Origin of the sequence: Mycobacterium szulgai (genome assembly GCF_002116635.1) — a bacterium.
GTDB lineage: Bacteria > Actinomycetota > Actinomycetes > Mycobacteriales > Mycobacteriaceae > Mycobacterium > Mycobacterium szulgai.
This window is the reverse complement of the sequence record NZ_LQPW01000132.1, coordinates 1-115,343: the sequence shown is the minus strand read 5'-3', so window position 1 is coordinate 115,343 and position 115,343 is coordinate 1. Positions and strand designations below refer to the sequence as shown.

Annotated in this window: 104 protein-coding genes, 2 tRNA genes and 1 pseudogene (1 of these 107 running past the window's edge); 50 read left to right on the top strand and 57 right to left on the bottom strand. The window is 65.3% G+C overall.

Annotation, left to right across the window (positions count from 1 at the left end; all coding sequences use genetic code 11):
* The 8 genes from AWC27_RS18665 to AWC27_RS18630 all read left to right on the top strand — a co-directional run.
* A protein-coding gene (locus tag AWC27_RS18665) for a response regulator transcription factor (RefSeq protein ID WP_083112535.1) crosses the window boundary here: on the top strand, nt 1–622 show its 3' portion. 152 nt of this gene lie to the left of the window's left edge; only the last 622 of its 774 coding nucleotides appear in the window; its start codon lies beyond the left edge, outside the window; the stop codon is at nt 620–622.
* A gap of 8 nt (nt 623–630) precedes the next feature.
* The gene (locus tag AWC27_RS18660; RefSeq protein WP_085671861.1) at nt 631–2,160 is read left to right on the top strand and encodes a sensor histidine kinase; all 1,530 of its coding nucleotides are present in this window, start codon (nt 631–633) and stop codon (nt 2,158–2,160) included.
* A 211-nt stretch (nt 2,161–2,371) separates the two neighbouring features.
* Nucleotides 2,372–2,461: a potassium-transporting ATPase subunit F gene (locus AWC27_RS32250; RefSeq protein ID WP_139837079.1), complete on the top strand. Its 90-nt coding sequence runs from the start codon at nt 2,372–2,374 to the stop codon at nt 2,459–2,461.
* On the top strand, nt 2,461–4,131 hold the full coding sequence (gene kdpA, locus AWC27_RS18650; protein ID WP_085671842.1) for a potassium-transporting ATPase subunit KdpA: 1,671 nt from the start codon (nt 2,461–2,463) through the stop codon (nt 4,129–4,131). The genes AWC27_RS32250 and kdpA overlap by 1 nt, the downstream gene beginning before the upstream one ends.
* Before the next feature lie 2 nt (nt 4,132–4,133).
* Entirely contained in the window at nt 4,134–6,239 is a 2,106-nt protein-coding gene (kdpB, locus tag AWC27_RS18645) for a potassium-transporting ATPase subunit KdpB (RefSeq protein WP_245847255.1), read from the top strand.
* A 1-nt stretch (nt 6,240) separates the two neighbouring features.
* Complete coding sequence (locus tag AWC27_RS18640) at nt 6,241–7,158, top strand: potassium-transporting ATPase subunit C (protein WP_085671841.1); 918 nt, start codon at nt 6,241–6,243, stop codon at nt 7,156–7,158.
* 5 nt (nt 7,159–7,163) lie between these two features.
* Nucleotides 7,164–9,710, top strand: coding sequence for a sensor histidine kinase (locus tag AWC27_RS18635; protein ID WP_085671840.1), 2,547 nt, complete (start codon nt 7,164–7,166; stop codon nt 9,708–9,710).
* Entirely contained in the window at nt 9,707–10,387 is a 681-nt protein-coding gene (locus AWC27_RS18630; RefSeq protein ID WP_085671839.1) for a response regulator, read from the top strand. The genes AWC27_RS18635 and AWC27_RS18630 overlap by 4 nt, the downstream gene beginning before the upstream one ends.
* A gap of 46 nt (nt 10,388–10,433) precedes the next feature.
* Here the strand turns inward: AWC27_RS18630 and AWC27_RS32245 are convergent.
* From AWC27_RS32245 to mfd, 8 genes and pseudogenes are all read right to left on the bottom strand, one after another.
* Nucleotides 10,434–10,734: pseudogene (locus AWC27_RS32245) on the bottom strand (hypothetical protein); the annotation flags it as partial.
* A 212-nt stretch (nt 10,735–10,946) separates the two neighbouring features.
* Entirely contained in the window at nt 10,947–11,894 is a 948-nt protein-coding gene (locus AWC27_RS18620) for a Ppx/GppA phosphatase family protein (RefSeq protein ID WP_139837077.1), read from the bottom strand.
* Nucleotides 11,885–12,367 carry a DUF501 domain-containing protein gene (locus tag AWC27_RS18615; protein WP_085671838.1) on the bottom strand — a complete coding sequence of 161 codons (483 nt, stop codon included), beginning with the start codon at nt 12,365–12,367 and terminating at the stop codon, nt 11,885–11,887. Before AWC27_RS18615 ends, AWC27_RS18620 begins: the two co-directional genes overlap by 10 nt.
* On the bottom strand, nt 12,360–12,986 hold the full coding sequence (locus AWC27_RS18610) for an FtsB family cell division protein (RefSeq protein WP_085671837.1): 627 nt from the start codon (nt 12,984–12,986) through the stop codon (nt 12,360–12,362). The genes AWC27_RS18615 and AWC27_RS18610 overlap by 8 nt, the downstream gene beginning before the upstream one ends.
* A 12-nt stretch (nt 12,987–12,998) precedes the next feature.
* Nucleotides 12,999–14,288, bottom strand: coding sequence for a phosphopyruvate hydratase (gene eno, locus AWC27_RS18605; protein ID WP_083112443.1), 1,290 nt, complete (start codon nt 14,286–14,288; stop codon nt 12,999–13,001).
* Nucleotides 14,289–14,349: 61 nt separating this feature from the next.
* Nucleotides 14,350–15,084 (bottom strand): lytic transglycosylase domain-containing protein, encoded by a 735-nt coding sequence (locus AWC27_RS18600; RefSeq protein WP_085671836.1) that lies wholly within the window; start codon nt 15,082–15,084, stop codon nt 14,350–14,352.
* Between the two features lie 233 nt (nt 15,085–15,317).
* Complete coding sequence (locus AWC27_RS18595) at nt 15,318–16,367, bottom strand: nucleoside triphosphate pyrophosphohydrolase (protein ID WP_085671835.1); 1,050 nt, start codon at nt 16,365–16,367, stop codon at nt 15,318–15,320.
* A complete protein-coding gene (gene mfd / locus AWC27_RS18590; RefSeq protein ID WP_085671834.1) occupies nt 16,367–20,032 on the bottom strand; it encodes a transcription-repair coupling factor in 3,666 nt (1,221 codons plus the stop codon). Before mfd ends, AWC27_RS18595 begins: the two co-directional genes overlap by 1 nt.
* A gap of 106 nt (nt 20,033–20,138) precedes the next feature.
* Here mfd and lysA point away from each other — a divergent pair, with 106 nt between their 5' ends.
* Entirely contained in the window at nt 20,139–21,479 is a 1,341-nt protein-coding gene (lysA, locus tag AWC27_RS18585) for a diaminopimelate decarboxylase (RefSeq protein WP_085671833.1), read from the top strand.
* Between the two features lie 4 nt (nt 21,480–21,483).
* Here lysA and AWC27_RS18580 read toward each other — a convergent pair whose 3' ends face one another.
* Nucleotides 21,484–21,717: a hypothetical protein gene (locus AWC27_RS18580; RefSeq protein ID WP_085671832.1), complete on the bottom strand. Its 234-nt coding sequence runs from the start codon at nt 21,715–21,717 to the stop codon at nt 21,484–21,486.
* 70 nt (nt 21,718–21,787) lie between these two features.
* Entirely contained in the window at nt 21,788–22,381 is a 594-nt protein-coding gene (locus tag AWC27_RS18575) for a TetR/AcrR family transcriptional regulator (RefSeq protein ID WP_069418729.1), read from the bottom strand.
* A gap of 189 nt (nt 22,382–22,570) precedes the next feature.
* On the opposite strand from AWC27_RS18575, the gene AWC27_RS18570 reads away from it, so the two are divergent.
* The 8 genes from AWC27_RS18570 (at nt 22,571) to pth (ending at nt 28,662) form a co-directional block, all read left to right on the top strand.
* A tRNA-Gln gene (locus tag AWC27_RS18570) sits at nt 22,571–22,642 on the top strand.
* 41 nt (nt 22,643–22,683) lie between these two features.
* Nucleotides 22,684–24,156 carry a bifunctional UDP-N-acetylglucosamine diphosphorylase/glucosamine-1-phosphate N-acetyltransferase GlmU gene (glmU, locus tag AWC27_RS18565; RefSeq protein ID WP_085671831.1) on the top strand — a complete coding sequence of 491 codons (1,473 nt, stop codon included), beginning with the start codon at nt 22,684–22,686 and terminating at the stop codon, nt 24,154–24,156.
* Nucleotides 24,157–24,238: 82 nt separating this feature from the next.
* Entirely contained in the window at nt 24,239–25,219 is a 981-nt protein-coding gene (locus tag AWC27_RS18560; protein ID WP_085671830.1) for a ribose-phosphate diphosphokinase, read from the top strand.
* A complete protein-coding gene (gene arsC / locus AWC27_RS18555) occupies nt 25,220–25,576 on the top strand; it encodes an arsenate reductase (glutaredoxin) (RefSeq protein ID WP_085671829.1) in 357 nt (118 codons plus the stop codon).
* Complete coding sequence (locus tag AWC27_RS18550) at nt 25,573–26,217, top strand: LpqN/LpqT family lipoprotein (protein ID WP_085671828.1); 645 nt, start codon at nt 25,573–25,575, stop codon at nt 26,215–26,217. Before arsC ends, AWC27_RS18550 begins: the two co-directional genes overlap by 4 nt.
* Before the next feature lie 8 nt (nt 26,218–26,225).
* A complete protein-coding gene (locus AWC27_RS18545; protein ID WP_085671857.1) occupies nt 26,226–27,095 on the top strand; it encodes an oxidoreductase in 870 nt (289 codons plus the stop codon).
* A 319-nt stretch (nt 27,096–27,414) separates the two neighbouring features.
* Nucleotides 27,415–28,080: a 50S ribosomal protein L25/general stress protein Ctc gene (locus AWC27_RS18540; protein WP_085671856.1), complete on the top strand. Its 666-nt coding sequence runs from the start codon at nt 27,415–27,417 to the stop codon at nt 28,078–28,080.
* A 6-nt stretch (nt 28,081–28,086) separates the two neighbouring features.
* Entirely contained in the window at nt 28,087–28,662 is a 576-nt protein-coding gene (pth, locus tag AWC27_RS18535; RefSeq protein WP_085671827.1) for an aminoacyl-tRNA hydrolase, read from the top strand.
* Between the two features lie 5 nt (nt 28,663–28,667).
* Here the strand turns inward: pth and AWC27_RS18530 are convergent, their stop codons facing one another.
* The 5 genes from AWC27_RS18530 to AWC27_RS18505 all read right to left on the bottom strand — a co-directional run bounded on the left by AWC27_RS18530 (nt 28,668) and on the right by AWC27_RS18505 (nt 34,556).
* On the bottom strand, nt 28,668–30,302 hold the full coding sequence (locus tag AWC27_RS18530) for a fatty acyl-AMP ligase (protein ID WP_085671826.1): 1,635 nt from the start codon (nt 30,300–30,302) through the stop codon (nt 28,668–28,670).
* A gap of 216 nt (nt 30,303–30,518) precedes the next feature.
* Nucleotides 30,519–31,475 carry a 4-(cytidine 5'-diphospho)-2-C-methyl-D-erythritol kinase gene (locus AWC27_RS18520; RefSeq protein WP_211281669.1) on the bottom strand — a complete coding sequence of 319 codons (957 nt, stop codon included), beginning with the start codon at nt 31,473–31,475 and terminating at the stop codon, nt 30,519–30,521.
* Between the two features lie 48 nt (nt 31,476–31,523).
* Complete coding sequence (gene rsmA, locus AWC27_RS18515; RefSeq protein WP_085671825.1) at nt 31,524–32,438, bottom strand: 16S rRNA (adenine(1518)-N(6)/adenine(1519)-N(6))-dimethyltransferase RsmA; 915 nt, start codon at nt 32,436–32,438, stop codon at nt 31,524–31,526.
* Nucleotides 32,411–33,538, bottom strand: a complete 1,128-nt coding sequence (locus tag AWC27_RS18510) for a resuscitation-promoting factor (RefSeq protein WP_211281225.1) — start codon at nt 33,536–33,538, stop codon at nt 32,411–32,413. Before AWC27_RS18510 ends, rsmA begins: the two co-directional genes overlap by 28 nt.
* Nucleotides 33,539–33,704: 166 nt before the next feature.
* A complete protein-coding gene (locus tag AWC27_RS18505; protein ID WP_083112543.1) occupies nt 33,705–34,556 on the bottom strand; it encodes a TatD family hydrolase in 852 nt (283 codons plus the stop codon).
* Between the two features lie 41 nt (nt 34,557–34,597).
* Here AWC27_RS18505 and metG point away from each other — a divergent pair, with 41 nt between their 5' ends.
* Together metG and AWC27_RS18495 are read left to right on the top strand one after the other, a co-directional pair.
* Nucleotides 34,598–36,145: a methionine--tRNA ligase gene (gene metG / locus AWC27_RS18500; RefSeq protein ID WP_083112544.1), complete on the top strand. Its 1,548-nt coding sequence runs from the start codon at nt 34,598–34,600 to the stop codon at nt 36,143–36,145.
* 196 nt (nt 36,146–36,341) lie between these two features.
* Complete coding sequence (locus tag AWC27_RS18495; RefSeq protein WP_083112455.1) at nt 36,342–36,707, top strand: PAS domain S-box protein; 366 nt, start codon at nt 36,342–36,344, stop codon at nt 36,705–36,707.
* Nucleotides 36,708–36,780: 73 nt separating this feature from the next.
* On the opposite strand, the gene AWC27_RS18490 is transcribed toward AWC27_RS18495, so the two are convergent.
* The 4 genes from AWC27_RS18490 to AWC27_RS18475 all read right to left on the bottom strand — a co-directional run bounded on the left by AWC27_RS18490 (nt 36,781) and on the right by AWC27_RS18475 (nt 42,173).
* Nucleotides 36,781–37,476, bottom strand: coding sequence for a TetR/AcrR family transcriptional regulator (locus AWC27_RS18490; protein ID WP_083112456.1), 696 nt, complete (start codon nt 37,474–37,476; stop codon nt 36,781–36,783).
* Nucleotides 37,477–37,566: 90 nt separating this feature from the next.
* Complete coding sequence (locus AWC27_RS18485) at nt 37,567–38,241, bottom strand: TetR/AcrR family transcriptional regulator (protein WP_083112457.1); 675 nt, start codon at nt 38,239–38,241, stop codon at nt 37,567–37,569.
* A gap of 347 nt (nt 38,242–38,588) precedes the next feature.
* Nucleotides 38,589–40,292, bottom strand: a complete 1,704-nt coding sequence (locus AWC27_RS18480) for a hypothetical protein (RefSeq protein ID WP_085671824.1) — start codon at nt 40,290–40,292, stop codon at nt 38,589–38,591.
* A gap of 12 nt (nt 40,293–40,304) precedes the next feature.
* Entirely contained in the window at nt 40,305–42,173 is a 1,869-nt protein-coding gene (locus AWC27_RS18475; protein ID WP_085671823.1) for a putative bifunctional diguanylate cyclase/phosphodiesterase, read from the bottom strand.
* A 281-nt stretch (nt 42,174–42,454) separates the two neighbouring features.
* On the opposite strand from AWC27_RS18475, the gene AWC27_RS18470 reads away from it, so the two are divergent.
* From AWC27_RS18470 to AWC27_RS18455, 4 genes are all read left to right on the top strand, one after another.
* Nucleotides 42,455–43,630 (top strand): NAD(P)/FAD-dependent oxidoreductase, encoded by a 1,176-nt coding sequence (locus AWC27_RS18470; protein WP_085671822.1) that lies wholly within the window; start codon nt 42,455–42,457, stop codon nt 43,628–43,630.
* Nucleotides 43,627–44,526: an RNA polymerase sigma-70 factor gene (locus AWC27_RS18465; protein WP_085671821.1), complete on the top strand. Its 900-nt coding sequence runs from the start codon at nt 43,627–43,629 to the stop codon at nt 44,524–44,526. Before AWC27_RS18470 ends, AWC27_RS18465 begins: the two co-directional genes overlap by 4 nt.
* Before the next feature lie 47 nt (nt 44,527–44,573).
* Nucleotides 44,574–45,863, top strand: a complete 1,290-nt coding sequence (locus AWC27_RS18460; RefSeq protein ID WP_211281668.1) for an aminodeoxychorismate synthase component I — start codon at nt 44,574–44,576, stop codon at nt 45,861–45,863.
* Between the two features lie 133 nt (nt 45,864–45,996).
* A complete protein-coding gene (locus tag AWC27_RS18455; RefSeq protein ID WP_085671819.1) occupies nt 45,997–47,310 on the top strand; it encodes a hypothetical protein in 1,314 nt (437 codons plus the stop codon).
* A gap of 1 nt (nt 47,311) precedes the next feature.
* On the opposite strand, the gene rsmI is transcribed toward AWC27_RS18455, so the two are convergent.
* Complete coding sequence (gene rsmI, locus AWC27_RS18450) at nt 47,312–48,169, bottom strand: 16S rRNA (cytidine(1402)-2'-O)-methyltransferase (protein WP_085671818.1); 858 nt, start codon at nt 48,167–48,169, stop codon at nt 47,312–47,314.
* Between the two features lie 69 nt (nt 48,170–48,238).
* Between rsmI and AWC27_RS18445 the strand changes: the two genes are divergently transcribed.
* Nucleotides 48,239–49,750, top strand: a complete 1,512-nt coding sequence (locus tag AWC27_RS18445) for a dolichyl-phosphate-mannose--protein mannosyltransferase (RefSeq protein WP_139837084.1) — start codon at nt 48,239–48,241, stop codon at nt 49,748–49,750.
* Between the two features lie 90 nt (nt 49,751–49,840).
* Here AWC27_RS18445 and arcA read toward each other — a convergent pair whose 3' ends face one another.
* A complete protein-coding gene (gene arcA / locus AWC27_RS18440) occupies nt 49,841–51,049 on the bottom strand; it encodes an arginine deiminase (protein ID WP_085671816.1) in 1,209 nt (402 codons plus the stop codon).
* A 69-nt stretch (nt 51,050–51,118) separates the two neighbouring features.
* Between arcA and AWC27_RS18435 the strand changes: the two genes are divergently transcribed.
* Nucleotides 51,119–51,715: an alpha-ketoglutarate-dependent dioxygenase AlkB family protein gene (locus AWC27_RS18435; RefSeq protein ID WP_211281667.1), complete on the top strand. Its 597-nt coding sequence runs from the start codon at nt 51,119–51,121 to the stop codon at nt 51,713–51,715.
* Here the strand turns inward: AWC27_RS18435 and AWC27_RS18430 are convergent.
* The 3 genes from AWC27_RS18430 to AWC27_RS18420 are packed head-to-tail and all read right to left on the bottom strand — an operon-like array spanning nt 51,712 to nt 54,030.
* Entirely contained in the window at nt 51,712–52,371 is a 660-nt protein-coding gene (locus tag AWC27_RS18430) for a DUF5642 family protein (RefSeq protein WP_085671815.1), read from the bottom strand. The two genes, AWC27_RS18435 and AWC27_RS18430, sit on opposite strands and share 4 nt — an antisense overlap.
* A gap of 28 nt (nt 52,372–52,399) precedes the next feature.
* Entirely contained in the window at nt 52,400–53,074 is a 675-nt protein-coding gene (locus AWC27_RS18425; protein ID WP_085671814.1) for a DUF5642 family protein, read from the bottom strand.
* Nucleotides 53,075–53,079: 5 nt separating this feature from the next.
* Nucleotides 53,080–54,030 carry a GNAT family N-acetyltransferase gene (locus AWC27_RS18420; protein WP_139837083.1) on the bottom strand — a complete coding sequence of 317 codons (951 nt, stop codon included), beginning with the start codon at nt 54,028–54,030 and terminating at the stop codon, nt 53,080–53,082.
* A gap of 125 nt (nt 54,031–54,155) precedes the next feature.
* Between AWC27_RS18420 and AWC27_RS18415 the strand changes: the two genes are divergently transcribed.
* Nucleotides 54,156–54,902, top strand: coding sequence for a class I SAM-dependent methyltransferase (locus AWC27_RS18415; RefSeq protein WP_085671853.1), 747 nt, complete (start codon nt 54,156–54,158; stop codon nt 54,900–54,902).
* Nucleotides 54,903–54,910: 8 nt separating this feature from the next.
* Here AWC27_RS18415 and AWC27_RS18410 read toward each other — a convergent pair whose 3' ends face one another.
* Nucleotides 54,911–55,162, bottom strand: a complete 252-nt coding sequence (locus AWC27_RS18410; RefSeq protein ID WP_085671812.1) for a hypothetical protein — start codon at nt 55,160–55,162, stop codon at nt 54,911–54,913.
* Between the two features lie 145 nt (nt 55,163–55,307).
* On the opposite strand from AWC27_RS18410, the gene AWC27_RS18405 reads away from it, so the two are divergent.
* The 7 genes from AWC27_RS18405 to AWC27_RS18375 all read left to right on the top strand — a co-directional run bounded on the left by AWC27_RS18405 (nt 55,308) and on the right by AWC27_RS18375 (nt 62,375).
* On the top strand, nt 55,308–55,841 hold the full coding sequence (locus AWC27_RS18405) for a hypothetical protein (RefSeq protein ID WP_085671811.1): 534 nt from the start codon (nt 55,308–55,310) through the stop codon (nt 55,839–55,841).
* A gap of 126 nt (nt 55,842–55,967) precedes the next feature.
* On the top strand, nt 55,968–56,651 hold the full coding sequence (locus AWC27_RS18400; RefSeq protein ID WP_085671810.1) for a C39 family peptidase: 684 nt from the start codon (nt 55,968–55,970) through the stop codon (nt 56,649–56,651).
* A 61-nt stretch (nt 56,652–56,712) separates the two neighbouring features.
* The gene (locus AWC27_RS18395) at nt 56,713–57,129 is read left to right on the top strand and encodes a hypothetical protein (RefSeq protein ID WP_085671809.1); all 417 of its coding nucleotides are present in this window, start codon (nt 56,713–56,715) and stop codon (nt 57,127–57,129) included.
* Between the two features lie 101 nt (nt 57,130–57,230).
* The gene (locus tag AWC27_RS18390) at nt 57,231–57,647 is read left to right on the top strand and encodes an MmpS family transport accessory protein (RefSeq protein ID WP_139837082.1); all 417 of its coding nucleotides are present in this window, start codon (nt 57,231–57,233) and stop codon (nt 57,645–57,647) included.
* Entirely contained in the window at nt 57,644–60,454 is a 2,811-nt protein-coding gene (locus tag AWC27_RS18385) for an MMPL/RND family transporter (RefSeq protein WP_139837076.1), read from the top strand. The genes AWC27_RS18390 and AWC27_RS18385 overlap by 4 nt, the downstream gene beginning before the upstream one ends.
* 83 nt (nt 60,455–60,537) lie before the next feature.
* The gene (locus tag AWC27_RS18380) at nt 60,538–60,771 is read left to right on the top strand and encodes a hypothetical protein (protein ID WP_085671806.1); all 234 of its coding nucleotides are present in this window, start codon (nt 60,538–60,540) and stop codon (nt 60,769–60,771) included.
* Between the two features lie 65 nt (nt 60,772–60,836).
* Nucleotides 60,837–62,375: a molybdopterin-dependent oxidoreductase gene (locus tag AWC27_RS18375; RefSeq protein ID WP_425437488.1), complete on the top strand. Its 1,539-nt coding sequence runs from the start codon at nt 60,837–60,839 to the stop codon at nt 62,373–62,375.
* Nucleotides 62,376–62,384: 9 nt separating this feature from the next.
* Here AWC27_RS18375 and AWC27_RS18370 read toward each other — a convergent pair whose 3' ends face one another.
* The 9 genes from AWC27_RS18370 to AWC27_RS18330 form a co-directional block, all read right to left on the bottom strand.
* On the bottom strand, nt 62,385–62,585 hold the full coding sequence (locus AWC27_RS18370; RefSeq protein ID WP_085671805.1) for a hypothetical protein: 201 nt from the start codon (nt 62,583–62,585) through the stop codon (nt 62,385–62,387).
* Between the two features lie 9 nt (nt 62,586–62,594).
* Entirely contained in the window at nt 62,595–63,881 is a 1,287-nt protein-coding gene (locus AWC27_RS18365; RefSeq protein ID WP_085671804.1) for a cytochrome P450, read from the bottom strand.
* A 20-nt stretch (nt 63,882–63,901) separates the two neighbouring features.
* Nucleotides 63,902–65,284 carry an NAD(P)/FAD-dependent oxidoreductase gene (locus AWC27_RS18360; RefSeq protein WP_245847253.1) on the bottom strand — a complete coding sequence of 461 codons (1,383 nt, stop codon included), beginning with the start codon at nt 65,282–65,284 and terminating at the stop codon, nt 63,902–63,904.
* Between the two features lie 10 nt (nt 65,285–65,294).
* On the bottom strand, nt 65,295–65,495 hold the full coding sequence (locus AWC27_RS18355; RefSeq protein ID WP_085671802.1) for a ferredoxin: 201 nt from the start codon (nt 65,493–65,495) through the stop codon (nt 65,295–65,297).
* A 126-nt stretch (nt 65,496–65,621) separates the two neighbouring features.
* Nucleotides 65,622–65,694 (bottom strand) — tRNA-Ala (locus AWC27_RS18350).
* Between the two features lie 49 nt (nt 65,695–65,743).
* The gene (sepX, locus tag AWC27_RS18345) at nt 65,744–66,775 is read right to left on the bottom strand and encodes a divisome protein SepX/GlpR (RefSeq protein ID WP_085671801.1); all 1,032 of its coding nucleotides are present in this window, start codon (nt 66,773–66,775) and stop codon (nt 65,744–65,746) included.
* A 204-nt stretch (nt 66,776–66,979) separates the two neighbouring features.
* A complete protein-coding gene (locus tag AWC27_RS18340) occupies nt 66,980–67,633 on the bottom strand; it encodes a GNAT family N-acetyltransferase (RefSeq protein ID WP_085671800.1) in 654 nt (217 codons plus the stop codon).
* Between the two features lie 11 nt (nt 67,634–67,644).
* Complete coding sequence (glp, locus tag AWC27_RS18335; RefSeq protein WP_085671799.1) at nt 67,645–68,922, bottom strand: molybdotransferase-like divisome protein Glp; 1,278 nt, start codon at nt 68,920–68,922, stop codon at nt 67,645–67,647.
* Nucleotides 68,923–68,969: 47 nt separating this feature from the next.
* Entirely contained in the window at nt 68,970–69,881 is a 912-nt protein-coding gene (locus tag AWC27_RS18330) for a UTP--glucose-1-phosphate uridylyltransferase (protein WP_085671798.1), read from the bottom strand.
* Between the two features lie 75 nt (nt 69,882–69,956).
* Here AWC27_RS18330 and AWC27_RS18325 point away from each other — a divergent pair, with 75 nt between their 5' ends.
* The 4 genes from AWC27_RS18325 to AWC27_RS18310 all read left to right on the top strand — a co-directional run bounded on the left by AWC27_RS18325 (nt 69,957) and on the right by AWC27_RS18310 (nt 72,586).
* Nucleotides 69,957–70,562 carry a 5-formyltetrahydrofolate cyclo-ligase gene (locus tag AWC27_RS18325; RefSeq protein WP_085671797.1) on the top strand — a complete coding sequence of 202 codons (606 nt, stop codon included), beginning with the start codon at nt 69,957–69,959 and terminating at the stop codon, nt 70,560–70,562.
* Nucleotides 70,563–70,611: 49 nt separating this feature from the next.
* A complete protein-coding gene (locus tag AWC27_RS18320) occupies nt 70,612–70,932 on the top strand; it encodes an FmdB family zinc ribbon protein (protein ID WP_085671796.1) in 321 nt (106 codons plus the stop codon).
* A gap of 65 nt (nt 70,933–70,997) precedes the next feature.
* A complete protein-coding gene (locus AWC27_RS18315) occupies nt 70,998–71,651 on the top strand; it encodes an SAF domain-containing protein (protein WP_085671795.1) in 654 nt (217 codons plus the stop codon).
* Nucleotides 71,652–71,737: 86 nt separating this feature from the next.
* A complete protein-coding gene (locus tag AWC27_RS18310; RefSeq protein WP_372516940.1) occupies nt 71,738–72,586 on the top strand; it encodes a polyprenyl synthetase family protein in 849 nt (282 codons plus the stop codon).
* Here the strand turns inward: AWC27_RS18310 and AWC27_RS18305 are convergent.
* The 8 genes from AWC27_RS18305 to AWC27_RS18270 are packed head-to-tail and all read right to left on the bottom strand — an operon-like array spanning nt 72,579 to nt 81,578.
* Nucleotides 72,579–73,472, bottom strand: coding sequence for a UbiA prenyltransferase family protein (locus AWC27_RS18305; protein ID WP_085671793.1), 894 nt, complete (start codon nt 73,470–73,472; stop codon nt 72,579–72,581). The two genes, AWC27_RS18310 and AWC27_RS18305, sit on opposite strands and share 8 nt — an antisense overlap.
* Nucleotides 73,473–73,496: 24 nt before the next feature.
* Nucleotides 73,497–74,207: a bifunctional 2-polyprenyl-6-hydroxyphenol methylase/3-demethylubiquinol 3-O-methyltransferase UbiG gene (gene ubiG, locus AWC27_RS18300; protein ID WP_085671792.1), complete on the bottom strand. Its 711-nt coding sequence runs from the start codon at nt 74,205–74,207 to the stop codon at nt 73,497–73,499.
* Nucleotides 74,204–75,334 (bottom strand): sedoheptulose 7-phosphate cyclase, encoded by a 1,131-nt coding sequence (locus tag AWC27_RS18295; protein ID WP_085671791.1) that lies wholly within the window; start codon nt 75,332–75,334, stop codon nt 74,204–74,206. The genes ubiG and AWC27_RS18295 overlap by 4 nt, the downstream gene beginning before the upstream one ends.
* The gene (locus tag AWC27_RS18290) at nt 75,331–75,810 is read right to left on the bottom strand and encodes an S-ribosylhomocysteine lyase (RefSeq protein ID WP_085671790.1); all 480 of its coding nucleotides are present in this window, start codon (nt 75,808–75,810) and stop codon (nt 75,331–75,333) included. Before AWC27_RS18290 ends, AWC27_RS18295 begins: the two co-directional genes overlap by 4 nt.
* A 38-nt stretch (nt 75,811–75,848) precedes the next feature.
* Entirely contained in the window at nt 75,849–77,090 is a 1,242-nt protein-coding gene (locus AWC27_RS18285; protein WP_085671789.1) for a sugar phosphate isomerase/epimerase family protein, read from the bottom strand.
* 16 nt (nt 77,091–77,106) lie between these two features.
* On the bottom strand, nt 77,107–78,261 hold the full coding sequence (locus tag AWC27_RS18280) for a lipocalin-like domain-containing protein (RefSeq protein ID WP_085671788.1): 1,155 nt from the start codon (nt 78,259–78,261) through the stop codon (nt 77,107–77,109).
* A 6-nt stretch (nt 78,262–78,267) separates the two neighbouring features.
* Complete coding sequence (locus tag AWC27_RS18275; protein WP_085671787.1) at nt 78,268–80,838, bottom strand: FtsX-like permease family protein; 2,571 nt, start codon at nt 80,836–80,838, stop codon at nt 78,268–78,270.
* 5 nt (nt 80,839–80,843) lie between these two features.
* Entirely contained in the window at nt 80,844–81,578 is a 735-nt protein-coding gene (locus tag AWC27_RS18270; RefSeq protein WP_085671786.1) for an ABC transporter ATP-binding protein, read from the bottom strand.
* Between the two features lie 257 nt (nt 81,579–81,835).
* Here AWC27_RS18270 and mscL point away from each other — a divergent pair, with 257 nt between their 5' ends.
* Nucleotides 81,836–82,288 (top strand): large-conductance mechanosensitive channel protein MscL, encoded by a 453-nt coding sequence (gene mscL, locus AWC27_RS18265; RefSeq protein ID WP_085671785.1) that lies wholly within the window; start codon nt 81,836–81,838, stop codon nt 82,286–82,288.
* A gap of 15 nt (nt 82,289–82,303) precedes the next feature.
* Here the strand turns inward: mscL and AWC27_RS18260 are convergent, their stop codons facing one another.
* From AWC27_RS18260 to rpmF, 5 genes are all read right to left on the bottom strand, one after another.
* Nucleotides 82,304–82,849, bottom strand: coding sequence for a MogA/MoaB family molybdenum cofactor biosynthesis protein (locus AWC27_RS18260; protein WP_085671784.1), 546 nt, complete (start codon nt 82,847–82,849; stop codon nt 82,304–82,306).
* Nucleotides 82,849–84,297: a S1C family serine protease gene (locus AWC27_RS18255; protein ID WP_085671783.1), complete on the bottom strand. Its 1,449-nt coding sequence runs from the start codon at nt 84,295–84,297 to the stop codon at nt 82,849–82,851. The genes AWC27_RS18260 and AWC27_RS18255 overlap by 1 nt, the downstream gene beginning before the upstream one ends.
* A gap of 95 nt (nt 84,298–84,392) precedes the next feature.
* A complete protein-coding gene (locus AWC27_RS18245; protein WP_085671782.1) occupies nt 84,393–85,925 on the bottom strand; it encodes a HAMP domain-containing sensor histidine kinase in 1,533 nt (510 codons plus the stop codon).
* The gene (gene mprA, locus AWC27_RS18240) at nt 85,925–86,614 is read right to left on the bottom strand and encodes a two-component system response regulator MprA (protein ID WP_083112499.1); all 690 of its coding nucleotides are present in this window, start codon (nt 86,612–86,614) and stop codon (nt 85,925–85,927) included. Before mprA ends, AWC27_RS18245 begins: the two co-directional genes overlap by 1 nt.
* A 216-nt stretch (nt 86,615–86,830) precedes the next feature.
* Nucleotides 86,831–87,004, bottom strand: coding sequence for a 50S ribosomal protein L32 (gene rpmF / locus AWC27_RS18235; protein ID WP_083112500.1), 174 nt, complete (start codon nt 87,002–87,004; stop codon nt 86,831–86,833).
* A 272-nt stretch (nt 87,005–87,276) separates the two neighbouring features.
* On the opposite strand from rpmF, the gene AWC27_RS18230 reads away from it, so the two are divergent.
* The 6 genes from AWC27_RS18230 to AWC27_RS18205 are packed head-to-tail and all read left to right on the top strand — an operon-like array spanning nt 87,277 to nt 95,757.
* Entirely contained in the window at nt 87,277–88,968 is a 1,692-nt protein-coding gene (locus AWC27_RS18230; protein WP_139837081.1) for an acyclic terpene utilization AtuA family protein, read from the top strand.
* The gene (locus AWC27_RS18225; protein ID WP_085671780.1) at nt 88,965–90,113 is read left to right on the top strand and encodes an acyl-CoA dehydrogenase family protein; all 1,149 of its coding nucleotides are present in this window, start codon (nt 88,965–88,967) and stop codon (nt 90,111–90,113) included. Before AWC27_RS18230 ends, AWC27_RS18225 begins: the two co-directional genes overlap by 4 nt.
* 2 nt (nt 90,114–90,115) lie before the next feature.
* Nucleotides 90,116–91,705: an acyl-CoA carboxylase subunit beta gene (locus tag AWC27_RS18220; protein WP_139837080.1), complete on the top strand. Its 1,590-nt coding sequence runs from the start codon at nt 90,116–90,118 to the stop codon at nt 91,703–91,705.
* 4 nt (nt 91,706–91,709) lie between these two features.
* Nucleotides 91,710–93,803: an acetyl/propionyl/methylcrotonyl-CoA carboxylase subunit alpha gene (locus tag AWC27_RS18215; RefSeq protein ID WP_085671778.1), complete on the top strand. Its 2,094-nt coding sequence runs from the start codon at nt 91,710–91,712 to the stop codon at nt 93,801–93,803.
* On the top strand, nt 93,803–94,969 hold the full coding sequence (locus AWC27_RS18210; RefSeq protein WP_085671777.1) for an acyl-CoA dehydrogenase family protein: 1,167 nt from the start codon (nt 93,803–93,805) through the stop codon (nt 94,967–94,969). The genes AWC27_RS18215 and AWC27_RS18210 overlap by 1 nt, the downstream gene beginning before the upstream one ends.
* The gene (locus AWC27_RS18205; RefSeq protein ID WP_085671776.1) at nt 94,969–95,757 is read left to right on the top strand and encodes an enoyl-CoA hydratase family protein; all 789 of its coding nucleotides are present in this window, start codon (nt 94,969–94,971) and stop codon (nt 95,755–95,757) included. The genes AWC27_RS18210 and AWC27_RS18205 overlap by 1 nt, the downstream gene beginning before the upstream one ends.
* Here AWC27_RS18205 and AWC27_RS18200 read toward each other — a convergent pair.
* Genes AWC27_RS18200 through AWC27_RS18190 form a run of 3 tightly spaced genes read right to left on the bottom strand, consistent with a single transcriptional unit; the run spans nt 95,754 to nt 99,628 of the window.
* Nucleotides 95,754–97,055, bottom strand: a complete 1,302-nt coding sequence (locus tag AWC27_RS18200) for an MFS transporter (protein ID WP_085671775.1) — start codon at nt 97,053–97,055, stop codon at nt 95,754–95,756. The two genes, AWC27_RS18205 and AWC27_RS18200, sit on opposite strands and share 4 nt — an antisense overlap.
* Nucleotides 97,056–97,097: 42 nt before the next feature.
* On the bottom strand, nt 97,098–98,354 hold the full coding sequence (locus AWC27_RS18195; protein ID WP_085671774.1) for an NAD(P)/FAD-dependent oxidoreductase: 1,257 nt from the start codon (nt 98,352–98,354) through the stop codon (nt 97,098–97,100).
* On the bottom strand, nt 98,354–99,628 hold the full coding sequence (locus tag AWC27_RS18190; RefSeq protein WP_211281665.1) for a coproporphyrinogen-III oxidase family protein: 1,275 nt from the start codon (nt 99,626–99,628) through the stop codon (nt 98,354–98,356). Before AWC27_RS18190 ends, AWC27_RS18195 begins: the two co-directional genes overlap by 1 nt.
* A 395-nt stretch (nt 99,629–100,023) precedes the next feature.
* On the opposite strand from AWC27_RS18190, the gene AWC27_RS18185 reads away from it, so the two are divergent.
* Genes AWC27_RS18185 through AWC27_RS18165 form a run of 4 tightly spaced genes read left to right on the top strand, consistent with a single transcriptional unit; the run spans nt 100,024 to nt 103,243 of the window.
* On the top strand, nt 100,024–100,626 hold the full coding sequence (locus AWC27_RS18185; protein ID WP_085671772.1) for a DUF1707 SHOCT-like domain-containing protein: 603 nt from the start codon (nt 100,024–100,026) through the stop codon (nt 100,624–100,626).
* A 60-nt stretch (nt 100,627–100,686) separates the two neighbouring features.
* Entirely contained in the window at nt 100,687–100,977 is a 291-nt protein-coding gene (locus AWC27_RS18180; protein ID WP_085671771.1) for a hypothetical protein, read from the top strand.
* Nucleotides 100,974–102,590 (top strand): alpha/beta hydrolase, encoded by a 1,617-nt coding sequence (locus AWC27_RS18170; protein WP_139837074.1) that lies wholly within the window; start codon nt 100,974–100,976, stop codon nt 102,588–102,590. Before AWC27_RS18180 ends, AWC27_RS18170 begins: the two co-directional genes overlap by 4 nt.
* Nucleotides 102,587–103,243 (top strand): LppA family lipoprotein, encoded by a 657-nt coding sequence (locus tag AWC27_RS18165; RefSeq protein ID WP_085671769.1) that lies wholly within the window; start codon nt 102,587–102,589, stop codon nt 103,241–103,243. Before AWC27_RS18170 ends, AWC27_RS18165 begins: the two co-directional genes overlap by 4 nt.
* 217 nt (nt 103,244–103,460) lie before the next feature.
* Here the strand turns inward: AWC27_RS18165 and AWC27_RS18160 are convergent, their stop codons facing one another.
* From AWC27_RS18160 to AWC27_RS18135, 6 genes are all read right to left on the bottom strand, one after another.
* Complete coding sequence (locus AWC27_RS18160; protein ID WP_085671768.1) at nt 103,461–105,443, bottom strand: vWA domain-containing protein; 1,983 nt, start codon at nt 105,441–105,443, stop codon at nt 103,461–103,463.
* The gene (locus AWC27_RS18155) at nt 105,436–106,821 is read right to left on the bottom strand and encodes a sigma 54-interacting transcriptional regulator (RefSeq protein ID WP_085671767.1); all 1,386 of its coding nucleotides are present in this window, start codon (nt 106,819–106,821) and stop codon (nt 105,436–105,438) included. Before AWC27_RS18155 ends, AWC27_RS18160 begins: the two co-directional genes overlap by 8 nt.
* Nucleotides 106,822–106,936: 115 nt before the next feature.
* Entirely contained in the window at nt 106,937–108,502 is a 1,566-nt protein-coding gene (gene purH, locus AWC27_RS18150) for a bifunctional phosphoribosylaminoimidazolecarboxamide formyltransferase/IMP cyclohydrolase (RefSeq protein WP_085671766.1), read from the bottom strand.
* Nucleotides 108,499–109,128, bottom strand: coding sequence for a phosphoribosylglycinamide formyltransferase (gene purN, locus AWC27_RS18145; protein WP_085671765.1), 630 nt, complete (start codon nt 109,126–109,128; stop codon nt 108,499–108,501). The genes purH and purN overlap by 4 nt, the downstream gene beginning before the upstream one ends.
* Before the next feature lie 242 nt (nt 109,129–109,370).
* On the bottom strand, nt 109,371–110,765 hold the full coding sequence (locus AWC27_RS18140; RefSeq protein ID WP_085671764.1) for a cell division protein PerM: 1,395 nt from the start codon (nt 110,763–110,765) through the stop codon (nt 109,371–109,373).
* Between the two features lie 33 nt (nt 110,766–110,798).
* Nucleotides 110,799–111,671 (bottom strand): DUF5336 domain-containing protein, encoded by an 873-nt coding sequence (locus AWC27_RS18135; RefSeq protein WP_085671763.1) that lies wholly within the window; start codon nt 111,669–111,671, stop codon nt 110,799–110,801.
* A 149-nt stretch (nt 111,672–111,820) separates the two neighbouring features.
* On the opposite strand from AWC27_RS18135, the gene AWC27_RS18125 reads away from it, so the two are divergent.
* A complete protein-coding gene (locus AWC27_RS18125; RefSeq protein ID WP_085671761.1) occupies nt 111,821–112,669 on the top strand; it encodes an LLM class F420-dependent oxidoreductase in 849 nt (282 codons plus the stop codon).
* Here the strand turns inward: AWC27_RS18125 and AWC27_RS18120 are convergent.
* Nucleotides 112,666–114,192 carry an acetyl-CoA acetyltransferase gene (locus AWC27_RS18120; RefSeq protein ID WP_085671760.1) on the bottom strand — a complete coding sequence of 509 codons (1,527 nt, stop codon included), beginning with the start codon at nt 114,190–114,192 and terminating at the stop codon, nt 112,666–112,668. The genes AWC27_RS18125 and AWC27_RS18120 overlap by 4 nt on opposite strands.
* 137 nt (nt 114,193–114,329) lie before the next feature.
* Between AWC27_RS18120 and AWC27_RS18115 the strand changes: the two genes are divergently transcribed.
* On the top strand, nt 114,330–115,343 hold a 1,014-nt coding region (locus AWC27_RS18115), incomplete at its 3' end, for a PE family protein (protein ID WP_139837073.1).

Genomic DNA, 115,343 nt, shown 5'->3' with positions numbered 1-115,343 from the left:
GCACTACGAGGGCTGGGATGTCGAGATCGCCCACAACGGTCGTGAGGCGATAGCCAAGTTCGACCGCGTCAGCCCCGACGTCCTGGTGCTCGACATCATGCTTCCCGATGTGGATGGGCTGCAGATTCTGCAGCGGGTCCGCGAATCGGACGCGTACACGCCCACCCTGTTCCTCACCGCCCGCGATTCGGTGATGGACCGGGTAACCGGCCTGACCGCGGGCGCCGACGACTACATGACCAAGCCGTTCAGCCTCGAGGAGCTGGTCGCGCGGCTGCGTGGGTTACTGCGCCGGTCCAGCCACCTGGCCCCGCCCGCCGATGAATCGCTGAAGGTCGGCGACCTCAAACTCGACGCGGCCAGCCGGGAGGTCACCCGCGGCGGCGATCAGATGTCACTGTCCTCCACTGAATTCGAACTGCTGCGCTTCCTGATGCGCAATCCGCGCCGCGCGCTGAGCCGCACCGAAATTCTCGACCGCGTCTGGAACTATGACTTCGCCGGGCGAACGAGCATTGTGGACCTGTATATCTCTTACTTAAGAAAAAAGATCGACGCCGACCGAGAGCCGATGATTCACACGGTCCGCGGGATTGGATACATGCTCCGACCACCGGAATGACGACCGGAATGACGCGCGACCGCAACACCTCGTCGCGGAAGCTTCCCCGCTGGCTCCCCCGCTCGCTACGCCGGCAGTTGCTGCTGGGCGTGCTGGCCGTGGTGACCGTCGTGCTGGTGGCCGTGGGCGCCGTCTCGGTACTGAGCCTGCGCGGCTATGTCACCGCGATGAACGACGCGGAAGTCGCCGAATCCCTGCACGCCTTCAGTCACTCGTATGCCAGATACCGCAACGGCGAACACACCTCGATACACACAGGCAATCCCCCGGTGGCCCAGGCGCTGCTGGAGTTCACCGGACAGACTCCGGGCAACCTCATCGCGGTGCTGCGCGACGGCGTCGTGATCGGCTCGGCCGTCTTCTCCGAAGACGAACCACGGCCCGCACCGCCCGACGTCGTGCGTGCCATCGAGGCCCAGTCCTGGACCGACAGGCCATCGCGCGTGGAAAACCTCGGCAGCTTGGGTTCCTACCAGGTGGACAGCCGGGCGGCCGGGTCCGAACGCCTGGTCGTCGGGGTTTCGCTGAGCGTCGCCGACCAGATCATCACCCGAAAACAGGTCACCACCACCGCGCTCGTCGCCACCGCGTTGATCATCACCGCGGGCCTGACGGTGTGGGTGGTGGGAGTCGCGCTGCGCCCGCTGCGCCGCGTCGCCGCGACCGCCGCCGAAGTCGCCGCGATGCCGCTTGCCGGCGACGACCACCACATCAGCGTGCGGGTCCAGCCGGCCGATACCGACCCGGCCACCGAAGTCGGGATCGTTGGGCACACGCTGAATCGCTTGCTGGACAACGTAGATAGCGCGTTGGCCTATCGCGTCGAGTCCGACCTGCGAATGCGCCAATTCCTCACCGACGCCAGCCACGAACTGCGCACGCCGCTCGCTGCCATCCAGGGCTATGCCGAGCTGACTCGTCAAGACAGTTCGAGCCTGCCGCCCACCACCGAATACGCGCTGGCCCGCATCGAGTCGGAAGCCCGGCGAATGGCGCTGCTGGTCGAAGAGTTGTTGCTGCTGTCCCGGCTGGGCGAGGGCCAGGATCTGCAAACCCAAAACCTCGACCTGGCCGACCTCGTTCTCAACGCGGTCAACGATGCGGCCGTGGCGGCGACCACCCACCAATGGGTCAAGAACCTGCCCGACGGGCCGGTATGGGTCAACGGCGACCACGCGCGGCTGCACCAGCTGGTCAGCAATCTGCTCACCAACGCCTGGGTGCATACCCCGCCCGGGGTCACGGTTACGACGGCAATCACCTGCCACCGGCAGGACCCCAACGGGCCGTACGCCGAATTGACGGTTACCGACGACGGACCCGACATCGACCCGGAATTGCTGCCCCGGCTGTTCGAGCGGTTCGTCCGCGCCGACAAGTCGCGATCCGATGGGACCGGCCACGGACTGGGCCTGGCCATCGTCAATTCCATCGTCAAGGCACACGGCGGTTCGGTAACCGCCGAGTCCGCCGGCGGCATCACCGTCTTTCGGGTTCGGCTGCCGATGATCGACGAGCCCATCACCGATAACAGCTAGCAAAAGTCACCGCTGCGGCCGTAAAAAATTCGTTAAGGGATGTCCCGGCGGCCCGCGACGACGCCTAGCCTCTTCTTCGGCCCTCCCCCGGCGGGCTGGATCGATGTCGCGTGTGAACGGAGTTAGGGATGTCCGTGGTGGTGTACCTGGCGCTGACGGCGGCGATATTCGCCGCGTTCGGCGCACTGCTGAACTTGGGGCTGAAGTAACAGTGAGTGCCGCTAACACCGTCGGACTGACGCTGGCCATCTTCATCGCACTGTTGCTCGCCGCAGCCCTGCTGTATCCGGAAAAGTTCTGATGAGCACCACCACCGCGGGGGTGCTGTTCCTGCTGTTGCTCGTTGCCGCACTCGCGGTGGCACACGTGCCACTGGGCGACTACATGTTCGGCGTCTACACCTCCGAAAAGCATTCCCGCACCGAGCGTTTCATCTATCGGCTGATCGGCGCCAACCCGGCGGCCGAACAGACCTGGGTGACATATGCGCGCAGCGTGCTGGCGTTCTCGGCGGTCAGCGTCATATTTCTGTTCGTGCTGCAGCTGGTGCAAGGCAAACTGCCGCTACACCTTGCCAATCCGGCCACCCACATGACGCCGGCGCTGGCCTGGAACACCGCCGTCAGCTTCGTCACCAACACCAACTGGCAGGCCTACGCCGGCGAAACGACTCAGGGCCACCTGGTGCAAATGGCCGGTTTGGCGGTGCAGAACTTCGTGTCCGCCGCCGTCGGCATGGCCGTAGCCGTCGCGCTGGTGCGTGGATTCGCCCGGCACCGCACCGGCGAACTCGGCAACTTCTGGGTCGACCTGACCCGCGGCACGCTGCGCATCCTGTTGCCGATCTCGATCCTCGGTGCCATCGTCCTGGTTGCCGGGGGCGCCGTGCAGAACTTCCACCTCAACGACCAAGTCGTCACCACACTGGCTGGCACGCAGCAGACCATTCCCGGTGGCCCGGTCGCCAGCCAGGAGGCGATCAAGGAGCTCGGCACCAACGGCGGCGGCTTCTACAACGCCAACTCCTCGCACCCCTTCGAAAACCCGACCGCGTGGACCAACTGGATCGAGATCTTCCTGCTGCTGGTGATCAGCTTCTCGTTGCCCCGCACCTTCGGCCGCATGGTGGGCAGTAAGAAGCAGGGATATGCGATAGCCGCGGTGGTCAGCGTCATCGCCGCATTCAGCGTCACCGTGATGATGCTGTTCCAGCAGCAGCACCACGGCACCGTGCCGACCGCGGTGGGCGCCTCGGCCGAAGGGGTCGAGCAGCGCTTCGGCGTCGCCGATTCCGCGGTGTTCGCCGACGCGACCACCCTGACCTCCACCGGCGCCATCGACTCAACACACGACTCTTACACCAGCCTGGGCGGCATGATGACGATGTTCAACATGCAGCTCGGCGAGGTCGCGCCCGGTGGCACCGGCTCGGGGCTCTACGGCATCCTGATCCTGGCCATCATCACGGTATTCGTCGCCGGGCTCATGGTGGGGCGGACTCCGGAATACCTCGGTAAGAAGATCAATCCGCGCGAGATCAAGCTTGCCGCAAGCTATTTCCTGATAACGCCGCTGATCGTGCTGATCGGCACCGGCGTCGCGATCGCCCTGCCGGGCCAGCGTGCCGGCATGGCGAACACCGGTCCGCACGGGTTGTCAGAAGTGCTCTACGCGTTCACCTCGGCGGCCAACAACAATGGTTCGGCGTTCGCGGGACTGTCGGCAAACACGGTGTGGTACAACACCGCGTTGGGGTTGGCGATGCTGTTCGGCCGGTTCCTGCCGATGATTCTCGTCCTGGCACTGGCCGGTTCGCTGGCCCGCCAGGGCGCCACTCCGGAGTCCAGCGGCACCCTGCCCACCCATCGGCCCCAGTTCGTCGGACTGGTGGTCGGTGTGACGATCATTCTGGTTGCCCTCACCTTCCTGCCCGCGCTGGCGCTCGGGCCGCTCGCCGAAGGGATCCACTGACGGTGTCGGCCTTACTTGAACCCGCGTTGCTGCTGAAGTCGCTGCCCGATGCGGTGCGCAAGCTCGATCCGCGCACGCTGTGGCGCAACCCGGTCATGTTCATCGTCGAAATCGGGGCAGTGTGGGCAACCGTGCTGGCATTCGGCGTAGACACGTGGTTCAGCTGGCTGATCGTGTTCTGGCTATGGCTGACAGTGCTTTTCGCCAATCTTGCCGAAGCGGTGGCCGAGGGTCGTGGCAAAGCACAGGCCGATACGCTGCGAAAGTCGAAGGCCGACACCATCGCCCACCGGTTGCGCGATTGGTCTCCGGGCTTCTTGGAGGCTGGACCGGGCGCGCCCGAAGAGGTACCGGCGCCACTGCTACAGCAGGGCGACATCGTCGTGGTGACCGCCGGCGAGGTGATTCCCGGCGACGGGGATGTCGTGGAAGGCATTGCCTCCGTTGATGAATCGGCCATAACCGGCGAATCGGCGCCGGTGATCCGGGAGTCCGGTGGCGACCGCTCAGCCGTAACCGGCGGCACCACGGTGCTTTCCGACCGCATCGTGGTCAAGATAACCCAGAAACCGGGCGAGAGTTTCGTGGACCGGATGATCGCACTGGTCGAAGGCGCGAATCGGCAGAAGACGCCCAACGAGATCGCGCTGAACATTCTGCTTGCCGCACTGACCATCATCTTCGTATTCGCGGTGGCCACGTTGCAGCCGCTGGCGATCTACTCCAAGGCCAATAACCCTGGTGTGCCCGACACCGCAGCGCTCGGTGCCGACGGCATCAGCGGCATCGTCCTGGTGGCGCTACTGGTGTGCTTGATTCCCACCACAATTGGCGCACTGCTGTCGGCGATCGGGATCGCCGGCATGGACCGGCTGGTCCAGCGCAACGTGCTGGCCATGTCCGGGCGCGCGGTCGAGGCGGCCGGCGACGTCAACACCCTGCTGCTGGACAAGACCGGAACGATCACCCTGGGCAATCGGGAGGCGTCCGAATTCATTCCGGTCACCGGAGTGACCAGCGGGGAGCTGGCCGACGCCGCGCAGCTGTCCAGCCTGGCCGACGAAACCCCCGAAGGTCGCTCGATCGTCGTCTACGCCAAAGAAGCCTACGGCCTGCGCGCACGCACGCCCGGAGAACTCACCCACGCATCCTGGGTGGAATTCAGTGCGGTGACCCGAATGTCGGGCGTCGACATCGACGGGCGGCAGCTACGCAAGGGTGCGGCCAGCTCGGTCGCGGACTGGATCCGCAGCCGCGGCGGCGCCATACCCGCCGAGCTCGGCCAGATCGTCGACGGCATCTCTGCGGCGGGGGGCACCCCGCTGGTGGTGGGCCGGGTGACCATCGGTGACAGCGGCTCGATCGCTGAGGTGCTCGGTGTCATCCATCTCAAGGATGTGGTGAAGCAGGGTATGCGCGACCGGTTCGAGGCGATGCGCCTGATGGGCATCCGGACTGTCATGATCACCGGCGATAATCCGCTGACCGCCAAGGCGATTGCCGAAGAGGCCGGAGTGGACGACTTTCTCGCCGAAGCGACCCCCGAAGACAAGATGATGCTGATCAAGCGCGAGCAGCAGGGTGGGCGGCTGGTCGCGATGACCGGCGACGGCACCAACGACGCGCCGGCGTTGGCCCAGGCCGACGTCGGGGTGGCGATGAACACCGGCACGGCGGCGGCCAAAGAGGCCGGCAATATGGTGGACCTCGATTCCGACCCCACCAAGCTCATCGAGATCGTGGAGATCGGCAAGCAGCTGTTGATTACCCGCGGCGCGTTGACCACGTTCTCGATCGCCAACGACATCGCCAAGTACTTCGCCATCATCCCGGCCATGTTCGTCACGCTTTTCCCGGGCCTGGACCTGCTCAACGTGATGCGGCTGCACAGTCCGCAGTCGGCCATCCTGTCGGCGGTCATCTTCAACGCGGTCATCATCGTCGCGCTGATTCCGCTTGCGTTGCGGGGTGTTCGCTACACGCCGAGTCGGGCATCGAAACTGTTGAGCCGCAACCTTTATCGCTATGGACTGGGCGGCATCGTCGCCCCGTTCGTCGGGATCAAGCTCATTGACCTGCTGGTACAACTACTCCCGGGGATGGCGTGAGATGAACATCGCGAACACTCTTCGCCAGTACTGGGCCGCACTGCGCGCGCTGCTCGTCTTCACCGTGATCCTCGGTTTCGGCTATCCGCTGCTGATCTGGCTGGTGAGTCTGATTCCCGGGCTGCACCACCACGCTGAAGGCTCGATCATCACCGCCGGCGGCAAGGCGGTGGGCAGCACGCTGATCGGCCAGTCGTTCACCGACGCGGCCGGTAACCCGCTGCCCCAGTACTTTCAGCCCAGGCCGTCGGCGGCGGGGTATGACCCGCTGTCGAGTGGCGGCAGCAATCTCGGGCCCGAGAGCGTGGTCGACACTCCCGCCGATCCGGCCAAGCTGGCCGCCGGCGCAAAGCCGGCCGACGCGGGGTTCAAGGCGAGCCTGCTGACCATGGTGTGTTCACGCAGTCTGGCGGTTGCTCAGCTGGAAAACGTGAATGGATCGCGGCCGTTCTGCACCGGCGGCGGGGCCGGCGCGGTGCTCTCGGTGATCGGACCACGCGATGCCCGCGGCAGCGTGATTCACCCGATCAGGGTGGTCAGCGTCAACGAGCCGTGCGCAAGCACCAAGCAGCCATTCCTGGACCTCTATCAGGGTGTGCGGGTGGAATGCGCGGTGTTCGGAGAGGATTACACCAACGGGTTGATCGTGCCCGTACGCGGCGCCGCCCCGGCCGATCCCTCGGTACCGCCTGACGCGGTGACCGCTAGCGGCAGTGGGCTGGATGCGGATATCTCGCCGGCCTACGCCGAGATCCAGGTTGCGCGCGTCGCGAAGGCCCGCCACGTCACCCCCGATCAGGTGCGTGCGGTGGTGCAGCAGTACCGCAGCGATCGCGTCCTAGGCATCTTCGGAGAGCCACGCGTTAACGTGGTGCAACTCAATCTTGCCCTGGACCATCGATATCCGGTCAACGGCTAGCGGCGCTGGTGGATGATATTGAGGTGAGCATCGCCGGGCACCGTCCCAAACGCGGGGAGCTGCGCATCTATCTGGGCGCGGCGCCCGGGGTCGGCAAGACCTACGCGATGCTCGGCGAGGCACACCGGCGCCTGGAACGCGGAACCGACGTGGTGGCCGCCGTCGTCGAGACCCATGGACGAACCAAAACCGCTGAGCTGCTTGACGGCATCGAGATCATCGCGCCCCGCTACATCGAGTACCGCGGCGGCAGTTTTCCGGAACTCGACGTGGCCGCGGTGCTGGCGCGGCGGCCCCAGGTGGTTCTGGTCGACGAGCTTGCTCATACCAATACCCCGGGTAGTACGAACCACAAGCGCTGGCAGGACGTCGAGGAGCTGCTCGACGCGGGGATCACGGTGATCTCCACGGTCAACATCCAGCACCTGGAGAGCCTCAACGACGTCGTCGCCCGGATCACCGGCATCGAACAGCAGGAGACCATACCGGACTCGGTCGTGCGGCAAGCCGCTCAGGTCGAACTCATCGATATCACACCGGAAGCGTTGCGCCGCAGGCTGTCCCACGGCAACGTTTACACCTCCGAGCGAATCGATGCGGCACTGTCCAACTACTTCCGGCGCGGAAACCTCACTGCCTTAAGGGAATTGGCGCTACTATGGCTCGCTGACCAGGTGGACACCGCGCTGGCCAAATATCGCGCGGAAAACAAGATCACCGACATGTGGGAAGCCCGCGAACGCGTCGTCGTGGCCGTTACCGGTGGTCCGGAGTCGGAGACCTTGGTACGCCGAGCATCCCGGATCGCGTCGAAGTCCAGCGCCGAGCTCATGGTGGTACACGTCCTGCGTGGCGATGGACTGGCCGGTCTGTCGGAGGCCAGGATGAACAAGATCCGCGAGTTGGCCAACAGCCTCGATGCTTCCTTGCACACCGTAGTCGGTGACGATGTACCCAGCGCCCTACTCGATTTCGCCCGCGAGATCAACGCCACCCAACTGGTGATCGGCACGTCGCGCCGTTCCCGGTGGGCGCGCCTCATCGAAGAGCCCATCGGCTCGACGATCGTGCAGGAGTCCGGCAAGATCGACGTGCACATCGTCACACACGAAGAGCGTGGCGTTCGGACACCGCCGATTCCGCCCAAGGGGCGACGCGTGCTGTCCTGGCTGGCGGCGGTGATCGTGCCATCGGCCATTTGCGGCCTCACAGTGACCGTACTGGACCCGTATCTGGACACCGGCGGTGAGAGCGCGCTGTTCTTCGTGGGTGTGCTGTTGGTGGGCCTGTTGGGAGGCGTTGCGCCCGCTGCTCTTTCGGCAGTGCTGTCCGGAGCGCTGCTGAACTACTATCTGATAACTCCGCGACACAGCTTCACCATTGCCGAGCCGAGTAGCGCGGTCACGGAGTTGGTGCTGTTGCTGATCGCGGTGGCGGTCGCCGTTCTTGTCGACGGCGCCGCCAAACGGGCCCGCGAGGCTCGCTTGGCGTCCCAGGAAGCCGAACTGCTGACCCTGTTCGCCGGATCGGTGCTGCGCGGCGCGGATCTCGACACGCTGCTCGAGCGAGTGCGCGAGACATACTCGCAGCGCGCCGTCAGCCTGCTGCGCGAACACAACGACCGCGACAAGGGTCACGTTATCGCCTCAGTGGGCAAAGATCCTTGTGTCACAGTCGATTCCGCCGACACCGCGATAGAGGTGGGCGACGACGAGTTCTGGATGCTGATGGCCGGCAAGAATCTGTCCGCCCGGGATCGCCGCGTCCTCACCGCGGTTGCCAAACAGGCGGCGGGGTTGGTCCGACAGCGCGAGCTGGCCGAAGAAGCCGGCCGAACCCAGGCAATCGTGCAGGCCGACGAGCTGCGCCGCTCGCTGCTTTCCGCGGTCAGTCACGACCTGCGCACTCCGCTGGCAGCGGCCAAGGTCGCGGTGTCCAGTTTGCGCGCCGGAGATGTGGCCTTCTCCCCCGAGGACACGGCCGAATTACTGGCCACCATCGAGGAATCCATCGACCAGCTCACCGCACTGGTGGGTAACCTGCTCGACTCGTCGCGGCTGGCCGCCGGCGTCGTGCGCCCGGAGTTGCACCGGGTGTATTTAGAGGAAACGATGCAGCGCGCGTTGGTGAGTATCGGCAAGGGCGCCACTGGTTTCTACCGATCCGCAATCGACCGGGTGAAGGTCGACGTCGGTGACGCGGTGGTCCTGGCCGATGCCGGACTGCTGGAACGGGTCTTCGCCAACCTGATCGATAACGCATTGCGGTACGCGCCCAATTGCGTGGTCCGCGTCAACGCGGGCCAGGTGGGCAATCGCGTGCTGATCAACGTCATCGACGAGGGGCCCGGTATACCACCCGGCGCCGAAGACCAGCTCTTCGAAGCCTTTCAGCGGATGGGCGATCACGACAACACCACCGGAGTGGGCCTGGGCATGTCGGTGGCACGCGGCTTCATCGAGGCCATGGGCGGCACCATCGCCGCTGGCGACACCCCGGGAGGCGGATTGACCGTCGTCGTGGATCTGGCTGCGCCACAGGATGAGTCATGACGCGGGTACTGGTGATCGACGACGAGCCGCACATCCTGCGCGCGCTGCGGATCAATCTGTCCGTGCGGGGCTACGAGGTCATTACCGCCTCCACCGGAGCGGGTGCCCTGCGTGCCGCCGCCGAGCATCCACCCGACGTGGTGATCCTCGACCTCGGCCTGCCGGACATGTCGGGCATCGACGTACTTGCCGGGCTGCGCGGCTGGCTCTCCGCGCCGGTGATCGTCCTGTCGGCGCGTACCGATTCGTCGGACAAGGTACAGGCGCTGGACGCCGGTGCCGACGACTATGTGACGAAACCGTTTGGTATGGACGAGTTTTTGGCCCGGCTGCGTGCCGCTGTGCGCCGCAATACCGCGGCCTCCGAGTTGGACCAGCCTGTTATCGAAACCTCCGCCTTCACTGTGGATTTGGCCGCTAAGAAGGTGCTCAAGAACGGCGCCGAGGTGCATCTGACCCCGACGGAATGGGGCATGCTCGAAGTGCTGGTACGCAACCGGGGCAAGCTCGTCGGCCGCGAGGAGTTGCTGAAAGAAGTGTGGGGTCCGGCTTACGCGACCGAAACTCATTACCTGCGTGTATATCTGGCGCAGCTGCGACGCAAGCTCGAGGATGACCCGTCGCATCCCAATCATCTGCTGACCGAGTCGGGCATGGGATATCGCTTCGAGGCCTGAGTCGCATCTGCCACAGGGGTATCGGCTCCAGGGTAATAGTGCGTTTGCCCGCCTCTGAGCGACAGCTTCGCCGCGGCGCGCAGCGCCAGCACCCGTTGGTGAATACGATGTTCGGTCGCGCGTGGCACGTAGCCGGGCACGTACCGGCCGCGCCCGCGCCGGTACACCCTGCCCCGGGCCAACTCCCAGCGTAAGGCATCCGAAACCGCCTTGGACGGTCTGCCGCGAACCCGAAAGCCATGCCAATCAAGGACCTTCACCAATTCGGCAACGGTGGCCGGCCCATGCAGCAGCAGGTGCATAGTCAACACGTAGCGGAGTTCGATTCCGCGCAGTTGTAAGGTCATTGCGCAACCTTCGCACGCGGGTATGACATCGACTGGGTCTGCGCAATCGACTGTGCACCTAGGGTTTCGACTGTGCGCCCACGGCGAAGATCTCGCGAACGGCAGCCCTGACCGCTCACTCGATCAGCAGGGCCGCACCCACCGAATTTGTCGCTCAGAGGCGGGCAAACGCACTATTACCCTGGAGCCGATACGCCTGTGGCAGTTGTGATTTAACGAGCGATAGACAACACGATACCGTCCAGGATGTCGTGCTCGCTTACGATCAGCTCATCGATCCCGGCCCGCGCCGACAGCTCGCGCGCCAGCTCCTCCACCACGATGGCACCGCCGCCGATCACGTCAACGCGGCCCTCATGCATCGGCGGCAATGCGGCACGCTGCTGTCGAGTCATACCGATCAGCTGCTCACAGACCTCCAGCAACCGATCTCCGGGCACACGCGAAAGATGAATAGCCACCGGGTCATAACGCGGCATACTGTGCGCCAGCGCCGATAACGTGGTCATCGTTCCGGCCAGGCCCACCCAGGTCCGGGCCTTCGCAACTGGCACCACACGCAGTGCGGCGTCAAGCTTTTCGCGGACCACCAGGCGGGCTGCCATTACCTCATCCGGCGTCGGCGGGTCGGAATGCAGACACCGCTCGGTCAGCCGCACGCATCCGATGTCGGCCGAATAGCTTGCCAGCACGCCAGATTCGCCGAATACGATCTCGGTGGATCCACCACCCAGGTCGACGACGACGAAAGGACCTGCCGCGCTTTCCAATTCATCGACGGCACCCTTGAAGGAAAGCTCAGCTTCCTCCGCGCCGCTGATCACCTCGGCAACCGAGCCCGCAATCGCGGCGCCCAGCACCTCGGCCGTCATCGCAAAGAAGGCATCGCGATTCGTGACGTCCCGGGCGGCCGACGTGGCGACCATCCGCACCCGTTCGACGTTGTGTATCCGCAGCAGTTCGGCATAGTCGGCCAACGCGGCCCGCGTCCGGGCGATCGCCTCCGGCGCGAACTGGCCGGTCGCGTCGACTCCCTGCCCCAGCCGCACGATCCGGGTCTCGCGGTGCACATCGCGCAAGTGCCCACCTGCCACGTCGGCGATCAGCAAGCGAATCGAGTTGGTACCGCAGTCGATGGCGGCAAACCGGCTTATTGCCACGTCAGCACCGCCGCAGTCCCGGGCTCGCCTGCCAGCAATGCCACCACCTCGTCGCCGAGCGGGTTCACCCCCGGGCCCTTGGCCAGCGAATGCGCGATCAGCACATGCAGGCATTTCACCCGGTCCGGCATCCCACCGGCGGAGAACGTGGTGCCCAAGGGTTCGATGGCGTCACGCTCGGCCAGATACGACTCGTGTGCGCGCCGATAGGCCGCCGCCAGCTCGGGGTCGCGCCGCAGCCGCTCGGTCATCTCACGCATCAGCCCGGTGGTCTCCAGCCGGCTCGCGGCCGCCGTCAACACCGGATGCGTCAAGTAGTACAACGTCGGAAACGGTGTTCCGTCAGCAAGTTTCGGCGCCGTCTTCACCACTCCGGGTTCACCGTTGGGGCATCGGTAGACGATTTCCAGCACGCCACGAGGCTCGCGGCCGAGCTGACGTGCCACCATGTCCAGATCGGCGCGGTCAACCACCGGGCGTGGCCGGGGTAGACGGGGTGGGTGCGGCCGGCGCCAGGTGCGGATTGTCGGCGATCGTATGCCACAGCGAGGTGTACCAGGGTTCGTCGCGGGCCGGACTGGCCGCTTCGGTACCCGGCTGCGGCGACGCCGCCGCCGTCGGCGGCAGCTGCACCTGGAACGGGATATCTCCCGGCTTGACGAAACCGAGACGCTCGCGGGCCTGTGCGGCGATGTATGCCGGGTCGGCCAGCTGGCCTTTGCGCTGCTCGAGTTCGGCAATCTGACGGTGCAACGCCGCTTCCGTCGCCGACAATTGCTCCATTTCGGTGCGTTGCGCAAAGTAAGTGCGTACCGGTCCGGCGATGGTCAGCGTCAATACGCAAATCACCGCCGCCAGTACCGCCGCCCGCCGGGCGGTAAAACCCAGCCGCTGCTCGGAGCGCTGTTCGACCGATTCGGTGAACGACCGCTTGATCGGCTCGACGACATGTTCCTGCACCGTGCGGGTGGTATTACGGCCCGCATGCGGTGCCGGCGAGGGCTTGCTGGCCCGCCGGCCGCGGCCCGTGTCGCCCGCCTTCCCCGGGCGCGAGGCCGGGGCGCGGCGCTTCGGATCGGGCTTGTTGGGCAAGCTATTACCTACCTACTTCGGGTCCGGCGCGTAACGCGGAAAGGCCAGATCCCCGGCATAGCGGGCCGCATCACCCAACGCCTCTTCGATTCGCAACAACTGGTTGTACTTGGCGACGCGTTCGCTTCGGGCCGGCGCCCCGGTCTTGATCTGTCCGCTGCCGACGGCCACCGCCAGGTCGGCGATGATGGTGTCCTCCGTCTCGCCGCTGCGGTGGCTCATCATCGTGCGGTACCCGCTGTGGTGCGCCAGCGCGACCGCGTCCAGGGTCTCGGTAAGCGTTCCGATCTGATTTACCTTGACCAGCAACGCGTTCGCCACACCGCGCTCGATCCCTTCCTCGAGGCGCTCGGGATTGGTCACGAAGATGTCGTCGCCGACGATCTGCACGCGGTCGCCGATAGCGGTCGTCAGACCGGCCCAACCGTCCCAATCGTCCTCGGACAGTGGGTCTTCGAGCGACACCAGCGGGTAGGAACCGAGCAGCCCGGCGTAGAACTCGGCCATCTGCTCAGCGCTGCGAATCGATCCCTCGAACTTGTAGCCGGTCCCGTCGGTGTAGAACTCAGTGGCCGCCGCGTCCAAGGCCAACGCTACTTCCGAGCCGGGTTTGAAACCGGCCGATTCGATTGCCCGACTGATCAGATCCAGCGCCGCGACCGTGCCTGCTACGTCCGGGGCGAAGCCGCCCTCGTCGCCCAGCCCGGTGGACAACCCTTCCTTCTTCAGCACCGACTTCAGCGCGTGGTACACCTCGGCACCCCAGCGCAGCGCCTCGGCGAAGCTGGGCGCGCCGATCGGCGCCACCATGAACTCCTGAATGTCGACCGCGGTGTCGGCGTGGGCGCCGCCGTTGAGGATGTTCATCATCGGCACCGGCAGGATGTGCGCGTTGGGCCCGCCGACGTAGCGGAACAGCGGCAACTCAGCCGAATCCGCGGCCGCCTTGGCCACCGCCAACGACACGCCCAGAATCGCGTTGCCACCCAGTCGCGACTTGTCCGGAGTGCCGTCGAGGTCTACCAGCGCCTGGTCGACCAATCGCTGGTCGTCGGCGTTGAGACCGATGACGGCCGGGCCGATCTCGTCCAGGACAGCCTGCACGGCCTTTTTCACACCCTTGCCGCCGTACCGGTCGCCGCCGTCGCGCAACTCGACGGCTTCATGTTCGCCGGTCGACGCGCCGGAGGGCACTGCGGCCCGGGCGAAGGTCCCGTCGATCAGCGCTACCTCGACCTCGACAGTCGGGTTGCCGCGGGAATCGAGGATCTCGCGCGCCCCGACCTGCTCGATAATCGGCACTGGGTTCTCCTTTGCGTCCTAGCTGATGGCTTCCCAGCTGGGGGGTCAGCGATCCATCTTTCTACAGCGGATGACCCGCCGCGTAAGCGGTCGCCCAGTCGCGCACGGCCCGCGCATAGACACCGGAATTGTTGTAGGCCCGCAGCGCGGTGATCCATCCTCTGGGCGTCGCGAGATCCTTTCCACGCCAACACAGATAGCCGGCCGCCGACAACGCGGCATCGTCGATGTTGTCCGGGCTGGCGATGCCGTTGGTACTGGCGGCGACCCCATACAACCGCCACGTCTCGGAGATGAACTGCATCGGGCCCATCGCACGCTCCACCCCGGCGTCACCGTCCATACCGCCCTGGTCGCTGTCGACGATCCGCAAGGTGCCGCCGGTGCCGTCGAGGCGAACACCGCGGATGGGGGGCCGAACGTCCCCGTTGGGCGCGATGGTCGCGCCCCGATAGGTGCCGTGGTGGCTTTCCACCTGCCCGATCCCGGCCAGCGTGGTCCACGCGATATGACACTTCGGGTTCTCCACCTCCGCAACGCGCGCGGCGTAGGCGTAGGCCTCTAGCGCCAGAACCGGGATCTCCAAAGCCGCGGAGCGCTTCTCCGCCCATTCGCGCAGCTGATCGGCGGGCCGGCCGCTGGCCACATGCGTGTCCACCGGCGGAACCGGATCACCGGGCGGCGGCGGCACGCCCTCGGGGATGAAAAGACTGAGCTGCCAGGTGCAACTGGACGCCAACAGCATCGCGGTCGCCCCTATCACGGCGACCGCGCGCAACCAGCGTCTCGGCGACACAGTTCTCCTTCAGTCATGATCATCGTCCCATGGGTTTGCCCGATGCCCCCTTGCGCACGGCGCTCAGCACATGGTCAGGTGGCCGATCGCGGCTGAATGTTTGTTAGCTACCAGTTAATTTGGCTATTTCAGTTCCCAATGTTGCTGCAGCAAAACACCTATGCAGCAAATATTTCAGATATCGCTTGCTGTGGAAAATCTCTGAGTCGCCGCAAACATGGTGAAGCGGCGGTCTAGCGCCGCCCTTTGCGCTTTTTGGATCCGCCACGAGCCCCTTTGGCGGGCTCAGCGGCCTCGGCATCGTCCGACGGTTCTTCTGATCGTTCATCGGGCAACACGGCAACCGGTTCCGCCCCGGGCGGCCAGTGGGCAAGCCATTCCTGCGCCGTAATGACCCCGAGCGGACTCATATCCAGCTCCTCTGCCACACTATCGCCGCGCCGGCTGGCGGCGATGCCTCTCTCCACTCGCCGGACCGTGTCGACGAAATCCAAAACGGCTGCACGCAAGGTGTTTTCCGCATCGATATCGGCAGACACCGAGATCGAGGTGATCTCGTCTGGAATCAGTTCGGCGGGCAGTCCAGCCTGCTCCACCCGGTGAATGACCTTCTGCGCCAGCGCTAGTGCCGGTTGCCCGGTATGAACGTCGTCGAGCACCGAGCTGCGCGATTTCTCTGACGCTTTGCGCTCTTCCCACTGCGCCAGCTGGTCCTGCAGCGAAATCGATTCACCGGCAAGCACTCCCGGGGCCCGGTTGCCCAGTTTGCGCATGAGTGTGTCGGCGACGTCGTCGATGGTGAATGGCAGTAAGGCCGCATCTTCGGCTATGCGGGCGTGGAAGAGCACTTGTAACAGCAGGTCGCCGAGCTCTTCCCGCAGCTCCTCGACATTGCCGCTGTGCACCGCGTCGAGCAGCTCGTAGGTCTCCTCCAGCAGGTAGCGGCGCAACGACTCGTGGGTCTGTTCGCTTTCCCACGGTCCGTCGGTGCGAAGTTTGTCCATCATCGCGACGGCGTCGATCAATCGCTCGCCGCGCTGGCGGTCCGGTGCCGAAATCAGCCGGGCGCCCGCGGCCAGTCGGGCCACCACGGCCGGGTGATTGGGGTCCGACGACAGCAACACCGGAGCGTCGTCGCCCATGTGCACAGGATGCGCGTCGGGCAGCGACCAGGGCACCGCGACCGGCATCTCTTCGGTGTATTGCACCGGACCGCTGAGCAACGCGATGGCATCGACGGGCACCAACGACGGGCGGCGCGGGTCGACCAGAACGATAATCACTACCGCTCCTCTCCGTCCGCCGCTGCCGGGCCTGATGCTGACGGACCCGTTATACCAATATCTTGCTGGGGTTTTCCTCCCAGCGCGGTGATCAAGTCGGCCACCATCTGCAGCAATTCGACGTCGCGGAGCCGGGGCGCGCCGATACCCCCGGCGCGTGGGATAGGCACCTGAACGGTATTCGTAGTGGCCCGGTAGCTGCCTCCCGGATAGATCCGCTTGAGCCGCACCTGGGCCGAGTCCGGCAGCGTCATCGGCGATAACCGCACCGTCGCCGCCGACGAGGTGCTCACCTCGGTGATTCCGGACTCACGGCACAGCAACCGCAACCGAGCGACCGCCACCAGCCGGCGGGCGGGTTCGGGCAGTGGCCCGTATCGGTCGGTCAGTTCGTCGACGACGGCGTCGACGGCGCTATCCGAGGGGGCGGCGGCCAGGCGACGGTACCCCTCCAGGCGGAGCCGATCGCTGGCAATGTAGTCCGGCGGTAGATGCGCGTCGACGGGCAGATCGATCCGCACGTCCTTGGGTTCCTCCGGAGTGGTCACCGTCTTGCCGTCGGCTGCGGCGCGGTAAGCCTCGACGGCTTCCCCGACCAGCCGGACATACAGGTCGAACCCGACTCCGGCGACGTGCCCGGACTGCTCCACGCCGAGCACGTTGCCGGCGCCGCGGATCTCGAGGTCCTTCAGCGCGACGGCCATACCCGCGCCCAGCTCGTTGTTCTGCGCGATGGTCGCCAACCGGTCATAGGCCGTCTCGGTCAGCGGCGTATGCGGCGGATAGAGGAAGTAGGCATAACCCCGCTCGCGGCTGCGGCCCACCCGACCCCGCAGCTGGTGCAGCTGCGATAGCCCGAAGGTGTCGGCGCGCTCGACGATCAGCGTATTTGCGTTGGAGATGTCCAGCCCGGTCTCCACGATCGTGGTGCACACCAGGATGTCGTATTCGCGGTTCCAGAATCCTTGCACGGTGCGTTCCAGCAGATCCTCGGGCATCTGCCCGTGTGCAACGACGACGCGCGCCTCGGGCACCAGCTCGCGAATCCGGGCGGCGGCCCGGTCGATGGAGCTGACCCGGTTGTGCACGTAGAAGGCCTGCCCCTCACGCAGCAGCTCGCGGCGCAAAGCCGCCGCGACCTGCTTGTCGTCCTGCGGACCCACGTAGGTCAGCACCGGATAGCGCTCTTCGGGCGGGGTCAGGATCGTCGACATCTCCCGGATCCCGGCCAGGCTCATCTCCAAAGTGCGCGGAATCGGGGTGGCGCTCATGGTCAGCACGTCGACGTGGGTCCGCAGCGACTTGATGTGTTCCTTGTGCTCGACGCCGAAGCGCTGCTCCTCGTCGACGACTACCAGCCCCAGGTCCTTCCAGCGCACGCCGGTCTGCAGCAGCCGGTGGGTGCCGATCACGATGTCCACCGATCCGTCGGCCATGCCGTCGATGACGGCGCGGGACTCGGACGGGTCGGTGAACCGCGACAACCCCTTGACCGTCACCGGGAACCCGGCCATCCGGTCGGTGAACGTCTGCAGATGCTGATCGGCCAGCAGCGTGGTGGGCACCAGCACCGCGACCTGTTTGCCGTCCTGAACCGCCTTGAACGCCGCTCGCACCGCGATCTCGGTCTTGCCGTAGCCAACGTCGCCACAGATCACCCGGTCCATCGGCACCGACTTCTCCATGTCGGCCTTCACCTCGGTGATCGCGGTCAGCTGATCGACGGTCTCGGTGAAACCGAACGCGTCCTCCATCTCGGCCTGCCACGGGGTATCCGGGCTGAAGGCATGTCCGGGGCTGGCCTGCCGCTTGGCGTACAGCGACACCAGTTCGCCGGCAATCTCCCGCACCGCGCGGCGCGCCTTGGTCTTGGTGTTGGCCCAGTCGCTGCCGCCGAGCTTGCTCAGCGCGGGCGCCTGCCCGCCGACGTAGCGGGACAGCTGGTCCAGCGAATCCATCGGGACATAGAGCCGGTCGGCCTGTTGGCCGCGTTTACTCGACGCGTACTCGAGCACTAGATACTCGCGGCGGGCGCCGCCGACGGTGCGTTCGACCATTTCGACGAATCGCCCGATGCCGTGCTGATCGTGCACCACCAGATCGCCGGCGGTAAGCGCCAGCGGGTCGACGGTGTTGCGCCGCTTGGCCGCCAGCCGCTTGCCTTCGACGGCCGTAGCCCGGGCGCCGGTCAGATCGCTTTCGGTAATGACGACCAGGTTGGCGCCGGGAATCACCACGCCTTCATGCAACGGGCCCTTGAGCACGCCGACCAGGCCGGCCTTGGGCGCCGCGCCGCAATCCAGCATCGCCGCCGGGGTGTCGGATTCGGCCAGCCGCTCCACCACCCGGTGTGCGGTCCCGGTGCCCGGGGCGACCATCACGGCGTACCCGCCGGTCGCGACGTGCGCCCGCAGCATGGCGAAGATGCCGTCGATGTCACGCTGATGTCCGCGCGCCGAAGGCGCCGCGCGGACATCCAGCTCCACCGCCGCCTCACTCGACAACTGACTCAAGGTCCACCACGGATGACCGGACCGGGCCGCGGCGTCCTCTACTTCATCGAGTTCGGCGAAGCCGGAGCCGCCGAGTTGTTCTACGTCGACGGGCGCATCCGTGCCCAGCGCCGCAACCGACCAGGACGCCTCCAAGAATTCCCGCCCGGTCTTGATCAGGTCGGCGGCTCTGGTCCGCACCTTCTCCGGGTCGCAGACCAGCACCGGCGTACCGGCCGCGAGCTGATCGGTCAACAGCGCGTGACGTCCGTCTTTCGCGGGATGCAGCACCGAAAGCAACGCTTCCATGCCGTCGACCGCAATCCCCTCGGCCAGCTTGGCCAGCATGTCGGTGACGCTGCCGGTGACCGTCTCGGCGCCGGTGGAATGTTGCGCGGCCAACTCCGCGGCACGTTGCCGCACATCGGCACTGAGCAGCAACTCGCGGCAGGCGACAGCGATCAGCGTCTGAACGTCGATCTCGGGTATGGAGCGCTGGTCGGCGACGGAGAACATTCGCATCTCGGTGATCTCGTCACCCCAGAACTCGACGCGTACCGGATGCTCGGCGGTCGGCGGGAAGATATCCAGGATCCCGCCGCGCACGGCGAACTCCCCGCGCCGGCCGACCATGTCCACCCGGGTGTAGGCAAGCTCGACCAGCCGCGCGATCACATCCTCGAAAACGACTTCCTGACCGACGCTAAGCGTGACCGGTTCCATCAGGCCCAGCTGAGGCGTCATGGGCTGCAGCAGCGAACGCACCGCCGTCACCACCACCCGCAATGGTGGCCCCAGCCGCGCATCATCGGGGTGGGCCAGCCGGCGCAGCACCGTCAGCCGGGTGCCAACGGTGTCGACACCGGGCGAGAGCCGCTCGTGGGGCAGCGTCTCCCAGGACGGAAACAGCGCCACCGCGGTGCCGAAGACACCCTTCAGCTCTGCGGTCAGATCGTCGGCTTCCCGTCCGGTGGCGGTGACCACCAGCAACGGTCGCTGCTGGGCCAGCGCGCTCACCACGAACAGGCGTGCGCCGGCGGGCCCGACCAGCGTTAACTCGTCGGGTCGATCGGCGGCGCGCTCGATGAGTTGAGTGAATGTCGGCGCGGTCAACGCCAATTCGACGAGCCCCGCGATCGGGGTATCTGGGCTGGCAGCCCCCGGTGCGGTCATGATGAAGCCATTCTAGGGTGCTCAACTTCGTCAATATTGGGCTCAAAGGCGTCAAGGGATCGTAAGGAAAGCGCCATTGCAGGGCCCCCGGGCGCAGCTTGGGAGCATGACATTGCTGGACATGCTCCCTTCCATCGGCCACGCCGCCCCCCGGCGGTTTGACCCCGCGATCTGGCCAATCACCACCCGTTCCGACGACGAGGGCCGGCTCTGCGTCGGCGATGTCACGCTCACCGATATCGCCGACGAGTTCGGCACCCCAACCTACGTGCTGGACGAGTGTGACTTCCGGCACCGTGCCCGCCGCTACCGCCGGGCACTGCGCGATGGCGAGGTTATCTACGCCGGAAAGTCGCTGCTGACCACCGCCGTGGCGCGGTGGGCGCGCGACGAGGGGCTGGGCGTCGACGTGTGCTCACCCGCAGAACTGGCCATCGCCCTTGCCGGTGGCGTCGACCCGGCCCGCATCATCCTGCACGGGAACGCGAAATCACCCGACGAACTGCGCGATGCGGTGGCCGTCGGGGTCGGGCGCATCGTGCTGGATTCGTCAATGGAGATCGCCTACCTGGCCGGCCTGGCCCGCCGCCGGCAGCGGGTGCTGGTCCGGGTGACCCCGGACATCGACATCCACGGCCATCGCGCGGTGACTACCGGGATCAGCGATCAGAAGTTCGGGTTCACTCTGGCCGCCGGCCATGCCGCCGACGCGGTGAAGCGGGTGCTGGCACACCCGATCCTCGACCTGATCGGGCTGCATTGCCATATCGGCTCGCAGGTCAGCGACCCGGCTCTATACGCCGAGGCGATTCACCGGATGATCGCCGCCATGGCCGACATCCGCCGCCGGCATGGCGTCATTCTCACCGAACTCAACATCGGCGGCGGACATGCCGTCCCGTACGTGCGCGGTGACGCCGAACTGAACCCAGACGAGCTGGCCCGCGTCCTCGAAGATGCGCTGGACGAGGCGTGTGCGGCCGAGCAATTCCCGCGGCCGGCCGTCGTCGTCGAGCCCGGCCGGGCCATCAGCGCGCGCGCCGGCGTCACGCTGTACCGCGTGCATTCGGTGAAGGCGCGGCCAGGTGGGCGCACCTTCGTCGCAGTCGACGGCGGCATGAGCGACAACCCTCGCGTCGCGCTCTATGGTGCGCAGTACACCGTCGCGCTGGCCAACCGGCACTCCCTCGGGGTGAAAAAGGTGGTCACGGTGGCGGGCCGGCACTGCGAGGCCGGCGACGAGATCGCCCGGGACATCGAGCTACCGGCCGACATCCATCCCGGCGATCTGCTGGCCGTGGCCTGCACCGGCGCCTATCACCACAACATGGCGTCGAACTACAACATGGTCGGCCGGCCGCCGCTGGTGGCGGTCAAGGATGGCCGGGTCCGCGAACTGGTTCGCCGTGAGACGGTCGCCGATCTGCTGGCGCGCGACTGCGGCTAACCCCCTACCAGGGCATCGTGCGCCACGAGTAGAAGGCGCCGGTACCGATGTCGTGGACACCGTAGGAATCCCAGTAGTAGTCGTGGCAGACACTGCCGTCCCATGGGACCGGCCGGCCGGCAGGGTTGGGGTCGCCCGGACACCAGGTTGTGCACGCTTGTAAACGAGGGCAGTTGCCCTGATCAGCTGTCGCCGAAGGTGCGGCCACCAACGCCAGCGCGGCAATTCCTGCCGCCATGATGGGGACCGTGCGTCGAATTGGGTTCATGACGAGAAGTGCACCCCGCGCGCGTCGCTACCGATCACAACTATTCGTCCTGCAGCCGCGGATCGGCTTCCAGGTGCGTGAGACCGTTCCACATCAGGTTGACCAGATGCGCGGCCACTACTTCCTTCTTGGGTTCACGCGTATCGAGCCACCACTGCGCCGTCATCGACACCGAGCCCACCAAGGCCTGGGCGTACAGCGGGGCCAGATCCGGATCCAGGCCACGGCGGGCGAAGTCGCCGGCCAAGATCGACGCGACCTGGCTGACGGCGTCGTTGAGCAGGCTGGAGTAGGTGCCGGAACTGATCGATGCCGGCGAGTCGCGGATCATGATGCGGAAGCCGTCGGTGCGTTCCTCGACGTAGGTGAGCAGTGCCAGCGCGACCCGCTCGACACGCACCCGGGACCGGTTATTGGTCAGCGAGGAAGTGATGCCATCCAGCAGTGCCGACATCTCCCGGTCGACGACCACGGCGTACAAACCTTCCTTACCGCCGAAGTGCTCATAGACAACGGGTTTGGAGACGTTCGCGCGCTGGGCGATCTCCTCTATCGAGGTCCCGTCGTAGCCGCGTTCGGCGAACAGCGAGCGCGCGATGCCGATCAGTTGGTGCCGACGCTCGCTGCCGGTCATTCTGGCGCGCGGGGCCCGCGTTTCCTTCTCCGGGGCTGCCATGCTGATCAGGGTATCTGGGCCGAGCGTGAACTGGTGGCTTCGATCGGGTAGCCACGGAGATCACAGGGCAGTTTCACCGCCCTGAGAGCACACTCAACGCCGGGGCGTCACGATGAACGGGTCGACTAGAGTGCCAAGTGCACTCAATCCGTCGTGGTGTAATCGGCAGCACCTCTGATTTTGGTTCAGATAGTTCAGGTTCGAGTCCTGGCGACGGAGCGTGGCTCTTTGCCGCGAGCGCGCGAGCGGGAAGGACATCGATGACGTTTCGTGGTGATACCGCGGTCCTGGTCCTGGCGGCTGGGCCCGGCACCCGAATGCGGTCAGACACTCCGAAGGTGCTGCACAGTCTCGGCGGGCGCAGCATGCTGTCGCACTCGCTGCACGCGATGACCAAGCTCGCGCCACAGCATCTGGTGGTGGTGCTTGGCCATGATCATCAGCGCATCTCTCCGCTGGTCGCCGAACTCGCCGAATCGCTGGGCCGCACGATCGAAGTTGCGCTGCAGGACCGTCCGCTGGGCACCGGAGATGCGGTGCGGTGCGGGCTGTCGGCGCTACCCGACGACTATGCCGGCATCGTCGTGGTGGCCGCGGGCGACACCCCGCTGCTGGACGCCGACACCCTGGCCGACCTGATTGCCAGCCACAGCGCGGTATCCGCCGCGGTGACCGTACTGACCACCACGCTGGACGACCCACACGGCTACGGCCGCATCCTGCGCACCCAGGACAACGAAGTGATGGCGATCGTCGAGCAGACCGACGCGACAGCCTCACAGCGCGGGATTCGTGAGGTCAACACCGGCGTCTACGCCTTCGCCATCGCCGCTCTGCGCTCGGCGCTGGGCAGGCTGAGCTCCAACAACGCCCAGCAGGAGCTTTACCTCACCGACGTGATTGCGATCCTGCGCCGCGACGGCCAGCCCGTGCATGCCCGTCACATCGACGACAGCGCGGTGGTGGCCGGCGTCAACAACCGCGTGCAGCTGGCCGAGCTGGGTGCCGAACTCAACCGACGGATCGTGGCCGCCCATCAGATGGCCGGGGTCACCGTCATCGATCCGGGAACCACCTGGATCGACGTGGACGTCACCATCGGCCGCGACACTGTGATTCACCCGGGCACCCAGTTGCACGGCAGCACCCGGATCGGCGGCGGGTGTGTGGTCGGCCCGGACACCACGCTGACCGACGTCACCGTCGGCGACGCCGCCTCAGTGGTCCGCACTCACGGCAGCTCATCGGTGATCGGTGACGGCGCCGCCGTCGGCCCGTTCACCTACCTGCGACCGGGAACCGTGCTGGGCGCCGACGGCAAGCTTGGTGCGTTCGTCGAAGCCAAGAATTCCACCATCGGCACCGGCACCAAGGTGCCGCACCTGACCTATGTCGGCGACGCCGACATCGGCGAGCACAGCAACATCGGCGCGTCCAGCGTGTTCGTAAACTACGACGGCACCAACAAGCGGCGCACCACCATCGGCTCGCATGTGCGGACCGGGTCGGACACCATGTTCGTGGCGCCGGTCACTGTCGGCGACGGCGCGTACACCGGTGCCGGCACCGTGGTGCGCGAGGATGTCCCGCCGGGTGCGCTGGCCGTGTCCGCAGGTCCACAGCGCAACATCGAGAACTGGGTACAGCGCAAGCGTCCCGGCACCTCGGCCGCTAAGGCCGCCGAAGCCGCTGAGCAGGCCAGCCGAAAACCCGATACGGAACAGACACCGTGATTTCGTTTACCGGAAACCCGGCTACGATGGGGCGTTCGAATCTCTGTTTTGATCCCTATCTCGATACGGCGAGGGCAGCCCGGTGAGCCACGACTGGACCGATAATCGCAAGAACCTGATGCTCTTCAGCGGCCGTGCCCACCCCGAGCTGGCCGAGCAAGTAGCAAAAGAACTCGATGTGCACGTCACGGCGCAGACCGCGCGGGAATTCGCCAACGGCGAGATCTTCGTGCGCTTCCATGAATCGGTACGCGGCTGCGACGCGTTCGTCCTGCAGTCCTGCCCGATGCCGGTGAACCAGTGGCTGATGGAACAGCTGATCATGATCGACGCGCTGAAGCGGGGCAGCGCCAAGCGGATCACCGCCGTCATGCCGTTCTACCCGTATGCCCGGCAGGACAAGAAGCACCGCGGCCGCGAGCCGATCTCGGCGCGGCTGGTCGCCGACCTGCTCAAGACCGCCGGCGCCGACCGGATCGTGACCGTCGACCTGCACACCGACCAGATCCAGGGTTTCTTCGACGGACCCGTCGACCACATGCGCGGGCAGAACCTGCTGACCGGATACATCAGGGACAACTACCCCGACGGCAACATGGTCGTGGTCTCCCCCGACTCCGGCCGGGTACGTATCGCCGAAAAGTGGGCCGACGCGCTGGGCGGTGTTCCGCTGGCCTTCATTCACAAGACCCGCGACCCGCGGGTGCCCAACCAGGTGGTGTCCAACCGCGTGGTCGGTGAGGTGCAGGGGCGCACGTGCGTGCTGATCGACGACATGATCGACACCGGCGGAACCATCGCCGGCGCGGTGCAACTGTTGCACAACGACGGCGCTGCCGACGTGATCATCGCCGCCACTCACGGGGTGCTGTCCAATCCGGCCGCCGAGCGGCTCGCCGGGTGCGGCGCCCGTGAGGTGATCGTCACCAACACGCTGCCGATCGGCGAGGAGAAGCGTTTCCCGCAGCTCACCGTCTTGTCCATCGCGCCCCTGCTGGCCAGCACTATCCGCGCGGTATTCGAAAACGGCTCAGTCACAGGACTATTCGACGGAGACGCCTAGATGGCTTCCGGTCCCGACGAGCCCGTCATCTATCACAACCCGAAGTGCAGCACCTCGCGCAAGACACTGGACTTGTTGCGGGAGAATGGTTTTGAGCCGACCATCGTCCAGTATCTGAAAACGCCGCCGTCTCGCGACGAACTGGTTCGCATGATCGCCGACGCCGGCATCGATGTACGGACCGCGGTACGCAAACGCGAACCGCTGTATGCCGAACTCGACCTCGCCGACGCGACCGATGACGAACTGCTCGATGCCATGGCCGACCATCCGATCCTGATCGAGCGGCCGTTCGTCGTCACGCCGAAGGGGACGCGGCTGGCTCGGCCGATCGACGCGGTCCGCGAGATTCTGTGAGACGGTTGGCGGCCGTTACGGCGTTGGCGGCGCTTACCGTGACGGTCGCCGGTTGCGGACCGAAAGTTCCTGACTACCAGTCGATCTGGACGACCAGTTCGTCCAGCACCACCGCCCCGTCACCGACCGATAAGCCTGTCCCGCTGTCGAAATATCTGGAAAGCATCGGCGTCACCGGCGAGCCGGTGGCACCGAACGCGCTGACCGACCTCACCGTGTCGATTCCCACGCCGCCGGGTTGGGTGCCGCATGGCGATCCAAAGGCGACGCCGAATGCGGTGATGATCGCCAAGGGCGACAAGTACCCAGCGGCCATGCTGGTGGTGTTCAGGTTGCGCGGGGATTTCAATCCGGCCGACGCGATCAAACACGCCAATGCCGATCTGCCCGAGAACTTCCACCAACTGGACGCCTCGACGGCCGACTTCAACGGCTTTCCTTCGTCGATGGTGCAGGGCAGCTACGACCTCAAGGCCACCCGCATGCACAGCTACAACCGCATCGTGATCGCCACCGGGGCGCCGCCGGCCAACGAGCGATACCTGGTTCAGCTGACCATCACCAGCCTGGCCAACGAGGCGGTCGCGCAGAGCACCGATATCGAGGCGATCATCCGCGGATTCGTCGTCGCAAAGAAGTGATCACAGACATGACTGACTGGACAGCCGCGGATCTGCCCTCGTTCAACGGACGCACGGTCATCATCACCGGAGCCAACAGTGGTCTGGGTGAGGTGACCGCCCGCGAGCTGGCCGGTCGCGGCGCCAAGATCATCATGGCCGTGCGGAACACGGATAAAGGTGCGGCTGCTGCGCAGCGCATCACCGGCGACGTCGAGGTGCGGACCCTCGACCTGCAGGACCTGTCGTCGGTGCGCCGCTTTGCCGACGAGGTCCAGGGCGCGGACATCCTGATCAATAACGCCGGCATCATGGCCGCGCCGTATTCGCTGACCCTCGACGGCTTCGAAAGCCAGATCGGCACAAACCATCTCGGCCATTTCGCGCTCACCAATCTGCTGCTGCCCAAACTCACCGATCGGATCGTCACCGTGTCGTCGATCGCGCATTGGCCGGGCCGGGTCAACCTCGACGACCTCAATTGGAAGAAGCGGCGATACTCGCCCTGGCTGGCGTACAGCCAGTCGAAGCTGGCCAACCTGCTGTTCACCAGCGAGCTGCAACGCCGTCTGGCTGCGGCTGGATCGGCTTTGCGCGCCCTGGCCGCCCACCCCGGCTACTCGCACACCAACCTGCAGGGAGTATCCGGCCGCAAACTCGGCGACGCGATTGTCTCGGCCGCTACCCGGGTAGTGGCCACCGACGCCGATTTCGGCGCCCGGCAAACGTTGTACGCGGCGTCCCAGGATTTGCCGGGCGACGCGTTCGTCGGTCCGAGGTTCGGCTACGTGGGACCCACCCAGCAGGTCGGGCGCAGCCGGCGGGCCAAAAATGCGGCCACCGCCGCCGCACTCTGGGAGCTGTCCGAGCAGCTCACCGGAGTCAAGTTCCCGTTTTGACGTTCACATCGGTCACAGCTGCCCCAGTGGCCCCTGCTCCAGGGTGACACCCTCTTTGCCCGCCTCATAGCGACAAGACCCGCGCCCATGGAACGTTGTCGCTGCGAGTCGGGCAAATCGACTATGTCCCGAGCCTGAGACACCTGGGACTGATGTGACAAGAGGTGCGAAATTTCCCCTGCACCCGGCGCATGCGCTAACCTGACCGGGCGTCACGGCGAGGGTAGCTGGCCACTTCAACACCAGCACCGTTATCGACGGAGACCGACAATTCGTCGCGATCCTGGCCGTGCCCTACACACAGGAGCGAGCGACACACATGGCTAAGTCCACAGTCAACCAGCTGAGCGTCACGGTGCGTACCGAGACCGGTAAGGGCGCCTCCCGGCGCGCCCGGCGCGAGGGCAAGATCCCCGCCGTTCTGTACGGCCACGGCGCCGACCCACAGCACCTCGAGCTGCCCGGGCACGACTTTGCGGCTGTGCTGCGCCACTCGGGCACCAACGCGGTGCTGACCCTGGATATCGCCGGCAAGGAACAGCTGGCATTGACCAAGGCGCTCGATATCCACCCGATCCGGCGCACTATCCAGCATGCGGACCTCTTGGTGGTCCGCCGCGGCGAGAAGGTCGTTGTCGAGGTCAGCGTTGTCGTCGAGGGCGAAGCCGGGCCCGACACCCTGGTCACTCAGGATGCCAACGCCATCGAGATCGAGGCCGAAGCCCTGTCGATTCCCGAGCAGTTGACCGTGTCCGTCGAGGGCGCCGAACCCGGCACCCAGTTCACCGCCGGGCAGATCACCCTGCCGGCCGGCGTCAACCTGATCTCCGACCCCGAACTGCTGGTCGTCAACGTGGTTCAGGCGCCCACCGCGCAGGACCTCGCGCAAGAGGGCGCGGGCGAGGAAGGCGAGGCAGCCGAGGCGCCGGCGGCCGAGGAGTCCGGCGAGTCCGCGGCCGACGCGGCCCAGGGCGAGTCCGAGTAGCCCAATATGGCCGAACCCCTTTTGGTGGTCGGCCTGGGCAACCCCGGAGAGAACTACGCCCGCACCCGGCACAACCTCGGGTTCTTCGTCGCCGACCTGCTGGCCGCCCGGCTAGGCGCAAAGTTCAAGGCGCACAAGCGCTCCGGCGCCGAAGTCGTCACCGGGCGGCTGGCCGGGCACTCGATCGTGCTGGCCAAACCGCGCTGCTACATGAACGAGTCCGGCCGTCAGGTGGGACCGCTGGCGAAGTTCTACTCGGTGGCACCGGCCGACATTATCGTCATCCACGACGAACTGGACCTGGACTTCGGCCGGGTCCGGCTCAAATTCGGCGGCGGCGAAGGCGGCCACAACGGCGTCCGCTCGGTGGCATCGGCGTTGGGTACCAAGGACTTTCAGCGGGTGCGCATCGGGATCGGCCGTCCGCCCGGCCGCAAGGACCCGGCCGCGTTCGTGCTGGAGAACTTCTCGTCAGCAGAGCGCGCCGAGGTGCCCACGATTTGCGAACAGGCTGCTGACGCAACCGAATTGCTCATTGAGCTAGGACTAGAACCCGCGCAGAACCGCGTCCACGCCTGGTAGCGGAACTAGGTGACCAGGGTCAGCGAGTTGGATCGCCGCAGCTTGCCCGACGGCGTCTTCGGAATGGTTCCCGGCCCGAGCACCACGACGTTGCGCGGCCGCACATCAACCTCTTTGACGACCTCGTGGGCCACCTGGTGCTCGATGCGGCGCACCTCGGCGGGGTCCTCGTGGGCGTTCGACTCGACCGCGACGGCGAAGGACTCTCGCGAGTGCCCGGCGTCAAGGCGCACGGCCACTGCACAGCCCGGACGGACACCTTCCACGCGGCCGGCGGCCCGCTCGATGTCGGTCGGGTAGATGTTGCGACCGGCCATGATGATGACGTCCTTGACCCGGCCGCAGACCACGACGTGGCCCTCCTCGGTGAGGTAGCCGAGGTCACCGGTGTCATACCAGCCGTGCTCGTCCTGGGCCGGGATGAAGCCGCCCATGGTCAGGTAGCCCGGTGTGAGCGATTCCCCACGCAGCTCGATGACACCGACGCCACGGGCGGGCATCACGTTGCCCTGCTCGTCGATGATGCGGGCCTCCAGGTCCTGCAGCAGCGGCCCGAGCGTGGCCAGCCGGCGGGTGTTGCCCTTGGTGGCCGGGACGGCCCGGCGCAGGGCGGCCAGCAGATCGGCGTCCACCTCGTCGACGACCAGACCCGAGTTGCACTTGGAGAAGGACACAGCCAGCGTGGTCTCGGCCATGCCGTAGGCCGGCAGGATCGCCGAGGACCGCAGCCCGAACGGCTTGCCCGCGTCCAGCAGGTCCTCGACGTCGGCGGGCTCGACGGGCTCGGCACCCGACAGCGCGAACCGCAGGGTCGACAGGTCGAAGTCACCGGGCTTGGCCTGGCGGCGCAAGCGCTTGGCGAGTAGCGCGTAGGCGAAGTTGGGCGCCGCGGTCATGGTGCCCTTGTACTTGTCGATCAGCTTGGCCCACAGCAGCGTGTCACGCAGGAAGTCCATCGGCGTGACCTTGACCAGCTCCGCACCGAAGAACATCGGAATGGTGAGAAAGCCGACCATGCCCATGTCGTGGAAGCAGGGCAGCCAGCTGACCATGACGTCCTTGTTGACGTCGTATTCGGCGCCGATGAACATCGCCTCGGCATTGGAGTAGATGTTGCGGTGGGTGATCTGGACGGCTTTGGGCGAACCGGTGGAACCCGACGTCAGCTGCATCAGCGCCAAGTCGTCCTCGCCGACCTCGATGGGATCGATCGGGTCGGCCGCCAGCAGATCGCCGACGGTGAGGACCTTGATGCCCTTCTCCTCGAGCACGGGGATGGCCACCAGGAACGGCTCGGAGACGACGACGGCCTTGGCCTCGATCATGCCGATGACGGTCATGGTGTCTTCGGCCCACACGGCCAGGTCGGTGCGTGGGGTGGGCTGGTGCAGCATGGTCAGACTGGCACCGCGCATCCACAGGGCCTGGGCCGTCGGAGCAATCTCCACCGGGAAGCCGGCAAGCACCCCTACCGCGTCACCCAGGCCTATGCCCGCGGCAGCCAGACCACCCGCAATACAGCGAGCGCGCTCGTGGACCTCACCCCAGGTGTGGCGGACGGGCTCGTGGGGTTCACCTGTGACCATGCCCGTTGTCGCCGTACGGGCATTGCGGAACATCTTCTCGGTGAACCTGCTCAAAGCAAACCTCCTCGGTTCCGGGCCTGGGGTCCGGTTTTTCATGTTCCGCCTGCTGTACATAACTTTGCGACAGGCGCGCGCTCACAGTTGGGGAGCGGTTAGGTCTCGGTCCGGTGATGAGAACACCGCGGATTATCTTAAGCAACTCTTAAGTAACTGCCAAACGCACGCGCGATTTGAGGCAGATTTCACAGTTTGGCGATGAGATAGCGGGGCTCAGGCTTCTGACGGCGCCGGTACCACCCGGGCGCCGGGCACCGGCCCGGTCGCCACGCGCACGGTGCGGCACACACCCGCCCCCGACAGCTGCGTGCCCACATCGATCGCCGAGGCCGCCGACGTACACAGAAATGCACACGTGGGACCCGAGCCGGACACAATCCCAGCCAGGGCTCCGGCCTCCACGCCGGCGCGCAGCGCCCGCCGCAGCGTCGGATCCAGGCTCACCGCGGCAGCCTGCATTTCATTACCCAACAGCGGCGCCAACTGCTCGGGATCACCGGCGGCCAACGCGGCCAGCACCGGCCCGGGCTCATCGAGGTGCGGCGGATCACCGGTCTCGCGCAGCCGGTCCAGCTCGGCGAACACCGCCGGAGTGAGCAGGCCACTCTCGGCGAAGGCCAGCACCCAATGGAAGGTGTTGCGGGACAACACGGTCGCCAGCTCCTCGCCGCGACCCGTGCCCAGCGCGGTGCCCCCGTGCAGCGCGAAGGGGACGTCGCTGCCCAGCCGGGCGGCCAGCATCCGCAAGTCGCGGCGGGGCAGGCTGAGCTCCCACAGCGCGTTCATCGCCACCAGTACCGCGGCCGCGTCCGCACTGCCGCCAGCCATCCCGCCCGCCACCGGAATCGATTTGTCGATCAGGATCGACACGTCCGGAGCGCGGCCCACGTGGTCGGCCAACAGCTCGGCCGCCTGCCAGGCCAGGTTGCCTTCGTCGATAGGCAGCTTGTCGGCCCCCTCGCCGACGAGCTCGAGCGACAGCACATCGGCGTTGCGGACGGTCACCTCGTCGACCAGCGAAACCGCATGAAACACCGTCGTCAGCTCGTGATAGCCGTCCTCGCGGCGATCGCCGACGGCCAGGTAGAGGTTGACCTTGCCCGGCACGCGGACGGTGACCGACCCGGTGGGCACCCATAATTCAGCGGTGTTGCCGTCAGATATCACCAGCCACCGCCACCGCAGCAGACTATCGCTGTCACCGGCGAACCACACGCATCAGCTCGCCGAAACGTGCCGCTCGTCGCCGGCACCGTCGGAACGCCGCAGCAGCCGCACAAAGTCGTCGATGGACAGCGTCTCACCGCGCCGGGCGGGGTCGATGCTGGCCGCCAGCAGCCGATTGGCCGACTCGTTGCCCGAGCCTGCCCACTCGGCGAAAGCGTTGCGCGCCGTCTTGCGCCGCTGCGCGAATGCGATGTCCACCAGCTCGAAGACCCGCTTACGGAAGCCGTCGTCGACGGGCCAGGGCGAAGATTCGTACCGGTCGATGCGAACCAACCCGGAGTAGACCCGCGGAATGGGCCAGAACACCGTCGGCGACACGGTGCCGCAACGGCGAACCCGGCCGAAAAACCGCACCTTCACGCTGGGCACGCCGTACTCCTTGCCGCCGGGCTCGGCGGCGAGTCGTTCGGCGACCTCGGCCTGCACCATCACCGTCACGACGCGGATAGAGGGAAACTCGGCCAGCAGATGCAGCAGCGCGGGGACGGCGACGTTGTAGGGCAGGTTGGCCACCACCGCGGTCGGCTCGACGGCCAACTCCGCCTTGCGCAGCGACAGGATGTCGCGATTGAGCACGGTCAGCCGCTGAATTTCGCTGTGCGAGTGTTCAGCCACAGTCTGCGGCAGCCGATCGGCCAGCACCGGGTCGATTTCGACGGCGGTGACGGCAGCGCCGCGATCGAGCAGGGCCAGCGTCAGCGAGCCCAGCCCGGGTCCGACCTCGAGAACGAGGTCGGACCGGCCGATGCCGGCGGCCGCAACCACCCGTCGCACGGTGTTGGCGTCATGGACGAAGTTTTGTCCGAGCGATTTGCGGGGCCGGAAGTCCAGCTCCTTGGCCAGCCGCCTGACCTCGGTACGTCCGAGAAGCCGAATCGTCAGCGGGCACCCGCTCGTCCACTGCATACCGGCCAGGCACCCCAGCCCTGACGCGCACGGGTCACCTCGGCAACCGCAATCTGCTCTTCCCGAGTGGCCAGGTCGGCGCGCGAGGCGTAGCGCAGGCCCCCGTTGGCCTCCCAGGTGCCCTGATCGAACTGCACACCGCCGTAATAGCCGTTGCCGGTGTTGATGGCCCAGTTTCCGCCGGCCTCACAGCCGGCGATCGCGTCCCAGATGTTTCCGTCGTTCACCGGCGGCACCTCGGTACCGGGCTTGGTCCCCACCCGCACCACGGCTTCGCGGGCCGGCGTGATGACGGTGTTGGCGATCGGCAGCCGGCCGACCTCGACACCGTTGACCTGGGCTACGGCGAACGTCACGTCCTGGGTGCCCGGGCTGCCGGCGTCTTCGACGATCTCGCGGCTCATGTTCATGTCCGGGTCCTCGATGCGGCGCGCGTTCGGTGGCAGCGGCAACCGCTCGGTTACCCGCTCGATGCGGTTGCGGGTCACCTGGATCTCCATGCCGTCGACGATCGGCGACGTCGCACTGGGCGTCACCTGGTCACTGTCCAGCAGCGGCACACCTGCGGCGCTCAGCAGCCCCGCGACGTTGGGCGCGGGCAGGTGGACCGTGCGCACCTCACCGCCGTCGTTGATCTGCACCGTCTTGGCGCTGACGACCGGCAGCGCCATCCCGTCCAGCGGCACGCGACTGCCGCGCGAAGCGGCGGCGGGAGCGGTGTCGGTCATCGCGAGCTGGGCCAGCGCCTCGTCCACCGTCGACGCCGTCGTCCACACCTTCTTGGTCCCGTGTCCGTCCAGCGAGATCTCCAACGGGCGGCTGCGCCGCAGCACGATGTTGGCGGCATCGGAAACCACCACATCGGCGGCCGGGTACAGGTCATCCCGCTCGTCGACGGAGAAGCCGTTCTCCTGGACGATGTCGATCACCCGCGACTTCATCGTGGTCACCCGCATCGCGGTCCCGTCGACGGTCAACGTCACGGTCTTGGACGCCGACACCGCATATCCACCGGCGAATGCCAGCGTCAGCAGTAAGGCACCAACCATGAGGCGCAATATCGGTGATTGGGTCTGGTGAAGTTTTGTAATCAGATTCAATGTCCGTGTATCCCGACCTCAGCAAAAACCAGTTACGAATCGATGACCTACTAATCCGAAAATGACAAATGGGCCCTCAGGCCCACCCGTTCGATCACAAGACGGTAACGAATCGGCGAATGCGGAGCAACCCGAACGCGGGTGTATTAGCGCACAGCCTGGGCGATCATAGCAGTGCAGTTCGCACTCCATAGGCCCGGCGCGCATTGCTCGTTGTGATGTTCGCCAAGTCCTCGGGCCGACGATTGAGCAGCTCAGCGAGGGCCCGGACGGTGTAGGGCAGACAATAGGATTCGTTCGCTGCGCCGCGGTAAGGATGCGGAGTCAAAAACGGCGCATCGGTTTCCACCAGAAGTTGCTCGGGCGGTATCAGCGCAACGGCTTCGCGTAGCTCGCGCGCGTTACGGAAGCTGACGGTCCCCGACAGGCTCAGCAACCATCCGGCCGCCACACACTCGCGGGCCATCGCGCTGTCCGAGGAGAAGCAATGAAAGATCACCGTTTCGGGCGCGCCTTCGGCGCGCAGCACGTCGAGCACCTCGCGGTCGGCCTCGCGATTGTGGATCATCAGCGGCTTGCCGGTTCGCTTGGCCAGGTCGATATGCCAGGCGAAAGCCTCGCGCTGCGCGTCGGGCTGCGCGCAACCATCGAGCCGGCCCGGCCAGTACATGTCCATGCCGGTCTCGCCGACGGCAACGACCCGCGGATGGGCCACCAGAGCCTCGATCTCGGCGCGGGCGGCGTCGGTCAGCGCGTCCACCCGCGTCGGGTGCAACGCCACCGCGGCGTACACCCGCGGATTCCACTCGGCGGCCCGCGTCACCCAGCGCGCCGAGTCCAGATCGTCGGCAATCGTAACCACCGCTTCCACGCCTACGGCCGCGGCGCGCTCGACGATGGCAGCCACGTCGTCGGCATCAACGGCGCCGCAGGCATCCAGATGGGTGTGGGCGTCGATCAACGGCGCCAATGGTTCCGGCGGGGGTGGCGGTTGTCTGCGATTGGAGCTCACGCGCACACAATAGGTCGACCCCATAAGGTGGGATCCCAATGAACGCTCTGCAGCCCTATTACGTCACCACCGCGATCGCGTATCCCAACGCGGCGCCGCACGTGGGTCACGCCTACGAATACATCGCCACCGACGCGATTGCCCGGTTCAAGCGGCTCGACGGCTTCGACGTGCGCTTTTTGACCGGAACCGACGAGCACGGCCTCAAGGTCGCCCAAGCGGCAACGGCCGCGGGCGTCCCGACCGCCGAACATGCCCGGCGCAATTCCGATGTGTTCGAGCGCATGCAGAAAGTGCTCAACATCTCCTTCGACCGTTTCATCCGCACCACCGACGCCGACCACCACGAAGCGTCCAAGGACATCTGGCGGCGCATGGCGGCGGCCGGCGATATCTACCTGGACAACTACGCCGGCTGGTATTCGGTGCGCGACGAGCGGTTCTTCGTCGAATCCGAGACCCAACTCCGCGAAGACGGCACCCGGATCGCGATGGAGACCGGCACCCCGGTGACCTGGACCGAGGAGCAGACCTATTTCTTCCGGCTTTCGGCGTATACCGACAAGCTGCTGGCCCACTACAAAAACAACCCCGACTTCATCGCTCCGGAAGCGCGGCGAAACGAGGTCGTCAGCTTCGTCTCCGGCGGACTGGACGATCTGTCGATATCCCGTACCTCATTCGACTGGGGAGTGCAGGTACCCGAGCATTCCGATCACGTCATGTACGTGTGGGTCGATGCGCTCACCAACTACCTGACCGGGGCCGGTTACCCCGACACCGACTCGGATTTATTCCGCCGCTACTGGCCCGCCGATCTGCACATGATCGGCAAGGACATCATCAGGTTTCACGCCGTCTACTGGCCGGCGTTCTTGATGTCAGCTGGAATCGAGTTGCCCCGCAGGGTTTTCGCACACGGCTTCCTGCACAACCGCGGCGAGAAGATGAGCAAGTCGGTGGGCAACACCGTCGACCCGGTTGCGCTGGTCGAGACGTTCGGCGTGGACCAGGTGCGGTACTTCCTGCTGCGCGAGGTCCCGTTCGGCCAGGACGGCAACTACAGCGACGACGCCATCATCACCCGGATCAACACCGACCTCGCCAACGAACTGGGCAACCTGGCCCAGCGGTCGTTGTCGATGGTGAACAAGAACCTGGGCGCGGTGGTGCCCGAACCCGGCGAATTCACCGAGGCCGACACGGCCCTGCTGAGCACAGCCGACGCCTTGCTGGAGCGGGTGCGCGCCAACTTCGAGACCCAAGCGATGCATCTGGCCCTAGAGGCGATTTGGCTGATGCTGGGCGACGCGAACAAGTACTTTTCGGCCGAGCAGCCGTGGGTGTTGCGCAAGAGCGAGTCCGAGGCCGACCAGATCAGGTTCCGCACCGTGCTCTACACCACCTGCGAGGCGGTCCGCATCGCCGCGCTGCTGGTGCAGCCGGTTATGCCGGAGTCGGCCGCAAAGCTGCTCGATCTGCTCGGCCAGCCCGCTGACCAACGGTCATTCGTTGCGCTGAGTCAACGAATTGTTCCGGGCACTGCGCTGCCCTCGCCGACCGGCGTGTTTCCCCGCTACCAGGCACCCGACTAGCCGCCAGTCTGGTTGTCCATCAAGCAGATTCGATGGTGTTGAAAACACTGCTGCGATACCGTTCAAGAACGCGCCGCACCCCGCACCGAGAGCTGCTGGCGGGCGCCAAATAAGCGATTCCGGTAGGCGGGTCTGTGTTATAGGCCATAATCGGGCTGTGGAGCGACGACGAAATCGGCAGCCCAGCCAATCGCCGATGACCACCTTGAAGCAGTTGCCGGCGCTGGTTGTCCTGGAAAGAATTCCGGTCCCCGTCCTGGCCATCGGGCACGACGGCAGCATCTTGTTCACCAACTCCGCGTTCGCCGCGATGGTCGGCTGCGAACCCGAAGAGGTGCTGTCGCTGCGGTTCCATCAGATCTTCCATCAGGCCCCGGCCTCGGAATCGTCGCTGCTCTCATTCGTCCACGCGCTTGCCAACGAGGTCGTCGAACTGGCACACAAGGACGGCTCGGTGGTGCGCGCGCTGATGAGCAGGTCGGCGGTGCGGCGCGCCGACGACCGCTTTGCGTTGGCGACGTTCCAGGATCTGACCGAGCAGCTCTGGGAAGACGGCGGCTAGCCCAGGCAAACCATCAGTTCGGCGGCCGGGTCGTTCTCATTCCCGCGGTATCCAACCGGCGCTAGCCTTTCAGCTACCGGTGGGCATCGCCGCCCGCAATCGACGCACGGGCATGGCGCAACGCTTCGCGGTCCAGGAATTGCCGGAAATACGGCAGCGATGCGTCAGCGACGATACCGGGGAGCAGCAGGCCCCAGATCTGACTCAATCGCGCGCTGAGGTCGTCGGACAGTCCGTCGCCGCTGCGGGTCCCAGACATCGAGATGGACAACAATCGCGTACCTAACATGGCGCCCACGATCGATGCACTGACCACGTCCGGATCGACGTCTTCACGCAGGTCAGCCTCGGTGACGGCCCGGCGGGCCTGGGCGGCCATCGTGTCCACCCATCTTGCGCAGGAGCGGGCTGCCGCATCATTGAATCCGCTTAAGGCAGCAGTCAGTTGCTCGGCGGCGCGGGCCGTCTTGTCCGCAATGAGTATGTTGGCGATCGCAAAAGTACCGTGGATCATGTTCTCCAGGGCGGGCGAGGCCGAACCACAGACACTGTGAAAGGCTCCGATCAATACCTCGGAGCCTTCGTCGATGATGTCGGAAGCCAGCGCTTCCTTGGAATCGAAGTGGTGGTACAGCGCACCCTTCGTCATGCCGGTCCGCTCGATGATCGTGCCCCAGCTGGCCGCGGCGTACCCGACTTCGCTGAACACGTCGATCGCGGCGTCGAGAATCTTTCGTCGGGTCAGCTCGGATCGAACTTGGCGCGCCATCTTTGCTGCACCTCCGACAGTGCCGTCGATCCGCTTAGGCTCTCCAACCTCCGCGTCTCATATTTCCTGGTCAGAGCGTGAGCCTAACAGTCACTGCGCCGCCTTGGGCGAGGCGGAGCTGATCGCCAGCGCGGTACGCCGCCTGATGAATTGCCGGAAGTAATCGCTTCGGCCGGGCTGCAGGAGGCCGCCCAGCAGCAGTGCCCAGCACTTTTCCAGGTCCTGGAGAAAGCGTGCGGGATCGTCCAGATCGCTGGTTTGCCGCAACCCCATATACATGGAAGCGACCAGCCGTCCGACATCCTCGGGCGCACATCCTTCGGCGACATCGCCCTCGGCGATGGCACGCTCGACCACCTCGGCAAGGGATTCGATCCACGCGCCCAGCAATCTCTCCCGCAGCCCGCCGGTGGACCCCACCGACCCGAGCAAATTCGACGCCGCCCTCGACATGTTCTGGGTGATGTCCTGAACGGCCGTGATGTAGCAGAAGTCAATGAGCGTCTCCAGGCCCGAAAGCTGCTTGGCGAGTAGTTCTTCGACAGCTGAGCGGCCGGCGACGATGTGTTGTTCGATGATCGCGACGGCCAGCGCGTGCTTGGAGCGGAAGTGGAAATACATTGCGCCCTTGGTCAATTCGGCCTCGGCGAGGATGTCGTCGAGTCCGACCGCGTAGTAGGGCTTGCCGGAGAATTGGTGGGCTGCCGCGCGCAGGATCTGGTTCCGGGTAGTGTCTGCTCGCCCGTCGGGCGAATCGGTCGTCACCTGACTCGAAGGACTCATGGCATCGATCGAGCAATGCGTCGGGGACCATCGGCGACACGAGGGAGGCCGGTACCGTTGGTCGAGACGATCGCCTTCACGTTCGCGATGCCTTCCTCCAGCAGGACAGGTATTGAGCATTCACCGGGTGTCTCCGCCGGTTCGACGGATTGCAGCGGGCGCAGCATCTGAGATTATCAGCCCTGCGCCTCGACCTGCAGCGTTCCATGCCGTCGCGCCCCAGAACCCGTCTGAGAATACTTGCGGTTGGCTAGCGGCCGATTTCCGTTTTAAACGTATGCATTTGCCCCGAGTCGCATACGCGGCCTACCAATGCGCGCGGCAAGTCGTCAACTGCCGGATGCGTTCTGGTCATCGCGCGGAATGTCCAGTGTGGCAATGGGGTAGAACCCGGAGTCGTCGCGGCCGTCGCGCGCCAACAGCATCGGCGGATAGTTCACCGCGTGCGAGCCGTTGGGCTTGTGCTGTTGCCAATCGATCGCGGCCCGCAGTGTGTAGTGACCCGGCGGCAACCCCTTGAGATCAACCCGGACCGTCTCGGTGGCCGAGGCCGGCGGTGGCTGGTCGGTGCTGCTGGACGTGTCGGGGACCAGACCCTTGAGGTCCACGGTGGACGGCAGCGTCCGAATCGTCTGCCCGGTGAAATCCACCAGCCGGTATCCAGGAACCCATTTCTCGGTAGCGGCCGCAGCACCATAGTTGGTCCAGGTGACCGATATGGTTGCCACCTTGTCCTGTAGTCCCTGGGAGCCGGGACGGGCTTCCACCGAGTATCGGTAACCGGAGGTCGCGTTGGCCTGCGCCCACAGCACGTACAGTTTGGGTTCCATCTGCGACGTGGCGCTCTGGGCGGGAAAGTTGACGCTCGACGTCATCGAGACGTGATACCTGAGGACGTCGTGCAGTCCCTTCTTGTAATAGGCCTCCGGCGTTGTCCCGCTGGGTAATTCGCACCAATGGCTGATCACCGGGGCTGTTCCGAGCCGCTGGCGCAGCGCGCCGACGAGTGCGTCGTTGGTCTGTACGTAATGCGAACTGCTGGATTCGGCCCACGGCGGCAACGGTGCAGCCACCCCCAGGCAGTCCGCGCTGATACCCACCGGCGCGGCCAGTTTCTTCGTCACGTCGTCGGCGAGTAGTTCGCGCATTATTTCCGGGTTGTTGGGGGCCACGACCAACTGGGTGTGGCCGAAGGCGCCGACGTTGGCTGCGACCAGCTGCTGAACCGACGTGGTGGTGATGGTCTGGTCCCGGAACTGGCTGTAATACCCCAGGGCCCTTTCACTTTCGTCCGGCCCGGGGCCGGCGGCGTTGAGCGAATCGCGCGGATAGCCGAGCTGATTTTCACTCAAGTCGCCATACCCGGAGAACTCGAACACGCTGAGCCGCTCGTCACCGTCGTAGCGTCGCCCGAGGGCGGCCAGCAGCTGCCCGAAGTCGTTCAGATAGGTCGGGTCGTTGAAGTTGGGCACCACCTGGGTCACCCCGGCGGCAGCACCGTTCGCCGGCCCCGGGTAGGCGGTGTTGGTGCTGGGAATTGCGCGCTCCCAGTCCGGAATCGCGATGTTGGTGTTGTTCGGATACGAAGCGCTACAGCATGAGCTGTAGGCATACACCCGCAGTGTCAACCGCATGCCGCGCTCGGCGAGCTTATTCAGTGCGTCGTCGATCACGCTGAAGTCGTACTTACGGTCGTCGGGAGCATCCGGCGGGAGGGTGTGCGGATCGGCGGGCTGCAACTGCCGCCACGAAACACGCAAGCTGGCGTCATAGGACGCGGGCCACGCCGGATAGCGCTGCTGCACCCGGGCGCCCTGCGGGAAAAGCGGCTGCATCAGGTACTCGTACTGGCCGCGCAACGGATTCGGGATCTCCTGGGCGGCCGCCGAGATGGCCGGACTGACCATCGCGGTCAACGGGCCGGCCTGGGTCTGGTTGCGGCTGCACCCGATCAGCCCACCGAGCAGTCCGCCCAGCAGCAGGACCACGCACGTGACAACGACAAGGACGTGTTTCCTAATTGTTCGAACCACTCTCACCTAGAGCTAGATGGCACCGAGCGTCAGGGCCTCGCGGTCGGCGAGGAACGGCATCGGCATCCAGCGCGCGGACAGCAACGCCTCCATGGCGTTGCCCGGGACAGGGCGCGACAGCAAGAATCCTTGCGCACGGTGGCACCCATGTTGCATCAAAGTCAGTGCGGCAGCTGGCGTTTCAACACCTTCGGCAACCAGCTGCAGGCCGAAGGCCTCGGCCAGGCCGATGATGGCGCGAACGATCGCCAGGTCGCCGGCGTTGGTGCCCAGATCGCGCACGAAGCCGGTGTCGATCTTGAGCATGTCGACCGGCAGCGACTTCAGATGCGACAACACGGCATAACCGGTGCCGAAGTCGTCGATGGCAATCTGAACCCCGACCTCTTTGAGTTCCGAAAGTGTCTTGCGAGTGGCCTCGATGTCGTGAACCACTGCGCGCTCGGTGATTTCGAGGCATACCGATCCGCCGTCAATGCCGAACTCCTCGATGGTCTCGGCGACGCTGCGGACAAAGCCGCGCGTAATCAATTGAACCGGCGACACATTGATCCGCAGGATCGCACTCTGCCCCACGCCGTTGGCCCGCCACCGGCTGAATTCGGCACACGCACTGCGCATCACCCAGCGGCCGAGTTCGCCGGCCAGGTTCGTCGATTCGGCGACCCCGATGAACGAATCCGGCAGCAGCAGACCCCAGATCGGGTGCCGCCAGCGGACCAGCGCCTCGGCGGCCACGATCGCCCCGGTCCACAGATCGACCTCGGGCAGGTAGTGCAGCAGCAGCGCCTCGCTGTCGATGTCGCCTTGCAGGTGCAGCTCAATGTCGTTGCGGAAGGCGCTCTTCAGCGACATGTCGTCGGTAGAGATCGCGACCTGGTTGCCGCCGGCGCGCTTGGCCGTAAGCACCGCCTCGTCGGCGCGGCGCAGCAGGTCGGTGCTGTTGTCACGACCCGGCATGCCCACCGCCAGCCCGATGCTGACCGTGCGGGTGATCTGATGGCCCCCGATTGCCAGCCGTTCGCGCAGCATCGTGCCGAGACGGCGGGCGAACGCCTCTGCGGTGCCGCTCGCCATCGTCTGCTCCGGAATGACGACGAACTCATCGCCGCCCAGGCGGGCGATCATGCTCTGCGGTCCGGCGCACACCCGCAAACGTTGCGCGAACACCCGGATGAACCAGTCCCCCGCGGTATGGCCGAGATAGTCGTTGATCGACTTCAGCCGGTCGAGATCCATGTACAGGACTGCGACGGGTCCCGACTGGCCGGCGGTCAGCCGCTCGGAAAGATGAGCGACCAGCGCCCGACGGTTGTACAGGCCGGTCAGATCGTCGTGCTCGGCCAGGTATCGCAGCTTCTCCTCGGCGGCAATACGGGCTTGCAGCTGGGCGAACAAGGCGGCGACCGCCTCGAGGGTATTGATCTCTTCCTGCTTCCACTTCCGGGCGCCGAACTTGACGAAGACGAGCACGCCGGTGGTCATCTCCCCGGACACCAGCGGTGCGGCCGCCACCGAGGGCGGCACCGCCGCCTGCCTGCCGCCGCCCATCCAGCGCTGCAGCGACCGGTTGCTCTGATCCGGCCGGATCACCACCGGCTTTCTGCCGTGCTCGCATTGGGCCAGCACTGGATCGGCGCTGGTGAAGTGAACGACCGCGTGCGGGTCGGGATCTGGAACGTCGGTGCGCGGAGGCCATTCGGCGACCAGAATCGAAGCGCGGATCTCGTGGTCGTGGTGGCGCAGGAAACTGGCGTCCACGTCAAACTGAGCAACGAGCTGCGCGAGTACTTTTTCGCTCACCTGAGTAGCGGTGGATGCGGTGGCCTCCATGAGCTGCGTGGCTACCGAGGTGACGACGAGGTCCAAGCTGCGCGGCAACTCCGACCTCCGGTGTGTACACGTTCAAAAAAGATGGGCGACTGGCCCAATTATGGGGTACTGAACCCCGAATGGCGCAGGTCACGGTTCGATATTCGTGAGAGAAGGGTAGCACCGGCGGCCGTTTCCCCCTGCCCAAACCGTTTCACCCCGGCATTCATGCTGCGAGACAAGCAGCGTGATACAGCTCACAATCGCACCAGAACTGTCACGCCCGGCCGGTCCGCGGTGTCTAGAGGTCACAACCGTTTTCAGGGACCGCACCAAGAGGAGAGATAGCCATGACTGGTCAACGGACACACGTCGTCGTCGTCGGTGGCGGATATGCCGGCACGATCGCCGCCAACCACCTGCGCCTGCGCGACGACGTCGACATCACCCTGGTCAACGCCCGTCCGGTCTTCGTCGAACGGATCCGCCTGCACCAGTTGGCCGCCGGCTCCGGGACCGCCACCGTCGAATTCCCGACCCTGCTCGGTGAAGGCATCGAGCTGGTCGTCGAAACGGTCGACCGCATCGATGCCGCCGCGCGCACCGTGGTACTGGCATCGGGCGCGGAATTGAGCTACGACTACCTCATCTACGCGGTAGGCAGCAGCGGTGCCACGCCGGCGGTGCCCGGCGCCGCCGAATACGCTTTTTCGGTCGCCGATCTGGACAGCACGCAGCGGCTGCGGTACGCGCTGGCCGATCTCCCCGCCGACGCACCCATCACCGTAGTCGGCGGCGGCCTGACCGGAATCGAGGCGGCCGCCGAGTTCGCTCAGCTCGGCCGCCCAGTCACCCTGGTGTGCGGCAGCATCTTGGGCCCGTCGCTGAGCAGGCGGGGCCGGCGTTCGGTGGGCAAGCAGCTGCGCAAGCTCGGGGTTGACGTGCTGGAAACCGTGGCCGTCACCGAGGTTCGGTGGGATGCGGTGGTGCTGGCTGACGGCACCGCGCTGCCCAGCGCGGCCACGGTATGGACGGCCGGGTTCGGGGTGCCGGATCTGGCCGCCCGCAGCGGACTGCGCACTGACGCCCTGGGCCGGCTGCTCACCGACGAAACCCTGACCAGCATCGACGACCAGCGCATCGTCGGCGCGGGCGATGCCGTCGCGCCGTCCGGCCAGCCGCTGCGGATGAGCTGCCAAGCGGCCGGACCGCTGGGAGCCCAGGCCGCCAACACCGTGCTCAGCCGCATCGCCGGCGACACCCCGGCGGCGATCAGCCAGGCCTTCGTCGGGCAGTGCATCAGCCTGGGCCGCTCGCATGGCACCGTCCAGCTGGCACGCTCCGACGACACCCCGATCAACGTCTACATCGGCGGCCGGACGGCGGCTTCCATCAAGGAAGCGGTCTGCAAGGGCACGGTGTGGTCCATCCGGCACGAAGCGGCAAAACCCGGCTCGTACTTCTGGTTCCGGGGCGGCAAGCGGTCCGCGCAGTTGCCCACCGACCAACAGGTCGCGCTGCGATGACGGGGGCAACCGAAGAGCACGCCGAACGGTTCACCCTGCTGCGCCCGCTGCTGTTCACCATCGCCTACGAAATCCTGGGCTCGGCAACCGAATCCGACGACGTGCTGCAGGACAGCTACTTGAGATGGGCGGCCGTTGACCTGTCGACCGTGCAGGACAGCAAGTCCTACCTGGCGCAACTGGTCACCCGGCAGGCGCTCAACGCGTTGCGCGCCGGCGCCCGCCGCCGCGAGGACTACGTGGGCCCGTGGTTGCCCGAGCCGCTGCTGCTCGACGAGCAGGACCCGTCGGCCGATGTTGTTCTGGCGGAATCGGTTTCGATGGCGATGCTGGTCCTGCTGGAGACCCTGAGCCCCGACGAGCGCGCGGTGTTCGTGCTGCGCGAGGTGTTCGGCTTCGACTACGGCGAGATTTCCGAAGCGGTGGGCAAACCGGCCGCCACGGTGCGACAGGTCGCCCATCGGGCGCGGGAACACGTACGGGCCCGGCGCAAGCGATTCGACGACGTCGACCCGCAACGCAACGCGCAGATCACCGCCCAGTTCCTGGCCACCGCCGCCAGCGGTGACGTGGAGTCGCTGATGGCGATGCTGGCGCCGGATGCCACCTGGATGGCCGACAGCGGCGGCAAGGTCAGCGCGGCCCGCAAGCCGGTGGTCGGCGCCGAGCGGGTGGCCAGGGCGATCGCCGGACTGATGCGCAAGGCGGGCACCGAGCTGAACGTCGAGATGGTGACCTGCAACAGCGCTCCAGCGGTGTTGCTCTACCTCGGCGATCACCTCGAGGGGGTGATCACCCTGGAGATCGCCGGCGGCAAGATCACCAACTTCTACGTGATGCGCAACCCCGACAAGTTGGCGGCCCTGGCCACCGCCCGTGAGATCAGCCGCAGCTAAACCGGTCCCTGGGGTGCGAAGATTCACCGTTCTGTCAAGCTAAGGCGGTGCGTATCGACCGGCTCGGCAATCTTGGCGAGGCACCCCAAGTGCTGCGCACGGTCGGCTACGCCACCGCCAGGCTCGGTTTGCCGCCCCCGGCCGCATTGACTGGTGAATGGTTCGGTGCGCTGGCGGTGATCGCCCCGAGCGTCTCGGTACGGCCGGTGCAGGTCAGCGATGCATTCGCCACTAGTGCGGCCGTATCGCCGGCGAGCACGGCGCCCGGGTTCAGCGCGGTCGGCGGCGGCTGGATCGGCTATCTGTCCTACCCGGACCCCGGCGCCGACGGGGCGCCCGGCCGGATCCCCGAAGCCGCAGGTGGCTGGACCGATTGCGTGCTGCGCCGTGACCGTGACGGGCAGTGGTTCCACGAGAGCCTCTCGGGCGCCGCGATGCCGGACTGGCTGGCCAGTGCGCTGGCCGCAACGCCGGCCCCGATCCCGGCCCAGCCACCTAGATCGGCACCCGCGTGCCGAATTAATTGGGCGGCCGCCGACCGGCCAGCACACCGCAACGGGGTGCTGGCCTGCCTGGAAGCCATCGCCGCCGGCGAGGTGTACCAGGCGTGCGTGTGCACCCAATTCACCGGCACGGTCAGCGGCTCGCCGCTGGACTTCTTCATCGATGGAATAGCGCGCACCACGCCGGCCCGGGCGGCTTTCGTCGCTGGCGACTGGGGTGCGGTCGCCTCGCTGTCTCCGGAGCTTTTCCTGCGCCGCCGTGGTGACGTCGTGGCGTCCAGCCCCATCAAGGGAACGCTGCCATTGGACGCCTGGCCGTCGGCGCTGCGCGCTTCACCCAAAGAAGTGGCCGAGAACATCATGATCGTGGACTTGGTCCGCAATGACCTTGGGCGCGTGGCGATTACCGGTACAGTCACGGTCCCCGAGCTGTTGGTGGTGCGGCGCGCGCCCGGGGTGTGGCACCTGGTGTCCACCGTGTCGGCACGCGTTCCGGTCGAGTTGCCCAACTCAGCGCTGCTGGATGCCGCCTTCCCGCCGGCATCTGTCACTGGAACTCCGAAACTCCGTGCCCGCCAGCTGATTTCGAAATGGGAGCAACGTCGCCGCGGAATATACTGCGGCACAGTAGGTTTGGCTTCGCCCATGGCCGGCTGTGAGCTCAACGTCGCGATCCGGACCGTCGAGTTCGACGCACTGGGCACTGCCGTGCTGGGCGTCGGCGGCGGAATCACGGCCGATTCCGATCCCGACGCCGAATGGGAGGAATGCCTGCACAAGGCGGCTCCCGTCGTCGGGGTCCCGGCAGCGCCGAACGCGACCCGGGTGGGCTAACCCCAGCAAACTCAGGCCCACGGATCGGGCGGGCGAATTTCGCCATAACGCCCACACGAGCAGCCAACCGTGCCTAAGCTCCAATCATCGACCCGAGGGGATCGCGCGTGGAGATTGGGAGAGGGGTCTTTTCATGAGAGTCGCCGTCGTTGGGGTTGCGGCTGCCGCCGCAGTAGGGGCGACGCTGGCGGTTGCACCGTTGACGCTGTCCGGGCAGATGAACTCGCCGAACCCAGGGGGATGCTCGGCAGGTCAGCAATGTGATCGGTTGGCCTCCGTGCTGATGCCGGGGTCCAGCAAGGCCGCTCCAGCGGCTCCCGCCCGCCAGGTTCCCGCGGCCGTCGAGCCGCCGGCACCGACCATCGCGCCGGCCATGGCACCGGCGGCGCCGGAGCCGGCAGCGGCCCGCGCAGTTCCGGGTGTGGCTACCAACCCCGGTGGCGCCAGCATGCTGCCCGGCATCTCCGACGCCGGCCCACCTGCGGCCGCCCTGCCTAACGCGGCGCTTCCCGCGCTGCCACCGGGAGTGCCCGACATCGGCATCCCCGGCGTCGGCATCCCGGGCATCGGTGTTCCCGGCATTCCCGAGGTCGCCGGCTTGGCCAGCGTCCCGCAGGGCGTGAACGCGGCCACCGCCGTCGTCAACGGCGTCCTGGGCGTGGGAAACACCATCTCAGGCACCGTGAGTACCACCGCGTTGGCCGTCACTTATGTCGTGCTCGCCTACAACGCGCTGCAGTCCTCGGGCATCCTGCCCGCGGCGACAAACGCCGTGAACGGCGCGGTGAACACCGTTAGCTCACTGCTGCTGCCCGTGTCCAAGGCGCTACCGGCGGTGAACCTGCCGGGCCTGGGCCTGCCTGGTCTGCCGTCTATCCCGGGGTTGTCACCGGCCAGCCTGGTCGGGCTACTGGGGACGGGTGGCCTGCCCAGCATCGGCCTGCCGGGTCTGCCGGGTGCGTCGGCGGAGGGTCTGATCAGCATGGCCGCGGCGGCTCTTCCGGGTATCGGTTTGCCGAGTCTGCCGGGAATGTCACCGCAGGATGTGATCGCGCTGGCCGCCGGCAGCCTGCCGCAGCTGGCCGCAGTGCTGCCGACGCTGCAGGGGTTGCCGGGTCTGCCGGCCGGCATCCCGGGCCTGCCCGCAGGTGTGGACCCGATGGCGCTGGCTGCCGCACTGCCGGGAATGCTGGCCGCGGCCGGTCTCCCGGCGGATCCAGCGGCCATCGCTGCGATGATCCCTGGACTGCTCGCGTCGGGTGCCATTCCCGGTGTGCCCGCTGGTCTGCCGGGTCTGCCGGCCGGCTTGCCGGGTCTGCCCGCCGGTCTGCCGGCCGGGCCGGCGCTGCCGGCTGGGCTGCCCGGCCTGCCGCCTGGCTTGCCCGGACCGCCGGCGATCCACGGCTGCACACCGGCGATCGGTCCGATCGCGCCCCTGTGCGGCTAACCTACGGTTCTTCCAGTTCGCCGGCCTCCTGGCGTGATTGGAGCACCGCGTCGTAGAGCTGGCGCGAGCGCACCCCCGCGTGCGCCGCGGCCACCTCGCTGCAGGCGTCCTTGACGCGAACACCGGCCGCGACGAGATCCTCGACCTGGTTTATCAGCGATGCCACATCGGCGCGCGGAGTCGCACCAGCCAGCACCACGGTGATCTCACCGAGCACGCCGCCGTCCGCCCAATCAGCCAGCTCGCCCAACGATCCGCGCAGCACTTCCTCGTGCACCTTCGTCAACTCCCGGCAGATCGCGGCCTGGCGCGCCCCGCCCAGCTGCTCGACCGCATCCCGCAAACACGCCGCCAGCCGGCGCGGTGATTCGAAGAACACGCAGGTGCGCCGCTCGTCAGCAAGCGAGGCGAGCCACGTCCTGCGCGCTGAACTCTTGCGCGGGGCAAAACCTTCAAAGCAGAACTTCTCGGCAGGCAGACCCGAGACCACCAGTGCGGTAATCACCGCCGACGGCCCGGGCAGGCAGTGCACCGGTAAGCCGGCCTCGATGCACGCCGCGACCAGCCGATACCCCGGGTCGCTGATCACCGGCATCCCGGCGTCGCTGACCACCAACACGGTCGCTCCGGCGGCCATCGCGTCGACCAGAGCGGCCGCCCGGGGCGCCTCGACACGGTCGAACAGGCTGACCACCCGGCCGCCGATCGTGACGTCGAGCGCCTTGGCCAACGTCCGCACCCGCCGGGTGTCTTCGGCCGCCACCACATCGGCGCTGGCCAACGCTTCGATCAGCCGGGGCGAGGCATCCGACGGCTGACCCAACGGGGTTGCGCCCAGCAACAGACGGCCAGAGGTCATGACGCACAGCCTACGATCGACGTGATGACCGCCCCGCCCACCGAAACGTCCGTCCTGGATGGGGACCCCGTGGCGCCCGTTGTCAGCCCCGGTCCGGTGCTGCCGGCAGCCGATTTCGGACCGCTGGACCGCACCCGCGGCTGGATCGTCACCGGTGCGATCACCTTGCTCGCCATACTGACCCGGTTCTTGAACCTGGGCTCGCCCACCGACGCGGGCACGCCCGTGTTCGACGAGAAGCACTACGCGCCGCAGGCCTGGCAGGTTCTGAACAACCATTGGATCGAAGACAATCCCGGCTTCGGACTGGTGGTTCACCCGCCGGTCGGCAAGCAACTGATCGCCATCGGCGAGGCCCTGTTCGGCTACAACGGATTCGGCTGGCGATTTACCGGCGCGGTACTCGGGGTGGTTCTGGTTGCTCTGGTCACCCGAATCGTCCGGCGGATCAGCCGCTCGACACTGGTGGGCGCCATCGCCGGGCTGCTGCTCATTTGCGACGGCGTCAGCTTTGTCGCTGCGCGGACCGCGCTGCTGGATGGTTTCCTCACGTTCTTCGTGGTGGCCGCGTTCGGCGCGCTGATCGTCGACCGCGATCAGGTGCGGCAACGCATGCACGTCGCCGCGCTGGAAAACCGCATCGCCGACACGGTGTGGGGCCCCCGGCTGGGGGTGCGCTGGTGGCGATTCGGCGCCGGGGTGCTGCTCGGATTAGCTTGTGGGACAAAGTGGTCCGGGTTGTACTTCGTGGTGTTCTTCGGCGCGATGTCGCTGGCGTTCGACGTGGCGGCACGCCGCCAGTACCACGTGCTGCGGCCGTGGCTGGGCACGCTGCGGCGGGATCTGATTCCGACCGGGTACGCGCTGGCGCTGATCCCGTTGGGCGTCTACTTGGCCAGCTACGCGGGGTGGTTCGCGTCCGAGACCGCGATCGACCGCCACCAGGTGGGCCAAACCATCGGCCCGCACAGTGTGGTGCCGTTGCCCGACGCCATCCGCTCGCTGTGGTACTACCACGCCAAGGCATTGCATTTCCATGCCGGCCTGACGAATTCGGCGGGCAACTATCACCCGTGGGAATCCAAGCCGTGGAGCTGGCCGATGTCGTTGCGGCCGGTGCTCTACGCCATCGATCAGCAGAACGTGCCCGGCTGCGGGTCGCAGTCGTGCGTCAAGGCCGAGATGCTGGTCGGCACACCGGCCCTGTGGTGGCTGGCGGTCCCCGTCCTGCTCTATTCCCTATGGCGGATGGCCGTCCGCCGGGACTGGCGCTATGCGGCTGTGCTGGTCGGTTACTGCGCCGGCTGGTTACCATGGTTCGCCGACATCGACCGGCAGATGTACTTCTTCTACGCGGCGACAATGGGGCCGTTTCTGGTGATGGCCATCGCGCTGATTCTCGGCGATATCCTCCACCACCCCGGCCAGGGTAGGGAGCGCCGCACCCTGGGCCTGATCGCGGTGTGCTGCTATGTGGCGCTGGTGGTGACGAATTTCGCCTGGCTGTTCCCGGTGCTCACCGGTCTGCCGATCTCACAGCAGACCTGGAACATGGAGATCTGGCTGCCCAGCTGGCGCTAGGTTGTCGGGCTGTTGGCGCCGTGATTGCCGTAGCGGCTGTGATTCCACGCGTGTCGCGACCCTGACGGCAATCTCGGCGGACGGGTGACGCTAAATAGGATCGCGCGCGGCCGGGCAGGACATGCAGCGCGGCCCGCCGCGGCCGGTACCCAATTCAGAGCCCGCAATGGTCAGCACTTCAATGCCCGCGTCCTGCAAACGTGCGTTGGTCTGGGTATTGCGTTCATAGGCCACCACGACACCGGGAGCCAGCGCCAAGGTGTTGTTGCCGTCGTCCCACTGCTCGCGTTCGGCGACGAGGGGGTCCAGGCCGGTGTGGATGACATGCAGTTTGTCGATTCCCATCGCCGCGGCCGCCGCCTCCAGAAACGGCGCCTCGTCGCTTATGGTCACGCCGTCGGGTTTGCGCTGAATTGTGAACGCCGACAACGTATCCACGATGTTGGCGTACATCACCACAGTGTCGGTGTCGACCATCGTCAACACCGTATCCAGATGCATTTGCGCCCGCTTCTGCGCGATCGGCACCGCCAGCACCGTTTGGGCGAGGTCATCGTCAAAAAGGCTGCGCGCCAACGCTTCCGCACCGGCCGGCGTAGTGCGCTCCCCCACCCCGACGGCGACCACACCGGGAGCCAGCAACAGCACGTCACCACCCTCGACGGGGGCAGTACGCGATTCGTAGGCCCGTCGCACGCCGGTGAACCGCGGGTGGTGGGCGTAAATAAGGTCGGTCAACGACGCCTCGCGCACCCGCGCCCGCAGCGCCAGCGACGGAATCACCACCCGCGGCCCGATCCAGATAGACGAGTCCCGGGTGAACACCAGGTTCGGCAACGGCTCGATGACGAAATCCGCGCCGTGGTGCATGCGAAGCACCAGCGACACCGCGCCCCGGATCTCGGCGGGCAGCTCGTTGAATGTCATGCCCGCCGTCAGCACATTCGCCAGCGCGACCGGGTCGAGACTGCGCAGGTGTGCCGAAAGTTCTTGCGCTAGCGGCAAACCCAGTCGTCGTCCGTCAACCGCTGCGGCCACCCCCTGCATCCGGGCGGCACCGCTGTGGTGCAGCGCCTCGGTCAGCAGATCGGACAGCAGCAGCACCTCCACCCCGCGGGAACGGAGCACCTCGGCGAATTCGTCGTGCTCGTCCTGCGCACGCGACACCCACGGCAGCCCGTCGAATAGCAACTGATCGACGTTGCGCGGGTTGAGTCGACTCAATTCGGCCCCCGGGCGGTGCAGGATGACCACCCGCAGCGTTCCGACCTCGGAATCCGACCCCAACTCGACAGCCACACGACAAACGTAGCCTGCGGGCGCGGCGCACACCCGATGATCGAACGCGTGTGCGATAGAATCGCGGTCGTGGCGATCGCGGTACAAGGCTCGCTATTCCAGCACAACGAGCGCAGGCAACTCGGTGACGGCGCCTTCATCGACGTGCGCGCCGGCTGGCTCAGCGCAGCCGATGACCTGCTACAAGACCTCCTCGCGAAAGTGCCCTGGCGAGCCGAGCGCCGCCAGATGTACGACCGGGTGGTCGACGTGCCGCGCTTGGTCAGTTTCCACGACCTGACGGTCGAGGAGCCGCCGCATCCGCAACTCGCGCGGCTTCGCCGGCGGCTCAACGACATCTACGGTGGCGAGCTGGGCGAGCCGTTCACCACCGTGGGGCTGTGTTGCTACCGCGACGGCTCGGACAGCGTGGCCTGGCACGGCGACACCATCGGGCGCAGCAGCACTGAGGACACCATGGTGGCCATCGTCAGCCTGGGCGCCACCCGCACCTTCGCGATGCGCCGCCGCGGCGGCGGCCCGTCGTTGCGGTTGCCGCTGGCCCACGGCGACCTGCTGGTGATGGGCGGGTCATGCCAACGCACCTGGGAGCATTCGGTTCCCAAGACATCCGCGCCGTCGGGCCCGCGGGTCAGCATCCAGTTCCGCCCGCGCGGCGTGCGTTAACTACGCACCGCAGCGACAGCCTTGACGAGTAGATCCCGCGCCCGTTGGGTGTCGACCTTGGCCAGCGGCTGATCCGGAATCACCAGTGGATTGGCGATGACAATCACCTGGTAGTCACCGAAGTGCGCGGAGTAGTCGTACAGCTCCCCGGTTCGGGCGGCCCCTCCCACCACCGCCTGCAGCACGCGGTGAATACCCAGGGTCTGTGCCGCGTCGATCTTCGGCGCATCCACCACCTCCATGGCGCCGCGCAACTGAGGCCCGCTGAACGCCACCTTCTTGCAGTCCTGGCCCGGGTCGTTGACCGGCAGCGGCTGCGAGGTTTCCACCGCGATCACCACGAACCGATTGCCGTTGCCCTCGGCGGACACGGCAGCCATGTTGCCCTGAACTCCGGCCGGCATCTCCGGGCCGGCAGCTGCTTTCGCGCAGTTCGCCGGATCAAATGTCAGCCCCTCGGGTAACTTCCGCGACGAGAAGAAGGCCGGATCGATAGCCCGCAGGCCCACCTCGGTGACCTTGAACTCCGGGCCGAAACCCGACTTCACGTCGGCGACCTTGGCGATCTCGACCTTGGCGGGTTGCGAAGAATTGGCGCCTGGCGAGCAGCCGACGAGCAGGCACACCGAACTCACAGCGAGCACCGCCTTCAACATTGTGGCCACCCTACCCAAGCGCGGGTGCTCAACTACGTAACGTCGACACCGTTTTGACCAGCAGATCGGCGGCGAACTGCGGTGGCAGCGGCGGCAGCATCGAGCCGGGATCGGTGGTCAGCGTGGTGAACGCGTAGTAGTCGCCCAGGTACGCGATGAATGTGACTGTCCGCGAATCGATTTGGCTTCCAGACTCGACGGCTGTGCGGATATCGGCCACCATGCCGACGGTTTCGGCGCCGTCGATGTGCGGGGCATCGAGCAGGCTCACCCTGGCCGTGGTGTGCCGGTCGGCCACGGTCCACTGCCCGCAATTGGCAAGAACGCTGTGATCCAGTGCTACCGCAACGTTCACCACCACCGCGTCGACGATGCCGCCCGAGCCCGACCCGGAAAGCCCCTGCGCGGATTGGTCTAGTCCGTATCCCGGATCGGCCAGTGTCGCGCACTCGGGCGGCTTGGCCGGTGCGTCGACCTCCACACCCCAAATCACCCGGGGCGAGAGTCCGCTGGGAATGTCGTTGGTCACCTCATAGCCGGGCGGTAGCTCGCGGGCAACGCGCTTGATGTTGCCCGGGTTGATCGCGGCCCGGTGAGCCGGCGGAGACGAGGGAACCGGCGACGGCGCCGGCGCGGGCGAATGAGCGCACCCGGCCACCGCAAGGGCTGCCAGCGCGCCAATCCAGACCTGTGAGCGGCTCATGCCGTTCAGCCGACCGCCTCGATCACCTGCCGGGCCACCCGCTTGATGTGCTCAGCCATGTCACGACCGAATCCCAGATGACGAGGACCCGGCACGTCGATGACGGTTGTGATGACCCCGACGTCTTCGCGCTGCCAGACCGCACCGTGGCGATCCATGATGGTTCGCATCGGCACGTTGTCGGCAAGCATTCGCGCAGAGAACCTTTCGATGCCGTCGACGCGTGCGGCGACGGACAGCGCCCCGATCAAGAAGCTTCCCATCCCCCGGCCCTGATAATCGTCGGCCACGGTGAACGCGATTTCGGCGACGGTCGGATCTGCTTCGTCGCGCACGAAGCGCGCATCGGCCACCGGATCCCCGTCGTCAGTGACCACCCAGACGAAGTGGTCGACGTAATCGACCTCCGCCAGGTAATGCATCAGCGCCTCGGTGGGAACACGGGCCGACATGAACCGCCGGTACAGCGTGTCGTGGGAGAACTTGACGTGTCCATGCACGGTGCGTTCCCGGTCGCCGGGAAGCACAGGACGCAGCATCAGTTCGGTCCCGTCACGCAGCTGGATCGGGATGGGCGTGACGAAGGCGGCCAGCCGCTGCCGCACGGTGCGCAGCAACCGGTCCATGATCCCGGGGATGTGCACCATCCGGGCCAGCGCGTCGCTGTCTCCGATCCAGCCGGTCAGCGGCTCGGTAGTGATAACCGTTGCCGTGCGCGGAATGTCGCGCAGCAGCGCGATTTCCCCAACGATCATCCCCGGCAACGCCTGGTCGACGATCACCGTTCCGTCGGCGCCGACGTGCTTGACTTCGGCACTGCCCGACGAGATGAGCAGGAACGAAACGGCCTGCTCACCTTGGCGCATCAATAGTTGGCCGGTTCCGGCCTGCAGCGGCGCGACGCTTGCCGCCAGCGGCATCAGGTCCTCGGGCGGGCATCCCTGAAAGATGTCCATGCCCGCGAGTTCTTCGACCCGTGCGCCGGTCAGTTCGGCCACCGCGATATCCGCCCCTGTTCCCTCCACGACCAGATTCGACTCAGGTTATGGCGTCGGCGGCCGCTGCGGCAAGATGGACCGGGATGGATGACACCAAGAATCCGATCGAGCTCACTCGCGGTCTGCTCGACAAGTCCGCGGTGCTACGGCATGGATTCCTCGACGTGCTGGGCGAATCGACGAGTTCTCCGGTGCCCACGTTCGCTCAGCGCGCGATGAACAGTCCGTTCGTGGCTACCGTCTACGAGCGGTTGTGGCGGCCGACGTCGTTCTATCTGGCCAGCGGTGTCACTACCCGCGCCGAGCAGCGCCGCGCCGCGGCGGCGCTTCATCTGGCCGATGCCGGCAGGTTACTCGACGTGGCTTGCGGGCCAGGCAATTTCACCGTTCCACTGGCAGCACACCTGCCACCAGGTGGCCTCGCGGTCGGGTTCGACATCTCCGAGCCGATGTTGACCCGGGCGGTGCTGGACAACAGCACGCCGCGGACGTGTTACGTCCGCGGCGATGCACGCGAATTGCCGTTCGGCGCCGAAACATTCGACGCCGTCTGCTGTTTCGGCGCGCTGTACCTGATGCCCGAGCCGTTTCGGATCGCACGCGAGATGGTGCGGGTACTGCGTCCAGGTGGCCGGATCGCGATCCTCACCAGCTATTCCGGGCAGGCACCACCCATCCGCTATGCGCTGAGCACCGTCGCCCGCGCGATCGGGCTGACCATGTTCGACGGGCACGCCTTCGTCGACTTGTTCGCCGCGGCGGGACTGGTTGACATCGAACAACACGCACAACGCGCGCTGCAGTTCGTCACTGCCGCTAAGCCCCGGTGACAGCCCCGCTACGAGGCCGCCTGGCAGAGACCGAGGAGCCGCACTACCGGCGTGCCGGCTTCGCACTCCAAGACCCACGGCTCGCCGCCATTGACGGCTTCTGACGTCAGCCTGACCATCACGGGCTGGCCGCTGCGCTGGCTCAGCTGCGTGCATTCGACCTGAAACAGGCGATACTCGCCGTCGGCGGGAATGGCCAGCGAAAAACCCGGCTCGACTGCTTCGACAGGTACCTTTTGCAGGTAGTACTTGGTACTCATTTCCCTGACAGTAGGGGCCGCTTGTTACGGTTTGGTCTTCGCCACGCTTGTCTTAGCGAATGTTCAGGTGAATTTAGGAACTTCATCAGACTTCGCGCGGGATCGCCCTGATCACAGCGGTTTACGGAGTTGGTAGCGTGGCCCGGTGACCGTCGCCGCCTTCGTCCTAAGCGTGATCGCCATCGTGCTCGCTGCGACGTCGCTCGGCTGGCAGGTGGTTACGATCCTGCGGGCCAGACCGCGGCCGAAGCTGACACCTGTCATTGCTCGTTTGACGCCCGAGGGACTGGTGACCAACGATGCCAGCTCCGACGTGTGCGAAGCCCTACTCAATGCGGCCGAAGCCGTCCCGGACGGGCAGTTACTAATCGGCGTGAAGGTCGTCAACGCCGGACGGGTGCCATTTCAGGTGGACGGGTGGGCAATACGCGCCGATCCCGTTGGCACATCGTTGGTTCCGGTCGACAAGCCGGTCGCCGGCACTGAGGTTCCGAACGAAATTGCGCCTGGGGCTAGCGCAACCTTCCTCACCGAACTGCAGCACGCACGGCATTTCGCCGAGGCCGTTGCGGGCGACCCCGACCAACCGGCGCGTACGGTGCTCACCGTGTCGTCAGGTGTACGCACGTATACAACTAAACTTGTTACGGCAGAACTACTTTCGCTCGTATCCGAATAGTGCCTGCGTTCACCGCTCGCCGCGGCGCGCGGTCACGCCAAGAATCCTTTTAGAAAACGCCAAGGCCGGCGTCGGATCCTTTGCACCCAAACTCCGCTCCCCCGCAGAAGGAGAAAAGGGAGGCCGATGAGGACCATCAGGTCGGCGCTGCTCGCCAACACTCTCGCCAGGAGCCTCGCCGTGGCTGCAGTCGCCGGTGGTGTGGTGCTGGGATTGGCCGGCCCGGCCGGCGCGACGTCGGGCACCATGTACGGCGATCCCGCGGCCGCCGCCAGGTACTGGCGCTACCAGCAGTATTGGGACGATTGCGTCCTGATGTCGAGCGCCGACGTGGTCGGTGAAATGACCGGTGCGGAGCCCTCCGAGGAGGACATCATCGAGATGGCACAGTCGACTCCCAGCTCGCAGGGCCCCGGCCCGATCTACACCCGGCCGGCTAACCCTTCGGACCCGAATTCGGGCGAGGGCACCTGGTTTAGGGACATCCCGACGCTGCTGGCGCGCTACAACGTCGCCGCGGTAATCACGAATAGCGACATGGCGGGGCTCGAGCAGGCACTGGGCGCCGGACACAAGGTGGTCGCCAGCGTCAATGGCGAACTGATCTGGAACAAGCCCGTCACAGATTGGGACAACAGCGGTAACCCCAGGCATAACCACACGGTTGTGGTCACCGGCGTCGACACCGGCGCCGAAATCGTGCACCTCAACGACAGCGGTACCCGTCACGGAGCCGACGAGCAAATCCCGTTGGCGCTATTCGTCCAAGCGTGGGCCACCAGCGGCGACTTGATGGCCGTCACTACCTGACGTCTCGTGCTGCTAGCGCCTCGCGATGCTAGGTTCGAGAGCGCGGCGAGGGAGCGGACTAATGGATTTGGGCCTGTGGGGCTATCTGACGGTACTGACCTTGGCGCTCACCTTGATCTTTGCCACCGTCGCCTCGATCTTCGTACGGCGCGCTGTGGGCCGCGCACCTACCGCGATAAGCGAAGAGGTGGGCAGCGCTAAACGGGTGATGGCCAAAGTGCGCAAACGCGAACCGATGACGGACGACGAATTGACCTATGCGAAGCGCATCGTCGCCGATCGCGGATCATTGATGGCGCTGTGCATTCCCGGCACTTTGTTCATGCTGGGTTGCTTTTTTGTGTTCGGCAGCCTGTACCACCTGCATGGGGCCACGCCTTCTGAGCGGACATTTCTCGGCGTGTTCCCAATGCTGACGTCGACGAACCTCGCCATTCGATTACGTAGCAGCGCGCGGATGAAAAAGCGTCTGCAGTAGCGTTCCGTCAGGCGTGGGCGTGAGGCGGAGGTGAGCATGCAAGATCCGAAACCCGATTCTTCAGGGGTGATCGTGTGAGCCCCCGTCCGCTCGGCCGGACTGTGTTGGCGCGAGCTTGGATGCCTCTGGTTGCCGTCGTTGCGGTCGCGGTGGGCGCATTGGGCATGTGGAAGGTGCACCAGCAGTCCGCTCCCGAACCGGTCATCACGGTCAACGGCCCGCAAGCACCCGAGCGGTCCACGCTCAAGCGGCTGACGTATGAGTTGTTCGGCTCTGCCGGTGCCGGGGGGATGCTCGTCTACGTCGACGTGGACGGCCATCCGCATCGTGTTGACCTCACGGACTTGCCCTGGTCCCACACCGAGGAGACAACGCTGACGGTGGTGTCCGGCAGCCTTTCGGCGCAGGTTCATGGCGGCCAGATCGGCTGCCGGATATTGGTGAATGGCGTTGTCCGCGATGAACAATCCGACACCCATCAGGACGCGGACGTTACCTGCAGAGTGAAGTCAGCGTGAGCGAGCAGCGGGTGAGACGACCCTGCATCCCAAGAACTGTCCGCGCCTTCGCGATCCCGATCATCCTCTTCTGGGGCCTTCTCGCCGTGTCGACGAATACCTTTGTGCCCCAAGTGGAAAGGGTCGCCGAAGAACTCGCCGGGCCGATGGTGCCGCATTACGCGCCGTCGCAACGGGCGATGCTGCGCATCGGTGAGAAGTTTCGCGAGTCCACCTCGACCAGCTTGACCATGGTCGTCCTGGAAGCCGACCGGCCGTTGGGCGATGTGGACCACAAGTACTACGACGATCTGATGCGCCGGCTCAAGCAAGACACCGCGCACGTGCAGTACGTCATGGACCTGTGGGGCAAGCCGATCACCGCGGCGGGGGCGCAAAGCGTCGACGGCAAGGCCGCATTCGTGCTGCTGCGGCTGGCCGGCGATATCGGCCAAATGCAAGCGAATCAGTCCGTTGCCGCCGTTCGGGATACCGTCGCCAAGGACACGCCGCCGCCCGGGCTCAAGGTCTACGTCAGCGGCGCGGCGCCACTTGCCTCGGACACGGTGGCCATCGCCAATTCGAGCCTGAACAACATCACCATCGTGACGATCATCCTGATCGTGGTGATGCTGCTGCTGGTCTACCGCTCTATCAGCACGCTGCTGGTGCCGTTGCTCGGAGTACTGATCGAGATGCTGGTCGCCAAGGGGATGGTGGCAACCCTCGGGCATTTCGGGTTCATCGAGCTCTCGTCGTTCGCGGTCAACATCGTCGTCGCGCTGACTCTGGGAGCGGGAACGGATTACGGCATCTTCCTGATGGGCCGCTATCACGAGGCGCGACAGGCGGGCCAAGACAGAGAGGAGGCGTTCTACACCGCGTACAAGGGCGTGACGCCCATCATCATCGGCTCGGGTCTGACGATCGCCGGCGCGTGTTATTGCCTGACCTTTGCGCGTCTCAACTACTTCCACACCATGGGTCCCGCGGTGGCCATCAGCATGGTGCTGACCATCGCGGCGGCTCTGACACTCGGCCCGGCGCTACTGACCGTGGGCAGTCTGTTCGGGCTCTTCGACCCGAGGCACCAGGCCAAGGCGCACTTGTACCGGCGGATCGGGGCGAGCGTGGTGCGGTGGCCAGTGCCGATTCTGGCGGCCAGCTCCGCAGTCGTCATGCTTGGGGCGATCTTCGTGCCGACGTATCGGGTGAACTACGACGACCGTCAATACCAGCCGCCCAATGCCCCTGCCAACCAAGGGTTTGCGGCGGCCAACCGGCACTTCACCAAGAGCAAGCTGTTCTCCGAAATGCTGATGGTCGAGACGGACCATGACATGCGGAACTCGGCCGATTTCATCTCGCTGGACCGAGTGGCCAAGAGCCTCATCCGCCTGCCCGGCGTGGCGATGGTGCAAAGCATCACCAGGCCGATGGGCCGGCCATTGGAACACGCCACGCTGCCCTACCTGTTCACCACGCAAGGCAGCGGCAACGGTCAACAGCTTCCGTTCAACATGCAACAGAATGCCAATACCGACCGGCAGGCAGAGATCCAATCGCACACCGTCGCGGTGCTGGACAGATTGGTCGGACTGTTCCAGCGGATGTCGGACGAGATGCACAAGACGGTCGTCACCATGGAGGACATGAAGCGGGTCACCGACCAGATGAACGAGGAAATCTCAAATCTCGACGATTTCTTCCGGCCGATCCGCAGCTATTTCTATTGGGAGCGGCATTGTTTCGATGTTCCGGTTTGCTGGGCCTTCAGATCGGTATTCGACACCCTCGACGGCATCGACCACCTGGCCGCCGATATCACCCAGGCCGTTGGGTCGCTCGAGATCATCGACAAGCTGCTGCCGCAAATGGTCACGCAGTTCAAGCTCATGAGGGACGACACGGCGGCCCTGCAGGCGCTGCTCGTCAACAGCTACGGTTCGGCGAATCTGCAGTCGGTCCAGACCGACCAGACATTCGACGACCTGATCAATGTCGGGCTCGACTTCGACCGGGCCCGCAGCGACGACTTCTTCTACATCCCCCACGAGGGTTTCGACAACGAAGACGTCCAGACCGGTATGACGCTGATGATGTCGCCGGACGGGAAGGCGGCTCGGTTCATCGTCACCCACGAGGGCAATGCCATGGGCCCCGAAGGCGTCACCCATGTCGAACAGTTCCCGGCGGCGATAACCATCGCTTTGAAAGAGACCTCGTTGGCCGGCGCGCGGGTCTATATCGGCGGCTCGGGATCCAATGACAAGGACATCAAGCAGTACTCCGCATCCGATCTGCTCATCGTGGCGATCGCCGCCTTCGTGCTGATCTTCTTGATCATGATGTTCCTCACCCGAAGCCTGGTGGCGGCCTTGGTGATTCCGGGCACGGTTGCCTTCTCGTATGCCGGGGCGTTCGGGCTTTCGGTGCTCGTCTGGCAGCACCTCATCGGCCCGCATCTGCACTGGCTGGTATTGCCGCTGACGTTCATCATCCTGGTGGCGGTGGGTTCGGATTACAACCTGCTGTTGATCGCCCGGGCCAAAGAAGAGATTCATGCCGGGTTGAACACCGGTCTCATTCGCGCGCTGGGCAGTACGGGTGGTGTGGTGACGTCTGCGGGTTTGGTGTTCGCGTTCACCATGCTGGCGATGCTCAGTAGCGATCTGCGCACCATCGGTCAGGTGGGTTCGACGGTGTGCATCGGCCTGCTGCTCGACACGCTGATTGTGCGATCGTTCGTGGTGCCGTGCATCGTGCGAATCCTGGGGCCGTGGTTCTGGTGGCCGACGCTGGTGCGTTCCCGTCCGTTACGCACCTGAGCTGCCTGATACAAGGCGCGCTTGTATCCCTGCAAGGACGCGGCAGCTATTGCGATGGCGTTGCCGAATGAACGATCAGTGCCATGACCACTTCACCCAACACCACCTGCGACGCCGCGATAAGCACCGCGCCTGTCGCAGAAATCGGATTCCTGCACCGCTGCGTGATCATCGCCGTGCTGACAGCGGCGGGCCTCGTCGGCTTCGGCGGCCTTGCCGCGACGTGCCGAGCCGACGCCGGTGACCCCGCCTCGAACTTCGGCAGCTCCATACAAACGGTGCGGACGCTACCCGCCGAACAAGGGCTTCTGGACTGACATCCGCTTTCGCCTGTACGCCAACGTTTTACGTCATCCAGGCGGAATGCGAGTACAGTAGCTCGATGACCCAGTCGAACGAGCGGATGATCGCCGGTGTCGCCGCGGCCTTCGTCTCGCTCGGGGTAGCCCAATTAGTGGGCATCCCGTTCGGAGCGCGCGCCGATGCGCGGACCGCGATCGGCGCCGCGTTGGTCGACCTGACACCGGGGCCCATCAAAGAGTGGGCGATTCAGACGCTGGGTTCTGTGGACAAACTCTTCCTGGCAGTCGCCGTGCTCGTCGGCATCCTTACGATCGCGGCGATCGCCGGAAGCCTGGAGACCCGGCGGCGGCCGATCGGCAGTGCCGTGATCACCGCGGCGGGCGTCCTGGGCTGCGTCGCAGTGCTGTCGAGGCAGGGGGCGACGGCAGTCGACCTGATCCCCACCGTCGTGGGCACCGCATGCGGCGTGGCGGTTCTGCGTCTTCTCATACGCCGTTTCTGGGCTGGCCCGCACGACCCGCAAGACTCAGACGAACCCGAAGACAAAGCGGATACCGGCAGACGCCGGCTGGTCGTGTTCGGCTTGCTCGGATTCGGACTGGTTAGCGGCGTGGTGGGTGCCGTCATCACGCGGGCAGTACATTCAGTGGCCGGCGACCGAAACAACTTCACACTTCCCCGGCCACGATCACCGGCGCCACCCATACCTGCGGATGTGCAGCCGAATGGCGTTGCGCTACCTAGCTTTATCACTCCCAGCGCTGACTTCTACCGGGTGGACACCGCGCTGAGCGTCCCCCAGCTCAGCCAGCACGACTGGCGGCTGCGCATCCACGGCATGGTGGATCGGGAAGTGACCTACAGCTTCGAGGACCTTGCCCACTTCGAAGTCGTCGAAACGGTGACGACGTTGACATGTGTGTCGAATCCTGTTGGCGGGGACTTGATTTCGACCGGAGTCTGGACGGGCTACCGGGTGGCTGAGCTGCTGGCGGCGGCCCATGTGCACACCGACGCCGATATGGTGCTCTCGACGTCGATCGACGGGTTCACCGCCGGCACACCGGTAGACGCGCTCACCGATGGCCGCAATGCACTCCTAGCGGTTGGTCTCAACGGCCAGCCCCTGCCCATCGAGCACGGCTACCCGGCCAGGCTGGTGGTACCCGGGCTGTACGGGTATGTGTCGGCTACCAAATGGGTGGTCGACTTGCAGCTGACCCGCTTCGACAGAGCCAAGGCGTACTGGACCCGCCAGGGCTGGGCAGCGCAAGCACCCATCAAGACCGAATCGCGCATCGACGTGCCACGCGGTGGCCAGCGGGTGCCATTGGGACCCGCAATGTTCGGCGGCGTCGCGTGGGCGCAAAACCGTGGCGTACGGGCCGTGGAGGTACGCATCGGCGATCACGAGTGGCAGCCCGCTGAACTGGGCGCCAGCTATTCCAACGAGACGTGGCGGTTATGGCGCTTCCCTTGGCAGGCGGACAGCCCTGGCAAACACACCATCTCGGTGCGCGCCACCGACAACACCGGAGCCGTTCAGACCTCCGAGCGCAGGAGCCCTGACCCCGACGGTGCCACCGGCTGGCACACGGTGAACTTCACCGTCGCCTAGGGCGACTTCCTATTTGGAAGACATTTTCCGCCAACTGATTACCGCGATCCCGATGCCGATCAGCACGGTAATCGGACCAATGATGGACCAGGTCGTGGTATTGCTCATTGGGCTGCCGCCCAGCACGCCGAAACCCTGCAGCGCCCAGATGAGGCCGAACAGCGCAACGAGCAACCCGAATGCGAATGTGACGACGAAAGCCCTACTCATACCGGAAGCCTAGGGCCTCTCTCGTCCTTGCTGGGGAACGATCTCGTCGAAGTCGACAAGCAGATGGCGCGGCCCTCGGAAGACCTGGCTGATGCGGTAGGGCGGCGGGTCCTCCACCAGCCGCGGGTTTACCACCCGGCGCAGGAACGCCTCGAATGCGGTGTTGACCTCCAGGCGGGCAAGAGGACCGCCGAAGCAAACGTGAATGCCGCGCCCCCAGCCCACGTGCTCGTTGTCTATTCGTTCGGGGTTGAAGCTGTTGGGGTCGACGAAGCGCCGTGGGTCACGGTTGGCTGCGCCGTACATCAGAAATATCGGCGCCCCCTTGGGGATTACCGTGCCGGCTATCTCGATGTCGGCCAGCGCCGAGCGGCTGGGGAAGAACTGCACCGAGGACTGCAGGCGCAGTACCTCTTCAATGGCGCGGGGAATCAATTCTGGCCGGCTGCATAACAATTCGACGGATTCCGGGTTGCGCAGCACGGTGAGGATGCAGTGCGAGATCAGGTTGACCGTGGAATCGTGGCCGGCGACGAACAAGAGTGCCGTGTTGTTCACGATTTCGCTCGGCGACATGGGTCCGTCGGGGCCGCGGTCGTGCACCAGCTGCGAAATCATGCCCGGACATGGCGATTTCTCGGCCCGCTCGACCAGCCCGATAAGGTATCTCCTGAATTCTTGGTTGGCCGCAACGCCTTTGGCGCGGCGCACTTGGCCCTCCTCGGTTTCGATCTCGGGACCCAAGTCGAAGACGCCGGCCATCACGTCGGCAATCCAGGCGTGAAACTGCGGCTCGTCCTCCGTCGGCACACCCAAGATGTGGCAGATCACCTGCACCGGCAATGGGTATGCGAATTCGTCGACTACGTCGATGCGCGTCTTGCCGATCGCCGCATCGAGCAGGTCGTTGACGATCTGGCGACACAACGGCTCCTGGCCGGGTATGACGTCTGCCGCATGAGGTGGGCCGAAATACCGCATGCACGAGCGGCGGGCCCGGTCGTGGTCGGGCGGGTCTTGCATGATGAAACTGGCGTCCTGCCCATATCGCTCGACCATCTCGGCCACCGCAGGATCGGTGATTTCCCGGGGCCGCGCACCTAGCGGACTCCTGCGGATATCGGAGCTGACTCGCGGATCGTGCGCCAGCGCGATGAGTTCCTCATATCCGGTGACGGCGTAGACGCCGTTGGCCACCTGCGCGACCGGCGTCTTGCGCAGCTCGTCGAAGAACGGATAAGGGTTGGCCCGGTTCTCGTGTCTCATGGCCTCGTTCCAGGCCTCTTCGGGGGTCATAGCGGCTCGCTTGTCGTCAATCAGCTTCGGCGGGGCCGGAATTCGGCTCGGCGTTCGGATGGGTCGTGACCGGTCAACACCACGTCGGGCGCCTCGGTGGGCACCCCACGCGCCGGGAAATCGGCCGGCATGACCCGCATGTCCTCGGGAAAATCAGTTCCAGCCGGATTCGGAGGGAAGGGTGCCGAGCGCGCGATCTGCGCTTCGTAGTAAGGGATCCATTTGCCGTGATTGAAGGTGACGGCACCGACGATGCGCCCCCGGCGGCCGTAGGCCGCGGCAAACCGGCGTTGCTTGACCGAGCCCTGGGTGAACATGATTTCGTCGCCATAGGAGGGAACGCCGACGGATTTTATGTTGATGCCGAACTGGCCCGACCAGAATTGCGGGATCATCAAATGCGCCCAACGGTCCGTTTCGTGACACAACATGTTGTGGGCCGCAACCTGGGCTCCCAGCACCGCGTTGTCCCAGTGCTCCATGGCCAAGAACTGGTAGTCGTAAAGCACGTGCGGGGCCCGTGCAATATCGCCGGCGACGAAGATGCGGTTGGTGACCACGCCGTTGACGTCGAACACTCGGCAGCCCGCGTCGCAGCCCACACCCCAGAACCCGGTGGCCAGTCCGGCCCCCTCGAGCCACTCGACATTGCGGATCGATCCCAGCGAGGTCACCACCACATCGACATCGAGAATGCTGCCGTCGGACAGCCGTGCCCGACGCACGTGTCCGCTCGCGTCACCTTCCATAGCAAGCACCGAAACCCCGGTGCGTAGATCTACTCCGGCCTCGCGCTGCACTTCGGCGGCGACCTTGCCGATCACTCCACCCAATGGACCGCACAGCGGGGCCGGGCCACGCTCGGCGACGGTGACTTCCAACCCCAGGCCACGGCACACCGAGGCAACTTCGGAACCGATGAAGCCTGACCCGATGATCAGGACTCGCCGGGGCTTGTCGGCCAGAGCCGCTTGCAGACGCGCCGCATCGGCGCTCGTACGCAGGGTATGGACGCCGTCCAGCGCCGCTTCGTCGGGGTTGGGCCACTTGCGCGATCGCACCCCGGTCGCGATCAACAGTCGATCTCCGGCGCCTTCGCTGCCATCGGCAAGGCCCACAACCGAATTGGCGCGGTCCAGAGAAGTCGCGGCGACACCGAGCCGCCACTCGGCCCTGACGTCGCGCATGCGGGGCAGCTTCGTCGCATCGGCACCCACCCATCCGGTGAGTACCGCCTTGGACAGCGGTGGCCGGTCATACGGCTCGTCGGATTCGTCGCCGATGATCGTCAGACGCCCACGGAAACCCTCTTTGCGCAGTGCTTCGGCGGCGCGCAGGCCGGCCAATGAGGCGCCGACGATAACGATGCGTCCATCGTCTTTATGGGCGTCCCCGCCGGTCACAACCGACCCGTCACTCGCCGGCGAACTGCTCGACGATGATCGCCTGCACCGGACACGATGCCGCGGCACGCAACACTTGCAGACGTTGGCTGTCATCCGGGTTCGGGTTGTACGTCAAGGCCTCTTCACCGTTGAGCTTGAGAACCTCCGGCGCGAGCGGCACGCATTGGGCATAGCCCAGGCAGCGGTTCAAATCGACGACAATTCGCATACGCACCGCCTCAAACTTCTGAAGTTCAGACCTGGACCGTACGCCTGAAAGGAATAATCGGAAACCGCCCAACGACACCCGGTGGTTTCGCAGCCCTGGCGAGTGCCCTGACCTGCTCAAACTCTGTGGAGCTAAGGGGATTCGAACCCCTGACCTACTCGATGCGAACGAGTCGCGCTACCAACTGCGCCATAGCCCCTGATCGCTAGCAGGCTACCAGCCACGACCCCCGTTGATCGAACCGCGCACTACTGCCCGACGGCGCGCGGCAGGTCGCGCGGCCAGCCGTAGTTGCGCATCGGCACCGCGTTGTCCAGGTGCTCGAAGATCGGGTCCTCGTCGTCGATCTCCAGCACCACCGCGCCGGGGCGTCGTAAGCGAGACGGCACCACGTCGTACTCCCGGTCATAGGCGTTCTCCACGCCGAGGCGGGCCCGCGCCATCCGCTGCATCCGGCGCCGCCGAACCTTCTCCTCGATGCGGGTTTGGCGGCGCAGATACCCCAGGTAAAGGACGGTGAATGTGGTGGCGGTGCCGCAGATCCACCAGGCCAGCGGCGATACTTCGAAGGCCGCGACGGCCGAGCCGATCAGGACCACGGCCATCGCCATCAGCAGACGCTTGCGAAACGCGTACTTACGGGCGCTGACGGCTGCGGCGGTCTTCGTCTCAAAGCGGCGCCGCCGCGAAGCACCCGAATGGTAAGTCACCGGTGCGTCGTCGTCGTCCTCCTCCGCGGGCTCCAAGCCAGAGGAATCCTCGACGTACTCGTACTCGTCGTCGGCCAGCTCGTGCTCGGCCTCGGGCTCCTCCGTCTCTTCGGCGGGCTCGTCGGCGGCAACCAGAGTCGGCTCGGGCATCTCGGCACTGGCTCCCGCCGGAAGCGCAGCCGAGTCCTCGACCACATCGACATCCAAGTAGTCAGGCTCGTCGGTCTCAACGGTCTTGTCCGCCTTGGCCATTGCCATCACCACCGGACGGGGACGCTGCTGCACGTCGGCGATTTCGACCCGGTCAGTGTCCGCCTCGCCGTCGGGGTCGGCCGAGTCGGGTTCATACTCCGCTTCCGGCCGCCAATCGGGGTCGCTGCGGTGACCGGCAGCCGGCCCGCCACGTTTGAGCAGACGGGCATTCGCGCCCCCGTTGAGCACTCTGGTGGCAAGGGCCACATCGCTGGTGCGCCGGACCGCGTCGCGCTTGCTGATCAGCATGGGCACCAGCACGAACAGCCACAGCACCACGAGCGAGATCCACAACAACGACTGCGGGATGCTTGGCATGACCTGCTCCTTTCACCGCCTGGCGCGTCTTGGCCAGCGCGTCCGGGTCATTGCGACCAGGGCAATTACACACCTGTAATTTGCCTCTTTCAAGCATCACACGCCACATATGTCACGCCAGCCACATTTTTATTGCGGTTTCCTCAAGGCGGCGCGTCGGGGTGCGCCGACGGTGTGTGCTTGGCGCGGCGAGATTGCTGAAGGTCAGGGCCAGCTGGCGCGCCCGGCGCGCACCAGAGTCGACGTCACCGACCCGTACACCTCTTCAGCGGTCATGGCCACCAGCAGGTGGTCCCGCCATGCCCTGTCGACCTCGAGGTAGCGGCGCAACAGTCCCTCCTCGCGGAAGCCGACTTTCGCCAGCACGGCCCGGCTCGCCGCGTTCTCCGGACGCACCGTGGCCTCCACCCGATGCAACCCGACCGGCCCGAAGCAATGGTCCAGCCCCAACGCCAACGCCCCGGTTGCCACCCCTCCCCCGGTCGCCGTACTCGACACCCAGTAGCCGATCCACGCCGACCGCAGCGCCCCATGGGTGACGTTGCCGATGGTCAACTGACCGCAGAATCGCCCGTCCAGCTCGATCGCATACGGCAGCATCCGGCCTTTGCGGGCCTCCGACCGCGCACCCGAACACAGCGCCGGCCACGCGGCAACCGTATGCCGGACCGTCCAATCGCCCTCGGCGCTGGGTTCCCACGGCTCGAGATGCGCTCGGTCGGCCAGCCGGATCCGGCTCCACTGCGCGCCATCGCGCATCCGCACCGCTCGCAACCGCACCAAGCCGGCCGACACCCGCAGCGGCCCAACCGGCGTCGGCCACCCCGGATGCCGGAGATTAGCGCGCAACAGATTCACGAGTATCCCGGTCAGCCATGCTGAGCCAGGAAGGCGACGTCAACGATCTCACCGGTACGGATCTGCTCGGCCCCGCTGGGCACCACAACCAGACAGTTCGCCTCGGCCAGCGTGGCCAGCAGATGCGACGAGCCTCCCGGGGCCCCGCCCAGCGCCTGCACCAGGTACTCGCCACTGTCCTGGTCGCGCATCAGCTGACCACGCAGAAATCCCTTGCGCCCGGCCACCGAGGTGATCGGGGACAGCGTGCGGGCCTGCACGATCCGGCGCATGGGCTGGCGCTTGCCCAGCGACAGCCGGATCAGCGGCCGGACCATCACCTCGAAGACCACCAACGCGCTGACCGGGTTGGCCGGCAGCAGAAACGTCGGAACACCGTCGCGGCCGAGCTGCCCGAAGCCCTGGACGGATCCCGGATGCATGGCGACCCGCACGACTTCCATCTCACCGAGCTCCGCCAGCACCGAGCGGACCGCCTCGGCCGCCGCACCGCCGACCCCGCCGGCGATCACCACCACCTCGGCGCGGTTGATCTGGCCCTCGACGATCTCGCCGAGTTCCTTGGCGTTGTTGCTGACAATTCCGACCCGATTCACCTCCGCGCCGGCATCGCGGGCGGCCGCGGCCAGGGCGTAGGAGTTGACGTCGTAGACCTGCCCGTTGCCCGGTGTCCGCGCAATGTCGACCAGCTCGCCACCGACCGCCATGATGGACACCCGCGGCCGGGGGTGCACCAGCACCCGTTCCCGGCCCACCGCGGCCAGCAGCCCCACCTGCGCGGCCCCGATGATCGTCCCCGCGCGCACCGCGACGTCACCGGGCTGCACGTCGTCGCCAGCGCGGCGCACATAGGCGCCCGACGGCGCGCCCCGCAAGATCCGGACCCGGTTCATCCCGCCATCGGTCCAGCGCAATGGCAGGACGGCATCGGCGAGCGTCGGCAGGGGTGCCCCGGTCTGCACACGGGCGGCCTGGCGCGGCTGCAGCCTGCTGGGTGTACGCGAACCAGCCTCGATGGTTCCCATTACCGGCAGGCTCAGCACGTCGCGGCCTTCCAAGTCACCTTCGGCGAAAACCTCGACACCACCGGCATCGCCCACACCGAGTACGTCGACGCTGCGCACCGCGTATCCGTCGATGGCCGCCTGATCGAAGCCCGGCATGGGCCGTTCGGTCACGACTTCTTCGGCGCACATCAATCCCTGCGCCTCGGCGATGGCAACCCGTATCGGCCTGGGGGCTACCGCTGCTGCCGTAATCCGGGCCTGCTGCTCCTCCACAGAACGCACAGCGCGCCTTTCCGTCGACCCACGTGGCACGAGGTCGTAGAACCCGGCTATTGCTCGGTCAGGCCCAATCGCGCCACCAACCATCGCCGCAAATCGGGGCCATAGTCGTCACGATCCAATGCAAAGTCAACCGCAGCTTTGAGGTACCCGCCGGGATTTCCCAAGTCGTGTCGGGATCCGCGGTGCACAACGACATGCACCGGATGGCCCTCTTTGATCAGCAGCGCGATGGCATCGGTGAGCTGGACTTCACCACCGGCGCCGCGGTCGATGCGACGCAGCGCATCGAAGATGGCGCGATCCAGCACATAGCGGCCGGCAGCGGCATACATCGACGGAGCATCGGCGGCCTTGGGCTTTTCGACCATCCCCTTGACCTTGAGCACGTCGGGAATGTCGGTGTCAGGGACCTGCTCGACGTCGAAAACGCCGTAGGCGCTGATCTCTTCCGGCGACACCTCGATGGCACACAACACCGTGCCGCCGAGTTCGGCCCGCACCTGCGACATCGTCTCCAGGACGCCCGTGGGCAGCACCAAGTCATCGGGCAGTAGCACCATGACGGCGTCCTCGTCGTCGGACAGACTGGGCTCCACGCAGCCGATGGCATGCCCGAGGCCCAGCGGCTCGGCCTGCACCACCGACTCCACTTTGATCAGCGCCGGGGCACGGCGGACCTTGGCCAGCATGGCCTTCTTGCCGCGCGCCTCGAGGGTGCCCTCGAGCACCAGATCCTCGACGAAGTGCGCGACGACACCGTCCTTGCCTTCGGAGGTGACGATCAGCAGGCGTTCGGCGCCGGCGCCGGCCGCCTCGGCCGCCACCAGCTCGATGCCGGGCGTATCGACGACGGGCAGCAGCTCCTTGGGCACCGTTTTAGTCGCGGGAAGAAAACGCGTGCCCAGACCGGCGGCGGGGACGATCGCCGTGAACGGGACCGGTGCTTCTGGGCGTGACATCGTTCAAACCATAGCGCCATACACCTGCGGAGTTGCTGTGGCGGCACCAAAGCCGGGGCTGTCATGGTGTAGGGCATGGCGGAGGGCACGACAGCGGCAAGCAAATCCGCGTTGCGCGACCGGTTGAAGGCGGCCCGGCGACATGTCGCCGACGACGTCCGCGCAACCGAGGCCCGGCTGCTCTGCGAGCACCTGGAACATGCCGTGACTAGCGATAACACCGTCTGCGCCTACGTGCCGGTAGGCGCCGAACCGGGATCGATCGAGATGCTCGACGTTTTGCTGCGCCGTGCGGGCCGGGTGCTGTTGCCCGTCGCACGCACCAGCGAAGACAACACTCCAGTGCCGCTGCGGTGGGGCCAGTACCGATCGGGGGGACTGGTCACCGCGCGCTGGGGGCTGCTCGAGCCGCCCGAGCCGTGGCTGCCCGAGTCGGTGCTGGCCGAAGCGAGCCTGGTACTTCTGCCGGCGCTGGCGGTTGACCGCCGGGGCGTGCGGCTGGGCCGCGGCCAGGGTTTCTACGACCGATCGCTAGCGGCCTGTGATCCGCGAGCACGCCTGGTCGCGGTGGTGCGGGACGAGGAATTCGTCGACGAATTGCCCTCCGAGCCGCACGACGTACGGATGACGCACATACTCACGCCGCGGCGGGGAATGATCGAGGTCACGTGGCGGTTCTAGCACTTGACACGGTAGAGTGCTAAGCCAGACTTACATTGCGGAGGTTGTTGTGCCGACTTACAGCTACGAGTGCACCGAGTGCGCCGACCGCTTCGACGTTGTGCAGGCCTTCACCGACGACTCGCTGACCACCTGCGAAAAGTGCTCGGGTCGCCTGCGCAAGTTGTTCAACGCCGTCGGCGTTGTGTTCAAGGGCAGCGGTTTCTACCGCACCGACAGTCGCGAATCAGGCAAGAAATCCAAGAGCCCGACCAATGGATCCTCGACGGGTGACTCCGGTTCGAGCTCGGGGACGAGCGAGAAGTCGGGCTCGGGATCGAGCGAGAAGGCGAGCAGTGGCTCTACCCCCGCTGCGGCCACCTCGAGCTAGCAAGTTATCCACAACAGCGTTTCTGAGCGCAATCGCCGGCAACCGGCCGCCGCTACCGTTGCGGCGTGGGCGAATCGCTCAATCCACATTTGTTCAGCCGAATTTCGGCATCCCTACGTCCGGACTGGTCGCGAACCGTGCTGGCCCGGCGCGTCGCCGCCGGTGGCCTCGTCGTATTGGCCGGCATTGCGACGCTGCGGTCTAATCCCGACGGCGACCGTGCCGATGTGGTGGTCGCCGCCCGCGACCTCACGCCGGGCAGCGCGCTGACGGCTGACGACCTGCGGATCGAAAAGCGCTTGACGGCAACGGTTCCCGACGGATCTCAGGGCGAACTGGCTGTTGTTATCGGGGCCACCCTGGCCAGTCCGACGCGGCGTGGCGAGGTACTTACCGATGTTCGGTTGCTGGGCAGCCGGCTGGCCGAATCTACCGCCGGCCCTGGGGCGCGCATAGTACCCCTGCATCTGGCGGACAGTGCCCTGATTGACCTGATCCGGGTCGGCGACATCGTCGACGTGTTGGCCGCGCCGGCCCACGACCCACAACCAGTTGCCCGAGTTCTGGCCACCGACGCCGTCGTGGTTTTGATTTCAGCCGAACAAAAGCTGCAGGCAGCCGACATCGACCGAGTGGTGTTGGTGGCGCTGCCCGGCCACACGGCAAGTACGGTCGCCGGAGCGGCACTGGGCCAATCGGTCACTCTGATTCTGCACTGAGGGACGAAACGCCGAGCGCGCCAACATGTCAACGCGACGACTCGACCGAAAAGAAATATGTTGTACAAGTGACCGCATCAATGAGCGTGCTCGGCGGCGTGGAATTCAGCGATCCGCAATTTGCAATCAGTGTCCGAGATGGCATCACCCGGATCGAAGAGTTGATTCGAACTGAGCTCGCTCAGGGGGACGAGGTTATCCGCGACGCGGTGCCGGAATCCTTGGGAACCACCGACATTCGGTTCCGGCCGCTCTTCACGGTCCTTGCGGCACAATTCGGGCCGAACCCCGACGCGCAGCAGGTCACGCTCGCCGGCGCCGCCGTTGAGTTGATGCACCTGGCGACGCTCTGCCATGACACAGTCGTGGACAGGGCGCCGGCGCGCCTTGGCACATCGAAGGTCCGCTCGGCAAATAACGTTGCAATTCTTGCCGGCGACTACCGATTCGCAACGGTATCTCGACTCGGGTCCTGGCTCGGCCCGCGAGCCTTCCAGACCATCGCCGAGACGTTCGCCGAATTGGTCACTGGCCAGATGCGCGAAACACGCAGCGCGCCAATGCACATCGACCGCCTGGAGCATTACCTTCAGTGCGTGCACGAGAAGACCGGATCCATCGTCGCGGCGGCCGGGCAGTTGGGAGCGACCTTTTCCGGCGCGGGCGAAGAGCAGACCGCTCGTCTGGCGCGGCTAGGCCGCCTTATCGGGGCCGCGTTTCAGATTTCCGAGGACATCGTCACCATCGCCAGCAACTCCGAGCACGTTGCCGAAGTCCTCACGCTGCTCCGCAGCGCGGCGGGCATGGTGCAGGCAAAGGAAGCCGTAGGCAGCTACGCGGCACAGGCGCGCGACGAGATTGCCTGCTTACCCGACTGCGCCGCTCGACAAACACTGTCCACACTGGTCGATTCGACGCTTCTGAAGATCACTTAATCAGCACGAAAGCGATGATGAGCAGCAACAGAGCCAGCGGATAATAACTTGCGCTGTCGAACAGCTTTGCCGCTTGTCTACCCTCATGAGCACGGTGCAATCGCCACGCCGGTATCAGGAGGAAATAGGCGCCGATGACGGCGCTGGCAAGCACGTACGGAACACCGAGCTGCAATGGTGAGACCAATGGCATGCACAGGCTGGTGACCACTGTGGTTCCCAATGCGAACAGGACGACCTTACCTGCGGTTTCGGTGCCCAGCTCCAGAGGAATGGTCTTGGCGTCGACGCGTTTGTCTTCCACGGTGTCGTTCCAGTCGGCCGGCACATTTTGTCCTCCCACCTCCCAGGAGAAAACCCAGGCAAGTACCAACAAAACCAAGCCGGCAGACGGCTTGGGCGCGACGGCGAAGATAGCGGAAATGGGTCCGCTCGATTTGACTAGACCACTGACCACGGTTCGCCAGTAGGTGATTTTCAAGAGCAGCACGTAGACCACTTCCAGAACCGCTGCGGTAACAAGAATCACCACAATGGCCGGGTTTAGGAAATAGGAGCCAATGATTGCCGCTATGAACCACAGCGCAAACCACAGGATTCCCTTCCGGAGGCTTAATGCCTTCTGCGCCAAGGGATAACGCAGCTCCGAGGCCTCGACCGAATAGCCTGCATTGATACCGCCGGCAAACTTCTCCTCATCCACCGCCTTGCCGACCAGATCATTCAGGGCATATATCGCGGTATACGCCGAGAAGCCCACGAAGACGGCAAGAAGAATAACCTGCCATCGGGGAAAGCTGCCGAGCGCAAGTCCCGCGCAAACTGCCGGAGTGGCGAGATCCAAAACACCATGGACGGTCCGGGAGAGCGCGAAGAACTCTTTCATTTGCAATTACTCCGCTTTGACTCTTCAGCCCTTCTTAATGAAATGCGCCAGGTAGTTCACGTCGACAGAATCCGTGGCGAGCCTGAATCTCCTGGTGAATGGGTTGTAGATCAAGCTGGCGAACTTGCCAAAATCTAGCGAGTTGGCACGACTCCATTCTGCCAATTCTTCCGGCCGAATAAATTTGCTATACGAGTGAGTGCCCCGGGGCAAAAGACGCAAAATGTATTCGCCACCGACGATGGCGAACAGGAACGCCTTCGGGGTGCGGTTGATCGTTGAGAAGAAGGCATGTCCACCGGGTTTCAGCGCACCAGCACATGCCGCCACGATCCGCTCCGGCTCCGGCACATGTTCGAGCATCTCCATACACGTCACAACGTCAAAGCGCCCCGAATCCTGCGCTGCAATATTTTCGACGCTGTCATACAGGTAAGCGATATTCAATCCTCCGCTGCGCGCATGAGCGCGTGCGACATCCAGCGATTGGCGTGACATATCTAAACCCGTCACCTGGGCACCTGCCTTGGCCAAGGCTTCCGACAGAATTCCACCGCCGCAGCCGACATCGAGAATTTTCAGGCCCTCAATACTCAGTACGTCCTGGATGAACTTTGTGCGCAAGGGATTGATCGCATGAAGCCCCCCCATTTCACCATTCGGGTCCCACCACGTATCCGACACTTTGTCGAATTTGTCAACCTCATCGCCATCTACGTTGTCGAAAGTCGTCATCGTGGCACCATCATCCAGTCATTGAGAGATCTGCTTGCCTGCTCTATTTCGCTATACGCAATATCGTTGACGAACGTGCACTTTCCTATGCCGTGTGGCATGGGCACACGCTGTAACCCATTACGGTGATAGACGCGCTCCTCCAGCGAGGCCCACAGCACCTGGGGATCAAGCAGTGACATGTCCAAAACGATCGTGAGCTTTTCGACCAGGTTAAAGATTCGAGTGGCTTCCGCATCGGTCAAAAGCTCGCGCGAGCGAGAGATCATTACCGAAAGAAGGACGTCCAGCAACACCGCCTCACCATGTAAGAGGTCTGCTTCGTAACGCGTTTCCAATCCATAGCTGAAGGTGTGACCGAAATCCACTTTGCGGTCGAGATCCTCTTCGAGGATATTCGGCTCGAGTTCTTCGATCATCCCCGCTACCGCCCGGTCAAGGATCGCGCAACCCGCATCGCTTTGCAGATGAACATCGACAGCTTCGGGTCCCAGGGCTTCCAGCAGATCGAATAGCCCCGCATCTGTGATGACGGCCAGCTTGATGATCTCGCAAATACCGTTAAGGATGTGCCGACGTGGCAGGGTACTCAGGAACGACTTGTCGAGCAAAACTTTCTGGGGAGCCTGGAATGCGCCGAGGCGATTCTTGTTTCCGTTGAAATTGATGCCATTTTTGATACCTACAGCCGCGTCGACATAGCCCATCAACGTGGTGGGCACCTTTATATGCGGCACGCCGCGGCGATAGGTGCTTGCGACGAAAGCAACCACGTCGGTCAACACACCGCCACCGACGGCGATGATCGGTTCATCCCTGCGATGGATGGGAAAAGCGTCCAGTTCGCGAACGATAGAGAAATAATACTCAGCGGTCTTGTTTTCTTCACCACCGGGGAACACAACGACCTTCGCCAAAATCCCGTGATGCGAGAAGTAATTTCGCATCTGAGTGCCGAAATCACGTTCCACGTTCGCGTCGACGACCACGAACCGGCAACCGTTGTTTACTTTCCCCGACGAGAGTAGAGCCATATTCCGCGGATCGAACAGGTTCGGCGTGTCGACGACTTCGTATTCGACTGTAGACGCGTATTTGACGCGTCTGGTCAACATGGTATCGGTCATATCACCCGCCGCCATTCGGCGCGCGCATCCAGCACCTTTTTGGCGACGGCCTGTGCCAGTGCCACGCTGTGATTTTTGGCATTGCCGCACTGCTGAATGTTCGCGAACGGCACTTCGCTGGCAACCAATATGTCGTTGAGAATGGCTTCATACGCATTGCAGATCTTCTCCGCGTTGCCCTCGTTATGCAGAACCAGATAAAATCCGGTCTGGCAGCCCATCAACCCCACCGAGAGAAAATTCTCGGGCATATATTTGAGAAAGCCATACAGCAAGAAATGCTCCAGTGAGTGCATCTCCGTTGACGATAGAAATTCAACATTGGGTTCGTTGATACGCAGGTCGATACAATAGACTGTGTCGCCTCGGGGCCCCTCGTTTGCGGAGCGCAATTTCACGTGCGGCACCCGCAACAAGCGATGGTCGAGCTCACCGACCGTGTCAGCCGGCCAGCCGAGTTGCTCCAGTTGAATCATATAAGCGCCCACATTTCTACAGCCGAGGTTGTTAATGCCTATACGAACTGCGATAAATGTCTAAAGCTATCGCCCATTGCCTTCTGCCAGGATGCAACATGGTGATACAACTCCACTGAAGCATAACCCGAAAAACCCCCGGCTTCCAGTGCCTTGAAACTCGAGGCAAAGTCCATCGTGCCTTCGCCGGGAATCTCATGGAAGTGCACGATGCCGGTCAACGTATTCGCAACCATCTTGTCCATCAATAATTCGCCGTGCGCGTCTTTGGTGGTCCGCAAGTACAAGATGATCGGTCGAGCTCGTTCGAGCACATCGTAACTCAGCCCGGGCACGGAAATGAGATACGTGAAAATCTCGTCGTCGAGCGACGAGGCGCTTGCATCGAGTTTGGCATAGTCCACCCGAGTCAGTTCCTCGTTTATGCCCAGCGAGTCTAGGACATCGTCAATCCGTTTCGCCTGATCTTTGGAAGGTGTCTGATCATAGAAATAGATCGGATGCCGGGGATCCGCGAGTAAATATTCCGCGGTTTCGGGGAAATAGATCAGATAGTTGGCGAAGTCAAGGTCGAGGGCCAGATCATCGGCCATTTTCACGATTTTGAGGTTGTAACCAGCCTGCGCATCTGAGACATGGAGGAAGCGAGCATGCGGCGCGGCCTTTGCTAGCGCGCCGACATAATCCTCATGGGAGCAGTACAGGTGACACATGTCCAGATGCAACTGGAATTTGGGCGAGTTGACTTCATCGATCAGGCTCAGCCCCTCTTCGATCGTTTCGATGTACATGCCGGGCTCAGGCTCGATCAAAAGAGTGATGTCTTCGTCGTCATGCACGCTCGCCAGACATTGATGAATGCTGTCGACTAGCAGTTCGCGCGGGTTGGCCGACGGGTTCACCACGTGTTCGTCGCGGATGAAGCCGCTGCCGAAGGTGACAAGGGGAACATCCAGCTTGCGAGCGACGTCGATGCCACGACGGATGAGGTCGATGCGGCGTTTCCGGCCGGCTAGATCGGGGCTCATCAGCGATGGTTCGTGGGGACGGGCGGGGCTGAAGAAATGGGAAGCGGTCGCCACGCACGCGGCTTTGCTCCGCACGGCGGACAGTCGCCGCTTGATCTCGGCAACGTAATCATCGGTCAGGTTGAACGGATTGAAGTGATCCCGGTGAAAAGCCAGCTCGATGCCCGGATATCCCACCTTGTCCACTTCAATAATGGAGTCGAGGAAATCGATATTGGTTAAGCCGAATGTACTGTAACTGAGTTCTATCATTTTTCCTTTCTTCAAATCAATGTGTGGCGCGCGAGTAGCCAGTCATTTCAACATATCCCCGGCCCTTGATAGGTGTATCTTGATGGCGTCCGTCGAACGCCACGGCCCCCTCCCAGTACGTCGTTGACAGCGGCGACTCTTGATTGGGCATCAAAGCCGACCCGGAAAGGGCCAAGCCCAGCTTCCTGATCTCGATTTCCCATCCAATAGGGTAAGTGGCGCCACTGCGCTGACTCGTCCAATGCTCCGTCGGTGTCAAGCGCCAATCGGACAGCGCCAGGTGGGTTACGGTGCCATCGCTGGCAATATAGGAGCCACTAGAAGTCGGCTTCACGCGGCCATTCGACTGCCGAATCTGAAACATCATCAGGGCGGTACCGTTGTCAAATTGCATCGAGAACCAATCCCAGCCGATATCATCTGCGTCCAAAGCGCTGCTGCCATACTCGTGGTCGTTCCAGCTGAGGCCGCTCACGGAAAACTTCTGGCCATTGACCGTCACCGTTCCCCGGGTCTGCTGGCGCGCCATCGAATAGTAATAGGTAGCGTTTCCGGCTTCCTCGCCTTTGGCGCTCAAACCGTCATTTCCATGCAAAATGGGACGCAGTGTCTGGGTTAGCGTCAGATCGACGGTAGCGTTGTCCGATTTCGCGATGACCTGGACCGAATTATTTTCCCCTTCATGCACAGACCAATCTTCCAGCCACACCGCGTAGGGCGCAGCGCTCGCCCCGGCGAGGCCCACCGCACCCCGGCTGAATTTCTCTACCGGATAAAAGGCCCCGTTGCCGATGTCGCTCACGGCAAAATGCGCAGAATAGACCTGATCAGCCCGCCACGCGGATGCGTCGACGGTAGCCGCCGCCTTCAGTGGAGGCGCCAAAGCCCGGCGGAAGAAGGTGAGCTGATAGCCAAAAAGCCGCCCGTCAGCGGTTGCCAGATTGCCGGTGTAGTACCACCATTCACCCTGATATTCCTCGTGCGGCCCCAGATCGCGCGGAAAACGAATGGCGCCCGGCTCCGTGGCCACGGCATATCCAGTCGTATTTTCATCGGCCAAGAGGCCGAGCAAGGATTGAGTGGACGCCCCCGACCCTTCTGGTTGTTGCCACCACCACAAACCCGCTGCCAAGGTAAGGATCGCTATAAGCCCCAGTCCGGTCTTCTTCATGTCTTATTACTCTTCCCGGATAGCCGAGGCAATGCTCAGCCGCGTCGTATGCCAAGCAGGATAGATACCCGCCGCCAGGGCAGCGACCACTGCCACCAAAAACGCCTGGCCGAAGTATCCGAAGTCAAAGTGCATGTCCAGGGACCAGCCAAACGATCGCAAATTTATAATGCGAATGAGTATCCACGCCAATACAAAGCCCGAAGGCATCGCAATCAAACCCGCCGTGCCACCGAGGAGTCCGGCTTCTAAAAGAACCAATTTCCACAATTGACGTCGGCTCATGCCGATAGCACGAAAAGTGCCCAATTCACGAACCCGCTCCAAAGCCAAACTCATCAAAGCGCCTAATATCCCGATGACGGCGACTATGGTGGCCACCAGCCGCAAGGCACCGGTAACGGCAAAGCTGCGTTCAAACGTAACCAGCGCGGCGTCACGCAGACTGCGGCTGGATTGGATGACCAGATCTTTTCGTCCTTCGAATGCTGCGTGTAGCTCACCGAGCAGGCCATCGACACTTACGCCCGGCTTCAGAAGGAGCGCCATATTGGTCACATCGGGATCGCGCCAATTGGACCGATAGGTGGCCTGGTCCATCAACACCACCCCTTGATCCGAGGTGTAGTCGGAGTAGACCGCTAAGACCGGGAACTTCCGCGGTCCCGACTCCGTCATCAGCCTTACCGGTCCTGGCGGAGTCCGCAGATTCTGGCGTGATACCAACGGCTCCGACAGCATGACTCCTTCGCCGGCCAAGAAGCGATGCCACAGTGTGTGCTCATCACCGCTGATCCAGCGATACGGTCGCTTTCCGTCGGAAATATCGCCCGTGACCGCCGTCAGGTCCACCTCCCGGCCCCAGTCGGGGGCAAAGACGGCCGTATAGCGACTCGCGATTGCCTCGCGTACGCCTGGCCATTGTTTCAAGGTCCGCACGGCATCTGGAGGCAGATTCCCACTGGGGCGCGTGGAGGTTAGCGCTGGTGCCGACACGTAGATATCCGTTTGCAAGGTCAGCCCGAGCCAATTGGCGAACGTTTGCCGAAACGAGCCGACCATCAGCGAGACCCCAACAATTACCGACACCGCCGTCGTCAGCGCGGCTATGGCGACAGAGGTTCGGCTCAACGAGCGCACGATATCGAGCGGGGCCAGCGCTCCCAGTGGACCGAAGACGCGGCCGAACAGCCGTGCCAGGCGCACCATCACGAATCGGGCCACCGGCGCCGCAAACAGCGCGAAGGCGATCATCACCGCACACAGGCCGGTGAACGCGAGGGCCAGGTTCTTGCCCGGCCAACACAGCATCAATGCGCCAAAGCCACCCAAGCAAATCGCGGCTACCCACAGCCACCGGACGAGTGCGCTCACTTCGCCTTCCAGCGCAGACCGACGCAATGTGCTGGCCGGAGGGCTGCGCATCGCCTCCACCGCAGGTGGCAGGGCGGCCAGTAACGCCGCAACGACGCCGACCATCAAGCCCTTGACTAAACTTTCCGGCGATAAAGCGACTTCACGCACATTGACGACGAAGTAAAGATCATTGATGGATTGAGTCACCACGCCAATCAGGCCTTCGCCAAGCCAAACGCCGAACAAGAGGCCCAATCCGCTGCCGAGCAGTCCGGCAACGAGTGTTTCAGTCATTATCAACCGAAACAGCTGGTCACGTGTGACACCCAGACACCGCAGAATGCCGAACAAACGACGCCGTTGCACAACATTGAACGTCACGGTGTTGTAGATCAGAAATACGCCGACCAGCAAGGCGATCAAACTCATGGCGGTCAGATTGACGGCGAACCCCGTCATCATCTGTTTCATGATATGGCTTTTCGCGGTTGCCGCCTCTAGGCGCACACCGCTCGGCAATCCTTGTTTGATCTGCGTGGCGGTGGCCTCATCTTTGACGATCAAATCAATGTGACTAAGCCTGCCAGGCATATGAAACAGTTCTTGCGCTGTGGCAATATCCGCGATGATCAGTTCCCGTAGCCGTTGTGCGGTAATTGCGTCGGCCGGGGTAAAGAGTCCCACCAGGGTGACGGTGGTGGGTGCACCTTGCACTTGCACTACAAACCTGTCACCGAGCGCCAAATGATATTCCGCGGCGACGTCCCGGCCCAAAATGACACCGTTCGGCCGGACGAGAAAGTTACTGGCCGCCTCAAGATCTTGCTGCCGCCACAGATCCGGGCGAAAAGGCGGTTCTGCGAAAGGGTCGATCCCCATCAAGCGCATGGGGCGATTTCCAAGTGTTGGGGCCAGCACATACCCTTCGACCACAGGAGCCGAGAAATCAAATCCGCGTTTTCGAAGGTCCAGGTAGATCTGCTGGTCGAGGCTGCCGCCACGGCCGCCGGCCAGCCGATGTGTGGCTTTTCCGGTGATGGCCTCGGCCGAGATGTCAAGAGCGCGTTGGGCTGAGACGTTGGTCAGGTCGATTGCCACGACCATGGCCACGCCCAGGGCGATACCCAGGACCAGGAGAATATATTGAAATGGCCGCTGCCGCGCGCGGCGCCAAGCCGTGCGCCACAGCGGTAAAGAAGTAAACGCCGTTGGGATTCTCATCTCAATCAGATGATCGGCCCCGAGCTGACCCGGTCGTCCACTTCGGTCCCATGGGCCATCCCAGTCACCAATTTTCCGCTATGCAAATAGAGAACTCGATCTGCCTGATGCGCCACCGTCGGATTGTGTGTGGCCATGATCAGCGTCTTACCTGCTTCACGAGTGAGATCAAGCAGAAGCGCCAATACCTTGTCCCCTATTTCGTTGTCGAGATTGCCCGTTGGCTCATCGGCTAGGACCAGCAGCGGATTGTGCGCCAACGCTCGACAAATAGCCACCCGTTGTTGTTCTCCACCGGAGAGCTTGTCGGGAAGTGTGCTTTCGCGCCCGCCCATGCCAACTTTCTGCAGGAGGTCGCGCGCGACACCAATCGCATTTCGGCGCCGGACACCGGCCAGCTCCTGGGACAGGGTGATGTTTTCCAGCACAGTGAGGGTGGGAATCAAATTGAAGAATTGAAATACAATTCCAATGTGATCACGCCGAAACCGTGTGCGGTCTCGATCGTTCTTCGCGGTAATCGAAAAGCCATTGATGATGACCTCACCCGTCGTCGGCCTTTCGATGCCGCTAATAAGGTTGAGCAGCGTGCTTTTGCCACTGCCACTTTGCCCCAAGAGAACCACGAACTCACCCGATTCGAAATCGCCAGTGATGTCGTCCAGGACTTTGCGCTGAGTTACTCCTTCTTGGAAGGTACGGCTCAAGTGCTTCAACTGAACGAAGGGTTCGTGGCTCATCGAGTCCTCTGCTGCGCAGTTTCGCGTGGTGTAGCCGGGGACTATTAAACACCTGTTGGATTGCTTGTGTAAGTACCTACTTCAGTCTCAGCGTCCGGCTGACCCCGACCCCGCGGACGCTCAACGCGAGGCGGCACACGCCGCCGCGCCCATCACAACATAGTGGTCTGCGCACCGTGGCAAATTGCCTCGGCTGGGTTAGGTTTTCCTTGGGTCACCCGGGGATTAGCAGCTGTCCACTGCAGAAAGGACGTTCGATGCTCAAAGGGTTCAAAGAATTTCTCTCGCGGGGCAATATCGTCGACCTCTCGGTCGCGGTGGTCATCGGTACGGCATTCACGGCGTTGGTCACGAAGTTCACCGACAGCATCATCACGCCGCTGATCAACCGGATCGGGGTAAACGAGCAGTCCAACGTAGGCGCCTTGAAGATCAGCATCGGCGGCGGTCAAACCATCGACCTGAACATCCTGTTGTCGGCCGCGATCAACTTCATCCTCGTCGCGGCGGTCGTGTATTTCCTGGTCGTCCTGCCCTACAGCACGCTGCGCAAGAAGGGCGAGGTCGAGCAGGCCGACGACGCGCAAGTCGTGCTGCTCACCGAAATCCGCGACCTACTCGCGCAGACCAATGGAAGCTCGTCCGGCAAGCACGGCGGCGGGGCACCGACACCAGAGCACGGACCCCGCGCGGAGGCCGAATCCCAATAGCGCAACCGGCTCGGGTCAGATCTCCAAACTCGACAATTGCCCAATGATGTGGGCGGCCAGCGGATTCAGCGTCGCCATACCGTCGCGCACCGCATAGCGGGAGCCGGCAAGGTTGACCACCAGCGTGCTGCCCGAAACACCCGCCAGGCCGCGGGACAGGCCGGCGTCGACGATGCCCGCGGAAAGGCCCGAGGCGCGGATGGCCTCGGCGATGCCGAGGATCTCCCGGTCCAGAATGTCGCGGGTGGCTTCCGGGGTGACATCGCGAGGCGTCACTCCGGTCCCGCCGACGGACACCACCAGGTCAACGCCGCCGATCACCGCGGTGTTGAGCGCATTTCGGATCTCGACCTCGTCGGCCTCGACCGCTACCACCCCGTCGACGACGAATCCGGCTTCGGTGAGCAATTCGGTGACCAGCGGGCCGCTGTGGTCCTCATCCCCGTGGGCGGTGCGATCGTCGACGACGACGACGAGTGCCCGGCCGACTACCAACTCCGCACCCTGTTCCATGGGTGCAACCGTATAACCGAGCTCAGACAACTGCGGATCGACCTTCATCACTGTTCCGCCTTACCCAGCGTGACCTGCACAGTGCGATTACTACCCGACGGATCCTGGAAGGTCAGCGTGACCTTGTCGCCCGGCGCCTTGGACCGCACCGCCGCGACCAGTGCATCGGCGCTGTTGATCGGGCGGTCGTCGACCTTGGTGACGACGACGCCCTTGGGTAAGCCGGCGTTGGCGGCGGCACCGTTTTGCACGACGTCGACGACCTTCGCCCCCGGAACGCCCTTGTCGGTGGTCACCTGCACCCCGAGTGAGGCGTGTGACGCCTTGCCGGTGCTGATCAACTCGTCGGCGATGCGCTTGGCCTGGTTGATCGGAATGGCGAAGCCGAGTCCGATCGAGCCGCTCTGCGCGTCACCGGAATCGGCGCCGAGCGTGGCGATGGCCGAGTTGACGCCGACGAGTTGGCCGCCCATGTTGACCAACGCGCCGCCGGAGTTACCGGGGTTGATCGCGGCGTCGGTCTGAATGGCGTCCAGCACGGTGTTCTGGTTGCCCGACTCGCCCGTCGTGGACACCGGCCGGTTGAGCGCGCTGACGATCCCGGTGGTAACCGTGCCCGCCAAGCCCAGCGGCGACCCGATAGCCACCACCGGCTGACCGACCCGCAGATCCGAGGAAGAGCCGATGGCGATCGGAGTGAGGTTGGAAACGCCCTGAACGCGGACGACGGCGATATCGCTGGTGGGGTCGGCCCCGACCACTGTGAACGACGCGGTACGGCCGTCGGAGAACGTCACCGTGGTTTTGGGCGGCGGGCCGGCCGGCGGCTTCGCGGCGGCCGCCACAACGTGGTTGTTGGTCATGATCAGGCCATCGGCGGACAGGATGACGCCCGAGCCCTCCTCCGACTGTCTGCCCATGTCGGTCTCGAGCATTACGACGCTGGGCACCACTTTGGAGGCCACCTGCTCCACCGAGCCGGGCGGCATGTTGGCCGCTGGGACGCTGGGAGCAGCACCCGTCGCCGAGGACCCGCCATTCAGGCCGGCAGGTGAGCGGTTGAGTTCGACGACCGATGCCGCCGCACCGCCAATGCCGGCCGATACCACTGCGATGGTCAGCGCGCCGACGGCCAACATTCCCGCGCGAGGCCTTCTTTGGCGGATGACCGTGGGCGGCGGACCGATCGGGCCCATCGGCGGGAGCATCCCGGGTATGGGCCCCGGCCCGGTGCCCCCGGGGATCGGCCCGGGACCCGTCCCACCCGGGATCGGCCCGGCCCCGGTACCGCCGGGTATCGGGCCGGCCCCGGTGCCACTGAAACCCTCGTAGGGTTGCCGGAACTGGCTTGTTTGGGAGGACGGCGACTGCTGGCGGCGCCAATCGAACTGCTGGTTGTACGCCGGCCCCTGGGCATAAGCGGGGGGCACAGGCTGATTAGGCGCGCGATATCCCGGCTGCTGCGGCGGTGGCGAATACCTCGGGTGATTCGTCATGTCGCTAAGTCGCTCTTCCTCTTGTTTCTTGGCTTCCTAGGAAGCTTGGCCATGCGCGGCAAGCATGGATGTGGTTTTCAACAGTAACCGCACCACTACCTTGCGCGCGCGGACTGAGAATCCTCTGAGATAACGTTCGCCGAAGCCCGAGAGTTCTCGCTGTCTGCGAACCCGTTCGCCGCAGCACCGGACTGGGGCGTAGCCGCGCCCGTGGACGGCATCGGCCGACCGGGTAACAGCACGTAGATCGCGGTTCCAGGGGGCTGGCCGCCCGGCTCGGTTTCCTCGACGCGCAGCGAGCCACCGTGGTTGAGTACCACCTGTTTGACGATGGCTAACCCCAAGCCGGAACCGGGCATCGCCCGCGCCGACGTCGACCGGTAGAAGCGCTCGAACACCAGACGGCGCTCTTGGGGCGGGATGCCCGGACCGCGATCGGAAACCACCAGCTCGGCGTGCGACGGGTCGAGCTGTCGCAGCACCACGCCGACATGGCCGCCCGGTGGGCTCCACTTCGCCGCGTTGTCCATCAGATTGAGCACCGCACGCGAAAGCATGGCCGCGTCGCCGTAAACCTGCCAGGGAATGGCCTGGACGTCGAAGTGGATGTCGTTACGCCGCCGGCGGACCCGCTCCAGGCTGCGGTCCACCACGTCGGCCATGTCCACCGGCTCGTGCACGACTTCGCCGGCGTCGCCGCGGGTGAGGTCCACCAAATCGCCTACCAGCGTGGATAATTCCTCGATCTGGGCCAGTACATCGGCGCGCAGATCGACCATCTCCTGCTCGGGTAGCCGCGGCGCACCGGGTGCCATGGAAGCGATCAGCAGTTCGACGTTGGTGCGCAGCGATGTCAGCGGGGTGCGCAATTCGTGCCCGGCATCTGTGACCAGCCGAGCCTGCCGTTCCCGGGACTCGGCCAGCGCTCGCAGCATCAGGTTGAACGCTTCGGTGAGCCTGGCCAGTTCGTCACTGCCGAAGACGGGGATGGGTCGCAGGTCGTCGGTTCGCGCCACGCGTTCGGCGGCTTCAGTGAGCCGGCCCACCGGGCGCAGCCCGGCCCTGGTGACCATCCCGCCGGCCACCGCGGCCACTGCCACGCCGACGCCACCGACAATAAGCAGCACCGCGCGCAATTTGGTCATGACCGCTTCGGTGGGCTTCAGGCTCTTGGAGATCAGCAGTGAGCTGCCGCTGGGCAGGTGAATGGCAAGCACCCGCTGATCGGATGCAGTGCGCCGGGACATGAACAGATCGCCGCGGATCACCGCTTTCTCCGGCGTGCCGACGGGCAGCGTCTGCCCGGGCTGATTAGCGGTGTAGATGGAATGGCCCGGGTTCACCAGCATCGCGTTGACGTCGGAGTAGGCGGTGCCTTCGATGGCCTTGCCGGGATCGGCGGCCAGCGAGCCGCTGGCGATCAGCAACTGCGCCCGGCTTTGCAGCTGGTTGTCGATGTCGCTGTAGAGCGCTGCCGAGATCACCGCGTATACGGCGAACGACATCAGCACGACGACCATCGCGACCATCGACATTGCCAGCAGCATCACCCGCCACCGCAGGGACAGCGAGCTGGTAGCTCTCAGCGGTGCGCGGCCCGCCCGGGGAGGGCGACGGAACCAACTCATCAGGGCGGTGTTTCGCGAAGCACGTAACCCACGCCGCGCACGGTGTGGATCAGCCGCGGCTCGCCATCGGCCTCGGTTTTGCGGCGCAGATACCCGACATAGACCTCCAGCGCGTTGCCGGAGGTGGGAAAGTCGAATCCCCACACCTCTTCCAGGATGCGGCTGCGGGTCAGCACCCGGCGCGGATTGGCGATCAGCATCTCCAGCAGGGCGAACTCGGTGCGGGTGAGGCTGATCCGGCGCTGGCCGCGGGTGACTTCGCGGGTCACCGGGTCCAATGCCAGGTCGGAGAAGCGCATGGCTACCGACTCGGCGGTGTCGTCGTCGGGTTTGGTGCGGCGCAGCAGCGCCCGCATCCGCGCCAGCAGCTCTTCGAGAGCGAACGGCTTCGGCAGGTAGTCGTCGGCGCCCGCGTCCAGGCCGGCCACCCGCTCGGATACCGAGTCGCGCGCGGTCAGCACCAGAATGGGCAGGTCATCACCGGTGCTGCGGAGTTGACGGCACACCTCGAGTCCGTCGAGCCGCGGCATCATGACATCGAGCACCAACGCGTCAGGTCGATCGCTGGCAATCATCTCCAGGGCCTCGAGCCCGTCGTGGGCCAGCTCAACGGAGTAACCATTGAAAGAAAGCGACCTGCGCAGCGACTCGCGTACTGCGCGATCGTCGTCGACGACAAGTATCCGCACGGAACTAGTTTCGTACGAACGCCTGAGACAGGGCTGAGAGACGCGCCGATGCGGAGCCGTTGCCCGGCAAACTCGAACCACATCCGTCACATTGGTCCCTGACGGGAAAAATGGTTCGTTTGCCCACCTCCGAGCGACACCGAAAACTGTCGCTCACGTGGCGGGCAAAGATGTACCTGGCCCACCTAGAGACTGGTGGGGCAGCTGTGATCGCGGCTAGCGCTTGTCGAGATCGATGAGGCCGAGCCGGGCAGCCTTGAGCAGCCGGCGCGGCACCTTGTGCTTGTGGCCGCCCACGTTGACGCCGACCAGATCGGTCTTAGTGGCCTTCCACTGCGAGCGCCGGCTTCGGGTATTCGCGCGCGACATCCTGCGCTTAGGTACGGCCATGGTCGGGCCTTACTCCTCGATTGGGGTTTCGGGTCGGGCGTGTCGCGCGGCATGGCCGGTCGGCCGAACGGCGACTTGTTACTCAAAGGGTAATCGGTGACCTGCTGCTGGCCAAAACGGGTTCCAGGCGGGTATTCACCCCTCGTTATTTCGATCGGGCTATGCTGACCTACCGGTTGGTTGGTTGATCTCGCCGGCCGAATAATCCCAACGGAGGGAGGACGCGCATGGCTGCCGTTTCCAGGGCCGGTTCTCATGCCGTCTCCAATGCCGTGCGTATCGCGAACTGCTCGGGCTTTTACGGCGACCGGCTGTCGGCCATGCGCGAGATGCTCACCGGCGGCGAAGTTGACTACCTCACCGGCGACTACCTGGCCGAACTGACCATGCTGATCCTTGGCCGCGACCGGATGAAGAACCCGGACCGGGGTTACGCCAAGACGTTCTTGACCCAGCTCGAAGATTGCCTGGGGCTGGCCGTCGACCACGAAGTGCGGATCGTCGCCAACGCCGGGGGCCTCAATCCCGCCGGGCTGGCCGACGCGGTTCGTGCCCTTGCGCAACGGCTGGGCATCCCGGCCCAGGTGGCCCATGTCGAAGGCGACGACCTGCAGGCCCGCGCGGCCGAACTCGGCCTCGGCTCGCCGCTCACCGCGAACGCCTACCTGGGCGCATGGGGCATCGCCGACTGCCTTCATGCCGGGGCCGACGTGGTGGTGACCGGCCGTGTCACCGACGCCTCGGTGATCGTCGGGTCAGCCGCCGCTCACTTCGGCTGGGGCCGCACCGATTACAACCAGCTCGCCGGTGCCGTTGTCGCCGGGCATGTCATCGAATGTGGCGTTCAGGCCACCGGCGGCAACTACGCGTTCTTCACCGAAATTTCGGACTCCTCCGGCCTCCTCCACGCCGGCTTCCCCCTGGCCGAGGTCAACGGCGACGGCTCCGCGGTGATCACCAAGCACCCCGGCACCGGCGGCCTGGTCAGCGTCGACACCGTCACCGCGCAATTGCTCTACGAGATCACCGGCGCGCGGTACGCCAACCCAGACGTAACCGCCCGTATGGACACCATCGAGCTGTCGTCCGACGGACCCGACCGAGTGCGCATCAGCGGTGTGGTTGGCGAGCCGCCACCGCCCACCCTGAAGGTGTCACTGAACAGCATCGGCGGCTTCCGTAATGCCATGACGTTCGTGCTGACCGGCCTGGACATCGAAGCCAAAGCGGAATTGGTGCGCCGCCAGCTGGAATCCAGCCTGACCGTCAAGCCCGCCGAACTCGAGTGGACCCTGGCCCGCACCGACCACCCCGACGCGGACACCGAGGAGGCCGCCAGCGCACTGCTGCGCTGCGTGGTCCGTGATCCCGATCCGGCCAATGTAGGTCGCCAATTCTCCTCGGCCGCGGTCGAATTGGCCCTGGCCAGCTATCCGGGTTTCACCGTCACCGCCCCGCCCGGCGAAGGGCAGGTGTACGGCGTGTTCACCGCCGGCTATGTGGCGGCGACCCAGGTGCCGCACGTCGCGGTGCATCACGACGGCACTCGCACCGAAATCCCTTGCGCAACCGAGACTTTAGAGCTGGCCCCGGCCGATCCGCCGGCGTTGCCGGACCCATTGCCCACCGGTCCGACCCGCCGAGCGCCACTGGGCCTGATCGCCGGTGCCCGTAGCGGCGACAAGGGCGGGTCAGCCAACGTCGGAGTGTGGGTGCGCACCGACGACCAGTGGCGTTGGCTGGCCAATACTTTGACCGTCGAGCTGCTCAAGGAGCTGCTCCCGGAAGCCGCCGACCTAGAGGTCACCCGTCATGTACTGCCCAATCTGCGGGCGGTGAACTTCGTCATCGAAGGGATCCTCGGTCAGGGCGTCGCGTACCAGGCGCGATTCGATCCGCAGGCCAAGGGGTTGGGCGAATGGTTGCGCAGCCGACACGTCGATATTCCAGAGAGGCTTTTGTGAACATTTGGAACACGCCCGAGCGCGATCAGCTGCGAAAGACGGTGCGCGCGTTCGCTGAACGAGAGATCCTGCCCAACGTCGAGGAGTGGGAACGCACCGGCGAGCTGCCGCGCGATTTGCACCGGCGCGCCGGAGCCACCGGCCTGTTGGGCGCCGGGCTGCCCGAGTCGGCCGGCGGTGGTGGCGGCGACGGCGCCGACTCGGTGATCGTCTGCGAAGAAATGCACCAATCCGGTTCCCCGGGAGGCGTTTTCGCATCGCTGTTCACCTGCGGGATAGCGGTTCCGCACATGATCGCCTCAGGCGACGAGCGCCTGATCGAGAAGTTCGTGCGCCCTACGCTGGCCGGCGACAAGATCGGTGCGCTGGCCATCACCGAACCCGGCGGCGGCTCCGACGTCGGGCATCTGCGCACCGCGGCCGTCTCCGACGGAGACGAGTACGTCATCAACGGCGCCAAGACCTACATCACTTCCGGGGTTCGTGCCGACTTCGTGGTTACCGCGGCGCGCACGGGAGGCCCCGGCGCGGCGGGCGTTTCGCTGATCGTGGTCGAGAAGGGCACGCCTGGCTTCCAAGTGAGCCGCAAACTGGACAAGATGGGCTGGCGCTCCTCTGACACCGCCGAACTGTCCTATACCGACGTGCGGGTTCCGAAGGCCAATCTCGTCGGCGCCGAGAACAGCGGCTTCGCCCAGATCGCGCAGGCATTCGTCGCCGAGCGCATCGCCCTTGCCGCGCAGGCGTATTCGAGCGCGCAACGGTGTCTGGATATTACCGCGCAGTGGTGCCGGGACCGGCAAACCTTTGGCCGTCCACTGATCTCACGGCAAGCGGTGCAGAACACGCTCGCCGACATGGCCCGCCGCATCGACGTCGCACGTGTCTACTCGCGCCATGTGGTGGAACGTCAACTCGCCGGTGAGACCGACCTCATCGCGGAGGTCTGTTTCGCCAAGAACACCGCGGTGAAGGCCGGCGAATGGGTGGCCCACCAAGCCGTTCAGCTGTTCGGCGGCATGGGTTACATGGCCGAATCCGAAATCGAGCGCCAATACCGCGACATGAGGATTCTTGGCATCGGCGGCGGAACCACCGAAATACTCACCGCATTGGCCGCCAAACGTCTGGGGTACCAATCGTGACCGTGCTGCAGTCCACTCTCGATCCCAACGGCGCAACCTTCGCCGAGGCGGCGTCCGCGGCAACCGGCAAGCTCGACGAAATCACCGCCGCACTAACCGAAGCGCTGGACGGCGGCGGGCCGAAGTACGTCGAACGCCACCACGCCCGCGGCAAGCTCACCGCCCGCGAACGCATCGAGCTGCTCGTCGACCCTGATTCCCCGTTCCTCGAACTGAGTCCGCTGGCGGCGTGGGGCAGCGCGTTCAAAGTCGGGGCCAGTACGGTCACCGGAATCGGCGCGGTGTGTGGCGTGGAGTGCATGATCGTCGCCAATGATCCGACCGTGAAGGGCGGCACCAGTAATCCGTGGACACTGCGAAAGATACTGCGGGCCAACCAGATCGCGCTACAGAACCGCCTTCCGGTGGTCTCGCTGGTGGAGTCCGGCGGCGCCGACCTGCCCACCCAGAAGGAAATCTTCATCCCCGGTGGACAGATGTTCCGCGACCTGACCCGCCTTTCGGCGGCCGGGATCCCGACTATCGCACTCGTATTCGGCAACTCGACGGCCGGCGGCGCCTATGTGCCCGGCATGTCCGACCACGTGGTGATGATCAAGGAACGCTCGAAGGTGTTCCTGGCCGGTCCCCCGCTGGTCAAGATGGCCACCGGCGAGGAGTCCGACGACGAGTCACTGGGTGGCGCCGAAATGCACGCCCGCATTTCGGGATTGGCTGACTACTTCGCACTCGACGAACTCGACGCCATCCGGATCGGCCGTCGCATCGTCGCCCGGCTGAACTGGGTCAAGCAGGGACCCAAACCCAAGCCGGTGGCCGAGCCGTTGTTCGATACCGAAGAGCTGATCGGCATTGTGCCCGCAGACCTGCGCATCCCGTTCGACCCCCGCGAGGTGATCGCCCGCATCGTCGACGGCTCCGAATTCGACGAATTCAAGCCGTTGTACGGCTCGTCGCTGGTGACGGGATGGGCTCAGTTGCACGGCTACCCGCTGGGCATCCTGGCCAATGCGCGCGGCATTCTCTTCAGCGAGGAGTCGCAAAAGGCCACCCAGTTCATTCAGCTGGCCAACCGCTACGACACGCCATTGCTGTTCCTGCACAACACCACCGGTTACATGGTGGGCAAGGATTACGAGGAAGGCGGCATGATCAAGCACGGCTCGATGATGATCAACGCCGTGTCGAACTCGACCGTCCCGCACATCTCGCTGCTGATCGGCGCGTCCTACGGCGCCGGCCACTACGGGATGTGCGGACGCGCCTACGATCCCCGGTTCCTGTTCGCTTGGCCCAGCGCCAAATCGGCGGTCATGGGCGGTGCCCAGCTCGCGGGTGTGCTGTCGATCGTGGCACGCGCGGCCGCCGAATCACGCGGCCAGCAGGTCGACGACGCCGCTGATGCTGCCATGCGCGCCGCGGTCGAAGGGCAGATCGAAGCCGAGTCGCTGCCGTTGGTCCTGTCCGGGATGCTCTACGACGACGGGGTGATCGACCCGCGCGACACCCGCACCGTGTTGGGAATGTGTTTGTCCGCCATAGCCAATGGCCCGATCAAGGGGACGTCGAACTTCGGCGTCTTCAGAATGTGATCCCATGATTACTCGAGTGCTGGTCGCCAACCGCGGCGAGATCGCCCGGCGAGTGTTCGCCACCTGCCGTCGGCTGGGTCTGGGTACCGTCGCCGTCTACACCGACCCCGACGCTGGTTCACCGCACGTTGCCGAGGCTGACGCCCGGGTTCACTTGGCACAGACCAACGACTATCTCAACGCCGAAGCCCTTATTGCGGCCGCCCGCGCCGCCGGTGCCGACGCCATTCATCCCGGGTATGGATTCCTTTCGGAGAACGCCGAATTCGCTGCGGCGGTGCAGGAGGCGGGCCTGGTTTGGGTGGGACCGCCGGTCGACGCGGTTCGGGCGATGGGCTCCAAGATCGAGTCCAAGAAGCTGATGTCGGCCGCCGGGGTGCCGGTGCTCGACGAGCTGGACCCCGACACGGTCACCGAAGCCCAGCTACCTGTACTGGTGAAAGCGTCCGCCGGGGGCGGCGGCCGCGGCATGCGGGTAGTTCGCGAATTATCCGCTCTGCCAGCCGAAGTCGCGGCCGCCCAGCGCGAAGCGCAGTCCGCATTCGGCGACCCGACAGTGTTCTGCGAACGCTATCTGCCCACCGGGCACCACATCGAGGTTCAGGTCATGGCCGACACCCACGGCACCGTGTGGCCGGTGGGCGAGCGCGAGTGCTCGATTCAGCGCCGCCATCAGAAGATCATTGAAGAGGCCCCGTCCCCATTGGTCGAACGGACACCGGGCATGCGCGCCAAGCTGTTCGACGCCGCCCGGCTGGCCGCCGAAGCGATCGGCTACGCCGGCGCCGGCACGGTGGAATTCCTCGCCGATGATAACGGCGAGTTCTACTTCCTGGAGATGAACACCCGGCTGCAGGTCGAGCACCCGGTTACCGAGGAGACCACTGGCCTGGATCTCGTCGAGCTGCAGCTGATGGTTGCCGATGGAGGCCGGCTCGATACCGAACCGCCTGCTGCCCAAGGACATTCGATCGAGGCTCGGCTATATGCCGAGGACCCGGCCCGCGGATGGCAGCCGCAGGCGGGCCTGATACATACCATCGCGCTGCCCGCGGTGCGCTCGGAGTTCGGCTCGCTGGGCAACCGGACCGGCATTCGGCTGGATTCCGGGATCGTCGACGGCTGCACGGTTTCGATCTACTACGATCCGATGCTGGCCAAGGTCATCTCTTACGCTCCGACGCGCCGGCAGTCGGCGCTGGTGCTGGCCGACGCGCTGGCGCGCGCTCAGCTGCACGGCCTGCGCACCAACCGTGAGTTGCTGGTTAATGTGCTGCGTCATCGCGCTTTTCTCGATGGCGCCACCGACACGGCGTTCTTCGACACGCACGGCCTGGCGGAACTATCGGCACCGCTGGCGGACCCGGCGACGGTCCGGCTGTCGGCAATCGCCGCCGCGCTGGCCGACGCCGCGCACAATCGCGCGACGGCAGAGGTATTCGCCGCTGTTCCCAGTGGCTGGCGCAACCTCGCTTCGGGCTTCCAGGTCAAGATGTACCGCGACGAGGACGACGCCGAGCACCGCATTGAATACCGCTTCACCAGAACCGGATTGGCGTTGCCCAACGACCCCACGGTACAGCTGGTTTCGGCCACGCCGCACCAGGTGGTACTCGGCGACGATGGGGTTTCCCACAGCTTCCGGGTGGCCCGCTACGGCCTTGACGTCTACATCGACTCGGCATTGGGACCGGTTCACCTGATCGCGCTGCCGCGCTTCCCCGAGCCTGGCGCTGCCGTCGAACAGGGCTCACTGGTCGCTCCCATGCCGGGCAACGTCATCCGGATCGGCGCCGCGGTCGGTGACACCGTCACCTCCGGACAGCCGCTTATCTGGCTGGAGGCGATGAAGATGGAACACACCATCGCCGCGCCGGCCGACGGGGTCCTCGCCGAACTCAACGTGCAAACCGGCCAGCAAGTCGAAGTCGGTGCTGTGCTCGCACGGGTAGAAGCGGGTCACGACCATCGTTCCGGAGTGATCGCGAGCGCGGCGCAGCCGGGCGAAGCGGGTCACGACCATCGTTCCGGAGTGATCGCGAGCGCGGCGCAGCCGGGCGAAGCGGGTCACGACCATCATTCAGAAGGAGATTCGTAATGACTGACACCAGCTTCATCGAGAGCGAGGAACGCCAGGCACTGCGCAAATCGGTCGCGGCGTGGGTGTCCAACTACGGCGCCGAGTACTACCTGACCAAAGCACGCAATCACGAGCACACGACCGAATTATGGTCAGAGGCAGGCAAACTCGGCTTCCTCGGCGTCAACCTTCCCGAGGAATACGGCGGTGGCGGTGCCGGAATGTACGAGCTGTCCCTGGTCATGGAGGAGATGGCGGCCGGCGGCAGTGCGCTGCTACTGATGGTGGTGTCGCCCGCCATCAACGGGACCATCATCAGCAAGTTCGGCACCGAAGAACAAAAGAAGCGCTGGGTTCCAGGCATCGCCGACGGTTCTTTGACAATGGCGTTCGCCATCACCGAGCCTGACGCCGGTTCCAACTCACACAAGATCATCACCACGGCCCGCCGCGACGGCAGCGACTGGATCCTCAAGGGCCAGAAGGTCTACATCTCCGGCGTCGACCAGGCACAAGCGGTGCTTGTGGTGGGCCGCACCGAAGAAGCTAAGACCGGCAAGCTGCGTCCGGCGCTCTTCGTGGTCCCCACGGACACACCCGGATTCACTTACACCCCAATCGAGATGGAGCTGATCAGTCCCGAGCGCCAGTTCCAGGTCTTCATCGACGATGTCCGGTTGCCCGCCGATGCACTCGTCGGCGCAGAGGACGCGGCGATCGCCCAGCTTTTCGCGGGTCTGAACCCCGAGCGGATCATGGGGGCGGCCAGCGCGGTCGGCATGGGACGTTACGCCCTCAACAGGGCCGTCGACTACGTGAAGACGCGCAAGGTCTGGTCCACCCCGATCGGTGCACACCAGGGCTTGTCACATCCGTTGGCGCAGTGCCACATCGAGCTCGAACTGGCCAAGCTGATGATGCAGAAGGCTGCGACTCTCTACGACCACGGCGACGACGGCGGTGCCGCCGAAGCGGCCAACATGGCCAAATATGCCGCGGCCGAAGCGTCTAACCGCGCGGTCGACCAGGCGGTGCAGTCGATGGGCGGCAATGGGCTGACCAAGGAGTACGGCGTAGCGGCCATGATGACATCGGCCCGGTTAGCCCGTATCGCACCGATCAGCCGCGAGATGGTGCTCAACTTCGTCGCGCAGACGTCACTGGGCCTGCCCCGCTCATACTGATGGAAGCACTCGTCGAATACTCCGGGCCCACCGAAGCGGCGGGCCCGGTAGCCCGCCTGACCCTGAACTCACCACACAATCGCAACGCGCTATCCACCACGCTCGTCAGCCAGCTGCGGGACGGATTGCGCAACGCCGCAGCCGATCCCGCGGTGCGGGCGGTGGTGCTCGGACATACCGGGGGCACGTTCTGCGCGGGCGCGGACCTGAGCGAGGCGGGCGGTGGCGACCCCTACGACATGGCCGTCGCACGGGCACGGGAGATGACTGCGCTACTGCGCGCCATGGTCGAGTCACCGCTGCCGATCATCGGCGCGATCGACGGCCACGTCCGGGCCGGCGGCTTCGGCCTGGTCGGCGCATGCGACATGGTGGTCGCCGGCCCGCGCAGCACCTTCGCGCTGACCGAGGCGCGCATTGGGGTTGCGCCGGCGATCATTTCACTCACCTTGCTGCCCAAACTGTCCCCCCGGGCGGCCGCCCGCTACTACCTGACCGGCGAAACGTTCGGGGCCACCGAAGCGGCCGATATCGGACTGGTTTCTATCGCGGCAGACGACGTCGAAACCGCGGTGGCCGCAGTGATCGCCGACGTGGGCCGCGGTTCACCACAGGGCCTGGCCGCTTCGAAGGCACTGACCACAGCGGCGGTGCTGGAAGGCTTCGACCGCGACGCCGAACGCCTCACCGAGGAATCGGCCCGGCTGTTCGTATCCGACGAAGCCCGGGAAGGCATGCTCGCCTTCTTGCAGAAGCGCCCGCCCAGCTGGGCGGCATCCAGCGGCTAGGCCCGCTCAATCTGCCTGGGCACCAACCTGATCCAGATGATCGCGATCGAGCCGGCGAGCACGCCGAGGCCCGCCGCGAAGAGCGAGGACCGCTGCCCGACGCTGTCTGCCAGCCGGCCAAAGATCAGCGAGCCTAACGCCATTGAGCCCCACAATACGAGCACGTAAACACCCATGACCCTGCCCTTGATCCACGCGGGAACCGCCGACTGAGTGGCGATGTTGAAGTTGGTCGGGATCATCACCCAGGCGAAACCGGCGAAGAACATCGCGATGCAACCGACGTAAACGGAGGTCATTTCGGCGACACCGAGAATCGCGAAGCCACATACGACGGTGCCGATTACAACGATTCGTTCCACACCAAAACGGCGCATCAGCTCCTGCATACGGTACACACCGACCAGCGCGCCGACGCCGAACGACACCATCAAGTAGGAGGCCCCGGCCTCGCCCATGAGGGCAGGCGTTTGTTTGCAGATGACCGCGCACGTGGTGGGCAGGATTCCCGCGCACACCATGAACAAGAAGATCCGGGCGTTGATCTGCAGCAGTCGCGGCGAAGTGAATGCGTAGTGCACCCCTTTCCAGGCCGACGCGAGCACCGACTCGGCGGGCGCGGCCGAGTCGCGCGGGCCCGGCTTCCATTTGATCAGCACGAATACCACGCCGACCAGCGAGAGGGCGGTCGCGAGAAATGCCAAACCCTTTCCGACGTAGTACGGCTCGCGTCCCGCGACGGCGACGATGACGAGCCCTCCGATCGCCGGTCCCATTACCCGGGCGACGTTCATATTGACGCTGTTGAGCGCCATGGCGGATTTGAGTTCGCTCGGATCGACCAGCCCGGGCAGCACGGCCAGCAACGTCGGATTCATCATCGCGTACCCGGCGCCGATGACGAAGAGAAATGCCAACAACATCCACGGCGTCATCAGGTTCGCGATGGTGAGCACACCCAACGCTGCGGCGGCCAGCATCATCCACACGTGCGTGACGATCAGCAGCTTGCGGCGGTCGACGCGGTCGGCAAGCGCGCCGGCGAACAATACAAGCAGCGGGATCGGCAGAGTCGAAGCCGCGAACGCGTATTGCTTCATGCCTTCCAGCAGGTGAAAGGGCTGATGGAAATCTTCCATCAGCAATGGCGCGGCGTAATTGCGGATCTCGAATCCGGTGTAGGACAACGCCGAAGCGGTCCAGAGTGCGCGGAAAACCGGATGCGCGAGCGGGCTCCAATCCGAGGTCGGCGCGGGGGCCGGTTCAGCCGCGACATCAGATTCTTGACATCGTTCCATCCAGTGCTCCTAGGGGTTATCTCGCAACCGATGTTGCGGTTTTCAGCTCGCCAGTCGCGGACGTCCGAACGGCAATGGGGCCGGGATCGCGGCTTGTTCGGCGACGGCGTCGAAGAGGCGTTGAAAGTCTTTGTCCAAGTTGCCGATCAGGCAATCGGTGAGGTCGCCGCGGACTTCCGGATTGGCCCGGATCAGCCTTCCGAAACTGAAACCGGGGTGGTAGAAGACGTAGATCAGTTTGCGCATCGACTCGATCTCGCCGCAGATCCGTTCGGCGTACGACGTGAAGCGGGAGGCCGATACGTCACCATCGCGTAAGCAGTCGTGCACTTGGTCGGCGGCCAGTTCGCCGCTGCGCAATGCGAAATAGACGCCGGAGGAAAACACCGGATCCAGAAAGGCGAAGGCGTCGCCCACCAGAATCAGTCCGTCCTCCGCGCAGTGTTCACCGCGATAGGAATACTCGCGCGTGACGTAGTGCTTACCGACCTGCCGTCCGGGCGCCAGGTGCTGCTTGATCCACAGGTTGTTACCGACTTCGCGCTGAAAGATTTCGCTGAGGTCGCGCGTGCCGGAGAACAGGTAATCCTTTTCGGCGACCAGCCCGACGCTCACCATGTCGTCGCGCTGCGGGATGTACCAGAACCAGCCGCGTTCGGGGACCATCGCCACGGTGGTGGTGCCTTCATCGACACCGGGATCCCGCAGTGCGCCATGGTAATAGGTCCACACCGCCGTCTTGTCGATTACCGGGTCCCACTTGCGGCCATTGTTTCTGCTGAGCGTGAAGATGTCGCGGCCGCTGGCATCAATGGTCATTGCCGCGGCGATGTCGTATTCCCGGCCATCCCTGCCGATTGCCTTGACCCCGACGACTTTCCCGTCGTCGCGCAGGATCGCGGTGGCCCTGGTCTCTTCGCGGACCTCGACGCCCTTCTCGCGGGCGTTGTCCAAAAGTATCTGGTCGAATTCGCTGCGCAGGACCTGCCAGGTTATGGCCGCCTCATGATCCAAGTGGGTATGAAAGTAGAACGGCGCCGATACCCGGCCGTCCTGACCCGCGAACTGCACGGCATACTTTCGTACGAACTTCTCCTCGCCGAGCTTGTCGACCATTCCGATGCGCTGCAACGGAAAATAGCTGTAGGGCAGGAAGGATTCGCCGATGTGGTAGCGCGGAAACTTCTCTTTTTCCAGCAGAAGTACCCGGTGCCCATGCATGGCCAGCACCGTCGATGCCATCGCTCCCGCCGGGCCGCCGCCGACCACGACGACGTCGTAAGTCACCGTCTGGCCCATCAGACGTACCGGGGTCCGCGGTGTTCCGGACGGAAGAACTCGTGCAACAACTCGTCAACCCGCAGCAGCCCCTGCCGGGTGAGCGTGATGCGATCATCGTCGAACTCCAGGTGTCCCGCCGCCTGATGGCGGGCCAGCGGGGCGGCGAAGCGCGCGGAGACGTCGACGCCGAACTTGGCCCGAAAATAAGCCGGGTCGACCTGGCCGAGCTTCAACAGCAGGATGAATTCGCGAATCAGCCGGTCGTCGTCTGTCAATCCCAGGCCGCGCGCGATGGGCAGCTCGCCGCGGGCGAGGCGCTCGACGTAAGGGCCGAAGTCCTTTTCGTTTTGGCAGTGGGTGCCGCCGAGGTGACCGAAGGACGAAACGCCCAGGGCCATCATGTCGGCGCCGCGCCACAGATGCTCGCGGTACATGAAGTTGTTGACGCCCGGATCGCGGATCGCGGTGTAGCCGCTGGTGATCGTGTAGCCCACGCTTTCCAGCTCCGAGAACGCGTAGTCGACCCACGCGCGCTTGGTTGGCCAATCGGCCACCGGGGCGACGATTTGACCGTTGGCGTGCATCTCTTTGTAGATGGTGGTGTTGTAAGGAACTTCGAGCTGGTAAATGGTGACGCACTCGGGTCCCATGTCGATGACTTTGCGAACGCATTCCCGCCAGTTGGTTTCGGTCTCGTTGACCATGCCGGCGATGAGGTCGACGTTGATCTGATTGAAGCCCGCTTTGCGGGCGACTTCGACTGCCCGGTGGATGTCATTGGACAGGTGCGCGCGTCCGTTGACCTTCAGAATGTCGTCGTCGAAGTTCTCGACGCCGATGCTCAGGCGCGTCACGCCCAGATCGCGCAGTGCATAAAGCTTGTCGTCGGTAAGCGTGCCGGGCTCGGCCTCGAAGGCGATTTCGTCGGTATGTGTCAAGGGGAAGTGCTGCTGCAGTCCCGCGAAAAGTTTCGTGAGGTTCGGTACCGACAGAAACGACGGCGTGCCGCCGCCGAAGTACACATAACGGGGTAGCCGGCTCGACAGCAATGGCATTTGGCTGTAGAGCTGCGACTCCTTGAGCACCGCGTCGAGATAGCTGGTTACCCGGTCGGGTTTGGCGTCGCGGCCGGTGTAGACACGGAAGTAGCAGAAGTGACACCGGCGCCGGCAGAACGGCAAATGGACGTACACCCCGAGCGGCGTGCCGGCGGCCGGCGGCTGCGCCAACGCCGCATACGCGTCTTTTACGCCTTCGGCAGTCCAATACGAGAAAGGTGGATAATTGCCCACAAAATAATTCCCGGCGGTGGTCCCAGTGGGCTTTTTCGGAGAAAGGTCGATCTGCATGTGAAAGGTTTCCTATTGTTGTTTCGTTAATACCTCCCCAATGCAGCCGCATACCCCGCGACATTCGCGGTTAATTGAGCCTTATACCCCGGATGGCCAGCCATTTCGTCGGGCGCCAGTGCCGTGTGAAGAATAACGCGTCAGGCTGCACCGCTGCGAAGTCGCGGTGCACAGAAAGCGTTGCGGCAAAGTGGGCAGATCCGATACCGGCGCGGATACCGCCGTGCGGGCTCCGCGGCCCGGCCGGCGTTGCCCACCGCGAAGGTCCCGGCCGGGGCAGGTTGCAGTTTAGGCAACTCCCCTTGCAGCAAAATCGAGAAGTCGTACGCTCGTGGGTGATGAGCAATTCAGCGCAACGTGACGCGAAGGCCGACCGTGACGAATCGTCACGCGCGGCCGACACCGATCGCATCCAGCTCGCGCAATTGCTGGCTTACGCAGCAGAGCAGGGCCGCCTGGAGCTGAACGAGTACGAAGACCGTCTGACCAGGGCTTACGCAGCGACGACATACCAGGAACTGGATCGGCTGCGAGCCGATTTGCCGGGCGCGCCGGTCAATCCCCGGCGAGGCGGAAGTTGCAATCCGGCGCCGTCCACGCTGTTGCTGGCCCTGCTGAGTGGGTTCGAGCGGCGCGGCCGCTGGAATGTGCCTAAGAAGCTGACCACCTTCACACTGTGGGGCAGCGGCGTGGTGGATCTGCGCTACGCCGACTTCACCTCCACCGAGGTGGAGATTCATGCGTACTCGATTATGGGTGTCCAAACTATCCTGCTGCCTCCCGAAGTCAACGTCGAAATCCACGGCCGCGGCGTGATGGGCGGCTTCGACCGCCAGGTGGTGGGCGAGGGCACCCGCGGCGCCCCCAAGGTGAATATCCGCGGCTTTTCCCTGTGGGGCGGGGTGGGCATTAAGCGCAAAGCGCGCAAGCCCCGCAAATAGCCGGCCAAGTCTGTCAAGGGTGAATAGCCCGCGCTGATCTTCCGTGCCATACTCCGCGCTATGGCGGTGGAATTGCGCGCGTTTTCTGAGGCGCTTTGCGATATGGGCAATCAGCTGGCCGGCCATGGCGAATCGCTGCTGGCTTTGCAGCGGTCCTGCCAGGACGCCGCCGAAGGTGCGCAATGGGGATGGGTCGGGTCCTCGGCTTCAGCGCTGACAGGCTTGCTTGACCGGTGGACGACCGCCAGCGCCGCCCACCTCGGCCGCTTCGGCGAACACTCCTGCGGCATGCATTTGGCCGCGGCCGGTTTGACCGAGATGGAGCAGACCAACACCGCAGCGCTCCGATGACATTGACCCTGGCCGACGTCGAGCGGTGGGATCCCGCGGCGATCAGGTCGGTGTTCGATGCCGCGATCAGGCGTGCACACGGTACCCGCGCCGCCGCTGCGGCCCTGACCGAGACGATGAGCTTGTTCGATTTCGGCGGCGATACCGCCGAAGCCGCGCACGCCGCCACGCGCCACACCACCCTCGTCCTGGGCAGCCACGCCGATGCGTGTGAGGTGGTGGCCCGGGCGGCGGAGAAATCCGCCGAGGAGGTTGCCGGAATCAGGTTGCAACTGTCCAGGATTCGCGATACGGCGCGGGACAGCCGGCTCGTCATCAACGACGCGACAGGTGTGGCGTTGCCGCCGTCCGACTTGTCTTCATTCTCCGCAGCGGATCAACTGCGCATCATCGACGCGGCAGTGGGGCTGACCGCGAACATCAAGCGATTGTTGGCCGATGCCGAAATCGCCGACGAGGACCTGGCGGCGGCGATTCGCGGCGCGGACGGCGACCTGTCACCCGAACAGGTCGCCACTGCGCTCAGCCACCTGCCGCCGAAGATGCCGGCGCTACCGGCGCCCGGCAGTCCCCCAACGGAGGTGAGCAAGTGGTGGCATGCGCTGACTCCAGGTCAGCAGGATCGGGTCAAGGAGTGGTTCGGCGCGTCGCTGCGCAACCTCGACGGCATCCCTACAGATATCCGCAATGAACTGAATGTGGCCGTGCTGCAACAAGAAATCGCCCGGCTGCAGCAGGGTTGGTATGACGGCTACGGAGCCTGGCACACCAACACCGACAAATTGGCGGACTTGAAGGCAGTGCGCGACACACTCACCGGGCAACCGGGGACCAGCCTGATACTGCTGGAGACCGGGAGCCACCCCCGCAAAGTTCTGGCGGCGCTGGCGGTCGGCGACGTCGACAACGCCGAGCGCGTCGGCGTCACGGTGGGCGGCCTGAGCACCCGCGTCAGCTCGAGCGTGAACCAAATGGTCAGGGAGGCTGCCGCGCAACGCGACAAGGCAGCCGAACTCAGGGCACGAGCGGGGCTGCCGAACCCGGACGCGGTGGCATCAGTTGCCTGGCTTGGCTATGACGCGCCGGGCAACCTCAAAGACGTCACGCAGGATTGGCTGGCGCGCAAGGGCTCTGGTCCGCTGAACAACTTCTACAAAGGCCTGGCCGCCGCGTCCAACGTGCCCTACCAGCACATCACCGCCTTTGGGCATTCCTACGGTTCTTTGACCACCAGCCTGGCGCTGCAGCGTGGCTCTCCGGTCAGCGACGTCGTGCTTTACGGTTCGCCCGGCGTCGAGATCAACGACGCGGCCCAGCTCGGTGTCGCGCCAGGACATGCCTTCTACGAGGTAGGTGTCAACGACTTTGTGGCCGAAACCATTTCAGAACTCGGTGCGTTCGGCGCCGCACCGCAGGATGTCCCGGGCATGATCGAGTTGTCGGTTAAGACGGGCATGGCACCAGGCGGAGCCCGCGGTGACGGCCTGCTGCACGAGCGGGCATACGGGCATTCGGAATACGCTCGCGAAGGCAGTAACAATCAACTTCGGATGAGTGGATACAACATGGCCGCGGTGCTGGCGGGCCTGCCCGACGATGTGATCAAGCCATGAGACATCGGGGCGCGTTGATTCTCGGCGTCGCCGCTCTGCTGGCCGGATGCCTCAAACCGTTTGACCCCTATGCCAATCCGGGGCGGCGCGAGCTGGACCGCCTGCAGACGATCGTCAACCAGCGCCCGGACCTGGAAGCCGTCCAGAAACAGCTCGGTGGCCTGGACGCGACGATCCGGGCCGCGGTCGCGAAATACTCGCCGCAGACGCAATTCTCGACCGACGTCACGGTCAGCCATCCCACCAACGGCTGCAACGAGCCGTTCAACCGCAACATCGGCAGGCAGGTTAAAAGCGACTTGTTCTTCGGGCGGCCGGCGCCGTCCGGCGAGCAATGGGCCCAGATTGTGGCCGACCTGGCGCCGGCGTTCACCGCAGCTGGTTTCCGGGCCAACAACTCCGCACCCGGTCAACCACCGTTACCGCCCGGTGCGGCCAACGACTCCCAAATCCGCGATGACGGCGTCACAATCAACCTGGTCAACGGCGACGCCGGCAGCCCACTGACCTATTCGTCCGACACCGGCTGTCACCTGCCCGGCGCCTGGCGCACCGAGCCGCCGCCGCCGTCGATGCGGCCGCCGAACGACCCCGAAGTGCACTACCCGTACCTGTACGGGTCTCCCGGCGGCCGGGTGGTAGACGCCTACTAGCGACGCCGCCGTCAGGACAGCGCTTCGGCCCAGGCTCGCTGCCCCGCGAAGCCCACTGATGTCGCCATGTCGCGGTAGCGATCGCGCAACTCTGCATAGTGCGCGGCATCGCCGCGGGTCCGCGCCAACAGACTCCGCAGCCGCAGTACCAGGAGGTAGCGCAAAAGCAGACACCGCAATGCCAAGGCTTTCCGCGAGCGGCACCGCTTCAGAGACCTTAGCGACGGCGCCTCGACCGCAGGTAGTCGCCCACGACCGCCGCGCCCAGCCCATCGAGATCGGGCTCCACGACCCGGCCTTCCACCCGGCGCGCAACCTGATCGATGAACCGGGCCAGGCCGGGGTCACTGCCCAGCCGGAAGATCGTGATTTGCGCACCGAGCCGGGCCATTTCGTCGAACCCGCGCACGGTGTGGGCGATGGTGCGCGGATGTGGCGGGTAGTCGAAGAATACGGACGAGCCGTCGCCGCTGACGTCCTCCAGATGGGCGGTGGGCTCACCGTCGGTGACCACCAGCACGACGGGTTGCGCGTTGGGGTGCCTGCGTAGGTGACGCCCGGCGAGCGCCAGCGCGTGATGCAGGTTGGTGCCCTGCTCGTAGACCCCTTCCAACCCGGTGAGCTCAGCGGCGGTCACCGTGCGCGCGTAACGTCCAAAGGCGATGATCTGCAAGGCATCCGAACGGAACCGCGTGCACACCAGGTGGTTGAGTGCAAGCGCGGTGCGCTTCATCGGCAGCCAGCGATTCTCCATCACCATCGAAAACGAGGTGTCCACCAGGAGGGCTACCGCGGCCTGCGTGCGTGTTTCGGTCTCGGAGACCTCGACGTCGTCGACGGTAAGGCGAATGGCGTTGCGCGAACCGCCGGTTCCGGCCTGCCGCAGCACCGCGTTGGTCAGGGTGCGGGGAATGTTCCAGGGTTCGGTGTCACCGAATTGCCAGGGCCGGGTCGCGCCGGTCAACTCGCCGGCGGCCCCCGCGCGCCGGTGATCACGTTCGCCGCGGCGCCCGGAAAGCTGTTGGGCCACATCGCGCAACGCGGCTTCGCCGAGACGGCGCATGGCCTTGGGCGACAACCGCCACTGACCGTCGGAACCGCGGTCCAGGAAGCCCTGATTGACCAGTGCACGTTCTAGTTCGTTGAGCGTTCGCGCGTCGATGGCGGCCTGGTCGCCGAGCTGACGGGCCAGCGCGTCCAAGTCGACGTCGTCCATGGTGGCGCCCGGGTAGCTCTGCGACAGCTGCTCGGCCAGCTGCTCCAGCTCGGCGATATCGGCCAGCGCTTGGGTGCCCTCGCCCATCCCGAATGGATTGTCTCCGGAGAACCGCTCGGACCCCGTCCAATCCTCACCCGGTCGCGCCGCTTGCAGATGCGCGTCGAGGCGGCTCAGCGATTGCATCAAGGCCGGTGAGCCAAATGCCTGCTGCGCCAGAGCATCTAACTCGTCGCGCTGTTCTTGGGACAGGCTGTTGCGGAACCGCTGCGCGGCGGCGGCCCGCTTGGCCAGCGAGTCCAGCAGCTCCTCGACGTTGCGCGGATTCTCCGGGAAGAACTCGCCGTGCTTGTCCATGAAGTCTTGAAAGTCCTGCTGGGTGTCCTCGCCCTTGGCGTGCTTGTCCAGCAGGTCGTTGAGGTCGTTCAGCATGTCGTTGACCCGCTGGCGGTCCTCGTCGGTGGCGCCCTGCAGCGCCTCTTTCATCCCGGCAAAGCGCTGGTCGAGCATCTCGCGACCGAGCAAATCCTTGATCTGCTCGTACTTTTCGCGGGCCTCGCCGCTGCGCCAGTTGTAGTCCGACAGTTCCTGAACGGCCTTGGCCGGCGACGGCGGGAGCGACTCCAGCTGCAGCTCGTTGAAACGGGCGTCGTCGTCGAGGGCGCGGGCCAGTTCCTTGCGTTCGGCCAGCACCGCCTCGTCGAGCAGCCTTTTGATCTGTTGCAGAGTGCCGTCCAAGTTGTTGCGGCGCAACAACTCCCGCCTTTTACGGTTGGCTTCGGCGGCCAGCCGGTCAGCACCCGGCATGTTGCGGGTGCCGCGCCGCAGCAACTCCGACAGCGCGCGGCGCGGCGAGGTGCCGGCCATGACGTCCTGGCCGATCTGTTCAAGCGCCTCGCGCAGATCCACCGGCGGAGCCAGCGGATCGGGTCCGCCGGTGTACGCCGAGTATCGCGTCGAGTGCCCGCCAGAAGGTTTAGCCATAGACGGTCTGGCCCTCCCCGGAAACCTTGTCGATGCGCTTGGCCAGATACAAGGCTTCCAGCGCGAGTTCCAAGGCGGCGGCGCGCTCTCCTTCGGACTCGGCGTTGAGCTTGCGCGCGATCTTGTCCACCACGGATAGCCCCGGAACCGCGGCCAGCACATCCTTGGCCGACACCCGCTCACCCGTCGTCACCGCGGAGCCACCCTCCACGGCGGCCACCAATGAGCCGACGTCGATGCCGCCGAGCACCCGGGACGCCGTATCGGCGGTGGCGCGGCGCAGCAGGTGTTCGAGCACCGCCTGTTCGCGGCCCTCCTCACCGGACTCGAACTCCAGCTTTCCGCGCAGCACGTCGATCACGGTGCCCAGATCCACGACCCGTGCCACCGGGTCGGTCTCCCCCAGCACCGCACCGCGGTGCCGGGCCGCGGCAGCGACCGTCTCGGCGGCCGCGATGGCGAAACGCGCCGAAACACCGGAGCGCTGATCTACCGAATTGGATTCCCGCAAGTAACGGGCGAACCGGGCGATCACCTGCATCAGATAATCAGGAACCTGAGCGCTCAGGTGTGCTTCCTGGACGATGACGCCGACCTCAGCCTCCAGTTCCAGTGGATAGTGGGTGCGGATCTCGGCGCCGAAGCGGTCTTTGAGCGGAGTGATGATGCGACCGCGGTTCGTGTAGTCCTCGGGGTTGGCGCTGGCGACCACCAGGACGTCCAGCGGCAGCCGCAGGGTGTACCCGCGGACCTGGATGTCGCGTTCTTCCATGACATTGAGCATCGACACCTGAATGCGCTCGGCAAGGTCGGGCAGTTCGTTGACCGCGACGATGCCCCGGTGGGCACGCGGGATCAGCCCGTAGGCGATGGTCTCGGGGTCGCCTAGGCTGCGGCCCTCGGCGACCTTGATCGGGTCGATGTCGCCGACCAGGTCGGCGACGCTGGTGTCGGGAGTGGCCAGCTTCTCGGTGTAGCGCTCGCTGCGGTGCTTCCAGGACACCGGCAGGTCGTCTTGCAACTGAGCGGCACGCCGGATCCACTCCGGCGTGATCGGGGTGTAGGGATGCTCACCAAGTTCGGATCCGTCGATCACCGGCGTCCACTCGTCGAGCAGTCCGGTCAACGCCCGCAGCAGTCGCGTCTTGCCCTGGCCGCGTTCGCCGAGCAGGACGAAGTCATGGCCTGCGATCAGCGCCCGTTCCAGCTGGGGGATCACGGTGTCGTCGAAGCCCAGGATGCCCGGCCACACATCGTCGCCTTCGGCCAAGGCCGTCAGCAGGTTTTCCCGGATTTCCTGCTTGACTCCCCGTTCGCGATGACCGGAGGCGCGCAGCTCGCCGACGGTCCGGGGCAGGTTGCTCGGTGAAGTCACCACTCCACGCTACGACGCCGCCATTCGTCTGGCGACGAGAGTGAACTTCCTGACGGACTTTCCCGCGTGTCGCGTCGAAAATTTCACTGTCGGCTTAGTGGGCGGCTCGGTGAGCGGCCTAGTGAGCGAAGTGCCGAGCGCCCGTCAGATAGAGGGTGATCCCGGCTTTGGTGGCCGCGGCCGTTACCTCGTCGTCGCGGACGGAGCCACCGGGATGCACGATCGCCTTGACCCCACCGGCGGTCAATGTCTCCAAACCGTCGGGGAACGGGAAGAACGCATCGGAGGCGGCGACGGCGCCCTTGACCCGATCGCCGCCGCGTTCGACCGCCAGCCGGGCGGCGTCGACCCGATTGACCTGCCCCATGCCGACACCGATGGTGGCACCGTCGGCGACGATCACGATGGCGTTCGACTTGACCGCGCGGCAGGACCGCCAGGCGAAGACCAAGTCGGTCAGCGTGGCGGGATCGGCCGGCTCGCCGGTAGCCAGGGTCCAGTTCGCCGGATTGTCGCCGTGCGCGTCGAATTCATCGCGCTGCTGCATCAGCAGTCCCCCGCTGATCGGCCTGAGCTCAGTGCCCCCGGTCAGCGGCTCGGATGCGACGAGCACCCGGATGTTCTTCTTGCGGGTCAATAGATCGACGGCGCCCGGTGCATAGGCGGGAGCGACGATCACTTCGGTGAAGATGGTGCTGACGTACTCCGCCATCTCGACGCTGACCTCGGTATTCGCGGCGATTACGCCACCGTAGGCACTGAGTGGATCGCAATCGTGGGCCTTGCGATGGGCGTCGGCAACCGAGACGTCGGAGATGGCGATGCCACAAGGGTTGGCATGCTTGATGATTGCCACACATGTCTGTTCGTGATCGAAGGCGGCCCGCCAGGCTGCATCCGCATCCTGGAAGTTGTTGTAGGACATCTCTTTTCCGTGCAGCTGCTCGGCCTGCGCCAGGCCGGGCCAAGCGGCCGGGTCGCTGTAGAGCGCCGCCTGCTGATGCGGGTTCTCGCCGTAGCGCAGCATCGCCGAGCGGCGCCAGTTGGCGGCGAACCATTGGGGAAACGCCACCTCGGGATGCTCGGGCGCCAGCGTGGATTGCATCCAGCTCGCGACGGCGATGTCGTACTCCGCGGTGTGCTGAAACGCCAGGGCCGCCAGACTTTTGCGCTCGGCGAGGGTAAATCCGCCGTCGCGCGCCGCGGCCAGCACCCCGTCGTAGCCGCGCGGGTCGGTGACGACGGCGACGCTGGGATGGTTCTTGGCTGCCGCGCGCACCATCGATGGCCCACCGATGTCGATCTGCTCAACGCATTCGTCGATGCCCGCGCCGGATTCGACGGTCTGGCTGAAGGGATAGAGGTTGACCACGACTAGTTCGAAGGCGGCAATGCCAAGCTTTTCGAGGGCGGCGGCGTGCTCGGGCTTGCGCAGATCGGCCAGCAGCCCGGCATGCACGTGTGGATGCAATGTCTTGACCCGGCCGTCGAGGACCTCCGGGAATCCGGTCAACTGTTCTACTGGCGTTACCGGAATCCCTTTATTGGCAATGGTCTTCGCTGTTGATCCGGTGGAGACGATCTCGACGCCGGCCGCGGCTAGACCCTCGGCAAGCTCGACCAGGCCGGTCTTGTCGTACACGCTGATCAGCGCGCGCCGGATCGGCTTCTTGTCGATGCTCATCCCAGGGTTGCCTTTCTTCCGACCAAGGTGAGGCCGCCGGTCGCCATCTCAGCGACCACGTCCACCAACATCCGGCGTTCGATGACCTTAATGCGTTCGTGCAATGTCGCCTCGTCGTCCCCGTCGAGTACTAGAACGGGCTGCTGCGCCAGTATCGGCCCGGTGTCGGTGCCGGCGTCTACCAGATGCACGGTACAGCCGGTGACTTTGACGCCGTAAGCCAACGCGTCGGCCACCCCGTGCGCTCCGGGGAACGCCGGCAGCAATGCCGGGTGGGTGTTGATGACTCGGCCGTAGAAGCGTGAAAGAAACTGCGGTCCAAGGATTTTCATGAAGCCTGCTGACACGATGAGATCGGGCTGGTGATCCGCGGTGGCCGCGGTGACGGCGGCGTCCCAGGCGGCACGGTCCGGATGGTCTTTGAGCCGAGCGGTGAAAACCGGAATCCCGGCTTCGGCCGCGATCTCGACGGCCGGGCAGTCGCGATCCACGCCGACGGCGACGACGCGTGCTGGGTAGTCGCCGACGGCGGCGTTTAGCAATGACCTCAGCAGTGAACCGGTGCCAGATGCCAGTACCACCAGCCGCGCCGGTGCACTGGGGGGCACGCGGAGCGGTTCCTGCACACGGGCAGCCTAGTCGGGCGACGATGCCGACCGCGTCAGCGGTCGGAGGTGGAGCCCGACAATGCGGCCTAGTCGGGCGACGATGCCGACCGCGTCAGCGGTCGGAGGTGGGGGTCCCCCCAGCCGCGCAGCGGCGAGGGGGCGAGCCCGACAATGCGGCCTAGTCGGGTGCCTTCGCGCGCTTCGCGATTGCGTCCAGCGCTACCCCGCCCGGGGCGGTTTCATGCGGCGTGTCGTCGCGCTCAGCGCAGACTCGCTGCGTCAGGGGGGTCGTCGGGGTTCTTGTCGTCGGGGGGTTCGTCGTTGGGGGGCGGTTCCTCAGGTGGGGCTTCGACGTCCTCAGGTGCCGCCTCGACGTCCTCGACGTCCTCAGGTGCCGCCTCGACGTCCTCGACGTCCTCGTCGAACTCGTCGAAGCGCCCGATGAGTGGCTCCTCGTCCGCTGCCGGTGGCGGGGGCGCCTTGGGCTTGGTCTTGGGCCGCCTTGGCCGGCGCCTGAGGCCGCCCGTCATCACCAGCGTCAGCCAACCGACGACGGCGAACCAGAAGAACACCCCGACCAACATGGCGCCTTCGGCCACGCCGACGTCGCCGAAGTTGCCCAGCTTGCCGCTCCCGCCGTAGCCGAGCAGCGCCATCACCAGCGCTCCCAGAGCCGCCGCGACCAGCAACTTGACTGTGGCCGGCAGCAGCGGCAGCGGGCGGCGCGCGCATTGCTGCCCGACGGCCACACCAGAGGACGCGCCGACGATCAGCAACGCGACCCACACCGGCCCAAGCGGCGGCGTGGGAGCTGCGGCGAGAATCGGCAGCGCCGGGATATCGCCGCCGAAAACAGTGAAAGAGCTGAACGTGGCCAGCCCGATATGAGCACTGGAGCCGACCGCGACGGCCGAGGCGCCGACGATCACGTTAGGCGCATACAGCACCGACAGCATGGTGAGATTGAACTGTCCCCAGATCGAATCGGTGATCCCGTAGAGCTCTTGCATCGTCGCCCAGTGCACAACCAGCGACCCCGCCGTCACCAACCCGGACAACCCGAGCAAGGCCAGCACTCCCGCCGCGGCGGCACGCACCGAATCACCGAGCCAACCCGGCAGCGGCGAGGCAGCCAGCGTCCGTCGGCCCACCCGGGACCACACTCCGATCGCCGCACCGATGGCATGGACCACCAGCACACTGGTGAACGCGCGCAGCGCGCTCGGTGTCTGCAGTTCGGTGAGCACCGAGGATGCGTCGTGGATGACCGCCAGCGCGATCGCCGCCAGCAGCAACGGTCCGCCCAGCGCCGAGGCGACCACCCACCGAATAACCAGCCACGACGAGTACGGCGAAGTTGCCCGCGCCGTAGTCCGCGCGGTACCCCACACCATCATCAGGACGGGCAGCAGCGGCAGTACACCCAGCTCGCGGCCACCGATCGAAATCGGCACTTGATGCACGCCGAGCCAGATGCTCGCGATGGCGCCCAGCGCGCCGGTCATGTCGCTATTGGCGATCAGCAACTGCAGCAGCGTGACCGCGGCGATGACGACCAGCGCCACCACCGCGGGCGCGAAGGCGACCCTGACCAGGTCACGCGCCTGGCGAGCGCCCGCTGACCGATTGTCCTCGCTTCTTGACACCCTTATCACTCGTGGCACACGTGCCGGCGTGAGGGCGCCCGGTTAGACCGGCGCCGGACCAGACGACGACTGCTGGCCCTGGCCGTACGACTGCTGCTGGCCCCCAGCGGGGTTGCTGGAGTAGTTGACCGGAGCCGAGCCGGCCTGCGAGCCCGTTCCCGCGCTGACCGGCGGCGGAGGGCCGAAGCTCGGGAAGCCGGTGGGCGGTGTCGACGGACTCTGGTGTACGGCCTGAGTGGGCGTCTGCGAAGGTGACTGGGCGCTGAACCCGCCGCTCGAGGGGTTGGGGTTGGACGAATAACCGCCGAATTGCTGCGGGTTGTGTGCGGACTGCTGGGGAGCCGGCTGACCGTAGTAACCGCCGGGCTGGCCACCACCGTACTGGCCGTACTGGCCGTACTGCCCGTATTGGCCGTAGGGCTCGAACTTGGGCCGCGGTGCCGGCGGCGTGATCACCCCGGCGTCGAGCAGTAGCGCGCCGACGGCGGCTACGGCCTGTAGCACGCTGAAGATCAGGACGATCCACAAAGCCCAGCCGAACGAAAGGGCGCTGGGCTTGTTGACCGTCGCCGAAACGACCAGCAGCAGACCCAGCACCGAGAGCACCGCAACCACCGCCACATAGCTTTTGGCCTTGGGCAGCACACCGACGCCGGCAAGCAGGGCGGCCAGCAGGGCTGCGCTCACCGCCAGCCCGGCGTCGCCGGACACGGTGCCGCCGCCGGAACCCAGATCGGAGCTGATGGTGAACAGGGGGCCGAAGCTGGCGAGATACGCGGCCAGGCCGAGGGCGGCCACCGCCATGCTGAGGTACAGCGGAAGCTTGCTCTGAGCGTCACCAGGAGTGGCGCCGCCGTACGACCCCCCGGGCTGCTGCGCAGGCGGATATCCGGGGCTGCCGGTCGAGTAGGTCATGGCTCCTCCTGATTACTTCCGGTTGCTTTCCGGTGCGCGACTCGATCAACCACGCTAGCGCACGTTCTGCTGGTCGCGCCGGGCCGACCTGCTCGTCGGCCGACCGGGCCGCTTGCTCATCGCAGGTAGAACACGTTCTAATTCGGTGCATGGATTACGGGCTTGTACTTTTCACCAGCGATCGCGGCATTGCCCCGGCGGCGGCCGCAAAGCTGGCCGACGACCACGGTTTTCAGACGTTCTACGTGCCTGAACACACCCACATCCCGATCAAGCGGGAGGCTGCCCATCCCACTACGGGTGACGCGTCGCTGCCCGATGACCGCTACATGCGCACGCTGGACCCGTGGGTGAGTTTGGGTGCTGCGGCCGCGGTGACGTCTCGGGTCCGGTTGTCCACCGCGGTGGCGCTGCCGGTCGAGCATGATCCGATCACGCTGGCCAAAAGCATTGCCACGCTGGATCATCTGTCCGGCGGCCGGGTCAGCCTCGGCGTCGGCTTCGGCTGGAATACCGACGAGCTCGCTGATCACGGCGTCCCGGCCGGGCGCCGCCGCACCATGCTGCGCGAGTACCTGGAAGCCATGCGCGCGTTGTGGACAGAGGAGGAGGCGTCCTACGACGGCGAGTTCGTCAAGTTCGGTCCCAGTTGGGCGTGGCCCAAGCCGGTGCAGTCACACATTCCGGTGCTGGTCGGCGCGGCCGGTACCGAGAAGAACTTCAAGTGGATCGCGCGCAGCGCCGACGGCTGGATCACCACGCCCCGCGACTTCGACATCGACGAGCCGGTGAAGTTGTTGCAGGACACCTGGGCGGCGGCCGGCCGCGACGGCGCTCCGCAGATCGTTGCTCTGGACTTCAAGCCGGTGCCCGAGAAGCTCGCGCGGTGGGCCGAGCTCGGCGTCACCGAAGTGCTGTTCGGCCTGCCGGACCGAACCGAGGCTGAGGTCGCCGCGTATGTGGAGCGGTTGGCCGGCAAACTCGCCGCGATGGTCTAGCGCGGAAAGCAGCGGTTCCCGTAGTCGAAGCAGCGCACCCGCACGGCGCTTCCCAGCGGGTCGCCGTCGGTCAGCAACGCGATCAGGCCGTCGTCTTCGGTCGTCGCCAGGAACCGGCTGCCGTCGCTGTCCAGCCGGCCGATGATGATTCCGGTGGGCCTGCCGTTGTCGCGGCGGACGGTGTAGGTCTCGATAGTCCCGGGGCCCTCGGCGTTCTCAGTTACCACGACGGTCTCGGCGCTGTCGATCTGAGCCTGCAGTTGCGCGCTGCGGTCCGGTTGCCATGGCGCCGGACTCGTGGAGTACGCCCCAACCGAATACTTGCTCATGATTCCACCGTTAGCGCCTACCAATCCGAATTCACCTGGGGCGCTTCGCATTCGGGCCACGGTCTCGGCCACGCCGTGCATCGAGTAGTTGTTGCCGGCGCCACCGAAGAACGGCAACCCACCGGTCAGGGTCAGGCCGCGCGGATCGTCGGGCGCAATGCCCAGGCCGTCGCAGATGTTGAACACCGGCACCGGGAAGCAGCTGTAGAGATCGAACGTCGCTACGTCGTCGACGCCGATGCCGGCCACCTCGAGCGCCTCGCGCGCCGCCATGACGGCCGACGGGGCGTGGCCCAGATCCGGGCGCTCCAACAGACTCTGCTCGGTCAGGTCGGCGTGCCCGCGCAGGTAGACCCACTTCTCCTCGGGCACACCCAGCCGGCGCGCCGCCTCGACCGACATCAGCAGCGCGGCCGCGCCCTGGTTCACCTGATCGCGGGCAACCAAGAGCCGCGGGTAGGGCTCGGAGATCATGCGGTTGCTCTCGGTCACGGTGATCAGTTCGTCGACGCTGCGTTCGACGGGCGCGGCGGCGAACGGATTGGCGGCGGCCACCTTGGTGAACGGCGCGAACAACTCGCCCATCCGGCGCCGGTAGTCGGCCGGGCCCAGACCGGTTCCGGCCCGTCGCGCATTCTCCAGCAACGCATACTGCGTCGGCGCGTCGATCAGACCGTGGACGACGGTGTAGCGCGAGATGAGTCCCTCGATGCCCTGCCCGCGGTCTTCGAGGTCACCGTCGACGGTTTCGGTGAAGTCGGGCTTAGCCTCGGCTCGCGCGAAATGCCGCAGCGTCGACGTCGCATCGGAGCCGAAGATCAGGGCGGCCTGGCAGCGGCCGCCGGCGATTTCGGCGGCCAGCTCGTTGATCAAGTGCTGCGGCCCCTGACCGCCGACGATCTCTAAGATCGCACGAGCTGGGTTGGCGCCCAACCGCTTTGCCACCGAGCGCGGATAGTTGTTGGACCTTCCCAACGGTGCCGTCGCCACCGGACCGGAGATCTCGAATTGCCTGACTCCGGCAACCGTGTCGATGGCCCCGGCCACCGCGGCACCACCGCAATCGTCGACGGCGGCCTGGGCAGCGGCCGCGGCAAGCTCGACCGGTGACATGGCCCGGTACTCGGGATCATCGATTCGCTCGGCGGCCTGACCGACACCGACGACGACGGCCGTCCGGGGATCCAGATTCATCGCCCAACTATCTAACGCGCGTTGTTTCGGTTACCAACCAGGGGCGCAGCGAGCTAAGCGAGAAATCTCAAGCAAGCCGCCAATGCCCGGCACCGAATCCTCTTACGATTAACACCTCGCAGCGGAGGTGGTAGCGAATGTCGTTTGTGATTACGGCCCCTGAGTTTGTGACGGCGGCGGCCTCGGATCTGGCCAATATCGGTTCGACTATCAGCGCGGCCAATACGGCCGCGGCGGCGTCGACCTCGCAGGTGGTGGCCGCGGGTGCCGACGAGGTATCGGCGGCCGTGGCTGCGCTGTTCGGCATGCACGCGCAGAGCTATCAGACGCTCAGCGCTGCCGCGGCGGCCTTTCACGAGCGCTTCGTCGCACTTATGAACGGTGGAGCAGCGCAGTATGCGACGGCCGAGGCCGCCGCCGCCTCGCCGTTGCAGACCCTCGAGCAACAGATATTCGACGCCATCAACGCGCCCTTCATCCAAGCGCTGGGACGCCCGCTGATCGGTAACGGCGCCAACGGCGCCCCCGGAGCAGACGGCCAGGCCGGCGGGCTGTTGTTCGGCAGCGGCGGCAACGGCGGCGCTGGAACGGCCGCCCACCCCGCCGGCGGCAACGGCGGCGCCGCCGGCCTGTTCGGCAACGGCGGGTCCGGTGGGCCGGCCAAGACCAACAGCAACGCGGTCGCCGGCGGCAACGGCGGAGCCGGCGGACTCTTGATCGGCAACGGTGGTGCCGGCGGCACCGGCGGGTCGGGCGCCGGCGGTGCCGGCGGCACGGGCGGGGCCGCCGGGTGGCTGTTCGGTACCGGCGGTGCCGGCGGGGCCGGCGGCACCTCGATAGCCGACGCGCCCGGCGGGACTGGCGGTGCCGGCGGTGCCGGCGGACTCTTCGGTACCGGCGGCGCTGGTGGCCACGGCGGCGGTTCGCCACCCGGGTTGGGGAAGGGTGGCAGCGGTGGAGCGGGTGGCGTCGGTGGCGCCGGCGGCATTCTGCTCGGCAACGGCGGAGCCGGGGGTGCCGGCGGAGACGGGATTGTCGGCACCGGCGGCGCTGGCGGTGCCGGCGGCCACGGCGGCTTCATCAACGGCAGCGGCGGCGCGGGCGGCCTGGGTGGGTTCGGCCCCCAAGGCGGGGCCGAACCCACCCAGGCC

Bases quoted from the DNA above. Each gene is read 5' to 3' on its own strand.
- AWC27_RS18660 (WP_085671861.1), top strand. From the start codon at position 631: ATGACGCGCGACCGCAACACCTCGTCGCGGAAGCTTCCCCGCTGGCTC.
- kdpA (WP_085671842.1), top strand. From the start codon at position 2,461: ATGAGCACCACCACCGCGGGGGTGCTGTTCCTGCTGTTGCTCGTTGCC.
- AWC27_RS18640 (WP_085671841.1), top strand. From the start codon at position 6,241: ATGAACATCGCGAACACTCTTCGCCAGTACTGGGCCGCACTGCGCGCG.
- AWC27_RS18630 (WP_085671839.1), top strand. From the start codon at position 9,707: ATGACGCGGGTACTGGTGATCGACGACGAGCCGCACATCCTGCGCGCG.
- mfd (WP_085671834.1), bottom strand. From the start codon at position 20,032: ATGACCGCACCGGGGGCTGCCAGCCCAGATACCCCGATCGCGGGGCTC.
- lysA (WP_085671833.1), top strand. From the start codon at position 20,139: ATGACATTGCTGGACATGCTCCCTTCCATCGGCCACGCCGCCCCCCGG.
- AWC27_RS18580 (WP_085671832.1), bottom strand. From the start codon at position 21,717: ATGGCGGCAGGAATTGCCGCGCTGGCGTTGGTGGCCGCACCTTCGGCG.
- AWC27_RS18575 (WP_069418729.1), bottom strand. From the start codon at position 22,381: ATGACCGGCAGCGAGCGTCGGCACCAACTGATCGGCATCGCGCGCTCG.
- glmU (WP_085671831.1), top strand. From the start codon at position 22,684: ATGACGTTTCGTGGTGATACCGCGGTCCTGGTCCTGGCGGCTGGGCCC.
- arsC (WP_085671829.1), top strand. From the start codon at position 25,220: ATGGCTTCCGGTCCCGACGAGCCCGTCATCTATCACAACCCGAAGTGC.
- AWC27_RS18545 (WP_085671857.1), top strand. From the start codon at position 26,226: ATGACTGACTGGACAGCCGCGGATCTGCCCTCGTTCAACGGACGCACG.
- AWC27_RS18540 (WP_085671856.1), top strand. From the start codon at position 27,415: ATGGCTAAGTCCACAGTCAACCAGCTGAGCGTCACGGTGCGTACCGAG.
- pth (WP_085671827.1), top strand. From the start codon at position 28,087: ATGGCCGAACCCCTTTTGGTGGTCGGCCTGGGCAACCCCGGAGAGAAC.
- rsmA (WP_085671825.1), bottom strand. From the start codon at position 32,438: ATGCAGTGGACGAGCGGGTGCCCGCTGACGATTCGGCTTCTCGGACGT.
- AWC27_RS18495 (WP_083112455.1), top strand. From the start codon at position 36,342: ATGACCACCTTGAAGCAGTTGCCGGCGCTGGTTGTCCTGGAAAGAATT.
- AWC27_RS18490 (WP_083112456.1), bottom strand. From the start codon at position 37,476: ATGGCGCGCCAAGTTCGATCCGAGCTGACCCGACGAAAGATTCTCGAC.
- AWC27_RS18470 (WP_085671822.1), top strand. From the start codon at position 42,455: ATGACTGGTCAACGGACACACGTCGTCGTCGTCGGTGGCGGATATGCC.
- AWC27_RS18465 (WP_085671821.1), top strand. From the start codon at position 43,627: ATGACGGGGGCAACCGAAGAGCACGCCGAACGGTTCACCCTGCTGCGC.
- AWC27_RS18455 (WP_085671819.1), top strand. From the start codon at position 45,997: ATGAGAGTCGCCGTCGTTGGGGTTGCGGCTGCCGCCGCAGTAGGGGCG.
- rsmI (WP_085671818.1), bottom strand. From the start codon at position 48,169: ATGACCTCTGGCCGTCTGTTGCTGGGCGCAACCCCGTTGGGTCAGCCG.
- AWC27_RS18430 (WP_085671815.1), bottom strand. From the start codon at position 52,371: ATGTTGAAGGCGGTGCTCGCTGTGAGTTCGGTGTGCCTGCTCGTCGGC.
- AWC27_RS18425 (WP_085671814.1), bottom strand. From the start codon at position 53,074: ATGAGCCGCTCACAGGTCTGGATTGGCGCGCTGGCAGCCCTTGCGGTG.
- AWC27_RS18420 (WP_139837083.1), bottom strand. From the start codon at position 54,030: ATGGACATCTTTCAGGGATGCCCGCCCGAGGACCTGATGCCGCTGGCG.
- AWC27_RS18415 (WP_085671853.1), top strand. From the start codon at position 54,156: ATGGATGACACCAAGAATCCGATCGAGCTCACTCGCGGTCTGCTCGAC.
- AWC27_RS18410 (WP_085671812.1), bottom strand. From the start codon at position 55,162: ATGAGTACCAAGTACTACCTGCAAAAGGTACCTGTCGAAGCAGTCGAG.
- AWC27_RS18400 (WP_085671810.1), top strand. From the start codon at position 55,968: ATGAGGACCATCAGGTCGGCGCTGCTCGCCAACACTCTCGCCAGGAGC.
- AWC27_RS18395 (WP_085671809.1), top strand. From the start codon at position 56,713: ATGGATTTGGGCCTGTGGGGCTATCTGACGGTACTGACCTTGGCGCTC.
- AWC27_RS18380 (WP_085671806.1), top strand. From the start codon at position 60,538: ATGACCACTTCACCCAACACCACCTGCGACGCCGCGATAAGCACCGCG.
- AWC27_RS18375 (WP_425437488.1), top strand. From the start codon at position 60,837: ATGACCCAGTCGAACGAGCGGATGATCGCCGGTGTCGCCGCGGCCTTC.
- AWC27_RS18370 (WP_085671805.1), bottom strand. From the start codon at position 62,585: ATGAGTAGGGCTTTCGTCGTCACATTCGCATTCGGGTTGCTCGTTGCG.
- AWC27_RS18365 (WP_085671804.1), bottom strand. From the start codon at position 63,881: ATGACCCCCGAAGAGGCCTGGAACGAGGCCATGAGACACGAGAACCGG.
- AWC27_RS18355 (WP_085671802.1), bottom strand. From the start codon at position 65,495: ATGCGAATTGTCGTCGATTTGAACCGCTGCCTGGGCTATGCCCAATGC.
- sepX (WP_085671801.1), bottom strand. From the start codon at position 66,775: ATGCCAAGCATCCCGCAGTCGTTGTTGTGGATCTCGCTCGTGGTGCTG.
- AWC27_RS18330 (WP_085671798.1), bottom strand. From the start codon at position 69,881: ATGTCACGCCCAGAAGCACCGGTCCCGTTCACGGCGATCGTCCCCGCC.
- AWC27_RS18325 (WP_085671797.1), top strand. From the start codon at position 69,957: ATGGCGGAGGGCACGACAGCGGCAAGCAAATCCGCGTTGCGCGACCGG.
- AWC27_RS18305 (WP_085671793.1), bottom strand. From the start codon at position 73,472: ATGAAAGAGTTCTTCGCGCTCTCCCGGACCGTCCATGGTGTTTTGGAT.
- ubiG (WP_085671792.1), bottom strand. From the start codon at position 74,207: ATGACGACTTTCGACAACGTAGATGGCGATGAGGTTGACAAATTCGAC.
- AWC27_RS18295 (WP_085671791.1), bottom strand. From the start codon at position 75,334: ATGACCGATACCATGTTGACCAGACGCGTCAAATACGCGTCTACAGTC.
- AWC27_RS18290 (WP_085671790.1), bottom strand. From the start codon at position 75,810: ATGATTCAACTGGAGCAACTCGGCTGGCCGGCTGACACGGTCGGTGAG.
- AWC27_RS18285 (WP_085671789.1), bottom strand. From the start codon at position 77,090: ATGATAGAACTCAGTTACAGTACATTCGGCTTAACCAATATCGATTTC.
- AWC27_RS18280 (WP_085671788.1), bottom strand. From the start codon at position 78,261: ATGAAGAAGACCGGACTGGGGCTTATAGCGATCCTTACCTTGGCAGCG.
- AWC27_RS18275 (WP_085671787.1), bottom strand. From the start codon at position 80,838: ATGAGAATCCCAACGGCGTTTACTTCTTTACCGCTGTGGCGCACGGCT.
- AWC27_RS18270 (WP_085671786.1), bottom strand. From the start codon at position 81,578: ATGAGCCACGAACCCTTCGTTCAGTTGAAGCACTTGAGCCGTACCTTC.
- mscL (WP_085671785.1), top strand. From the start codon at position 81,836: ATGCTCAAAGGGTTCAAAGAATTTCTCTCGCGGGGCAATATCGTCGAC.
- AWC27_RS18260 (WP_085671784.1), bottom strand. From the start codon at position 82,849: ATGAAGGTCGATCCGCAGTTGTCTGAGCTCGGTTATACGGTTGCACCC.
- AWC27_RS18255 (WP_085671783.1), bottom strand. From the start codon at position 84,297: ATGACGAATCACCCGAGGTATTCGCCACCGCCGCAGCAGCCGGGATAT.
- AWC27_RS18245 (WP_085671782.1), bottom strand. From the start codon at position 85,925: ATGAGTTGGTTCCGTCGCCCTCCCCGGGCGGGCCGCGCACCGCTGAGA.
- rpmF (WP_083112500.1), bottom strand. From the start codon at position 87,004: ATGGCCGTACCTAAGCGCAGGATGTCGCGCGCGAATACCCGAAGCCGG.
- AWC27_RS18215 (WP_085671778.1), top strand. From the start codon at position 91,710: ATGATTACTCGAGTGCTGGTCGCCAACCGCGGCGAGATCGCCCGGCGA.
- AWC27_RS18210 (WP_085671777.1), top strand. From the start codon at position 93,803: ATGACTGACACCAGCTTCATCGAGAGCGAGGAACGCCAGGCACTGCGC.
- AWC27_RS18205 (WP_085671776.1), top strand. From the start codon at position 94,969: ATGGAAGCACTCGTCGAATACTCCGGGCCCACCGAAGCGGCGGGCCCG.
- AWC27_RS18200 (WP_085671775.1), bottom strand. From the start codon at position 97,055: ATGGAACGATGTCAAGAATCTGATGTCGCGGCTGAACCGGCCCCCGCG.
- AWC27_RS18195 (WP_085671774.1), bottom strand. From the start codon at position 98,354: ATGGGCCAGACGGTGACTTACGACGTCGTCGTGGTCGGCGGCGGCCCG.
- AWC27_RS18185 (WP_085671772.1), top strand. From the start codon at position 100,024: ATGAGCAATTCAGCGCAACGTGACGCGAAGGCCGACCGTGACGAATCG.
- AWC27_RS18180 (WP_085671771.1), top strand. From the start codon at position 100,687: ATGGCGGTGGAATTGCGCGCGTTTTCTGAGGCGCTTTGCGATATGGGC.
- AWC27_RS18170 (WP_139837074.1), top strand. From the start codon at position 100,974: ATGACATTGACCCTGGCCGACGTCGAGCGGTGGGATCCCGCGGCGATC.
- AWC27_RS18165 (WP_085671769.1), top strand. From the start codon at position 102,587: ATGAGACATCGGGGCGCGTTGATTCTCGGCGTCGCCGCTCTGCTGGCC.
- AWC27_RS18160 (WP_085671768.1), bottom strand. From the start codon at position 105,443: ATGGCTAAACCTTCTGGCGGGCACTCGACGCGATACTCGGCGTACACC.
- purH (WP_085671766.1), bottom strand. From the start codon at position 108,502: ATGAGCATCGACAAGAAGCCGATCCGGCGCGCGCTGATCAGCGTGTAC.
- AWC27_RS18135 (WP_085671763.1), bottom strand. From the start codon at position 111,671: ATGACCTACTCGACCGGCAGCCCCGGATATCCGCCTGCGCAGCAGCCC.
- AWC27_RS18125 (WP_085671761.1), top strand. From the start codon at position 111,821: ATGGATTACGGGCTTGTACTTTTCACCAGCGATCGCGGCATTGCCCCG.
- AWC27_RS18120 (WP_085671760.1), bottom strand. From the start codon at position 114,192: ATGAATCTGGATCCCCGGACGGCCGTCGTCGTCGGTGTCGGTCAGGCC.